General features: G+C 69.3%; 104 protein-coding genes, 1 tRNA gene and 2 pseudogenes (2 of these 107 cut by a window edge). 30 read left to right on the top strand and 77 right to left on the bottom strand.

All coding sequences use genetic code 11. The features are described from left to right. A protein-coding gene (gene glgP / locus AB7E03_RS02510) for an alpha-glucan family phosphorylase (RefSeq protein WP_489939013.1) crosses the window boundary here: on the bottom strand, positions 1 to 559 show its start. Its footprint begins 2,015 nt before the window's first position; the window shows 559 of its 2,574 coding nt (coding positions 1–559); it begins with the start codon at positions 557 to 559; the stop codon falls past the left edge of the window. 219 nt (positions 560 to 778) lie between these two features. Here glgP and AB7E03_RS02505 point away from each other — a divergent pair, with 219 nt between their 5' ends. Together AB7E03_RS02505 and glgB are read left to right on the top strand one after the other, a co-directional pair. Then, entirely contained in the window at positions 779 to 2,761 is a 1,983-nt protein-coding gene (locus AB7E03_RS02505; protein ID WP_489942846.1) for an alpha-1,4-glucan--maltose-1-phosphate maltosyltransferase, read from the top strand. Positions 2,762 to 2,791: 30 nt separating this feature from the next. After that, the gene (glgB, locus tag AB7E03_RS02500) at positions 2,792 to 4,999 is read left to right on the top strand and encodes a 1,4-alpha-glucan branching protein GlgB (protein ID WP_489939011.1); all 2,208 of its coding nucleotides are present in this window, start codon (positions 2,792 to 2,794) and stop codon (positions 4,997 to 4,999) included. A 13-nt stretch (positions 5,000 to 5,012) separates the two neighbouring features. Here glgB and AB7E03_RS02495 read toward each other — a convergent pair whose 3' ends face one another. From AB7E03_RS02495 to AB7E03_RS02485, 3 genes are all read right to left on the bottom strand, one after another. Further along, positions 5,013 to 5,807, bottom strand: a complete 795-nt coding sequence (locus AB7E03_RS02495) for an SDR family oxidoreductase (RefSeq protein ID WP_489939009.1) — start codon at positions 5,805 to 5,807, stop codon at positions 5,013 to 5,015. Positions 5,808 to 5,894: 87 nt separating this feature from the next. Continuing rightward, complete coding sequence (locus tag AB7E03_RS02490) at positions 5,895 to 6,866, bottom strand: tetratricopeptide repeat protein (protein WP_489939007.1); 972 nt, start codon at positions 6,864 to 6,866, stop codon at positions 5,895 to 5,897. Between the two features lie 92 nt (positions 6,867 to 6,958). After that, entirely contained in the window at positions 6,959 to 8,854 is a 1,896-nt protein-coding gene (locus AB7E03_RS02485) for a hypothetical protein (RefSeq protein ID WP_489939005.1), read from the bottom strand. Between the two features lie 190 nt (positions 8,855 to 9,044). Between AB7E03_RS02485 and AB7E03_RS02480 the strand changes: the two genes are divergently transcribed. Together AB7E03_RS02480 and AB7E03_RS02475 are read left to right on the top strand one after the other, a co-directional pair. Continuing rightward, a complete protein-coding gene (locus tag AB7E03_RS02480; RefSeq protein WP_489939003.1) occupies positions 9,045 to 11,879 on the top strand; it encodes a coiled-coil domain-containing protein in 2,835 nt (944 codons plus the stop codon). A 14-nt stretch (positions 11,880 to 11,893) separates the two neighbouring features. After that, positions 11,894 to 12,931: an AI-2E family transporter gene (locus tag AB7E03_RS02475; protein ID WP_489939001.1), complete on the top strand. Its 1,038-nt coding sequence runs from the start codon at positions 11,894 to 11,896 to the stop codon at positions 12,929 to 12,931. A 27-nt stretch (positions 12,932 to 12,958) separates the two neighbouring features. On the opposite strand, the gene AB7E03_RS02470 is transcribed toward AB7E03_RS02475, so the two are convergent. The 10 genes from AB7E03_RS02470 to AB7E03_RS02425 all read right to left on the bottom strand — a co-directional run bounded on the left by AB7E03_RS02470 (position 12,959) and on the right by AB7E03_RS02425 (position 21,433). Beyond that, complete coding sequence (locus tag AB7E03_RS02470) at positions 12,959 to 13,681, bottom strand: alpha/beta hydrolase (protein WP_489942845.1); 723 nt, start codon at positions 13,679 to 13,681, stop codon at positions 12,959 to 12,961. 62 nt (positions 13,682 to 13,743) lie between these two features. Continuing rightward, positions 13,744 to 14,043, bottom strand: coding sequence for an Rv1322 family protein (locus tag AB7E03_RS02465; protein WP_489938999.1), 300 nt, complete (start codon positions 14,041 to 14,043; stop codon positions 13,744 to 13,746). 39 nt (positions 14,044 to 14,082) lie between these two features. Then, positions 14,083 to 14,787, bottom strand: a complete 705-nt coding sequence (locus tag AB7E03_RS02460; RefSeq protein WP_489938997.1) for an aggregation-promoting factor C-terminal-like domain-containing protein — start codon at positions 14,785 to 14,787, stop codon at positions 14,083 to 14,085. A 54-nt stretch (positions 14,788 to 14,841) separates the two neighbouring features. After that, a complete protein-coding gene (locus tag AB7E03_RS02455; protein WP_489938995.1) occupies positions 14,842 to 15,387 on the bottom strand; it encodes a DivIVA domain-containing protein in 546 nt (181 codons plus the stop codon). 12 nt (positions 15,388 to 15,399) lie between these two features. After that, entirely contained in the window at positions 15,400 to 16,392 is a 993-nt protein-coding gene (locus AB7E03_RS02450; protein ID WP_489938993.1) for a phosphatidate cytidylyltransferase, read from the bottom strand. Positions 16,393 to 16,395: 3 nt separating this feature from the next. Beyond that, complete coding sequence (frr, locus tag AB7E03_RS02445) at positions 16,396 to 16,950, bottom strand: ribosome recycling factor (protein WP_441782495.1); 555 nt, start codon at positions 16,948 to 16,950, stop codon at positions 16,396 to 16,398. Between the two features lie 49 nt (positions 16,951 to 16,999). Next, positions 17,000 to 17,728 (bottom strand): UMP kinase, encoded by a 729-nt coding sequence (pyrH, locus tag AB7E03_RS02440; protein WP_489938991.1) that lies wholly within the window; start codon positions 17,726 to 17,728, stop codon positions 17,000 to 17,002. A 126-nt stretch (positions 17,729 to 17,854) separates the two neighbouring features. Then, entirely contained in the window at positions 17,855 to 18,685 is an 831-nt protein-coding gene (gene tsf / locus AB7E03_RS02435) for a translation elongation factor Ts (RefSeq protein WP_489938989.1), read from the bottom strand. 48 nt (positions 18,686 to 18,733) lie between these two features. Further along, the gene (gene rpsB / locus AB7E03_RS02430; RefSeq protein WP_489938987.1) at positions 18,734 to 19,717 is read right to left on the bottom strand and encodes a 30S ribosomal protein S2; all 984 of its coding nucleotides are present in this window, start codon (positions 19,715 to 19,717) and stop codon (positions 18,734 to 18,736) included. A 213-nt stretch (positions 19,718 to 19,930) separates the two neighbouring features. Continuing rightward, positions 19,931 to 21,433 (bottom strand): sugar porter family MFS transporter, encoded by a 1,503-nt coding sequence (locus AB7E03_RS02425; RefSeq protein ID WP_489938985.1) that lies wholly within the window; start codon positions 21,431 to 21,433, stop codon positions 19,931 to 19,933. 222 nt (positions 21,434 to 21,655) lie between these two features. On the opposite strand from AB7E03_RS02425, the gene AB7E03_RS02420 reads away from it, so the two are divergent. Beyond that, positions 21,656 to 22,222, top strand: a complete 567-nt coding sequence (locus AB7E03_RS02420) for a peptidoglycan DD-metalloendopeptidase family protein (protein ID WP_489938983.1) — start codon at positions 21,656 to 21,658, stop codon at positions 22,220 to 22,222. A 76-nt stretch (positions 22,223 to 22,298) separates the two neighbouring features. On the opposite strand, the gene AB7E03_RS02415 is transcribed toward AB7E03_RS02420, so the two are convergent. The 8 genes and pseudogenes from AB7E03_RS02415 to AB7E03_RS02380 all read right to left on the bottom strand — a co-directional run bounded on the left by AB7E03_RS02415 (position 22,299) and on the right by AB7E03_RS02380 (position 29,108). Then, positions 22,299 to 23,237 carry a tyrosine recombinase XerC gene (locus tag AB7E03_RS02415; protein ID WP_489938981.1) on the bottom strand — a complete coding sequence of 313 codons (939 nt, stop codon included), beginning with the start codon at positions 23,235 to 23,237 and terminating at the stop codon, positions 22,299 to 22,301. A gap of 48 nt (positions 23,238 to 23,285) precedes the next feature. After that, positions 23,286 to 24,731 carry a DNA-processing protein DprA gene (gene dprA, locus AB7E03_RS02410; protein WP_489938979.1) on the bottom strand — a complete coding sequence of 482 codons (1,446 nt, stop codon included), beginning with the start codon at positions 24,729 to 24,731 and terminating at the stop codon, positions 23,286 to 23,288. Beyond that, positions 24,728 to 26,271: pseudogene (locus AB7E03_RS02405) on the bottom strand (YifB family Mg chelatase-like AAA ATPase). The gene dprA and the pseudogene AB7E03_RS02405 overlap by 4 nt, the downstream one beginning before the upstream one ends. Next, the gene (locus tag AB7E03_RS02400; RefSeq protein WP_489938977.1) at positions 26,271 to 26,627 is read right to left on the bottom strand and encodes a YraN family protein; all 357 of its coding nucleotides are present in this window, start codon (positions 26,625 to 26,627) and stop codon (positions 26,271 to 26,273) included. Before AB7E03_RS02400 ends, AB7E03_RS02405 begins: the two are co-directional and overlap by 1 nt. A gap of 210 nt (positions 26,628 to 26,837) precedes the next feature. Continuing rightward, positions 26,838 to 27,161 (bottom strand): DUF2469 family protein, encoded by a 324-nt coding sequence (locus AB7E03_RS02395; protein ID WP_018190696.1) that lies wholly within the window; start codon positions 27,159 to 27,161, stop codon positions 26,838 to 26,840. A 76-nt stretch (positions 27,162 to 27,237) separates the two neighbouring features. Then, positions 27,238 to 27,846 carry a ribonuclease HII gene (gene rnhB, locus AB7E03_RS02390; protein WP_489938974.1) on the bottom strand — a complete coding sequence of 203 codons (609 nt, stop codon included), beginning with the start codon at positions 27,844 to 27,846 and terminating at the stop codon, positions 27,238 to 27,240. 217 nt (positions 27,847 to 28,063) lie between these two features. Further along, on the bottom strand, positions 28,064 to 28,411 hold the full coding sequence (gene rplS / locus AB7E03_RS02385; protein WP_441782505.1) for a 50S ribosomal protein L19: 348 nt from the start codon (positions 28,409 to 28,411) through the stop codon (positions 28,064 to 28,066). A 199-nt stretch (positions 28,412 to 28,610) separates the two neighbouring features. Then, a complete protein-coding gene (locus AB7E03_RS02380) occupies positions 28,611 to 29,108 on the bottom strand; it encodes a hypothetical protein (protein ID WP_489938972.1) in 498 nt (165 codons plus the stop codon). Positions 29,109 to 29,204: 96 nt separating this feature from the next. Here AB7E03_RS02380 and map point away from each other — a divergent pair, with 96 nt between their 5' ends. After that, positions 29,205 to 29,969 carry a type I methionyl aminopeptidase gene (gene map / locus AB7E03_RS02375; protein WP_489938970.1) on the top strand — a complete coding sequence of 255 codons (765 nt, stop codon included), beginning with the start codon at positions 29,205 to 29,207 and terminating at the stop codon, positions 29,967 to 29,969. Between the two features lie 99 nt (positions 29,970 to 30,068). On the opposite strand, the gene trmD is transcribed toward map, so the two are convergent. Together trmD and AB7E03_RS02365 are read right to left on the bottom strand one after the other, a co-directional pair. Then, the gene (gene trmD / locus AB7E03_RS02370; RefSeq protein ID WP_489938968.1) at positions 30,069 to 30,752 is read right to left on the bottom strand and encodes a tRNA (guanosine(37)-N1)-methyltransferase TrmD; all 684 of its coding nucleotides are present in this window, start codon (positions 30,750 to 30,752) and stop codon (positions 30,069 to 30,071) included. Between the two features lie 40 nt (positions 30,753 to 30,792). Next, positions 30,793 to 32,004, bottom strand: a complete 1,212-nt coding sequence (locus tag AB7E03_RS02365) for an MFS transporter (protein ID WP_489938966.1) — start codon at positions 32,002 to 32,004, stop codon at positions 30,793 to 30,795. Positions 32,005 to 32,050: 46 nt separating this feature from the next. On the opposite strand from AB7E03_RS02365, the gene AB7E03_RS02360 reads away from it, so the two are divergent. Then, positions 32,051 to 32,719 (top strand): GntR family transcriptional regulator, encoded by a 669-nt coding sequence (locus AB7E03_RS02360; protein WP_489938964.1) that lies wholly within the window; start codon positions 32,051 to 32,053, stop codon positions 32,717 to 32,719. A 115-nt stretch (positions 32,720 to 32,834) separates the two neighbouring features. Here the strand turns inward: AB7E03_RS02360 and rimM are convergent. The 3 genes and pseudogenes from rimM to rpsP form a co-directional block, all read right to left on the bottom strand. After that, positions 32,835 to 33,488 (bottom strand): annotated as a pseudogene (gene rimM / locus AB7E03_RS02355) (ribosome maturation factor RimM); the annotation flags it as partial. Between the two features lies 1 nt (position 33,489). After that, positions 33,490 to 33,720 (bottom strand): RNA-binding protein, encoded by a 231-nt coding sequence (locus tag AB7E03_RS02350; RefSeq protein ID WP_441782512.1) that lies wholly within the window; start codon positions 33,718 to 33,720, stop codon positions 33,490 to 33,492. Between the two features lie 4 nt (positions 33,721 to 33,724). Beyond that, complete coding sequence (gene rpsP, locus AB7E03_RS02345; RefSeq protein WP_489938962.1) at positions 33,725 to 34,198, bottom strand: 30S ribosomal protein S16; 474 nt, start codon at positions 34,196 to 34,198, stop codon at positions 33,725 to 33,727. A gap of 181 nt (positions 34,199 to 34,379) precedes the next feature. On the opposite strand from rpsP, the gene AB7E03_RS02340 reads away from it, so the two are divergent. From AB7E03_RS02340 to AB7E03_RS02330, 3 genes are all read left to right on the top strand, one after another. After that, positions 34,380 to 35,516 carry a glutamate--cysteine ligase gene (locus tag AB7E03_RS02340; RefSeq protein ID WP_489938960.1) on the top strand — a complete coding sequence of 379 codons (1,137 nt, stop codon included), beginning with the start codon at positions 34,380 to 34,382 and terminating at the stop codon, positions 35,514 to 35,516. A gap of 76 nt (positions 35,517 to 35,592) precedes the next feature. Next, positions 35,593 to 36,264, top strand: a complete 672-nt coding sequence (locus tag AB7E03_RS02335) for an SGNH/GDSL hydrolase family protein (protein WP_489938958.1) — start codon at positions 35,593 to 35,595, stop codon at positions 36,262 to 36,264. Positions 36,265 to 36,584: 320 nt separating this feature from the next. Then, positions 36,585 to 37,328 carry an SGNH/GDSL hydrolase family protein gene (locus tag AB7E03_RS02330; RefSeq protein WP_489938956.1) on the top strand — a complete coding sequence of 248 codons (744 nt, stop codon included), beginning with the start codon at positions 36,585 to 36,587 and terminating at the stop codon, positions 37,326 to 37,328. A gap of 46 nt (positions 37,329 to 37,374) precedes the next feature. On the opposite strand, the gene ffh is transcribed toward AB7E03_RS02330, so the two are convergent. The 3 genes from ffh to ftsY are packed head-to-tail and all read right to left on the bottom strand — an operon-like array spanning position 37,375 to position 40,393. Beyond that, a complete protein-coding gene (gene ffh, locus AB7E03_RS02325) occupies positions 37,375 to 38,955 on the bottom strand; it encodes a signal recognition particle protein (RefSeq protein WP_489938954.1) in 1,581 nt (526 codons plus the stop codon). Between the two features lie 49 nt (positions 38,956 to 39,004). Further along, positions 39,005 to 39,508, bottom strand: coding sequence for a DUF2004 domain-containing protein (locus AB7E03_RS02320; protein ID WP_489938952.1), 504 nt, complete (start codon positions 39,506 to 39,508; stop codon positions 39,005 to 39,007). A gap of 9 nt (positions 39,509 to 39,517) precedes the next feature. Next, entirely contained in the window at positions 39,518 to 40,393 is an 876-nt protein-coding gene (ftsY, locus tag AB7E03_RS02315; protein WP_441782519.1) for a signal recognition particle-docking protein FtsY, read from the bottom strand. A 35-nt stretch (positions 40,394 to 40,428) separates the two neighbouring features. On the opposite strand from ftsY, the gene AB7E03_RS02310 reads away from it, so the two are divergent. After that, positions 40,429 to 41,235, top strand: a complete 807-nt coding sequence (locus AB7E03_RS02310; protein WP_489938950.1) for a CHAD domain-containing protein — start codon at positions 40,429 to 40,431, stop codon at positions 41,233 to 41,235. A 52-nt stretch (positions 41,236 to 41,287) separates the two neighbouring features. Here the strand turns inward: AB7E03_RS02310 and smc are convergent, their stop codons facing one another. The 6 genes from smc to AB7E03_RS02280 all read right to left on the bottom strand — a co-directional run bounded on the left by smc (position 41,288) and on the right by AB7E03_RS02280 (position 50,187). Further along, a complete protein-coding gene (gene smc / locus AB7E03_RS02305; RefSeq protein WP_489938948.1) occupies positions 41,288 to 44,866 on the bottom strand; it encodes a chromosome segregation protein SMC in 3,579 nt (1,192 codons plus the stop codon). Positions 44,867 to 44,994: 128 nt separating this feature from the next. Then, positions 44,995 to 45,708 carry an ABC transporter ATP-binding protein gene (locus AB7E03_RS02300; protein ID WP_489938946.1) on the bottom strand — a complete coding sequence of 238 codons (714 nt, stop codon included), beginning with the start codon at positions 45,706 to 45,708 and terminating at the stop codon, positions 44,995 to 44,997. Next, positions 45,695 to 46,606 carry an ABC transporter ATP-binding protein gene (locus tag AB7E03_RS02295; RefSeq protein WP_489938944.1) on the bottom strand — a complete coding sequence of 304 codons (912 nt, stop codon included), beginning with the start codon at positions 46,604 to 46,606 and terminating at the stop codon, positions 45,695 to 45,697. Before AB7E03_RS02295 ends, AB7E03_RS02300 begins: the two co-directional genes overlap by 14 nt. Next, complete coding sequence (locus AB7E03_RS02290) at positions 46,603 to 47,835, bottom strand: branched-chain amino acid ABC transporter permease (protein ID WP_441782526.1); 1,233 nt, start codon at positions 47,833 to 47,835, stop codon at positions 46,603 to 46,605. The genes AB7E03_RS02295 and AB7E03_RS02290 overlap by 4 nt, the downstream gene beginning before the upstream one ends. Next, positions 47,832 to 48,845 (bottom strand): branched-chain amino acid ABC transporter permease, encoded by a 1,014-nt coding sequence (locus tag AB7E03_RS02285; protein WP_489938942.1) that lies wholly within the window; start codon positions 48,843 to 48,845, stop codon positions 47,832 to 47,834. Before AB7E03_RS02285 ends, AB7E03_RS02290 begins: the two co-directional genes overlap by 4 nt. A 118-nt stretch (positions 48,846 to 48,963) precedes the next feature. Next, positions 48,964 to 50,187 (bottom strand): branched-chain amino acid ABC transporter substrate-binding protein, encoded by a 1,224-nt coding sequence (locus tag AB7E03_RS02280; RefSeq protein WP_489938940.1) that lies wholly within the window; start codon positions 50,185 to 50,187, stop codon positions 48,964 to 48,966. Between the two features lie 217 nt (positions 50,188 to 50,404). Between AB7E03_RS02280 and AB7E03_RS02275 the strand changes: the two genes are divergently transcribed. Beyond that, the gene (locus AB7E03_RS02275) at positions 50,405 to 51,466 is read left to right on the top strand and encodes a GNAT family N-acetyltransferase (RefSeq protein WP_489938938.1); all 1,062 of its coding nucleotides are present in this window, start codon (positions 50,405 to 50,407) and stop codon (positions 51,464 to 51,466) included. Positions 51,467 to 51,512: 46 nt separating this feature from the next. Here AB7E03_RS02275 and AB7E03_RS02270 read toward each other — a convergent pair whose 3' ends face one another. From AB7E03_RS02270 to AB7E03_RS02215, 12 genes are all read right to left on the bottom strand, one after another. Beyond that, complete coding sequence (locus tag AB7E03_RS02270; RefSeq protein WP_489942844.1) at positions 51,513 to 52,136, bottom strand: DUF4276 family protein; 624 nt, start codon at positions 52,134 to 52,136, stop codon at positions 51,513 to 51,515. A gap of 13 nt (positions 52,137 to 52,149) precedes the next feature. Further along, positions 52,150 to 53,427, bottom strand: coding sequence for an AAA family ATPase (locus AB7E03_RS02265; protein ID WP_489938936.1), 1,278 nt, complete (start codon positions 53,425 to 53,427; stop codon positions 52,150 to 52,152). A 216-nt stretch (positions 53,428 to 53,643) separates the two neighbouring features. Beyond that, on the bottom strand, positions 53,644 to 54,576 hold the full coding sequence (gene mutM, locus AB7E03_RS02260) for a bifunctional DNA-formamidopyrimidine glycosylase/DNA-(apurinic or apyrimidinic site) lyase (protein ID WP_489938934.1): 933 nt from the start codon (positions 54,574 to 54,576) through the stop codon (positions 53,644 to 53,646). Beyond that, positions 54,554 to 55,267: a ribonuclease III gene (gene rnc, locus AB7E03_RS02255; RefSeq protein WP_489942843.1), complete on the bottom strand. Its 714-nt coding sequence runs from the start codon at positions 55,265 to 55,267 to the stop codon at positions 54,554 to 54,556. The genes mutM and rnc overlap by 23 nt, the downstream gene beginning before the upstream one ends. A gap of 22 nt (positions 55,268 to 55,289) precedes the next feature. Next, positions 55,290 to 55,493 (bottom strand): 50S ribosomal protein L32, encoded by a 204-nt coding sequence (gene rpmF, locus AB7E03_RS02250; RefSeq protein WP_018190667.1) that lies wholly within the window; start codon positions 55,491 to 55,493, stop codon positions 55,290 to 55,292. Positions 55,494 to 55,495: 2 nt separating this feature from the next. Beyond that, positions 55,496 to 56,092 (bottom strand): YceD family protein, encoded by a 597-nt coding sequence (locus AB7E03_RS02245; protein ID WP_441782531.1) that lies wholly within the window; start codon positions 56,090 to 56,092, stop codon positions 55,496 to 55,498. Positions 56,093 to 56,103: 11 nt separating this feature from the next. Next, positions 56,104 to 58,371, bottom strand: a complete 2,268-nt coding sequence (locus AB7E03_RS02240; RefSeq protein ID WP_489938931.1) for a transglutaminase TgpA family protein — start codon at positions 58,369 to 58,371, stop codon at positions 56,104 to 56,106. Then, the gene (locus tag AB7E03_RS02235; RefSeq protein WP_489938929.1) at positions 58,361 to 59,692 is read right to left on the bottom strand and encodes a DUF58 domain-containing protein; all 1,332 of its coding nucleotides are present in this window, start codon (positions 59,690 to 59,692) and stop codon (positions 58,361 to 58,363) included. Before AB7E03_RS02235 ends, AB7E03_RS02240 begins: the two co-directional genes overlap by 11 nt. A gap of 1 nt (position 59,693) precedes the next feature. Then, positions 59,694 to 60,794 (bottom strand): AAA family ATPase, encoded by a 1,101-nt coding sequence (locus AB7E03_RS02230; RefSeq protein ID WP_489938927.1) that lies wholly within the window; start codon positions 60,792 to 60,794, stop codon positions 59,694 to 59,696. Between the two features lie 11 nt (positions 60,795 to 60,805). Next, positions 60,806 to 61,288: a pantetheine-phosphate adenylyltransferase gene (gene coaD / locus AB7E03_RS02225; RefSeq protein WP_441782535.1), complete on the bottom strand. Its 483-nt coding sequence runs from the start codon at positions 61,286 to 61,288 to the stop codon at positions 60,806 to 60,808. 106 nt (positions 61,289 to 61,394) lie between these two features. Continuing rightward, on the bottom strand, positions 61,395 to 63,626 hold the full coding sequence (locus AB7E03_RS02220; RefSeq protein WP_489938924.1) for an ATP-dependent DNA helicase RecG: 2,232 nt from the start codon (positions 63,624 to 63,626) through the stop codon (positions 61,395 to 61,397). Continuing rightward, positions 63,623 to 64,414: a tetratricopeptide repeat protein gene (locus AB7E03_RS02215; protein ID WP_489938922.1), complete on the bottom strand. Its 792-nt coding sequence runs from the start codon at positions 64,412 to 64,414 to the stop codon at positions 63,623 to 63,625. Before AB7E03_RS02215 ends, AB7E03_RS02220 begins: the two co-directional genes overlap by 4 nt. Before the next feature lie 49 nt (positions 64,415 to 64,463). Here AB7E03_RS02215 and rsmD point away from each other — a divergent pair, with 49 nt between their 5' ends. After that, complete coding sequence (gene rsmD, locus AB7E03_RS02210; protein ID WP_489938920.1) at positions 64,464 to 65,048, top strand: 16S rRNA (guanine(966)-N(2))-methyltransferase RsmD; 585 nt, start codon at positions 64,464 to 64,466, stop codon at positions 65,046 to 65,048. Between the two features lie 12 nt (positions 65,049 to 65,060). Here the strand turns inward: rsmD and thiL are convergent, their stop codons facing one another. Continuing rightward, a complete protein-coding gene (thiL, locus tag AB7E03_RS02205; RefSeq protein WP_489938918.1) occupies positions 65,061 to 66,062 on the bottom strand; it encodes a thiamine-phosphate kinase in 1,002 nt (333 codons plus the stop codon). A gap of 25 nt (positions 66,063 to 66,087) precedes the next feature. Here thiL and AB7E03_RS02200 point away from each other — a divergent pair, with 25 nt between their 5' ends. Next, the gene (locus tag AB7E03_RS02200; RefSeq protein ID WP_489938916.1) at positions 66,088 to 66,603 is read left to right on the top strand and encodes a DUF3515 family protein; all 516 of its coding nucleotides are present in this window, start codon (positions 66,088 to 66,090) and stop codon (positions 66,601 to 66,603) included. Between the two features lie 7 nt (positions 66,604 to 66,610). Here AB7E03_RS02200 and AB7E03_RS02195 read toward each other — a convergent pair whose 3' ends face one another. The 16 genes from AB7E03_RS02195 to AB7E03_RS02120 all read right to left on the bottom strand — a co-directional run bounded on the left by AB7E03_RS02195 (position 66,611) and on the right by AB7E03_RS02120 (position 89,554). Beyond that, positions 66,611 to 67,705, bottom strand: coding sequence for a D-alanine--D-alanine ligase family protein (locus AB7E03_RS02195; protein ID WP_489938914.1), 1,095 nt, complete (start codon positions 67,703 to 67,705; stop codon positions 66,611 to 66,613). Further along, positions 67,617 to 68,747, bottom strand: coding sequence for an NAD(P)H-dependent glycerol-3-phosphate dehydrogenase (locus AB7E03_RS02190; RefSeq protein WP_489938912.1), 1,131 nt, complete (start codon positions 68,745 to 68,747; stop codon positions 67,617 to 67,619). Before AB7E03_RS02190 ends, AB7E03_RS02195 begins: the two co-directional genes overlap by 89 nt. After that, entirely contained in the window at positions 68,740 to 69,510 is a 771-nt protein-coding gene (locus tag AB7E03_RS02185) for a lysophospholipid acyltransferase family protein (protein ID WP_489938910.1), read from the bottom strand. The genes AB7E03_RS02190 and AB7E03_RS02185 overlap by 8 nt, the downstream gene beginning before the upstream one ends. Before the next feature lie 71 nt (positions 69,511 to 69,581). Continuing rightward, positions 69,582 to 70,952, bottom strand: a complete 1,371-nt coding sequence (murA, locus tag AB7E03_RS02180) for a UDP-N-acetylglucosamine 1-carboxyvinyltransferase (RefSeq protein WP_489938908.1) — start codon at positions 70,950 to 70,952, stop codon at positions 69,582 to 69,584. Beyond that, positions 70,949 to 71,548 (bottom strand): 3-isopropylmalate dehydratase small subunit, encoded by a 600-nt coding sequence (gene leuD / locus AB7E03_RS02175; protein WP_441782545.1) that lies wholly within the window; start codon positions 71,546 to 71,548, stop codon positions 70,949 to 70,951. The genes murA and leuD overlap by 4 nt, the downstream gene beginning before the upstream one ends. After that, the gene (gene leuC, locus AB7E03_RS02170) at positions 71,548 to 73,032 is read right to left on the bottom strand and encodes a 3-isopropylmalate dehydratase large subunit (protein ID WP_489938906.1); all 1,485 of its coding nucleotides are present in this window, start codon (positions 73,030 to 73,032) and stop codon (positions 71,548 to 71,550) included. The genes leuD and leuC overlap by 1 nt, the downstream gene beginning before the upstream one ends. A gap of 151 nt (positions 73,033 to 73,183) precedes the next feature. Continuing rightward, positions 73,184 to 73,669 (bottom strand): FHA domain-containing protein, encoded by a 486-nt coding sequence (locus AB7E03_RS02165; protein WP_489938904.1) that lies wholly within the window; start codon positions 73,667 to 73,669, stop codon positions 73,184 to 73,186. Positions 73,670 to 73,774: 105 nt separating this feature from the next. Further along, positions 73,775 to 76,126, bottom strand: coding sequence for a transglutaminase-like domain-containing protein (locus AB7E03_RS02160; protein ID WP_489938902.1), 2,352 nt, complete (start codon positions 76,124 to 76,126; stop codon positions 73,775 to 73,777). Continuing rightward, complete coding sequence (locus tag AB7E03_RS02155; protein WP_489938900.1) at positions 76,123 to 77,439, bottom strand: DUF58 domain-containing protein; 1,317 nt, start codon at positions 77,437 to 77,439, stop codon at positions 76,123 to 76,125. Before AB7E03_RS02155 ends, AB7E03_RS02160 begins: the two co-directional genes overlap by 4 nt. Before the next feature lie 43 nt (positions 77,440 to 77,482). Beyond that, positions 77,483 to 78,445 carry an AAA family ATPase gene (locus AB7E03_RS02150; RefSeq protein WP_489942842.1) on the bottom strand — a complete coding sequence of 321 codons (963 nt, stop codon included), beginning with the start codon at positions 78,443 to 78,445 and terminating at the stop codon, positions 77,483 to 77,485. Positions 78,446 to 78,479: 34 nt separating this feature from the next. Beyond that, the gene (locus AB7E03_RS02145; protein ID WP_489938898.1) at positions 78,480 to 83,711 is read right to left on the bottom strand and encodes an Ig-like domain-containing protein; all 5,232 of its coding nucleotides are present in this window, start codon (positions 83,709 to 83,711) and stop codon (positions 78,480 to 78,482) included. A gap of 163 nt (positions 83,712 to 83,874) precedes the next feature. Continuing rightward, positions 83,875 to 84,651 carry a hypothetical protein gene (locus AB7E03_RS02140; protein ID WP_489938896.1) on the bottom strand — a complete coding sequence of 259 codons (777 nt, stop codon included), beginning with the start codon at positions 84,649 to 84,651 and terminating at the stop codon, positions 83,875 to 83,877. Next, positions 84,639 to 86,330: a serine/threonine-protein kinase gene (locus AB7E03_RS02135; RefSeq protein ID WP_489938894.1), complete on the bottom strand. Its 1,692-nt coding sequence runs from the start codon at positions 86,328 to 86,330 to the stop codon at positions 84,639 to 84,641. Before AB7E03_RS02135 ends, AB7E03_RS02140 begins: the two co-directional genes overlap by 13 nt. A 5-nt stretch (positions 86,331 to 86,335) precedes the next feature. Next, positions 86,336 to 87,580, bottom strand: a complete 1,245-nt coding sequence (locus tag AB7E03_RS02130; RefSeq protein ID WP_489938892.1) for an FHA domain-containing protein — start codon at positions 87,578 to 87,580, stop codon at positions 86,336 to 86,338. A gap of 7 nt (positions 87,581 to 87,587) precedes the next feature. Continuing rightward, positions 87,588 to 88,406: a PP2C family protein-serine/threonine phosphatase gene (locus AB7E03_RS02125; RefSeq protein ID WP_489938890.1), complete on the bottom strand. Its 819-nt coding sequence runs from the start codon at positions 88,404 to 88,406 to the stop codon at positions 87,588 to 87,590. Positions 88,407 to 88,477: 71 nt separating this feature from the next. Continuing rightward, a complete protein-coding gene (locus AB7E03_RS02120; RefSeq protein ID WP_489938888.1) occupies positions 88,478 to 89,554 on the bottom strand; it encodes a TerC family protein in 1,077 nt (358 codons plus the stop codon). 214 nt (positions 89,555 to 89,768) lie between these two features. Here AB7E03_RS02120 and AB7E03_RS02115 point away from each other — a divergent pair, with 214 nt between their 5' ends. The 3 genes from AB7E03_RS02115 to AB7E03_RS02105 all read left to right on the top strand — a co-directional run bounded on the left by AB7E03_RS02115 (position 89,769) and on the right by AB7E03_RS02105 (position 92,269). Then, positions 89,769 to 89,996: a KTSC domain-containing protein gene (locus AB7E03_RS02115; RefSeq protein WP_489938886.1), complete on the top strand. Its 228-nt coding sequence runs from the start codon at positions 89,769 to 89,771 to the stop codon at positions 89,994 to 89,996. Positions 89,997 to 90,082: 86 nt separating this feature from the next. After that, positions 90,083 to 90,895 carry an alpha/beta fold hydrolase gene (locus AB7E03_RS02110; RefSeq protein WP_489938884.1) on the top strand — a complete coding sequence of 271 codons (813 nt, stop codon included), beginning with the start codon at positions 90,083 to 90,085 and terminating at the stop codon, positions 90,893 to 90,895. Beyond that, positions 90,896 to 92,269 (top strand): GGDEF domain-containing protein, encoded by a 1,374-nt coding sequence (locus AB7E03_RS02105; RefSeq protein WP_489938882.1) that lies wholly within the window; start codon positions 90,896 to 90,898, stop codon positions 92,267 to 92,269. A gap of 171 nt (positions 92,270 to 92,440) precedes the next feature. Here AB7E03_RS02105 and AB7E03_RS02100 read toward each other — a convergent pair whose 3' ends face one another. Continuing rightward, complete coding sequence (locus AB7E03_RS02100) at positions 92,441 to 93,067, bottom strand: TMEM175 family protein (protein WP_489938880.1); 627 nt, start codon at positions 93,065 to 93,067, stop codon at positions 92,441 to 92,443. 330 nt (positions 93,068 to 93,397) lie between these two features. Next, a complete protein-coding gene (locus AB7E03_RS02095; RefSeq protein ID WP_489938878.1) occupies positions 93,398 to 93,910 on the bottom strand; it encodes a MarR family winged helix-turn-helix transcriptional regulator in 513 nt (170 codons plus the stop codon). A gap of 105 nt (positions 93,911 to 94,015) precedes the next feature. Between AB7E03_RS02095 and AB7E03_RS02090 the strand changes: the two genes are divergently transcribed. Both AB7E03_RS02090 and AB7E03_RS02085 read left to right on the top strand, forming a co-directional pair. Beyond that, positions 94,016 to 94,894 carry an alpha/beta fold hydrolase gene (locus tag AB7E03_RS02090; protein ID WP_489938876.1) on the top strand — a complete coding sequence of 293 codons (879 nt, stop codon included), beginning with the start codon at positions 94,016 to 94,018 and terminating at the stop codon, positions 94,892 to 94,894. Between the two features lie 156 nt (positions 94,895 to 95,050). Then, a complete protein-coding gene (locus tag AB7E03_RS02085; RefSeq protein ID WP_489938874.1) occupies positions 95,051 to 95,188 on the top strand; it encodes a hypothetical protein in 138 nt (45 codons plus the stop codon). A gap of 87 nt (positions 95,189 to 95,275) precedes the next feature. Here the strand turns inward: AB7E03_RS02085 and AB7E03_RS02080 are convergent, their stop codons facing one another. The 4 genes from AB7E03_RS02080 to AB7E03_RS02065 form a co-directional block, all read right to left on the bottom strand. After that, on the bottom strand, positions 95,276 to 96,103 hold the full coding sequence (locus AB7E03_RS02080) for a hypothetical protein (protein WP_489938872.1): 828 nt from the start codon (positions 96,101 to 96,103) through the stop codon (positions 95,276 to 95,278). A gap of 268 nt (positions 96,104 to 96,371) precedes the next feature. After that, a tRNA-Glu gene (locus AB7E03_RS02075) sits at positions 96,372 to 96,444 on the bottom strand. Positions 96,445 to 96,530: 86 nt separating this feature from the next. Beyond that, positions 96,531 to 97,433, bottom strand: coding sequence for a YegS/Rv2252/BmrU family lipid kinase (locus tag AB7E03_RS02070; RefSeq protein WP_489938870.1), 903 nt, complete (start codon positions 97,431 to 97,433; stop codon positions 96,531 to 96,533). A gap of 87 nt (positions 97,434 to 97,520) precedes the next feature. Further along, entirely contained in the window at positions 97,521 to 99,698 is a 2,178-nt protein-coding gene (locus tag AB7E03_RS02065; RefSeq protein WP_489938868.1) for a heavy metal translocating P-type ATPase, read from the bottom strand. A gap of 109 nt (positions 99,699 to 99,807) precedes the next feature. Between AB7E03_RS02065 and AB7E03_RS02060 the strand changes: the two genes are divergently transcribed. Continuing rightward, the gene (locus AB7E03_RS02060) at positions 99,808 to 100,446 is read left to right on the top strand and encodes an MBL fold metallo-hydrolase (RefSeq protein WP_489938866.1); all 639 of its coding nucleotides are present in this window, start codon (positions 99,808 to 99,810) and stop codon (positions 100,444 to 100,446) included. Positions 100,447 to 100,449: 3 nt separating this feature from the next. After that, entirely contained in the window at positions 100,450 to 101,823 is a 1,374-nt protein-coding gene (locus AB7E03_RS02055; RefSeq protein WP_489938864.1) for a cryptochrome/photolyase family protein, read from the top strand. A gap of 16 nt (positions 101,824 to 101,839) precedes the next feature. On the opposite strand, the gene AB7E03_RS02050 is transcribed toward AB7E03_RS02055, so the two are convergent. Next, entirely contained in the window at positions 101,840 to 102,103 is a 264-nt protein-coding gene (locus AB7E03_RS02050) for a hypothetical protein (RefSeq protein WP_489938862.1), read from the bottom strand. 77 nt (positions 102,104 to 102,180) lie between these two features. Here AB7E03_RS02050 and AB7E03_RS02045 point away from each other — a divergent pair, with 77 nt between their 5' ends. Together AB7E03_RS02045 and AB7E03_RS02040 are read left to right on the top strand one after the other, a co-directional pair. Further along, entirely contained in the window at positions 102,181 to 102,369 is a 189-nt protein-coding gene (locus AB7E03_RS02045; RefSeq protein WP_489938860.1) for a hypothetical protein, read from the top strand. 63 nt (positions 102,370 to 102,432) lie between these two features. Further along, complete coding sequence (locus AB7E03_RS02040) at positions 102,433 to 103,194, top strand: nuclease-related domain-containing protein (protein ID WP_489938858.1); 762 nt, start codon at positions 102,433 to 102,435, stop codon at positions 103,192 to 103,194. 49 nt (positions 103,195 to 103,243) lie between these two features. Here AB7E03_RS02040 and AB7E03_RS02035 read toward each other — a convergent pair whose 3' ends face one another. Continuing rightward, positions 103,244 to 104,122, bottom strand: a complete 879-nt coding sequence (locus tag AB7E03_RS02035) for an alanyl-tRNA editing protein (protein ID WP_489938856.1) — start codon at positions 104,120 to 104,122, stop codon at positions 103,244 to 103,246. Positions 104,123 to 104,196: 74 nt separating this feature from the next. Between AB7E03_RS02035 and AB7E03_RS02030 the strand changes: the two genes are divergently transcribed. Beyond that, on the top strand, positions 104,197 to 105,162 hold the full coding sequence (locus AB7E03_RS02030; RefSeq protein WP_489938854.1) for a Dyp-type peroxidase: 966 nt from the start codon (positions 104,197 to 104,199) through the stop codon (positions 105,160 to 105,162). Here the strand turns inward: AB7E03_RS02030 and AB7E03_RS02025 are convergent. Then, the gene (locus AB7E03_RS02025) at positions 105,072 to 106,025 is read right to left on the bottom strand and encodes an EamA family transporter (protein ID WP_489938852.1); all 954 of its coding nucleotides are present in this window, start codon (positions 106,023 to 106,025) and stop codon (positions 105,072 to 105,074) included. The two genes, AB7E03_RS02030 and AB7E03_RS02025, sit on opposite strands and share 91 nt — an antisense overlap. 39 nt (positions 106,026 to 106,064) lie before the next feature. Here AB7E03_RS02025 and AB7E03_RS02020 point away from each other — a divergent pair, with 39 nt between their 5' ends. Both AB7E03_RS02020 and AB7E03_RS02015 read left to right on the top strand, forming a co-directional pair. After that, on the top strand, positions 106,065 to 106,562 hold the full coding sequence (locus AB7E03_RS02020) for a MarR family winged helix-turn-helix transcriptional regulator (protein WP_489938850.1): 498 nt from the start codon (positions 106,065 to 106,067) through the stop codon (positions 106,560 to 106,562). Between the two features lie 110 nt (positions 106,563 to 106,672). Further along, positions 106,673 to 106,954: a hypothetical protein gene (locus tag AB7E03_RS02015; RefSeq protein ID WP_489938848.1), complete on the top strand. Its 282-nt coding sequence runs from the start codon at positions 106,673 to 106,675 to the stop codon at positions 106,952 to 106,954. A gap of 131 nt (positions 106,955 to 107,085) precedes the next feature. Here AB7E03_RS02015 and sufU read toward each other — a convergent pair whose 3' ends face one another. Then, positions 107,086 to 107,523, bottom strand: coding sequence for a Fe-S cluster assembly sulfur transfer protein SufU (gene sufU / locus AB7E03_RS02010; RefSeq protein ID WP_489938846.1), 438 nt, complete (start codon positions 107,521 to 107,523; stop codon positions 107,086 to 107,088). Beyond that, positions 107,520 to 108,809 carry a SufS family cysteine desulfurase gene (locus tag AB7E03_RS02005; RefSeq protein ID WP_489938844.1) on the bottom strand — a complete coding sequence of 430 codons (1,290 nt, stop codon included), beginning with the start codon at positions 108,807 to 108,809 and terminating at the stop codon, positions 107,520 to 107,522. The genes sufU and AB7E03_RS02005 overlap by 4 nt, the downstream gene beginning before the upstream one ends. A 146-nt stretch (positions 108,810 to 108,955) precedes the next feature. Here AB7E03_RS02005 and AB7E03_RS02000 point away from each other — a divergent pair, with 146 nt between their 5' ends. The 3 genes from AB7E03_RS02000 to AB7E03_RS01990 are packed head-to-tail and all read left to right on the top strand — an operon-like array spanning position 108,956 to position 111,689. After that, complete coding sequence (locus tag AB7E03_RS02000; RefSeq protein ID WP_489938842.1) at positions 108,956 to 110,611, top strand: HAD family acid phosphatase; 1,656 nt, start codon at positions 108,956 to 108,958, stop codon at positions 110,609 to 110,611. A 54-nt stretch (positions 110,612 to 110,665) separates the two neighbouring features. Further along, positions 110,666 to 110,863 carry a hypothetical protein gene (locus AB7E03_RS01995; RefSeq protein WP_489938840.1) on the top strand — a complete coding sequence of 66 codons (198 nt, stop codon included), beginning with the start codon at positions 110,666 to 110,668 and terminating at the stop codon, positions 110,861 to 110,863. 22 nt (positions 110,864 to 110,885) lie between these two features. Next, positions 110,886 to 111,689, top strand: coding sequence for an alpha/beta fold hydrolase (locus AB7E03_RS01990; RefSeq protein ID WP_489938838.1), 804 nt, complete (start codon positions 110,886 to 110,888; stop codon positions 111,687 to 111,689). Between the two features lie 11 nt (positions 111,690 to 111,700). On the opposite strand, the gene AB7E03_RS01985 is transcribed toward AB7E03_RS01990, so the two are convergent. Then, a complete protein-coding gene (locus AB7E03_RS01985; protein WP_489938836.1) occupies positions 111,701 to 113,101 on the bottom strand; it encodes an MFS transporter in 1,401 nt (466 codons plus the stop codon). Positions 113,102 to 113,253: 152 nt separating this feature from the next. Between AB7E03_RS01985 and AB7E03_RS01980 the strand changes: the two genes are divergently transcribed. Further along, positions 113,254 to 114,246, top strand: partial view of a DUF4062 domain-containing protein gene (locus tag AB7E03_RS01980; RefSeq protein WP_489938834.1) — the 5' end (the start) only. It continues 1,590 nt past the right edge of the window; 993 of the gene's 2,583 nt are visible here — the first part of the coding sequence; its start codon is at positions 113,254 to 113,256; its stop codon lies off the right edge, out of view.

The following is a 114,246-nucleotide window of genomic DNA, read 5'->3' as shown; positions in this document are numbered from 1 at the left end:
GGTCGCGGAGCACGCTCAGCGGCAGCCCGTCCGGGTCGAGGACGGGGTAGCTCTCCAGCTGCCAGCCGTCGGGCGTGATCGCCTGCGAGAAGTAGCCGGAGCGGTAGAAGAGGCCGGCTGCGACGAGCGGGACGCCCAGGTCGCTGGCCGCTTTGAGGTGATCCCCGGCGAGGATGCCGAGACCGCCGGAGTACTGCGGCAGGGTCGCCGCGATGCCGAACTCGGGCGAGAAGTACGCGATGGTACGCGGTGCCTCCCCGTCGAGGGACTGGTACCAGCGCGGCTCGCTGAGGTACGCACGCAGGTCGTCGCGGATGTGGTTCGCCCAGTCGACGTAGCCCTGGTCCGCGGCGAGTTCTGCGAGCCGCGCGGGCTCGACGGCGCCCAGCAGGGCGATCGGATCGTGTTTCACCTGCTGCCACAATTCTGGCGAGATACGGGCGAAGAGCTCCTTGGTGGGCTCATGCCAGGACCAGCGGAGGTTGCCGGCGATCTCCTCCAATGCGGCGAGGTTGTCGGGGAGGACTGCTCGGACGGTGAATCTACGGATGGCCTTCACTCGGTCCACACTAAACGAGCCCCGTGACGAGCAGGTTAATGAGTGTACGGTCGGGACGTGGTGAAGAACGCAGCGACCAGGTCAGCAGCCGCCGCGACAGAGGCGGCCACGGTGAAACCTCCCGCCCGGAGCGGCTCCGCGGCAGAGACGAAGAGCAGTACGGCGCCCGTAGCGGCGCCCACGGAGACGGGATCAGCACAGACGGGACCGTACGAGCCTCTGCTCGGGCGCATCCCGATCCTCGAACTCTCCCCGCAAGTGGATGAGGGCCTCTGGGCCGCGACCGCGTTCAGCGGCGAGGTGATCCCGTTCCGCGCGACGGCGTTCCGGGAGGGGCACGACAAGATCGGCGTCGACCTCATCCTGCTCGACCCCGCGGGCCAGCAGACCGAGCACCACATGCGCCCGCTAACCCCCGGCACCGACCGGTGGGAGGTGGAGGTGCAACTCGAGCAGACCGGCCTCTGGCGCTACCGCGTGCAGGCCTACGCCGACGAGTACGCGACCTGGCGGCACAACGCCGAGGTGAAGGTCCCCGCCGGGATCGACGTCGAGCTGATGCTGGAGACGGGCCGCGAACTGCTTCTCCGGGCCTCGAAGGACAAGCGTCGCAGTACGGCCGAGCGCCGGCACCTGTCCGAGGCGGCGAAGGTCGTCGCGGACACCAAAAGGCCAGTGGATGAGCGGTTCGCCGCCTCGATCGACGGGCGCATCCAGCAGGTCCTCACCGAGCGGCCCGTGGTCAGCCTCCCGACACTCTCTGCGACGCGCGCCATCCAGGTGGAGCGGACGCGCGCCGGGGTCGGCAGCTGGTACGAGTTCTTCCCCCGGTCCGAGGGCGCCAAGAAGCTCCCGGACGGTAGCTGGCAGTCCGGCACCTTCCGCACGGCCGCCAAGCGGCTGCCGGAGGTTGCCGCGATGGGCTTCGACGTCGTCTACCTGCCGCCGATCCATCCGATCGGCCGCACCTTCCGTAAGGGCCCCAACAACTCCCTGGATGCCGGCGAGAACGACCCGGGGTCGCCGTGGGCGATCGGCGGTCCGGAGGGCGGCCACGACGCCATCCACCCGGACCTGGGTACGGAGAAGGACTTCACCTTCTTCCTGGGCAAGGCCAAGCAGGCGGGGCTCGAGGTCGCCCTCGATCTGGCGCTGCAGGCGTCGCCCGATCACCCGTGGGTGACCGAGCACCCCGAGTGGTTCACGACCCTTCCCGACGGCACCATCGCGTACGCGGAGAACCCGCCGAAGAAGTACCAGGACATCTATCCGATCAACTTCGACAACGACTACGAGGGACTGCGGCAGGAGGTGCTGCGGATCGTCCGGCACTGGATGTCGCTCGGCGTCCGCATCTTCCGCGTCGACAATCCGCACACGAAGCCGCTGCACTTCTGGGAGTGGCTGATTCACACGGTCAACGAGACCGACCCGGACGTGGTGTTCCTCGCCGAGGCGTTCACCCGCCCGGCGCTGCTCCGCACGCTCGCGAAGGCGGGCTTCCAGCAGTCCTACACCTACTTCACCTGGCGCAACACGAAGGAGGAGCTGGAGGAGTTCCTCGACTCGCTCGCGCACGAGACCGCCGACTACCTGCGGCCCAACCTGTTCGTGAACACGCCCGACATCCTCACCGAGTACCTCCAGTTCGGCGGGCCGGCGGCATTCAAGATCCGCGCTGCCATCGCCGCGACGGCGGCCCCGACCTGGGGCGTGTACTCCGGGTTCGAGCTGTTCGAAAATGTCGCGCGGACTGGCGCCGAGGAGTACATCGACAACGAGAAGTACGAGTTCCGGCCGCGCGACTACGCCAAGGCGCAGTCGCAGGGTCACTCTCTGGCCGGTTACCTGACGATGCTCAACCGGGCTCGCAGCGAGCACCCGGCACTGCGCCAGCTGCGAAACCTGACGCTCCACAGCAGCGACGACGACAGCATCCTCGTGTACTCGAAGTATTTGGACGGACGCTTCACCCGCACGGGCAAGTCGGACGCGGTCATCGTGGTGGCGAACGTCGACCCGCACTCGGTGCGCGAGACCACCATCCACCTGGATGTGGCCGCGCTCGGCATCCCGTACGGCTCGCAGTTCGAGGTGAAGGACCGTGTGACCGGGCAGCGCTGGACGTGGGGGGCCGACGACTACGTGCGCCTCGACGCGTTCACCGAGCCCGTGCACATCCTGTCCGTCCGCCCGCTCTGACCGCCGACCGACAACCTGAGGAGTAGAACCATGTCCCCCATCCCCGAAGGTGCCGCCGCCGTCGACCTGCCCGCCGTGGATGACACGGTGCTCGCCACCATCGCCACCGGCAGCTACCACGACCCCCACTCGATCCTCGGCCAGCACCAGGTCGCAGCCCCGGGCGTCGCCGACCCGGTGACCGTCATCCGGGCGCTCCGCCCGCTCGCTCAGGCCGTCTTCGCGGTCCTCTCCAACGGCGCGCACATCGAGCTGGGCCACATCGGTCACGGCGTCTGGCAGGGCGTCGACATCGTCGGTCCCGGCGCCTACCTGATCGAGGCGCGCTACGAGGACGGCAGCACCTGGACCAGCGACGACCCGTACCGCTTCCTCCCCACGATCGGACAGCTCGACCTGCACCTGATCGCCGAGGGCCGCCACGAGACGCTGTGGACCGCGCTCGGCTCGCACGTCCGCGACCTCGGCGGCGTCGTCGGAACCGCCTTCACCGTCTGGGCGCCGCACGCGCGCGCCGTACGGGTCGTCGGCGACTTCAACGGATGGGACGGCACCCTGCACTCGATGCGCAACATGGGCGCATCCGGAGTCTGGGAGCTCTTCGTCCCGGGCCTGACCGAGGGCGAGATCTACAAGTACGACCTGCTCGCGCAGGACGGCCGCTGGGTCCGCAAGATCGACCCGCTCGCCCAGGCGGCCGAGGTCCCGCCTGCGACGGCGTCGCGGGTCACCGTGAGCCGTCACGAGTGGAGCGACGACGAGTGGATGCGCGGCCGAGCCGAGCACGACCCGCACGCGGGCCCGATGAGCGTCTACGAGCTCCACTTCGCCTCCTGGCGCCCGGGGCTCGGTTATCGGGAGGCTGCCGACGAGCTGATCGACTACGTCGGCGCCCTCGGCTACACGCACGTCGAGTTCCTGCCGCTCGCCGAGCACCCCTTCGGCGGCTCCTGGGGCTACCAGGTCACCGGTTACTACGCCGCCACCAGCCGCTTCGGCTCCCCCGACGACCTCAAGTACCTGATCGACCGGCTGCACCAGGCGGGCATCGGCGTCATCCTCGACTGGGTGCCCGGCCACTTCCCGAAGGACGACTGGGCTCTCGCCCGGTTCGACGGGCAGCCCCTCTACGAGCACGCCGACCCACGCCGCGGCGAGCACAAGGACTGGGGCACCTACATCTTCGACTACGGCAACTCGCAGGTGCGCAACTTCCTCGTCGCGAACGCGCTGTTCTGGCTGGAGGAGTTCCACATCGACGGCCTGCGCGTCGACGCCGTCGCCTCGATGCTGTACCTCGATTACTCGCGCAAGGACGGCGAGTGGGAGCCCAACATCCACGGCGGCCGCGAGAATCTGGAGGCCATCGGCTTCCTCCAGGAGGTCACCGCGACCGCGTACAAGCGCAACCCCGGCACCGTGATGATCGCCGAGGAGTCGACGAGCTACACCGGTGTCACCGCGCCCACATCGTCCGGCGGTCTCGGCTTCGGCCTGAAGTGGAACATGGGGTGGATGCACGACGCCCTGCAGTACATCCACGAGGACCCGATGTACCGCAGCTACCACCACAGCGAGATCACCTTCTCGTTCGTGTACGCGTGGAGCGAGAACTTCCTGCTGCCGATCAGTCACGACGAGGTCGTGCACGGCAAGGGCTCGCTGCTCACCAAGATGCCCGGCGACCACTGGCAGCAGTTGGCGAACGTCCGTGCCTTCCTCGCCTTCATGTGGTCGCATCCCGGCAAGCAGCTGTTGTTCATGGGACAGGAGTTCGGGCAGCCGTCCGAGTGGAGTGAGGAGCGCGGGCTCGACTGGTGGATCCTCGACCAGCCGGCGCATCAGGGCCTCTGGAACCTGGTGGCCCAGCTGAACGTCGTCTATCGCGCCAATCCGCAGCTGTGGGCGCTGGACAACGAGCCGGCCGGGTTCGAGTGGCTCGACGGGTCCGACGCGCAGGGCAACGTCCTCGCGTTCCTCCGCAAGGACCGGCAGGGCGACCCGATCGCGGTGCTGCTGAACTTCTCGGGGACGCCGCACAGCGACTACCGCGTCGGCCTGCCGTTCGCCGGCGAGTGGGAGGAGCTGCTGAACACGGACGCCGAGGCGTACGGCGGTTCGGGTGTCGGCAACCTGGGCGCTGTCACGGCTGTCGACGAGCCGTGGATGGGACGCCCGGCCTCCGCCGTGCTGACCCTGCCGCCGCTCGGCGCGCTGTGGCTCAAGCCGCGCCGTTGAGCCGGGGGCAGAGCTAGGCGCGCGCGCCGGACTCCAGCCAGGTGCCATAGCCGACGCCGTCCACGGCGTGCTCCGGCACCAGGTTCCGTCCCGCGCGCCAGGTCGAGCCGAGCGCGCCTCCCAGTCGGATCGGCAGGATGAAGCGGCGGCTCCCGCTGGCCCGCTTGTGCTGCTCGGCGAGCGACCGGGCGGACTCCACCCGCGGACCCCCGACGTGGATGACGCGGTCGGGCTCCCCCGACTCGTCCTCGACCACGTCGACCAGCACGCGGGCGACGTCGGAGACCGCGATCGGCTGGAACCGCGTCCCGGTGGGCGACAGCAACGCGCCGAGCGGCCGTCCGCGATCGAAGATGGCGGTAACGAAGTCGTGGAACTGCGTGGCGCGCACGATGCGTGTGTCGAGGGCGGAGTCCAGGTAGGCCCGCTCCTGCGCGGCTTTTGCGCGGTAGTACGTGTAGGCGGACTGGTCGGCGCCGACGATCGACAGCAGCACCGCACGGCGGACGCCGAAGCGCGCAGCCGTGTGCACGAGGTTCTGCGCCCCGGTGGCGAAGACGTTCGCGGCCTGCTTACCGACGCCGTTGCTGGTGTCGACGAGCACGTCGACACCGTCGACGGCCTCCTCCAGACCATCGCCGGTCACGATGTCGGCCGTGACGTATGTGGCACCGGTGACGTACTGCTCGGAATCGTCATCCGGGACGCGGCGGGCGGCCACGACGACGTCGTGCCCGCGCTCGACAGCCTCCGCTGTCACGGCGCGTCCGGCCAGGCCGGTGCCTCCGACGACGAGCACACGGGACATGTGCGATCACTCCCTCAGGATGAGGCTGCTCGACGATGAGGCGGGCGGCAGAAGCGCCGCGCATGCCGTCGCCCGGTGGGGACGGGCTCAGTACAGCAGCGAGGCAAGCCTAGCCCGGGCCTTGACCACACGCGGGTCGTCCACACCCACGATCTCGAAATACTCGAGGATGCGCGTCCTGACCTCCTCCTTGCCGCTCGCGTCGAGCGTCGGGAACAGGGTCAGGAGACGGTCGAACGCGTCGTCGATGTGGCCGCCGGAGAGGTCGAGGTCGGCGACCGCGAGCTGGGCGGAGGGGTCCTTCGGCGCCTCGGCGGCGGCCGTGCGGAGCTCGTCGGCGTTGCGGCCGGCGAGGCGTGCGAGCAGGCTCACCTGCGCGAGCCCCGCGGCGGCCATGGCGTCGCGCGGGTCCTGTGCGATAGCGGTGCGGTAGGCGCGGATGGCACCCTCGTAGTCGCCGCGCTCGATCGCGTCGTAGGCCTCGGCGTGGAGCGGCGGCAGCGGCTCGGGAACGGGCTCCGCCGCGGTCTCGTCGGCGCCCTCTGGGGCATCCCCGCCCTCCACGGTCACCGAATCCGTCACGCCGTTCTGCGCCGCGAGCTGCAGCAGCTGCTCGAACACGTCCTGGATCTGCGGCTCGGGAAGAGCACCGACGAACAGCTGGACGGGCCGCCCGGCCAGCAGACCGGCGACGGCCGGAACGGACTGCGCCTGGAAGGCCTGCGCCAGCTGCGGGTTGGCGTCGACATCCACCTTGACGAGCACCAGCCGGCCGCCGAAGCCGCCGACGACGCGGTCGAGCACCGGCGAGAACTGCTTCCACTGCTCAGACCGCTCGCTCCCGAGGTCGACGACGACGGGCACCCGCATCGACAGGTCGAGGAAGTCGTTGAAGTTCGCGTCCGTGCCCTCGAAGAACAGGCTCGGCAGCGTGAGCGAGCCGGCGGCCGGCGCGCCCGGCTGACCGCCTGAACCTTCCGCTGGCGCGGGGCGGTTGACGAGGGAGCTTAGATCGACGGCTCCGCGCAGGCTCGTTGGGGACGGCGGGACGTTGCTCATTGTTCCTCCAGATGCGCGCTTCGTGGGCGTTCCAGCACGAGAGACAAGGATACTCGGGTCGCCGCCACCGATGCGCTCCGGCGACCGTCGGGCTACGGGATCTGCTTGGCGCCGATCATGCCCTGGGCGAACCCGAGCAGCGTAATCTTGGCGTCCGACCCGGCCGGGGGCACGTAGAAGGCGAGCTGGTACCCGAAGGTCGACTCGATGCCGGTCTTGGACGAGGGCACACCGGTGAGGGCCGCAGCGGTCGCACCGGCACTCACTTCGGCGCCGGCCTCGACGACCTTGAGCGTCTGCGTCTCCGTCAGGTCCGTCCAGACGATGGCACCGGAGTCGTTCGTCGCCATAGCGACGTCGGTCCCAGCGCCCGGCGCACCGGTGAAGGTCAGCGACGCCGTCGCCGGCACCGCCGCCTTCTGCTTCGCCTTCCAGTCGGCGCCGACCTGCGTGCGCAGGGTGTCGCCCTCGGCGTTGAACAGGCTCGCGTACTGGCTCTTGTCGCCGTTCATGAGGATGTCGCCGTACGCGGCCGCGACCTTCGCCGGAGGCAGGGCCAGCAGCTTGGAGTCGGGCGGGACCACAGCGGATCCGATGCTCGCCGGCGCCAGGTTGGGCACCTTGGCCTTAGGCTCCAGCGACACGGCGTACTCGACCTGGTAGTTGTCGCGCGGCGTGGTCTGCACCAGAGTGAGGGCGATCGGCGCCTGAGCGGTGCCCTTCGCGTCCTTCGGGGTCTGGATGACGGCGGCGACGGTTCGCGGCCACGCGTCGGTCGCCTGCGGCAGCGACAGCACGATCGGGCTGGCGGGGATGGCCGGGAGCGCCGGCTCGTCGGCCTTCTTGGCGCGGATGGCGTAGTTCGCCTGGCGGAGCTGCAGGGCGGGCCCGATGAAGCGGGCCTTGGCTAGGTCGGCGCTCGCCTTGGCGTCCGCCTGCGCCGCCGACTCGGAGATGCGCTTGACGATGCGCTCCAGCTGGGGCACGGTGACCGCCGGTGGCAGCTGGTCCTTCGCGTCCGGCGCCTCCGTCGTCAGAGGCGTCGCCGTCTTGGTGGGCGTTGTGGCCGCATCCGTCCCGGCCGTGCAGCCCGTCAGGGCGAGAGCGCCGATGAGCGCGGCGGGCAGCATGACGCGGGCACGGGTGGAGCGGCGGCCGCGCGGAGTGGTCTCGATCATGGCGGTGGGCTTGTACTTGGGGGCCTTCGGCAGCTTGGGCATCTTCGGACCGCTCTTGCGACGGGGCCCGCGCGACCGGCGGTGGGTGTAGAGGCCCCACAGGTAGAGGGCGATGCCGATGACGAGCAGGATGAGGCCGCCGATGATCAGCGGGAACGCCCACGGCGTGCTGGAGTCGACGGGCCAGGTGACGGTGACCCGGGAGGGAGCGGCCTTCTGGCCGTCGGAGGCCACGATCACGCTGACGTCATCGGGGATGTTCATGCGCGTGACCTGTGCGGCCTCGCCGTCGAACTCCTCGAGCCACAGGTCGGATCCGGCGGGGTTCGGGCCGGCGGCCTGGGTAGCTGCACCGGTTCCGGAGGACGACGCCCCGGCAGACGGCGTGGCGGTCGGAGCCGGCGTGGGAGCCGGCGTCGCGGTGCCCTCTGCGGCGCCGCCCGCATCGCCCTTATCGTCCGAACCCTTCGCGGGCTTCGGCGTGACGGTCTTCGTCGTGAGCGCGCCGGTGGTCTTCTTGTAACCGACCGCGACGTACTTCTGGTCTTCCAGCCACGCCTTCATGTCCGCTGTACGGCCGTAAGCCACGACCTGCTTGGCCTGATCGGGCGCACCCGTCACATTCAGTGTCTGCTGCCCGGGATGCGCGTTGAGCACGGACCCGTCGATTACGAGGTAGCGGGGGTCGCCGGAGACAGAGGTCGCCGCCTCGATGTGGCTGGGCGGAGCGAAGACGGTGCGCTGCGCGATTCCGGCCACGATCATTACCGCGGCGACGACGAACGCGACGATAGCGAGTACGAAACGCAAACAGGACTCCTCATGTGCCGAAGTTCGGGGGCGGGCACAGTCACACGACGATACCGGACATGCCTGAGAGGCAGCTAACCCTTGTCTGGACGCCAGCACAGCCCCCCAGTGCGGGCACAGGCGGCAAATTGTAGGATCGATCCGGCGCGCGTGCTGCGAGTCGACCCGAAAATCCCCCAGGAGCATGACAGTGGCCACCGACGAATCCAACTTCACGCAGGTCTTCCGCGGTTACGACAAGGATGAGGTCGAGAAGGCGCTGCAGGAGCTCCGTCGCGAACTGATCAAGTCCAACACGCAGGCCGCAGAGTCCGCGAAAGAGCTGAAGCGGCTGCAGGCGCGCATCGACGACCTCAACGCCGAGATCGAAGAAGTCGGCAGCCCCACCTACTCCGGACTCGGCACGAAGCTCGAGAACACCCTCCGCGTCGCCGAAGAGCAGTCCACGCGGCTCATCGCTCAGGCCGATATCGACGCCGAGAAGCTGCGAGCAGGCGTGTCCGCCGAGATCGACAAGGTGAAGAAGGCCGCTGCCGCGCAGGCCGAGCGTGTGCTCGCCGACGCGCAGGCACGCGCGACGACCCTCCTGGAGGATGCGCAGATCGAGTCGGGCGAACTGCTCGCCAAGACCCGCTCCGACAAGGAGACCCTGCTCAACGACGCCATGCGCGAAGCCGCCGCCATCCGCGGCGCCGTCGCGACCGAGGCTGCAGAGCTGCGGTCGACGAGCAAGCGTGAGGCCGCGGCGGTCCGCGCCGAGGCCGATCGCGAGGCCGCGGAGCTGAAGGCGGTCGCCTCCCGTGAGGCGGAGGCCGCGCGCGCCGAGGCCGCAGAACTCGATCGCACGATCGCCGCCCGGCGGGCGGAACTCGAGAACGCCCTCGCCGACGACCGGGCCGCCTTCGAGCGTGAGTCCGCGCAGATCCGGCTGGAGCTGGACAGGCGTGTGGCCGAGACCGCCGACCGGCTCGCCGCAGAGGAGGCGGAGTCCCGTAACGCTCTGGCCGCGGAAGCCGCGCAGGCCCGAGCGGACCTGGCCGCGGAGGTCGAGGAGCAGCGCTCGGCACTGGCGGCCGAGGTCGCCCAGACCCGAGCGGACCTCGCCAACGACGACACCACCGCGCGGCAGGCACTCCGCACCGAGGTGGAGCAGACCACCAAGGCGCTCATAGCCGAGGTGCAACAGACCAAGAGTGCTCTCGCCGCCGAGGTCGAGCAGACGCGCTCGGCGCTGGAGGCCGACGTGACGGCCGCCCGCAGCGCGCTCGCCGACGAGGTGGAGCGCACGACGGCCGAACTCGCCGACGAGGTCACCCGCACCCGCTCCGCTCTGGCCGAGGAGGTCACGCGTACCCGCTCGGAGCTGGAGACGGAGGTCAGCACCACCCGCTCCGCGCTCGAGAACGAGCTGACCTCCACGCGGGCTGCGCTCGAGAACGAGGTCACCACCACGAAGTCCGCCCTCGCAGACGAGGTCGAGCGCACCACCAAGCGGCTGGCGGACGAGACACTGCAGACGCGAACCACCCTCGAGAAGGAGTCCACCGAGACCCACGCCCGCCTGGAGGCGGACCGCGCCGCGACCGCCGCGCAGCTCACAGCCGATCGCGAGCAGACGGCGAGCGACCTCGCGACCGAGGTGGAGCAGAGCCGCACACGCCTGGCGGCGGAGGCCGACCGCCAGCGCCGCGAACTCGAAGCCGAGGCGGCCGAACTCCGCGCGCAGCTCGCGGACGAGGTCGACACCGCCCGCTCCGCCCTGACCGACGAGATCAGCCGTCAGCGGAGCGCCGTCGAGGCGGAGCTCGCCTCCGAGCGGGCACGGCTCGCCGCGGAGGTGGAGTCCACCACATCCGCCCTGGCCGCCGAGGTGGAGCAGACGAAGTCCGCCCTCGAGACCGAGGTCGCGACGACGAAGGCTGCTCTCGCCGCCGAGGTCGAGCAGACGAAGTCGGCCCTCGACACCGAGGTCACAACGACCAAGGCCGCTCTCGCCGACGAGGTGGAGCGCACCCGCACGCAACTCGCCGCAGAGGTGGAGCAGACCACGAACAGGCTGTCGGCCGAGGTCGAGCAGACCACCTCCGCCCTCCAGACCGAGGTGACCACGACGAAGTCGGCGCTCGCCGCCGAGGTCGAGCAGACCCAGAAAGCCCTCGCCGCAGAGGTGGAGCAGACGAAGTCGGCTCTGGCCGCCGAGTCGGAGCAGACCCGGAGCCGACTGGCCGAGGATGTGCGCCGGACGACGGTCGAACTCGCCGACCGCAGGGAGGCCACCGCGAACGAGCTCGCCGATCAGCGCGAGCAGCAGCGCCTCGAACTCGAGCGCGACGCCGAGCGGACTCGGGTGGCCCTCGCCGACGAGGCGCAGCAGACCCGCGTCTCCCTGGAGAAGGAGGGCGCGGAAGCCCGCGCCCAGCTCGCACGAGAGGTCGCGGAAGCGCGTACGGCCCTCGACGCCGAGCTCGCAGAACGCGCGGCGGCCTTCGAGCAGGAGGCGGCGAACGCACGCTCTGCGCTCGACGCCGAGCTGACGCAGCTGCGCACGACGACTCTGGAAGAGGTCGACGCCCGCACCCGCGAGATCGAGCAGGCACGCATCGACCTCGACGTGGAGCTCCGCGCGCGTCGCGACGAAGCCGAGAAGGAGTACCTCGCCCGGCACCAGGAGGCCGTCGCGCAGACGCAGAAGTACCTCGACGAGGCCAACCAGCAGCTCGCCGACGCGGTCAAGCGGACCGCGCAGGCGCGTTCCGAGGCCGAAGCGTTCGAGACGGAGGCGCGCCGGACCGTGACCGAGGCCCGCAAGAAGGCCGAGGACACCGCCGCCAAGGTCATCCGAGACGCCGAAGAGCGCGCCGCGGCCCTGCTGTCGGAGACGGAGGACCGTACGCAACGCCTGGTCGCCGACGCGGAAGACCGGCTCGCCCAGATTAGGATTGAACGCGAAGCGGTGGCCGGATACTTCGAGAACCTCCGCGGAGTGCTTCAGCAGGCTGAGAAGGCGACCGCCGACCGCGACTGATCCCAGGGGGAACAATGAAGATCCAGAACCCGTTCCGCCTTGGCCTCATCGGTGCACTCGGCGTCGGGCTCGGGATCCTCATCCTCAGCGCGATCACCAGTCTCGCGACGATCATCACGTACATCGGGGCCGCGCTGTTCCTCGCCCTCGGCATCGAACCGCTGATCTCGTTCCTGGAGCGACGGAAGTTCCCACGCTGGCTGGCGCTGGTCGTCGCGCTCGTGGTCATCATCGGCGCGTTCGTCGGCCTGATCTGGGCGATCGTCCCCATCGCGATCAGCCAGGCCACGCAGCTGGTGCAGAACACGGTCAACTGGGTGAACAACGGCGACGCCGAGAAGTGGTTCCTCAGCCTGCAACATCAGTTCCCCGGGATCGTCAACCAGCAGAACATCGACGCGGTCACCGAATGGCTGCAAAAGAACCTCCCCGACATCACCTCCAAGGTGCTGCAGACCGGAGTCGGCATCGTCCAGGGCGTCTTCGGTGTGATCATCGTCGTCATTCTGACCATCTACTTCACGGCGTCGCTGCCGAGCATCAAGCGCTCTGCCTACCAGCTTGTACCGGCATCCCGGCGGGCACGCTTCGCCGACCTGGGCGACCAGATCACCGACTCCGTCGGCAAGTACGTCATGGGCCAGGTGCTGCTGGCTCTTGTGAACGGCGTGCTCAGCGCGATCTTCTTGACCGTGATCGGCGCCAAGTTCCCGATCCTGCTGGCCTCGATCGCGTTCTTCTTCTCCCTGATTCCGCTCGTCGGTACGATCACCGGCTCCGTCATCATCGTCGCCGTCTGTTTCCTGTCCGGGACTCCGACCGCGATCGCCGCCGCCATCTACTACCTGGCCTACATGCAGGTGGAGGCGTACATCCTGAGCCCGCGCATCATGAACCGCGCGGTCTCCGTACCAGGCGCGCTCGTCGTGGTCGCGGCCCTCGCCGGCGGCACATTGCTCGGCATCCTGGGCGCCCTGGTCGCCATCCCGTTCGCCGCGGCGATCCTGCTCATCGTCAAGCAGGTCGTCATCCCGCGCCAGAACGAGCTCTGACCCGCGTACCAGCGCCGCAGCGGCCGGCTAGGCGGTTCGAGCCGCCGGCCACTCCGTGGGGAGCGGCAGGGCGGACGGGTTGACGCGCTGAACGATCTCGGTGAGCACGCGGCGGGTCTGGTTCTCCCCCACCCACAGGTGCTTCCCGCCCTCCACCTCCACCAGCTCGATCTGCGGCAGCGGAGCGAACCGCTGCGCCGCCTCGGCCGGCCTCAGGAAGTCGTCGTGCTCGGGGATGAGCGCCACGATCGGGCGCGTGTCCCCCGCCCAGGCGGCGAGGTGCTCGGGCTTGGCCCGGTGCAGCGGAGGCGAAAGCAGGATGACGCCCTCGACCGGCAGATCACGCCCGTACATCAGGGCGAGCTCCGTGCCGAACGACCAGCCCAGCAGCCACGGATGCGGCAGGCCGCGTTCTGCGACGAACGCCATCGCAGCTTCGACGTCGTTTCGCTCGCCGACACCCTCGTCGAAGGAGCCAGCGCTGCGCCCCCTCGGCGAGGACGTGCCGCGTGTGTTGAACCGCAGCACCGCGATGTCGGCAAGCGCAGGCAGACGACCCGCGGCCTTGCGCAGGATGTGCGAGTCCATGAAACCGCCGGCGGTGGGAAGCGGGTGCAGGGTCACGAGCGTCGCCACCGGCTCGCGGTCGAGCGGGAGCGCCAGCTCACCGACGAGAGTGAGCCCATCCCGTGTCTGCAGCTCGATGTCCTCCCGGCGCGCGGGCAGCTCGACTCCCCCGCGGATCTCCACGGTCGTTCCCTCGGTGCTGATTCCCTCGGTGCTGATTCCCTCGGTGCTGATTCCTTCGGTGCTCATGCGATCCTCCAGCAGGATTCGTGCCAGTGCCGACGTGCCGCCAGGTCGGCCGTGTCGCCCAGCACGCCGTCGGCGCGCCACGCGACCAGGTGTGCGACGCCGGGCGTGATGTCACGGCCGCAGCCGGGGCAGACGTAGCTCTTCTGCGCCTGAACGGCGGAGACGGGCTGCACGTTCCATTCGACGCCGCGACGCACTTCGACGCGCCGCCAGCCCGACATCAGGCGTTCCAGGCCGTCCGGCTCCTCGTCCCTCCGGCCGCCCTGGCGGCCTCGGGGACGGTTGCTGCGCGGCATGCCTCAAGTCTAGAACGGAGCCGGCGAGCTACCGTCCGGTCAGTACCAGCCGTCGGACTCGGAGTGCGCCCAGGCACCGCAGGGGGTGCTGTAGCGGCCGGCGATGTAGCCGAGGCCCCAACTGATCTGGACCGACGCGTCGGTCTCCCAGCCCGGGCCCATTTTGCTGCCCGGAAGCGCCTGCGGGATGCCGTAAGCACCGCTCGGGTTGGACGCGTTCACGCGCCACCCGGACTCGCGGCTCCACAGCTGGTCGAGGCAGCCCCACTGGTCGTCGCCCCACCCGCGCTGCTGCAGCATCTGGTAGGCGATGTCTTTGGCGGTGCCGGGACTCGGGATCGGAGCCGACGGAGCACTGCTGCCGCCACCATTCGACGCCGCCTTCTTGACCGGCGTGGGAGTGGGGGTCGGCGTGGGCTTCGGCTTCGCCTTGACCGTGACCGGGTCGCGCGTGATGGTCACTGCCGCCGCATCCGGAGCGGTGAGCTGCTGCGCCGGTGCGCCCTCGTAGCGCTCCGTGGTGGGGATCTGCTGCAACGCCTCGGCGTAGGCCGGCGTGGTCGTCGTACCCGAGAACGGGTCTACGACATTGACCAGGGCGAAACCGACCGCCGCGCTGAACGCGAAGCCCCAGACGGCTGCTCGCGACCGGATGTGCGGTCGCCGGGATCGCTTGAACGCGACGCCGACCGGGTTGGCCGGAGTCAGCGGCACAAGCTCTGCTGCTGTTTCTCGTCTACCCACGATCACAGAACGATAACGGACTTTGGCCGGAAACCCAAGAATCGGCGCCCGCACTCAGCGAACCGCCAGCATGACATCGGTCACGCTGTCCAGCAGCAGATCGACCTGAATCTCGCGGTAACCGCCGCGCTGCTCGCGGAACGTCACGGTGCGCACCTCGTCGACACTCATCGGCCGGCCGTCCTGGAAATACCTCACCAGGCGGTTCGCGAAGCGGTCCACATCGTTGCGGTTGTACCCCAGCGTCAGGAAGCTGACCCGGTCGAATCGGTGCCCCATCGGGCGGTCGAGGCGGTTGAGCACCACCTGCGCGGTCGTGCGCGCCTCCTCGAACCACGTCGCATCGCCCTTGTGCACGCGAACCGCTTCGCGTTCGCGCGCCGCGAAGGCGTCTTCCAGGCGCTCCAACGCCGCATCGACATGCGTGGTGGAATAGCCGCCCTTCGTCATCGCGAAGGCCACATGGCGGATGTCGGCGGCCGTCAGCTGCGGCCCATTATCGTCGCCGTCGTAGGCACGACGCGCGGCCTGGAGGAACGCATCCACCTCGTCGGCGTCGTACCCCGGCGCGGACTTCGAACTGCGGGGGAAGGTGCTCACTCCCCCATTCTGTCATCGGAAGATGAGGAACAGGACGTAGGTGGCCGCTGCAGACGGGAGGATCGAGTCCAGCCGGTCGAGGAAGCCCCCGTGCCCGGGGAGCCACGAACTCATGTCCTTGATGCCGAGATCGCGTTTGATCAGGGACTCGGCGAGGTCGCCCGCGGTCGCCGTCAGCAGGATCACGACGCCGAACACGACCCCGAACCACCACGGCTCGCCGATCATGAAGACGGACAGCAGGACGCCCGCGACGATGGCCGCGGCAGCCGCCCCGGCGAAGCCTTCCCACGTCTTCTTCGGGCTGATCGTCGGAGCCATCGGGTGCTTGCCCCAGGAGAGGCCGCTGACGTAGGCGCCCGTGTCGACGGAGACGACCAGGATGAGGAACGCGAGCACCCACCACTCGCCCCCTTGCTCCGCGAGAAGCAGGATCACGAAGCTCGCCAGCAGGGTGACGTACAGCTGGGCGAAGACCGACCACAACAGGTCGCGGCCGAGCGCTCCGGCACTGCGGTTCGCGGCAGGGACGGCACCCTCCGCGATGAGCCGCCACACGATCACGAGCACGATGCCGGCCGAGAGCGACACAAGCTGACCGCCCGCGTGGAAGAAGAACGTCGCGGGCACCATGGCGACGGCCGCGATGACCGTCGGCACGCGCGGCACCCGCCGTCCTGTGCCGCGGAAGGCCTGAGCCAGCTCGAAGCTCGCGAAGCCCGCCATCGCCATCCCGAACAGCAGGAACAGCTCCTTGATGAAGATGAGCGAGAACACGACCACGGCGCCGACGGCGACGCCGATGACGATGGCCAGAATCAGATTGCGGCCGGTACGCTCGGCGATCCGCTCGTTCGTGGCGTCGAGCTGGGCCTTCCTGGCCTGCACCTGGCGCTCGAAGTCGGCCCGGGTCGACTGCACCTGCGCGCGGATCTCCTCGCGCGAGCGTGCCTTGCCACGTCGCGCCGTAGGCGACGGCCCCCCGGGACTGCTGTCCTCGCTCATCGACTAGACCTCGAGAAGTTCGGCTTCCTTGCGCTTGAGTGCGTCATCCACCGCGTCGACGTGCGTGCGCGTGATCGCCTCGAGCTCCTTCTCGGCGCGCGAGACCTCGTCGTCGCCGACCTCGCCCTTGAGCGCATCCAGGTCGTCCTTGGAGCGACGACGGATGTTGCGGAGCGCGACCTTGGCGTCCTCGCCCTTGCTTCGGACGATCTTCACGAACTCCTTGCGGCGATCCTCGGTCAGCTCGGGAAGGGTGACACGGATGATCTCGCCGTCATTGCCGACGTTCGCCGACATGTTGGGCATGTTCACGAGCGCGCGCTCGATGTCCTTCAGCGCCGACTTGTCGTACGGCGTGACGATCAGGACCCGGGCCTCGGGGTTCTGGAGGCCGGCGAGCTGCGCAAGCGGCGTCGGAGAACCGTAGTAGTCGACCAGCACCTTCTGGAACAGGGCCGGGTTCGCCCGGCCCGCGCTCACGGTGCCGAAGTCGTCCCTCGCCGCGTCCACGGTCTTGCTCATACGCTGGCGGGCGTCGGAAATCACATCCGCGATCACGGTTTCTCCTTCAGATCGGTGGGTCGGCTCTAGTCTATTGCCCGGCGGCTCAGCCGAGCAGCGTGCCGATCTCTGCCCCGAGCAGCGCGGCCGTGACGTTGCCCGCCGGCTCGATCCCGAAGATGCGCATCGGCATCCCGTTGTCCATGCACAGGCTGAGTGCGGTCGAGTCCACCGCCTTCAGGTTCTGCTGGAGCGCCTCCTGGTGGGTGATCTGGTCGATCTTGCGCGCGTCCGGGTTGGTGCGCGGGTCGTCGTCGTACATGCCGTCCACGCCGTTCTTGGCGACCAGCACGACATCCGCGTTGATTTCGAGCGCGCGCTGCGCGGCCACGGTGTCGGTGGAGAAGTACGGCAGGCCGGCGCCTGCGCCGAAGATCACGACGCGGCCCTTCTCCAGGTGCCGCTCTGCACGGCGAGGGATGTACGGCTCGGCGACCTGGGTCATCGCGATAGCGGACTGGACGCGCGTCTCGGCTCCGGCCTGCTCCAGGAAGTCCTGGAGGGCCAGCGAGTTCATCACGGTCCCGAGCATGCCCATGTAGTCGGCACGGCCGCGGTCCATGCCGCGCTGAGACAGCTCGGCGCCGCGGAAGAAGTTGCCGCCGCCGACCACGATCGCGATCTCGACATCCTGAGCCGCCTGCGCGATCTCGCGGGCGATGCTGCTGACGATGTCCGGGTTGACGCCCAGCTGGCCGCCGCCGAATGCCTCGCCCGAGAGCTTCAGGAGGACTCTGCGCCGCTGTTCAGGATGTCTCTGGGTGACTGCCGACATGCGTGGTTAGCGTCCTTCCGTGCGTGGTTCTGGTTAAAGCTAGTGGGTGCTTCCGTGCGGGACCGCATCCCGCACACAGAAAAGGAGTCCGGATCGTCGTGACGATCCGGACTCCTTCATCGGCTGTTACGCGCCGACCTTGAACCGGGCGAAACCGGAGACGGTGAGACCCGCCTCCTTCACCACCTGGCTGATGGTCTGCTTGTTGTCGCGGGCGTACTCCTGCTCGAGCAGGGCGACCTGCTTGAAGTAGGCGCCGAGGCGGCCCTCGATGATCTTCGGGAGCGCGGCCTCCGGCTTGCCCTCGTTGCGCGAGATCTCCTCGACGATGCGACGCTCGTTCTCGACCTCGTCGGCCGGGACGTCCTCACGGGTGAGGTAGGTCGGGTTCGCGAACGAGATGTGCTGCGCGATGCTGCGGGCGGTCTCCGCGTCGTCGCCGGCGTAGCCGAGCACGACACCGACCTGCGGCGGCAGGTCCTTGGAGGTCTTGTGCAGGTAAATCGCGAAGTGCTCGCCGTTCACGACGGCGATGCGGCGGAGCTCCACCTTCTCGCCGAGGATGGCGGCCTCGTCACCGATGAGCTCGGCGACGGTCTGGCTGCCGGCGGGGGCCGCGAGGGCCTCCTCGACCGTGGTGGCGCCCGCGGCGGCCGCGGCGTCGAGGACCTTCTCGGCCAGCGCGACGAACTTGTCGCCCTTGGCCACGAAGTCGGTCTCGCACGCGAGCTCGATCATCGTGGCGGTGCCGCTGCCGTTCTCCTTGGCGGCGACGAGGCCTTCGCTCGTGGAGCGGTCGGCGCGCTTCGCGTTGCCCTTGGCACCCTTCAGGCGCAGGATCTCGGTGGCCTTCTCGATGTTTCCATCGGCCTCCTCGAGCGCCTTCTTGGTGTCGACCATGCCGGTGCCGAGCTGCTCACGGAGAGCCTTGATGTCGGCGATGCTGATGTTTGCCATGTTCTGACTGGAACCTTCTTTACTCGAAGACTTCTAAAGGGACGCGGGTTACTTGGACTCGGCGTCCGTGGCCGCGTCGGCAGCCTCGGCCTCGGTGGCCTCTGCGTCGGTGGCCTCTGCAGCCGCGGCGTCCGCCTCGACCTCGGCGACGACGTCAGCAGCCTCGGCGTCGGCCTCGCCCTCGGCGACGACCTCGGCGGAGTCGGCCTTGGCCGAAGCCAGGTCGGCGTCAGCGGCCTTGGTGTTCTCGGCGCCCGACTGGACCTCCTCGGAGGAGGTCTGCAGGAGCTCCTGCTCCCACTCGGCGAGCGGCTCGGTGGGCTCGGCGCCCTCTTCCGGCTTCTGGTGACGCTGGATGAGGCCCTCGGCCGCCGCGTCGGCGACGATGCGGGTCAGCAGCGTGACGGAGCGGATCGCGTCGTCGTTGCCCGGAATCGGGTACTGCACCTCGTCGGGGTCGCAGTTCGTGTCGAGGATGCCGATGACCGGGATGCCCAGCTTCTTGGCCTCGTCGATCGCGAGGTGCTCCTTCTTGGTGTCGACCACCCAAAGGGCGCTCGGCGTCTTGCCCAGGTTGCGGATGCCGCCGAGCGACTTGTGGAGCTTGTCCAGCTCGCGCTTCTTGATGAGCAGTTCCTTCTTGGTGAAGCCGCTCGTGGTGCCCTCGAAGTCGAGCTCCTCGAGCTCCTTCATGCGCGCAAGGCGCTTGGACACGGTCGTGAAGTTGGTCAGCAGACCACCCAGCCAGCGCTGGTTGACGTACGGCTGGCCGACGCGGGTCGCCTGCTCGGCGATCGCCTGCTGGGCCTGCTTCTTGGTGCCGACGAAGAGGATGGTGCCGCCGTGGGCGACGGTCTCGCGGACGAAGTCGTACGTCTTGTCGATGTACGCGAGCGACTGCTGAAGGTCGATGATGTAGCTGCCCGAGCGCTCGGTGAGGATGAAGCGCTTCATCTTCGGGTTCCAGCGGCGGGTCTGGTGTCCGAAGTGGACGCCGCTGTCGAGCAGCTGGCGCATGGTGACGACGGCCATTGCCGTTCTCCTTTTGGTTGCGGTTGTCTGCAGCGGCCGGCGGCCGCCACTCCTGGTACCCCGCGCGCATCCGCACCCTTCCAGCCGCACGGAAGACCGTGAGAGGAGGAAGGAGACCGGTGGATGCGCGCCCCGCCCAAATGGAGGGCGTCCGGGCACGCGTAGTCACCCCGACGAGCGGAGTGCTTCAGACAGCTTAGCAGGGATGCGGGCCTACGCGGAGTCGCCGCTGGAGCGCACCTGGACGCCACGACGGCGGCCGCCCGCCTCGCGGAACAGCGTCTCCGCGTGCTCCAGCGCCATGCCGTTCGTCTCCGGGATCTTGAAGAACACGAAGAAGAAGGAGAGGGCGGCGAAGATCGCGTACATGCCGTAGGTGAACGGGAGCGAGAAGTCAGCCATGGGCGGGAAGGAGACGGTGACGAGGAAGTTCGCGATCCACTGCGCGGCCGCAGCAACGCCCAGCGCCTTTCCGCGGATGCGGGTCGGGAAGATCTCGCCGAGGAGCACCCACACCAACGGGCCCCAGGAGGCGCCGAAGCAGACGACGAAGAGGTTGGCGGCGATCAGGGCGATCGGCCCCCACGGGTTCGGGAGCGAGACGGCGCCGCCCTCCTTGACCGCGAAGGTGAACGCCAGGGCCATCACTCCCAGGGACAGCGCCATACCGACGGAGCCGGTGAGCAGGATCGGACGACGGCCGACGCGATCGACCAGCAGGATGGCGACGATCGTGACGACGACGTTGGTGATGGAGGTGATGACCGTGATCAGCAGCGAGTTGCTCTCGGTGAACCCGACCGCCTTCCAGAGCGTCGTCGAGTAGTAGAAGATCACGTTGATGCCGACGAACTGCTGGAACACGGACAGGATGATGCCGATCCAGACGATCGGTTTCAGCCCGAACCGGTTGCCGGCGAGGGTCGCCTTCGCGCCCTCCTTGTCCTCCTCGATCGCGCGCTCGATGTCGCCGATCTGACGGTCGATGTCCCCTTCGGGAACGAGCGTCTGGAAGATCTTGCGGGCCTCGTCGTGGCGGCCGTTCGCGAGCAGGAAGCGCGGGGACTCCGGCATGGTGAGCGCGAGCACGCCGTAGACGATGGACGGGATGGCGCCGACCAGGAACATCCAACGCCAGGCCTCCAGGCCCAGCCACAGCTGGTCGGACGCGGAGCCTGCGACGCCCGCGAGCAACGCGTCGGAGAGCAGCGCGACGAAGATACCGATCGTGATCGCGAGCTGCTGCAGCGACGCCAGCCGTCCGCGCGACTGCCGCGGCGAGATCTCGGCGATGTAAGCCGGCGCGACGACGGAGGCGATGCCGATTCCGAGACCGCCGATGATGCGCCAGAAGCCGAGGTCCCAGGCGGAGAAGGCGAGGCCGGCCCCGATCGAGCTCGCCAGGAAGAGGATGGCGCCGAGCAGCATCACCTTCAGGCGGCCCCAGCGGTCGGCGAGACGGCCGGCGACGAACGCGCCGACGGCGCAACCGAGCAGCGCGATGGCGACGATGAAGCCCGTGATGAAGGCGTTCAGGCCGAAGTTCTTCTGTACGGAGTCGACGGCGCCGTTGATCACCGACGAGTCGAAACCGAACAGAAAGCCACCGACCGCGGCCGCTATCGCGAGTCCCGTGACCCTCCGGCGCATCTTGGCCGTCGGCTGCGGCACGTTTTCCTCGCTCGCGGCGGCGGCTTTCCTGCTCTCTTCAGACATCTCATCCCTCTTCGATTGTGCGCCCCGCTGGTCGGGGACCCCGGAAGGGTCGCGAGGCGAATCACACGCTACGCCCGGAACGTTGCCGGGAGAACCGTTGGTCTATTCGCCCTCTCCACAGGCGGGACGGACGACCGGTTGTGCACGGGTTGGTCGGCAGGGCCGTCGGACCGGATCGGACCCGCCCAGAGTGGGCGGATGGAGCGAGAAGTGGGAGTTCGGATGCGGTTTCGTCGAGTGGTCGTTGCGGTGTTGGCTGCCGCGTGGCTCGGGGTGGTGGGCGCGCCGACTCCCGCGGGCGGTGTGGAATCAGTCGTCGCCGGTGCTGCCGGGCCCACATCGGCGGGATGGGCGGGTCGGCTGGCGTCCGGAAGCGCTGGCGCGTGGGAGTGGCCGTTGCCGGAGCACACGCTGGCGGCGCCGTACGCTGCGCCGGCGACGCGGTATGCGGCCGGGCACCGCGGTGTCGACTTCCCGGCCGCGGCCGGCGCTGCGGTGCGCGCGCCGGACGACGCCGTGGTGCGGTTCTCCGGCGTGGTGGTCGATCGGCCGGTGCTGACCCTCGACCATGGGAACGGCGTGCTGTCGAGCTTCGAGCCGCTCGTGTCGGAGTTGCCCGCCGGTTCGGTCGTCGCGCGGGGCGCCGTTGTCGGCGCTGTCGGGTCGGGAGGCCATTGCGGTACTGGTTGCCTGCACGTCGGCGTGCGGGTCGACGGTGAGTACGTCTCGCCGATGCTGTTCTTCGCCCGGGTGCCCCCGGCGGTGCTGCTGCCCCTCGGGGGCGGGTGAGGGCGCCCCCGATCGTGCTCGGGTCTCAGGCTCGCGTTCGGATCTCAGGCTCGGGTCTCAGGCTCGCGTTCGGATCTCAGGCTCGGGGGTGGGCGATGCGGTAGGCCTCTCTGAGGCGTTCGGTGGAGACGTGCGTGTAGATCTGAGTGGTGCCGAGGCTGGCGTGGCCGAGGAGCTCCTGCACAGCACGGAGGTCCGCTCCGCCGTCGAGCAGGTGGGTCGCCGCTGTGTGCCGGAGTGCGTGCGGGCCCGAGGGGCCGCGCCCCGGCACGTCGGCGAGGAGTCCGGCCACGAGCTGATAGACCGCCCGCGTTCCGAGACGGGACCCACGCGACCCGACGAATAGCGCCGGGCCCGAGCCCGGGACGGCTAACCGCGGTCTCCCCGACGTGAGCCACGCTTTCAGGGCGCGCAGCGCGGGCACACCGAACGGGACCACCCGTTCCTTGGACCCTTTGCCGACCACCCGCACCGTCAGACGCTCCACATCGACGTCGTCCACATCGAGCCCGGTGAGCTCGGACACACGGATGCCCGCGGCGTACAGCAGCTCGATCACGGCCACATCCCGCAGTGACCCCGGATCGCCTTCCTCGGCGCGCTTCGCCAGCGCCGCCAGGATGCCGTCGATCTGCTCGCGTGTGATCACCCGCGGCAGCGTCTTGTCGGCCTTCGGAGCGCGGAGCCGAGCGGCCGCATCCACTGGCTCGCCCTCGGGAGCCGCCTCCTCCTTCCCGACGGCCTCCCCGCTGCGCGCCAGCCACGAGCTGAACCCGCGAGCCGACGCAGACCGCCGCGCGAGGGTCGCTTTGGCGAGCCCGCGCTGCGACCCCTCCCAGAGCCAGTCCCGGTAGAGGTCGAGCGTGAGCCCGACGGTCGAAGCCACGCCCCGCTCACCCGCGAACGCGGCGAGCGCCGTGAGGTCGGCCCGGTACGCCCGCACCGTCTGCGGCGAGTACCCGCGCTCGACCCGGAGGTGGCGCTCGTACTGCTCGATGGCGGCGGTCAGGTTCACCACCCCAGCTTCGCCCCGATCCGCGGCTGGTCGCGGCAGCGACGCGCTTCACCGTCGCTTCCCTTCGATGAGCGTCCAGCCTCCGCCGTTCTCCCGCGCTCGCCCCGCGAGGTCCAGACGCCCGAGCACGCCAGCCACCGTCGTGAACGGAAGCGCCGCACGCGCCGCAATCTCGTCGGCGCTCGCTCCCTTTCCCGGAGCCAGCGCCGCGAGCACGGTGCGTTCGGCCTCCGATCCCCCGTCCGTCGCTGACACCGGACGAATTCCCGACGCTGACGCCGATGCCGTCGCAGGGCCCGGTTCCGGTTCCGGTCCGATCCCCAGCGGATCCGCCAGTTCTGCCATCTCGTCGGTGGTCGTCACGCACGTTGCGTCGTACTCGCGGATGAGCCGATGACATCCCGCTGACGCCGGCGACAGCACACTGCCGGGCACCGCCCCCAGCGGACGGCCGAGCTGGGCTGCGTGCCCCGCCGTATTGAGCGATCCGGACCGGTGACCCGCTTCCACGACGACGGTGGCCGCTGCCGCGGCCGCGATGAGCCGGTTCCGCATCAGGAATCGCCACCGCGTCGGCGCATTGCCGGGCGGAAGCTCCGTCGCCAGTACGCCCTCGGTTGCGATGCGCTTCAGCAGGTCGCTGTTCCCCGCTGGGTAGAGGCGATCGACGCCGCCCGCCAGGAACGCAACGGTCAGTCCTCCGCTCACGAGAGTCGCCCGATGCGCCGCCGCGTCGATCCCGTAGGCGCCACCCGAGACGATCGCGAAGCCGCGATCCGAGAGGCCTGCTGCACTCTCCATTGCGACGTGCTCGCCGTAGTCGGTCGAGGCGCGCGCACCGACCAGTGCGACGGATCGCCCCAGGCGCCGCAGCCGTTGCGCGTCGCCCCGAACCCAGAGCGCGATCGGAGCGCCTGCCTGGAGCGAGGACAAGCCCTCGGGCCAGCAGTCGTCACGCGGGGTGACGAGCATGGCCCCGATCCGTGCAGCGCGCTCCAGGGCCTGCGCCGACTCGCGCAGCGACAGTCGCGGACGCCAGCGCGCCAGGCATTCCGCGATACGGCGCTCGGCGCCAGAGTCCGACGCGGCCTCGGTACTCCTCCGGCCGTCGGTCGCTTTCGGTGGCTGATGAGACACCGGTCCCTCCGAGACCACTTCGACCGCATCGCCTTCGTCCGCTTGCGAGCGCTCCTCGCTGGCAACCCGCACGAGCTGCAGAACCCGCTGAGCGTCGCTGCCGTCGGTGAGAGCGCGCAACAGGCCAACCGGCCCCAGACCGCCTAGGAGGCGGCCTGCATCGAGGTCCCCCGGCTCGACGGCGGTGGTCAGAGCCGCCCTGGCAAAGCGTTCTGCGGCGACGCCCGGTTCGGCCGACGGCGCGTGAAGCGTTACCGGATCGAGCAGCCGTTGGAGTTCGCCGGTCGCGGTACCCGGCAAGGCAGGCGATCCCAGCCCGATCGATCGACGGTCCGCCTCCCCTGACCTGCCCGTCATGCGCTGATCCCGCGTCGGAGGAACAGCGCACGCCCGACGTGGTCGACATCAGGCGAGGACGCATCGTCGAGGTCCGCGAGAGTCCACGACAATCGGAGGGTGCGGTCGTAACCGCGCATGGTGATCGCTCCACGTTCCAGCGCGCGATCGAGCGGAGCGATCGCGGAAGCACCCAACCGTCGCTCGCCGGCCCGCAACCAGCTCCCCGCAACATCAGCATTGCGGACCCATCCCGTTCCCTGCAATCGTTCGACGGCTAGCGCGCGTGCCGACTCCACCCGAGCACGGAGGTGCCGGCTGGTCCGCCTAAAGGGATGAGACTCGGCGGCGGAGCGCAGCGCCGCCAAGCCGAGCCTTCGAACCGTCAGCCGGATATCCACACGGTCGAGCAGCGGGCCTGACATGCGGGCGAGATACCGCCTCCGCGCCATCGGCGAGCAGGTGCACTCGGCATCACTCGATCCGTAGTGCCCGCATGGACACGGGTTCGACGCGAGGACGAGCTGGAACCGCGCGGGGAAGGTCGCTGCACCGCTCGCTCGGTGGATCGTGATGCTCCCGTTCTCCAGCGGCTGACGCAGGGCGTCGAGCACCGACGGCGGGAACTCCGCGGCCTCGTCCAGAAACAGCACGCCGTGGCTGGCGCGCACGATGGCGCCTGGTGTGATCCGCCCACTTCCACCTCCCACCAGCGACACGGCGGATGCCGTGTGGTGCGGCGCCTCGAAAGGCGGCCGCCGGACCAGCTCTGAACCCACCCCGAGACCGGTGAGCGAGCGGATGCACGTCGCCTCCAGCGCATCGGCCCCGGCGAGGTCAGGGAGCAGCGTCGGCAAACGTCGTGCCAACATCGTCTTTCCCGCTCCCGGCGGCCCCATCATGGCCAGGTGATGCCCACCGGCCGCAGCCGCGACCAGCGCCTCTACCGCCTCCTCGTTGCCGGTCACGTCTGCCATGTCGGGCTCTTCAGCCGGACGATGCTCTGTCGCGTTCGCCACGACCGGCTCCTGCTCCAGCGGGTCGAACTCGGCTCCGTGGACGATCGCTGCCGCACGCAGTCCGGTCACTCCCACCACTTCGATGCCGTCGACGAGCCCGGCTTCGTCCGCGTTGCCGGACGGGACGAGCACACGGTCGAACCCCGCCTCACGGGCGGCGAGCACGGCCGGGAGGACACCCCTCACCGGGCGGAGACGGCCGTCAAGCCCGAGCTCACCCAGATGCACCGCACGTGCCGCGGACGCGGCAGGCACGGCACCCGCCGCCGAGAGCGCGCCGCGATCGCGATCGCCAGGTCGAAGCCCGATCCCTGCTTCGGAAGTGCGGCGGGCGACAGGTTGACGGTCAGCTTCTTCTGGGTGAGCGGGCAACCGGCATTCACGGCGGCCGCGCCGACGCGCTTGCGGGACTCGCCCAGGGCGGTATCCGGCAGCCCGATCAAGACGAACGCCGGCAGCCCGGCCGAGATGTCGGCCTCCACCTCGACGACATGCCCGCGCACGCCGTCGAGGGCGATGGCGAAGGTACGAGCGAGCGCCATCAGACGATCCCCGTCAGGTGCTCGACGTTGGGTCGGTCACTCCAGGCGTCGGTCACCGCTACGGCGTCGATGCGCACGCCGACGGATCCCGGCCCTCGTTCGCGGCACCACGCGGCCGCCAGGCGACGCAGCCGCGCCGCCTTCTCCGGAGTGATCGCCTCGAACGGGTGCCCGAAGGCGAGCGACGAACGCGTCTTCACCTCCACGAACACCATCGTGGTGCCCTGCCGCAGTACCAGATCGAGCTCGCCGACGGGACACCGCCAGTTGCGATCTACCAGTGTGTAACCGCGTTCCTGCAACCAGTCGGCGGCGACGTGCTCGCCTCGCCTACCCAGTGCGTCTTTCTCAGCCATGTTTGCCTCCGCGACCAGCGTCGCGTGGCAGGAGGCGGCAGAACGTCGGGACGGAGGATCTGTGGAGAAGGCGTCAGGGCAGCGAACTGTGGACAGAACGATGCAGAAAAGGGTCGCCGATCGTCACGGCGCCGCGACGCCCTGCACGCAGCACGGTCTAGCGCACAAGCATCCCGAAAACGCCCGAACTCAGCCCACTAGCGGACCCGCTCACTCGTCGAGCGCGAGCTCCTTGGGCAGTTCGAACTCCTTGGAGGAGAGCTCCTCGATGTTGACGTCCTTGAACGTGAGGACGCGCACGGACTTCACGAAGCGGTCGGCGCGGTACACGTCCCAGACCCAGACGTCGTTCATGGTCAGCTCGAAGTAGAAGTCGTGCTCCGTATCGCGGCGCACGAACTCCACCTCGTTCGCCAGATAGAAACGACGTTCCGTCTCGATCACATACTTGAACTGCGAGACGACGTCCCGGTACTCGCGATACAGTGCCAACTCGACCTCGCGGTCGTAGTCATCGAACTCGTCTTCATCCATCGTTCGCCAAGTCTATGCCGGATGGAGCGCGCCCGCTCCGACGGTGCCGAACCTGTGGACGACGACCCTTGCAGAATCACTCCGGGATGTCGATGAGAGCCGGCTCCTTGAGCCAGGTGAGCCGGTGCAGCGCGCTCGGGCCGAGCTCCGAGATGGCAGCGAAATGCTCCGGCGTCGAGTACCCCTTGTTGCTCGCCCAGCCGTACCCGGGGTACTCCTGGTCGTGCGCGATCATCATCCGGTCGCGATGCACCTTGGCGATGACGGATGCGGCGGCCACGGATGCGCAGTCGCGATCGGCCTTGATCCTGGTCACGACCTTCGCCGGGCGCATGAGTGCCGGATTCAGGTAGTCGTAGTTGCCGTCGAGAATCAGCGTGCTCTCGTGCACCAGCGCGCCCTGGAGCTCCAGTTGCGCGAGCGCCCGGGCACCCGCAAGCCCCAGGCAGCGCATGATGCCGAGGGAATCGACCTCCGCTGCGGTCGCGAGCCCGACCGCATGATGCATGGCCCACTTGCGGCACAGCGGATCGAGCGACTCGCGAACCGGCTCGGGCAGGAGCTTGGAGTCGCGGAGGCCCGGAGGGATGCGCTTCACGGTGGTGTCGATGACGACCATGCCGACGGCGACGGGCCCGGCAAGGGCCCCGCGACCGACCTCATCCACAGCGACGATCGAGGTCACGCCCTGACGATAGAGCGCCTTTTCGAACCGGAGCGACGGCGATACCGGGGTCATCATGCGTTCCGTCCTCCGCCCTTCTCGTCCGCTTGCGCGAGCCCTGCGCATCCATTCTCACTCATGCCCGGCGACGCCGCGAACGACACGACGCGCGCTTAACGACCGAACTCCCGGTCCGAATGAACGGACCGGGAGCTCGGGATGCTAGTGGGCGCGGAGCTCAGCTCTCGCGCTTCTCCTTGATCTTCGCCTTCTTGCCGCGAAGCTCGCGCAGGTAGTAGAGCTTCGCGCGACGGACGTCACCGCGGGTGACGACCTCGATCTTGTCGATGACCGGGGAGTGGACCGGGAAGGTGCGCTCGACACCGACCTGGAAGCTGATCTTGCGGACCGTGAAGGTCTCGCGGACGCTCTCGCCGGAGCGGCCGATGACGACGCCCTGGAAGACCTGGACACGAGAGCGGGTGCCCTCGATGATGTTCACGTGCACCTTGACGGTGTCGCCGGCGCGGAAGTCCGGGATGTCCTGCTTCAGGGACGCCGAGTCGAGCTGGTCGAGGATGTGCATGGCTGTTCGCTCTCTGTGCCCGCCGCAGGTCGGGAACGGACTAGGGGCCGGCTCTGTTCAGGAGCGACGGCCGTCTGGGTTCGATGTGGTGTCCGCGATGAGTGCTGGCTCCCCTGTGGCAGAGCCTGGCCGCGGCACAAGGGTCAATTCTGCCATGCGTACCCCCGGTTTGCCAAAGCGGCGGGATGTGCGGCGCCGCTCAGTCGCGGTCGCGGCGCTCCTCGATGACGATGTACTCGCCGGCGTCGACGACGTCGCCCTCCGGTTGCGGCACCTGCCGCGGCTGTGCGGCCCGCTGGTAGGCGTCGAACGTCTGCTGGACACGCGTACGCGTTTCGCGGAGCAGCTCCCACACAGCGACCCAGAAGACCGCGACGAAGAGCAGGATGCCGAGGACGGCGAACCAGCCGCTGAGACCGGGTGTGAAGAAGCCGAAACCGATGATGGTGAGATGCCACGGAGCGAACAGGCCGACGTCGTACCACGAGACGGCGCGCGCCTCACGCACGCTCCGCCGGGCCATGACGATGCCGCCGACGACGAGCATGGCGACGAACAGGATGGGGCACAACAGCAGGACGCCGAGGAACGACCACCCGCTCCCCTGGTTGAAGGCGGCCCAACCGACCAGCAGCCAGGCCGGGAGCACCACGGCGGACGGGAAGAGCCACCAGTAGAACGCCTTGCGAATGAACACACTTAAAGCGTAGCGGCGGACGGCTGTGCTGCGGCTGCGGGTTTCCCGGATGCGCACCTGAGAGACTGAAGCCGTACGACATCGAAAGGAGCCGGCGTGATCGAGTTGAGGACACCCGCGGAAATCGAGCAGATGCGGCCGGCCGGGCGCTTCGTGGCCGATGTGCTGAAAGAAACCGCTGCGGCCGCCCACGTCGGCGTGAACCTGCTGGAGCTCGACGCACTCGCGCATGACCTGATCCGCCGGCGTGGCGCCGAGTCGTGCTACCTCGACTACCACCCCTCCTTCGGCGCGAGCCCGTTCGGGAAGGTGATCTGCACGTCCGTCAACGATGCCGTGCTGCACGGTCTTCCGCACGACTACCGCCTGCAGGATGGCGACCTGCTGACGCTGGACTTCGCGGCGAGCGTCGACGGCTGGGTCGCGGACTCGGCGGTCAGCCTGGTGGTCGGAACCCCTCGGGATGAGGACCTACGCCTCATCGACACCACGCGGCGTGCGCTGGCAGCCGGTATCCAGGCCGCCCAGCCGGGCGGGAGGATCGGCGACATCTCCGCCGCGATCGCCGCGGTGGCGCACGCCGAGGGCTACTCGATCAATACGCAGTTCGGCGGCCACGGCGTCGGGCGGACGATGCACGGCGATCCGCACATCTCGAACGACGGCCGGCCGGGTCGTGGCTATCCCCTGCGCCCGGGACTCGTGGTCGCGATCGAACCGTGGTTCCTTGAGACCACGGACGAGATCTACACCGACCGCGACGGCTGGACGCTCCGCAGCGCCGACGGCTCCCGCGGCGCCCACTCCGAGCACACCATCGCCATCACCGACGACGGCCCCCTCATCCTCTCGGCCCCCTGACCCGCTCCTCCCCTGCCGCGCCCCAAGCCAACAGCTCCTGAGGTTTTCGTCGCAAATGAAGCGAACTGGCCGAAAAACTCAGGAGCTGTTGGATGGAGATCAGGGCAGGAGGTCGGGGCGCACGGCGCGCGTGCGCGCGAGCTGCTGCTCGTGACGCCAGGCGTCGACCGCCCCATGGTTGCCCGACAGCAGCACGGGCGGTACCTCGCGACCGCGCCAGAGCGCGGGCTTGGTGTAGCTCGGATACTCGAGCAGGCCGTCCTCGTGCGACTCCTCGACCAGGCTCTCCGGGTTGCCGACGACGCCGGGGATCAGCCGGCCGACCGCCTCGATCATCGCCATGGTCGCGACCTCGCCGCCGTTGAGCACGTAGTCGCCGATGCTCATCAGACGCACCCGCGCGCGCGAGGCCGTCTCGTCGAAGACGCGCTGGTCGATGCCCTCGTACCGCCCGCATCCGAAGACCAGGTGCTGCTCATGGGCGAGCTCGCGGGCCGTCGCCTGGGTGAAGACCTCGCCGGCCGGCGACGGGAAGATGACCACGGGATCCGAGCCGGAATCGAGGATGCCGTCGAGCGCCTCACCCCAGGGTTCCGGCTTCATGACCATCCCGGCTCCCCCGCCGTACGGGGTGTCGTCGACCGTGCGGTGACGGTCGTGCGCGAAGTCGCGGAGGTCGTGCACGCCCAGCTCGATCAGCCCGGACTGCCGCGCCTTGCCGAGCAGGGAGATGTCGAGCACATCGAAGAAGGTCGGGAAGATCGTGACGATGTCGATGCGCATCCCAGAAGTCTAGAAGAGCGCAAAGTCCAGAAGCTCCCCGTCACGCAGGCACGGCCGAAAGCTCCCGATCCCGCGGGACCAGTGGAGCGGCCACCGCGGGGCAGACTGCGACGAGCGCGAAGGCGATCGGGTACCCGACCCAGCCGATCAGCGCCCCGACGACGGGACCCACGACGGACGCCGCCAGGAACTGACCGGTGTTCTGCGCGCCCAGCGCGCGTCCGGACCAGAACGGGCCGGCGATCTCGGCGACGGATGTGTACGCGAGCCCGTTGTCGGCGACCGTCACGATGGCCGCGACGATGAGAATCACCGCCGCGGCGACCGAGCCGAGGGAGGATGCGACCGCCATCAGCAGCATCACCGCGACCGCGCAGAGCGACACCCACCGCAGCGGCCGCAGGTGGCTGCCGACGCGGTCGCTCAGCACGCCGATGCCGATGCGCCCGATCGCGCCCGCGAACTGGCTGACACCGATGACGATGCCCGCGGCGAGGGAGGCGAAGTGCAGCTGGGAGACCAGCCAGACCAGCCCGAAAGTCGAGATGGTGAACTGCGGGACCACGAGCAGCATCGACACCGAGTGGATGCGCCAGAGCAGCGAGGTCTCACGGTACGGCCGCCACACGGCCTGAGGGTGCGCCTGCTCCCCCGCCACGGCTCGGCGGGGCGGCCGGGGCGGATCGACGATGCCGATCGCGCAGAGTACGGCCGACACGGCACACAGCACAGCCGGGACGACGAGGGCGGCGGCGATCCCGCCGGTCGCGGCGAGCACGGGCACGGTGAGCGCCGCGATCGCGACCCCGAGCGGCTGGCACATCTGCCGGATGCCCATGGCGAGCCCGCGGCGCTCTTTCGGGAACCAGCCGATCACCACGCGCCCACTGGCGGCATTGGGACTTGCCGAGGCCATCCCGCCCACGAGGAACAGCGCACCCAGGGCGACATAGGAGTCGACGAACATCGCGGCGAAAGCAGCGATCGCCGTCAGGGCGAGACCGGAGGCGATGACCCAGCGCTCGCCGATCCGGTCGCTGAGGGCACCCCACGCGATGAGCGTCAGCACGAGCCCGAGCGTCGGCGCCGAGGCGAGGAGCCCGGCCTGGGCCAGGCTCAGACCGCGCTCGGTGTGCAGCAGCGGGATGAGGAACGCCGGCGTCGAGACGAACACGGTGGAGCTTGCCTGGGCCAGCACCCCGAACGCGAGCATCAGCCACGGGCGTGGCCGGCGTCCGTCTTCACTCGTCATGGGTATACCCTAGCGGTATACCAGGCCGGTATACCAAAGGAGGATCATGCCACAGCTCGCTGCTCCCGCCAGTCCCCCGACGGTCTACGACCGGCTGCGCGCACAGATCCTCGACCTCGACCGCGTCCCAGGATCAGGACTCACAGAGCGCAGGCTCGAGACCGAACTCGGGGCGTCGCGCACCCCGCTCCGGGCCGCCCTCATGCGACTTGAGGCGGAGGGGCTCGTCTCCCGCGACGGCCGCGGATGGCAGGTCTCCCCCATCGACCTGGGCGAGATCGCACAGCTCAGCGAGCTCCGGGATGCCGTGGAGAGCGCGGCGGTACGGATCAGTTGCGCGCGCGCCTCCGATGCGGAGATCGCCGCACTGGCCGCTCATGTCGACGGCTTCGACGAGGGGCGCTCCAATGACGAGGCGGTGCGCGCGGGCACGGAGTTCCACGTGCGGCTCGCCGCGCTGTCCGGCAACCACTTCCTCGCCAACGCGGTCGACTCCGCCATGACGCGGCTGGCGCGAGCGCGCTGGCTCGTGGTCCGAAGTGAGGAGGCGTGGGAGGAGCACCGTGAGATCCTCGCTCTGGTCGACGCGCGGCGGCCCGACGAGGCTGCCGCGCTCATCCACGACCACATCGTGGGCACGCACGACCGGCTCGTGGCGGCGCTGGGAGCGGACGCGCGGATGCTGCGCGGGCGCGGCCTGTCGATCGTCGTCTGAGCGCGGCTCAGCGAGCGTCGTCGGCGTCGGGCTCGTCGGCGTCCGGCTCGGCAGCGTCCGACTCGGCAGCGTCCGACTCGGCAGCGTCCGACTCGGCAGCGTCGGGTTCGGCAGCGTCCGATTCGGTGGAGTCCGATTCGGCAGCGTCGCTATCGCCCGCAGGCTCACCGTCGCCCACAGGCTCCTCGTCGTCGTCCGTCAGATCCTCGAACAGCCCGGCGGGCGGCGTGAGCGTCACGGTGCCGGCGGTCACGTCCACCTCGGGCACGATCGCCTTCACGAACGGCACGAGCACCTCGCCGTGCCCCGTGGCGATGGCCAGCAGGTCTTGAGCGGGCAGGTGGTCGACGCGCGCGACACGGCCGACCGAGACGCCGTCGCGGATCGCATCCAGGCCGACCAGCTGGTGGTCGTACCAGGCGTCATCCTCGTCGGGGAGCTCTTTGACGTCCTGGCTCACCCAGAGGATGGCCTTCACCAGCGTCTCCGCCTCGGTGCGGTCGTCGACACCGGCGAAGAAGCCGACCGGCTGACTGTTGTAGAAGCGCAGCTCACGCAGTTCGAGCGTCTTGCCGTGCCACTTGGATGAGGTCGGCACCTGAAGCGTGAAGACGGCGCCCGGGACGAACCGCTTCTCCGGCTCGTCCGTGTACAGCTCGATCTTGAGTGCGCCCTTGAGGCCGTGCGCCTTCGTGAGGCGCCCCACCCGCAGCTCGGTCTGACCGGGCCGGGGGGCGACCTCCTTGCGGGGCAGTTTGTGGTCCGCCACCTCAGTCGTCGACGACGTCGACACGGACGCGCCGGCCGTCGGCCAGGGCGCCCACCAGCGTGCGGAGGGCCTTGGCCGTGCGGCCGGAGCGACCGATCACCCGGCCGAGGTCCTCGGGATTCACACGAATCTCGAGGACCTCGCCACGCGGGGAGCTCTTGGCCACGACGTGGACGTCGTCAGGGTGATCGACGATCCCCTTGACCAGGTGCGTGAGCGCGGGTGCGAGCAAGATGTCAGGCCTTCTCGTCGGAAGCGTCGTCCGCGATGGCCTCGGCCTCGGCGACGACGTTGGCCTCGGCGGCCTCCTCGCGCTCGACCTCGGCCTCGACGACGGCCTCAGCGGCAGGGCTAGTCTTGTCGGCCTTGGGCTTCAGGACCGGCTTCTTCTTCTCGTCGGCGACGAACTCCGACTTGCCCTCGGCGACCTTGACGGTGCTGACGGCGTTCTTGTCGCCCTTGAAGCGGCCCCAGTCGCCCGTGAGCTTCAGCAGCGCGGTGACCTGCTCGGTCGGCTGGGCGCCGACGCTCAGCCAGTACTGCGCGCGGTCGGAGTCGACCTCGATGCGCGAGGGCTCCTCGGTCGGGTGGTACAGACCGATCTCCTCGATGACGCGACCGTCGCGCTTGGTGCGCGAGTCGGCGACGACGATGCGGTAGTACGGAGCGCGGATCTTGCCCAGGCGCTTCAGACGGATTTTGACAGCCACGATTCTCCTGTGTGAGTGGATGAGATGTGTCGAACTGACTGCCGTGGGCGTGGGGGCACACTCGGCAGGAGGTCTAATGTTCGTCCGCCGCACCGGATAGAGGGTCGGGTACAGCGAACTCAACTAGTTATTCTGTCAGATACTGCCCTGCTTTGAACAATCGGATGGACGGGACGACCGCATGCAGATCGAATTCTCGGAATCCGAGCGCTCCACCGTGGGCATCGAGTGGGAGATCGCGCTCGTCGACGGCTCCACCGGCGACCTGGTGCAGATCGCCGACGACGTGCTCCGGGAGCTGGGCACGCCGGACGGGCGCGAGCACCCGCAGGTCACGCACGAGCTCCTGATGAACACCGTGGAGCTCGTCAGCCGGGTGCACAAGACGGTTCCGGCCGCCATCACCGATCTGCAGGAGCTGATCGGCCTGGTCCGCGGCGTCACCGATCCGCTGGGCGTCGAGCTCATGTGCGCGGGGACGCATCCTTTCGCTCAGTGGTTCGACCAGAAGGTGACGCCCAACGAACGCTACGACCGCCTGCTCGACCGGACGCAGTGGTGGGGCCGCCAGATGATGATCTGGGGCGTCCATGTGCACGTGGGTATCGACTCCGTCGACAAGGCGCTGCCGATCGTCAACGGCCTCTTGACGTACTACCCGCACCTCCAGGCGCTCAGCGCATCCAGCCCGTTCTGGGCGGGCGCGCGCACCGGCTACGCCTCCAACCGCGCGCTCATGTTCCAGCAGCTGCCGACGGCGGGCCTGCCCTGGCAGTTCGGCACGTGGGCCAACTACGAGGCCTACGTGGAGGACCTCGTCACCACCGGCGTCGTGGAGGATCACTCGGAGGTCCGCTGGGACATCCGGCCGTCGCCCAAGTGGGGCACGGTCGAGATGCGGGCGTGCGACGGGCTGTCCACAGCGGATGAGGTGGGGGCCGTCTCCGCGCTCATCCACTGCCTGACCGACCGCATGTCAGCGCGGCTGGATGAGGGCGTCGAGCCGGTCACGCTGCAGCCATGGTTCGTGCGCGAGAACAAGTGGCGCGCTGCGCGCTACGGGCTGGACGCGGAGATCATCACGGCACCTGACGGCAGCGAGCGGCTCGTCTCGGACTCCCTACGGGAGCTGGTGGAGGACCTGCAGCCGGAGGCCGAGCGACTGGGATGCGTGGACGAGCTGGCGACGGTGCTCACCATCCTGGACACGGGCGGGAGCTACCAGCGGCAGCTCGCCGTCGCGGAGCAGAACGGCGGGAGCCTGCAGGCGGTGGTCAGCTCGCTGACGCACGAGCTGCGGAGCGGACTCGGGCGCTGAGCCGCTGATGCTGAGCCGCTGAGGCGGTGGAGCTCTCACCAAGCCGAACCATAGGGTCCGCGCGTACGGTGAATGCATGCTGGCACGACGGCCCCTCGCCACTGCGGCGGCCACGATGACGGTGGCCCTGGTGGCGCTCGCCGTCCTCTCGGGATGCGCCGCGGCGAACGCCGGCACGTCCGAGCCGTCCGCCGCATCCCTCTCAGCGGGCGCTCTGCGTGTCGCCGTGATCGGCGACTCGATCGAGTCCGGTCTCGGGCTCGATCCGTCGGAGGCCTGGCCTGCACTCCTCGCTGCGGAACACGGGTGGCGGCTCGACAACCTCAGCGAGCCGGGCGCCGGGTTCCTGGCGCAGGGTCCGGATGGGAAGACCTTCTCGGCCGAGGTGGATACGGCCCTGGCCGCGAAGCCCGAGCTGGTGCTGATCGGCGCCTCCGACAACGACCTCGACGCGGATCCGGGCCAGGTCGCCTCCGCCATGAGCCAGGCCGTCGATCGCCTCCGCACGGCGCTCCCGAATACCCGGATCGTCGGCTTCAGCGCACTCACGGGCTCGGCGACCGACGACGACCTCTCTCCCGGGGACGCGGCACTCCGCCGGACGGTGGCCGACGCCGGGGGCACGTGGCTCGACCTCGGCCAGCCCTACCGCGACCGTGCGGGTCTCGTCCAGGACGACGGCGAGCATCCCACCCTGCCGGGCCAGCAGGCGATCGCGGCGGCTGTGGAGGCCAAGCTGGGTCTCTGACTAGGACCCACTCCGCTCCGACCGTTCTCCCCCGTCCTTCCCCTGCACCCCGGATCGAAGGACATTCGATCCAATTCCGTTCGGATCTCCTTCGCCACTGCCATTCGAAGGAGATTCGGGCACGTTTCTCCGACGTTGGCGCCGAATCTCCATCCGCACCGCGGTGGGAAGGACATTCGGGCCGCGTTATCCGACGCCACAGTCGGACCGGATTGCGATGCAGCTGGAGCAGCGCTGATCGCGCGCGACTACCACCGGGCCGACACGCCCGGAACCGCAACACAGCGTTCTCGCAGGTTTGACGCTCTAACGTCGCTCCCGTGCGCACCCTCACCCGACGCCGCCCGCGCGCCCATGCCACCCGCCTCCCGCTGTTCGCGCCTGCGGCACTGACGGTCGCCCTCCTGGCCCTCGCGGGCTGCTCCGCGACGCCGACCGCCCGCCCGGTCGCCGCGCAGTCGACCTCTGTCGCCGCCCCGGTCGCGGGCACCGCCCGACAGAACGCGGACCCCATCGACGCGGTCGCGATCGGAGACTCCATCGCGTTCGGCAAGGGCGTCACTGCCTCCGAGGCGTGGCCCGCCATCCTCTCCGCCTCGCACGGCTGGCGGCTCACCGACCTGGCCGTCTCCGGCTCCGGTTTCGTCAAGCCCGGCTGGAACGGCGCGACCTACCGCCAGCAGGTTGATGCTGCGCTCCGCCTGCACCCGCAGGTCATCCTGCTCGCCGCGACCAGGAACGACCGCGACCAGGACCCCGCAGCCGTCACCGCGAACGCCGACCGCATGCTGCGCGAACTCCGGGAGGCGTTCCCGGACGCCTCGATCGTCGGCATCACCGGCATCTGGGGCTCCGACCAGCCGCCCGCGACCATGACCCACGTGGACGAGATCGTCGGGGATGCGGTCCGCGACGTCGACGGAACCTGGCTCGACATCGGCTTCCCGTTGGTCGGGCACCCCGACCTCCTGCAGCCGGACGGCATCCACCCGAACGCGGCCGGGCAGAAGGTCGTCGCACGCACCATCGAGTCGAAGCTGCGTCCGCTGAACCTGGCGCTCTAGCCGGGGCGATCCGCGAAGCGCAGGCGCCCGGCCGTGTCGGCCTGGCCTACCGGCCCAGGAACTTCTGCAGCGCGTTCAGCTCCTCCTCGGACGGCCCTCCCGCCGGCGTGGCCTGCGGGGCCCCACCGCCCAGGCCGAAGCCGCTGCCGCTCGGCGCCGATGCGCCGGCCGGGCTCACACCCGCCGCCAGCGCAGCGTTCTCCGCCGCGCGACGCGCCGGGTTGCCCGAGCGCGAGCCCTTCTTCTTGTTCTTCTGCTGCTTGCCGCGCCCGGCGTACGACGCGCCGGGGATGGGGCCCATGCCAGGGACGTTCGGCACGCCGCCCTTCGCGACGGTCTTCATCATCTTGGCGGCCTGCTCGAACCGGTTGACGAGCTGGTTCACCTCGGTGACCGTCGAGCCGGAGCCCTTCGCGATGCGGAGCCGGCGGGAGCCGTTCAGCAGCTTGGGGTTCGTCCGCTCGGCCTTCGTCATCGACTGGATGATGGCCTCCGTGCGCACGATCTCGCGCTCGTCGAACTGGTCGAGCTGCTGCTTCATCTGGCCGGCACCAGGAAGCATGCCCATCATCTTCTTGATGGAGCCCATGTTGCGCAGCTGCTGCATCTGCTTCAGGAAGTCGTCCAGCGTGAAGCTGTCGGTCGCGAACTTCTCGGCGACCTGGCGCGCCTCCTCCTCGTCGAAGGCCTCCTGGGCCTGCTCGATGAGCGTGAGGATGTCGCCGAGGTCGAGGATGCGCGACGCCATGCGGTCCGGGTGGAACGGCTCGAAGTCGTCCAGGTTCTCACCCGTCGACGCGAAGATGATGGGGCGGCCGGTCACGGACGCGACCGACAGCGCGGCTCCGCCGCGGGCATCGCCGTCGAGCTTGGAGAGCACGACACCGGTGAAGTCGACGCCGTCCTGGAACGCCTTGGCCGTGGCCACGGCATCCTGACCGATCATCGCGTCGATGACGAACAGCACCTCGTCCGGGTCGGTGGCCTTGCGGATGTCTGCGGCCTGCTTCATGAGCTCGGCATCCACACCCAGACGACCGGCGGTGTCGATGACGACCGTGTCGTATTGCTTCGTCTCGGCGAACTTCATGGCGTCCTTGGCGACCCGCACGGGGTTTCCGACGCCGTTGCCCGGCTCCGGGGCGAACACCGGCACGCCGGCCTGCTCGCCGACGATCTGCAGCTGCTGGACGGCGTTCGGGCGCTGGAGGTCGGCAGCGACGAGGAGCGGCGTGTGGCCGTCCTTCACGAGCCACTTGCCGAGCTTGCCCGCCAGCGTCGTCTTACCGGCGCCCTGGAGGCCCGCGAGCATGATGACCGTCGGGGGCCGCTTCGCGAACTGCAGGCGGCGCTGCTGGCCGCCGAGGATCGCGACGAGCTCCTCGTTGACGATCTGGACGACCTGCTGCGCCGGGTTGAGGGCCTTGTTGACTTCGTCGCTCAGTGCGCGCTCGCGCACCTTCCCGGTGAAGTCCTTGACCACCTCGAGGGCGACGTCGGCGTCGAGCAGTGCGCGACGGATCTCGCGCACGGTGCCGTCGACGTCGGCCGGCGACAGCTTGCCCTTGGTGCGCAGGTTTTTGAAGGTGTCCGCAAGTCGGTCGGACAGCGTGCCGAAAGTAGCCATGATCTGTTTATTCTATCGGGCGACGTTGGCCGGCTGCCGTGAACGTCAGTCAGTCGCCCGATGTCTCGACCGAGACCACGTCGCCGCGGACGTCGAAGGCGACCGTCAGCAGGGCGTCCGTCTCGTCCGGCGCGATCGAGTAGTCGAAGGTCGCAAAGACCTCGTCCTCGTCCGAGTGATCGGCCTGGATGACGACGCTGAGCAACTGCAGCGACCGCAGGACGTCGATGGCGATGTCACCCGAGTTGTAGACCAGCAGGTCGACGAGGCTGTCGCCCAGTTTCTCCACGTGTTCGTCGATGTAGGTGACGGTCGCCGACTGCCGCGAACTGAGCTCGGCGATCAGCGCATCCCGGGCGCGCGCGTCGAACCCCTCCAGCGCCTGGATGAGTGCAGCTGCGGAGTCGAGAGCGAACTCCGGCACCGCGCTCTCGTCGTCGGCTAGCAGTTCGACATCGATGGTCTGGTCGCCCAGTTCCACCGTGTCGTCCCACGCCAGGCCGCCGCTCGCCGTCTCGTCGACGACGCCGAAGAAGTCGTGCTCGATCGCCATGGCGTGACCCTATCCCACCAGCTGCTGGGCGAAGACGTGCGGGGTGAAACCGGTGAGGTCGTTGATCCCCTCGCCCTGGCCGACCAGCTTGATCGGGATGCCCGTGCGCTCCTGCACGGCGAGCACGAATCCGCCCTTCGCCGAACCGTCGAGCTTGGTCAGCACGAGGCCCGTGACCCCTGCATGCTCCAGGAACGCCTCCGCCTGGGCAAGACCGTTCTGGCCGGTGGTCGCGTCGAGCACCAGCAGAACCTCTGCGATCGGAGCCTGCTTCTCGACGACGCGCTTGATCTTGGAGAGCTCATCCATCAGGCCGCCCTTGGTCTGCAGACGCCCTGCCGTGTCGATGATGACGATCTCGGTGCCGTCGCGCTTGGCCTTCTCGACCGTCTGGAACGCGACGGACGCCGGGTCCTGGCCCTGCTGCTGCGGCCGAACGATTTCGGCTCCCGCACGCTCCGCCCAGGTGGCGAGCTGCTCCACTGCCGCGGCACGGAACGTGTCCGCCGCGCCGACGACGACCGAGCGGTCGTACGTACGCAGGAACTTCGCGAACTTCCCGATCGTGGTCGTCTTGCCGACGCCGTTCACGCCGACCACGAGCACGATCGCCGGGCGGTCGCTCAGCTTGAGGGTCGTGTCGAGCTTCGAGAGCCGCTCCTCCATCGTCTCCCGCAGCATCCGCTGCAGATCCGCGGGGTCCGTGGTGTGGTACCGGTCGACCTTGGCGCGGAGGTCGTCGATCACGGCCTCGGTGACATCCGGGCCGAAGTCGGCGGTGATCAGCGCCGTCTCGAGGTCGTCCCAGGTGTCGTCGTCGATGGTCTTCTTCGCGAACAGCCCACGGAGGGCGCCCGACAGAGACCAGGGGGTGCGGTCAGCCATGACATTCAGACTAGCCGGGGTTGTACGGTGTGCTCATGTACGCACTGGTGGGCGTCTCTGCGGAACTGGCCGAACAGCTCGTCGCGATCGAGACAGGCGGGGATGACGCGGTGCATCAGGCGCGGACGCGCGTGCGCCGGCTGCGCAGCATCCTGAGCGTGTACGGGAAAGCGTTCGAGCGGGATGCGCGGCACCGGATGCGCGACCGGCTGAAGCGCCTCGGCACGCGGCTGGGGACCGCGCGCGACGCCGAGGTGCGCGCACGCGACCTCGAAGGACTGCTCGACGCGGACTCCCCGCCGGACGTCGTGGATGCGGTCGAAGCGCTGACCGCCGATGCCCGCGCCGAGTACGACCGCGCCCACGAGGCGCTGCTGCGACACGTGGGCGGGCGGGCGCACCGGCAGCTGATGGCAGACCTGCAGCGGTTCGCGGCCGACCCGCCGCTCACGAAGGCCGGCCGTGGCCACCCTCGGCGCGTGACCCGCAAGGCGCTGGCGAAGGCCGGCGCGCGCGTCCACCGGGCCACAGGCTCGTCCCTCGCCGAGCGACACGAGACCCGGAAGGCGGCGCGGCGGCTCCGCTATGGGGCCGAGGCCGTGGTCGATGACCTCGGCCGCGAAGCGGTGCGGGTGGCGGCCGCGGCCGAGGCGGTCCAGGACGCGCTAGGCGACCACCGCGACCTCGTCCTGCTGGCCCGCCACCTGCGCGACAACGCGGCCAAGCGCCCGCTCACCCCCGCCGCCGCGACCGGAATCGCGCTCCTCGCGACCGAGTGCGAGTCGCGCGCGCAGGAACTCCTCGCGGGGCTCGACGAGAAGCTCGCCGCCATCGAGATGTGAGGGGATGCGGTATCCCTCGTGAGTGGCGACGGGATGTCACCACTCGGCGGGATCAGCTCGCCCGCTCCTGCTCCTGTTCCCGCTCCTGCGCCACGCGCTGACCGACGACTGCGGAGACGCCGTCCTGGCGCATCGAGACGCCGTAGAGGGCGTCCGCGATCTCCATCGTGCGCTTCTGGTGGGTGATCACGATGAGCTGGCTGGTCTCGCGGAGGTCCTCGAAGATGGTGAGCAGGCGGCCGAGGTTGGCGTCGTCGAGCGCTGCCTCCACCTCATCCATGATGTAGAACGGGCTGGGCCGCGCCTTGAAGATCGCGATCAGCAGGGCGACGGCCGCCAGCGACCGCTCGCCGCCGGAGAGCAGCGACAGGCGCTCGATCTTCTTGCCGGCCGGCTTGACCGAGACCTCGATGCCGGTCGTCAGCAGGTCGTCGGGATTGGTCAGGCTGATGCTCCCCTCGCCGCCCGGGAACAGGATGGGGAAGACGCGCGCGAACGCCGCCTCGGTGTCCGCGAACGCGGACTCGAAGATGGTCTGCATCCGCTCGTCGATGTCCTCGATGATCGTCAACAGGTCCTTGCGGGTGTTCGTCAGGTCGGTCAGCTGCTCGGTGAGGAACTTGTGACGCTGCTCGAGCGCGGCGAACTCCTCCAGAGCGAGCGGGTTCACCCGGCCGAGCTGCGACAGCTTGCGCTCGGCGGACGCCAGGCGCTTCTGCTGCTGCTCGCGAGAGAACGGGACGGTCTCGGCCTCCGGTTCGGGTTCCCCTTCGGCCTCCGGCTCCCGCAGGTCGTCGCGCGCGACATCCACCGGGACCGGCACCTCCGGCCCGTACTCGGCGACCAGCACATCCTCGACCAGTCCGAGCTCGCTGCCCGCCCGCTCCAGAAGGCTCGAGAGGTGCAGCTTCTTCTCGTAGATCTGCAACTCGAGACCGTGCACCGACTCGGTGATCGCCTGCAGCCGCTCGCGGACCGCGTTCTCGTCGCGGCGCAGGGTCGCCAGCTCCTCGTTCTGGCTGGCGCGCTGCGCTTCGGCGGTAGCGAGCTCCAGCCGCGCCTGGGCGACGGAACGGTCGACGGAGTCGAGCACGGCGGGCAGGGCGCCGATGACGCTCTGCGCCGCATCCAGCTGTCGGCGGCGGATGACCGCGCGGCGCGCGGCCTCCTCGGCCGCTGCGCGCTCGGCGTCCAGCCGACGCGCGAGCGCCTCGCCACGTGCCTGCTCGGCCCGCACCCGCTCCTTGGCCGTCTCGACGGCCAGTCGCGCCTCCACTTCGGCCTCGCGCGCGGCATCCAGTTCGTTCGACAGCGCGTCGCGGGCGCTCACATCCAGGATGGGGCGCGGACGCGAGCGGGCAGTCTCCAGCTCGGCCTTCGCCCGGTCGGCGGCCTGCTCCGCCTCGGCCACGCGCTCGGCGGCCTGCTCGAGGGCACGGCTGAGACGGTCGAACTCCGCCTGCGAGGCCTCCAGCTGCACCTTCAGGCGGTTGACCTGCTCGGTCTGGGCGGCGAGCTTCGCGTCGAACTCCCGCAGGGTGGCGAGGGCTGCCTGCGACTGCTCCTTCGCGACCTGGAGCACGCCGCGCTGCTCGGCGAGGGCGAACTTCGCCCGGTCGATCAGCGAGGTGACCTCGGTCAGGCGTTCCTGGGCGGCATCCCGGTCGGCGATCAGCTCGATGCGGCTCTGCTTCGCGCCCGACCCGCCATGGAGCACGTGCTCGGTGAGCACCTCCCCGGTCCGGGTGATGATCGTGACGGGTCCGCCGATCCCGCGAGTGCTGAAGGCGTCGAACGCCCGCTGCGCGGCCTCCAGGTCGTCGGCGACGGCGGTGAAGGCGAGGATGCCGCGCACGCCGTCGGGCGCATCCACGACGCTGGTCGCGGGCACGACTCCCCCGATGCCGCCGAGGTCGACGGATGCGGCCGGCGCGTCGCCGATGACCACCTCCACCCGGCCGAGGTCGTCGTCTGCGGCATGCGTCACGGCGGCCACTGCCGACCGGCGATCGTCGGCGAGCACGGCGTCGGCCAGCGTCCCGAGCGCTGCGGCGATCGCGGCCTCGTAGCCGGGGTGGACGCGGACATGCTCCGCCACGAGCCCGAGCACGCCGTCCAGGCGCGCCGCGACCAGGGCGGCGGAGCCGTCCTTCTGGTCGAGGGCCCGCGAGAGGGCGCTGGTGCGGGCTGCGAGGGCGTCCCGTTCCCGCTCCAGGGTGTGCAGCTCCTCGCGGAGCCGCTCGATCTCGCCCTCCGCCTCGAACACCGTCGCCTGGGCCAGTTCGTATGCCTCGTCGAGGTCTCCCTCGCCGATATCGGCCGTTGCGGCTTCCGCCTCCCGGGCGGCGAACTCCGCGCGTGCGCGCTCGCGCCGCTCGGTGGCCGCGTCGAGCGCGTTCTGCTGGCGCAGCACCTCGCCGCGAACGGCGGCCAGCCGCTGCGCCGCCGCCTCCGCCTGGCCGTTGAGCTTGGAGATCTCCAGGTCGTGGCGTGAGACGAGCGCGCTCTGCGCGGCGATCTCCTCGTCGACGGCGTCCAGGCGGGCGCGCGCACTTCGCGTCGCGGCCTGTGCCGCGGTCCAGGCCGCCTCGGCGTCGACCACGACGCCTCGCAGGCGCTCCACCTCGTCGCGGGCGTCCTTCACGTTCTGCGGCGTGACGCTGGGGCCGGTGTCGGGCGCGTCCGCCTGGCCGCCGAGCAGTGCGACCCGCTGGTTGGCGAGGGTGAACAGGCTCCGCAGCCGCTCCTGCACCGACTCCAGGGCGAAGGCGGTGCTGCGGGCCGCATCCACCGCATCCCCGACCTGCGCCTGCTCCAGGCGCGTGCGTCGGAGCTGCTTCTGCTCCAGCTGCTCCTGGAGCACGATCTGCTCGCTGTGCCGCTCCGACTCCGTACGGCCGTGGTCGTCGAGGGTGCGGCGCAGGGTGACGACCTCGTCCGCGAGGAGCCGCGCCCGGGCGTCGCGGACGACGGCCGCGATCGTCTGGGCCTCGCGCGCGATCTCCGCCTGATGCCCGAGCGGCTTCAGCTGGCGCCGCACCTCCCCTGCGAGGTCGCTCAGGCGGGTGAGGTTGGTCTGCATCGCCTCGAGCTTGCGGAGGGTCTTCTCCTTGCGGCGGCGGTGCTTCAGGATGCCGGCGGCCTCCTCGATGAACCCGCGCCGGTCCTCCGGGCTGGCCCGCAGGACGGCGTCGAGCTGGCCCTGGCCGACGATGACGTGCATCTCGCGGCCGAGGCCCGAGTCGCTCAGGAGTTCTTGCACATCGAGCAGACGGCACGACTGCCCGTTGATGGCGTACTCGCTGCCGCCGTTGCGGAACAGTGTGCGCGAGATCGTCACCTCCGAGTACTCGATCGGTAGCGCGCCGTCGGAGTTGTCGATGGTCAGCTGGACCTCGGCGCGACCCAGGGGTCCGCGGGTCGAGGTGCCGGCGAAGATGACGTCCTCCATCTTGCCGCCGCGAAGCGTCTTGGCGCCCTGCTCGCCCATCACCCAGGCGAGCGCGTCCACCACGTTCGACTTGCCGGACCCGTTCGGACCGACGACGCAGGTGACGCCCGTCTCGAAGGCGAAGGTCGTCGGCTGCGCGAACGACTTGAAGCCCTTGAGCGTCAGACTCTTCAAGTACACGCAGGCGAATTTACCCGACGATCAGGCCGCAGCCGTGCCGGAGCGCCGCGAGCGGTGCTGCCGAGTTGACGCAACACGCCGTCCCGGCGAGGCCGGCGACGGCGTGTTGCGTCAACTGGAGCGAAGCGTCAGCCGACGCCGAGGTACGCCTCTTTGATCGCCGGGTCGGCGAGGAGCTCGCGACCGGTGCCTGCGTGGGTGATGTTGCCGGTCTCCAGCACGAAGCCGCGATGTGCGCGGGCCAGCGCCTGGTTGGCGTTCTGCTCCACCAGCAGGACGGTCGTGCCCTGCTTGTTGATCTCCGTCACGATGCTGAAGATCTGGCGGATGAACTGCGGCGCCAGACCCATCGACGGCTCGTCGAGGAGGAGCAGCCGCGGGTTCGACATGAGCGCCCGGCCGATGGCGAGCATCTGCTGCTCGCCGCCCGACATCGTGCCGCCGACCTGGGTCTTGCGCTCGGCGAGCCGCGGGAACAGCGAGAAGACGCGGTCGAAGTCCTCGCCCATGTTCGAGCGGTCCTTCCGGCCGAACGCCCCCATGTCCAGGTTCTCCATGACCGTCATGCCCGGGAAGATCCCGCGGCCTTCCGGCGCCTGCGAGATCCCTCGGACGACGCGGATGTGCGCCTTCATCTTGGTGATGTCCTCGCCGTCGAAGAGGATGGACCCCTTCGACGGGTTCAGGATGCCCGAGATCGTCTTCATGGTCGTGGACTTGCCTGCGCCGTTCGCGCCGATCAGGCTCACGATCTCGCCCTCCTCCACGGAGAAGGACATGTCGTGGATCGCCTCGATCCGGCCGTACGAAACGCTGATGTTCTTCAGCTCAAGCAACGTCATCTTCGGGCTCCCCGAGGTAGGCGGCGATCACGCGCGGGTCGTTCCGGATGGCCTCGGGAGTGTCGTCGGCGAGCTTGCGCCCGAACTCCAGCACGACGATCCGGTCGGTCACACCCATGACCAGCTTCATGTCGTGTTCGATCAGCAGCACGGTGTACCCGTCGGCCCGGATGGTGCGGATGAGGTCCATCAGGTCCTCTTTCTCCGCCGGGTTGAAGCCGGCGGCCGGCTCGTCCAGGCAGAGCACCTTCGGGTCGGTCGCCAGCGCACGGGCGATCTCCAGGCGCCGCTGGTAGCCGTATGGGAGCGACCGCGACAGCGAGCCCGCGTGGTCGGCGATGCCAACGAACTCGAGCAGGGCCATGCCGCGCTCGATCGCCGACTTCTCCTCGCGGGTGTGCCGCGGAAGCCGCAGCAGTGCGCCGGGCACCGAGGTGCGGTGCCGGGCATCCAGCCCGACCACCACGTTCTCGAGCGCCGTCATCTCGCCGAACAGCCGGATGTTCTGGAACGTCCGGGACAGCCCGAGCCGGGTGATCTGGTGCTGCTTGCGCCCCTTGATCGTCTGGCCCTCCAGCAGCACGTCGCCGCTGGTCGGCTTGTAGACGCCGGTCATCGCGTTGAAGCAGGTCGTCTTGCCTGCGCCGTTCGGGCCGATGAGCCCGAGGATCTCACCGCGGCGGATGTCGAAGGTCACGTTGTCGAGCGCCGTCAGACCGCCGAACTTCACGGTCAGGTTGCGCACCTCCACGATGTTCTCCCCGACCTCGACCGCGATCTCGCGGTCAGGGGCCGCAGCCTCGGCGACGTTCAGGTCGATCCCTGCCGCCTCCAGTTCGTCCTCGTTCGCGCCGAGGGCGAGCTCCTCCTCCGGAGCCGTGTTCTGTGCGTCCGTCATCGTGCGCCTCCCTTCGCGCCGTCACCATCGAGTGAGCCCGGGTCGACCACCGGGGTCGCTCCCGTCGTCGTCCTCGGCCGTCCCTTCGCCGCCTCCGCCACGCGGTTGTAGGCGTGCCTGCCGTACGCCAGCAGCTTCTGCCGCGCCGGGAACAGGCCCTGCGACCGGAAGATCATGATGAGCACGAGGGCGATACCGAAGATCAGGTACTTGTAGTCGGCGATCACGGTGAACCGCAGCGGGATGTACGCCACGATCGCACCGCCGAGCATCGCGCCGACCTTGTTGCCCGCGCCGCCGAGGACGACGGCCGCGAGGAACAGGATCGAGGTCTGCACGTCGAACTTCTGGTTGTTGACGAAGCCGACCTGACCGGCGAACAGCGCGCCGGAGAGGCCGCCGACGCCGGCGCCGATGGCGAACGCCCACACCTTGTACTTGAAGGTGGGCACGCCCATGATCTCGGCGGCGTCCTCATCCTCGCGGATGGCGACCCACGCGCGGCCGACACGGCTGCGCTCCAGGTTTCCCACCAGCAGCAGGATGACGATGATCACGGTCAGCGTCAGCCAGTACCAGGGCACACCGTTCGAGTTGGAGAAGATCGGGATGCCGTCGGCATTCTCCCCCGGCGGGTGGCCGACGTTCTGGAAGCCGACCTGTCCCTTCATCGCGGGGATGATCGTGGCGAGGATGCGGACGATCTCACCGAAGCCGAGCGTCACGATCGCCAGGTAGTCGCCACGGAGGCGCAGCGTCGGCACACCCAGGATGATGCCGAACGTCATCGTCACCGCGATGGCGACCGGGATCGTCCACAGGTACGGGATCTTCAGGAACGGCGAGTCGGGGCTCGTCAGCATCGCCGCGGTGTACGACCCGACGGCGAAGAATGCCACATAGCCGAGGTCGAGGAGGCCGGCGTAGCCGACCACCACGTTCAGGCCGATCGCGATGAGCGCATACACGGCCATCGAAAAGCAGGCGAGCGCCCAGTCGTTGCCGGGGGCCGTGCTCAGCGGGAAGAAGTTCAGGTACGGCAGCGCGTAGGCGATGACGACGACGATGAGCAGCCACGCCCACTGCACGACGCGCGGGAGGTTGTTCCAGCGGTCGCGGAGCTGGGCGAAGGGACCGTTGCTCCGCTTGCCGCGGGCAGCTTCGAGGGCGTCGACCGCTTGCTCTTCGCGACCGTCGGGGAGGACCCTGGGGCCTTCTGTCATGCTCATGCGCGGCTCCTTCCGAGCGAGGTGCCGAGAATGCCGCTCGGCTTGATGAGCAGCACGAGGACGAGGACGACGAAAGCGACGACGTCGGTCCACTGCGAGTCACCGAGCAGGATCTGGCCGTAGTTGCCGATCACGCCGAGCAGCAGGCCGCCGAGGAGGGCGCCGCGGACATTGCCGATACCGCCGAGCACCGCTGCGGCGAATGCCTTCACGCCGAGGATGAAGCCGCCGTTGTAGATGACGCCGGAGGGCACCAGCATCACGTAGAACAAGGCGGCCGCACCGGCGAGGATACCGCCGGTGATGAACGTGATCTGGATGATCTTCTCCTTGTTCACGCCCATCAGGGTGGCCGTGTCCGGGTCCTGCGCGACCGCGCGGATTCCGCGGCCGGTGCGGGTGCGCCGGATGAACCAGTCGGTCGCGATCATCAGCAGGACCGACGCGATCACGATGATCAGCTGCTGGCTCGTGACGATCGTCCCGAAGACGTCGAAGATCGGCTGCGGGATGAACATCGTCACGGCCGGCATCGCGTTCGCGCCGACACCCGGGATCAGGAAGATCAGGTACTGGATCGTGAACGAGGCACCGATCGCCGTAATCAGGAACACAAGGCGTGGCGCGTTCCGTTTCCGCAAGGGGCGGTAGGCGACGCGCTCGAGGATCCAGGCGGTGACGGCCGAGGCGAGCATACCGACGATGAGCGCCAATAAGAGGTCGCCTATCAGTGCGGCGGGGCCGAGGGTCGGCGCGCTCGGGCCGAAGCCCAGCGTGGTGAGGGTCACGACGACGCCGTAGGCGCCGACGATGAAGACCTCGGAGTGGGCGAAGTTGATCAGGTTCAGCACGCCGTAGACCAGCGTGTAACCGACGGCGATCAGACCGTAGACCGCACCGAAGGTGAGGCCGTCGAAGGTGGCGCTCCAGAAATTCTGGACCAGCGCGTTGACATCGAAGTTGATCCAGGAACTATCGAGGGCGGGATGGAGGACGAGGGTTTCGAGCATTCGAGCATCCAGGGTTTCGGTGCCGGATCTCCGTCGATCCGACAGGCAAAGCGAGCGTATCCGAAAAAGGAGGGTGCCGCGGGCCGCTGGGGCCCGCGGCACCCCTCAGGGGGTCGCCTCAGCCGATGGTGCCGATCGGGACGATCTTGCCGCCCTCGACCTTGTAGCCGTAGACAGCAGGCGCCTGCAGCTCACCGGTGGAGTCCCACTTGTAGTGCTTGCTCAGGCCGTCCGCGTCGTAGTCCTTGACCCACGAGAGCAGGTCGGCGCGGCTGGTCTTGCCCTTGTCGATGCCGGCCAGCAGAACCGTGGCGGCGTCGTATCCCTCGATCGAGTAGGTGCCCGGCTCGGCGCTTGCGAGCTTCTTGTAGGCGGACTCGAAGTCGGTGATGAGCTCACCCGGGATGCAGGGGCAGGTGAAGTACGCGTTGTTGGACGCGTCACCGGCCAGCTTGATGAACTGGTCGTCCTTCACGCCGTCGGGGCCGACGAACGTGCCCTTGTAGCCCTTGTTGACCAGCTGCTGGTCGAACGGAGCGCCCTCGGCGTAGTAGCCCGCGTAGTAGACCGCGTCCGGCTTCGCGTTGTTGATCTTGGAGATCACAGCGGAGAAGTCCTTCTGGCCGGTGGTCACCTTGTCGGTGCCGACGAGTGCGTCGCCGAGCGCCTTCGAGGTCTGGGTGCCGAGGCCGATGCCGTAATCGGAGTCGTCCTGGACCAGGTAGACCTTCTTGGCCTTCAGCTTGTCCGTGAGGAACTTCGCTGCGGCCGGACCCTGGACGGCGTCGTTGCCGAGGCCGCGGAAGAAGGTCTTCCAGCCGTTCTGCGTCAGGCCGGGGTTGGTGGCCGACGGCGTGATGTGGACGAGGCCCTGCTGCTCGAAGATGTTGCCGGTTGCCTTCGACTCACCCGAGAACGGGAGGCCGACGACGCCGACGATGTCGGCCTCGTTGACGGCCTGCGTTACAGGCCCCGTCGCCTTGTTCGGGTCACCCTCGGTGTCGAACTTCTTGAAGGCGACCTGGCAGCCCTTGTTGGACTGGTTGTGCTGGTCGATGGCCAGCTGGATGCCGTTGTAGATGTTGATACCGAGCTGTGCGTTCGGGCCGGTCTCGGCGCCGACGTAACCGATGGTCAGGCCGGCCGGACACGTGGCCTTCCCGTCACCCGCGGGGAGCACGGCGTTCTTCGGCACATCGACCGAAGTGATCGCCGGGATGTCGACCTTCGACGAGTTCCCGTTGGTGGATCCTCCCGTGGACGGCTGGTTCGCACATCCAGCCAGGAGCAGTGCGACTGACGCTGCAACAGCCGCACCGATAGTGACTTTCTTCCGTAGCATCTTTTGCCTCTCGACGTGAATCCGTCACGAACTCGCTATTTTCACCGGTTCGTGCCACGAATATGTGTGCTGAGAATACAGGGCTCGCAACGATTTGCAACCACGATCGGAGCGCAGATTTACACGATCGAAACCAAACGCATCCTCGGGTTCACACCGCCGCACGCGCATCGGTAGGCTGATCCTCTGCGCGACCGGCTCGAGGAGGTGCCTTTCGATGCGTGTGACGCGACTGCCCATCCCCGATTCGCTCGGCACCCGCGAGTCCGCTGCCTTCGAGGAACTCATCGGGGTGCTGAACGGCATCGTCGTCGACCTGTGGGGCGACGACGATTTCGTCGAGACCGCCGAGCAGGCACTCGCCGCATACCGCGAGCAGGAGTACACCGAGCGGATGGTGTTCGTCGCCGTCGAGGAGGACGCGATCGTCGGCCGGGTGGAGGCGATCTTCCCGCTCGACGAGGACTCCGAGACGGTGTCGCTTCTGGTGGATGTCGTGCCCGCGCTCCGCGGTCGCGGCATCGGTTCGGCGCTGCTGGAGAAGGGCGAGGAACTCGCCGGGGAGGGCGGTCGCCGGGTGATCTCCACCTACACCGAGCACCCGATCCGCACGCTGGAGGGGGCCGACCGGTTGGTGCGTGCCTCCGCCGGAAAGGCGGGGCTCCCCGCCACCTCCCGGGAGGTCCGGTTCGCGTTGCGTCACGGCTACACGCTCGGGCAGATCGAGCGGTCGAGCGAGCTGCACCTCCCCCTCCCCCCGCAGGTCGAAGCGGGTCTGACGATGACGCTGAACGGGTTCCGGCTGGTGTCCTGGTGGGGAGCCGCTCCCGACGACCTGCTGGAGAAGTTCGCCACGATGAAGGCGCGGATGGCGACCGACATCCCGCAGAGCGGCATCGCCGTCGACCCGGAGGACTGGGACGGTGAACGGGTCCGCTCCCAGGAGAGGACGCTGGTGGCGCGCGGCGAACCGTTGCTGGTCACGGCGGCCGTGCATGAGGCGACGGGCGAGATCGCGGCCTACACGGAGCTCGCGGTGCCCGCCGACGGGACGAAAGCGGAGCAGTACGACACGCTCGTCGCTCGCGCGCACAGAGGCCACCGGCTCGGGACGGCGGTGAAGCTGCGGAACATCCAGGAGCTCGGGCGGCGCGCGCAGCACATCCGCCGCATCCTCACCTGGAACGCCGACGAGAACGACCCGATGCTGGCGATCAACCGCGCGTTCGGATTCCGTCCGCACGCGCTGACCGGGCACTGGCAGAAGACGCTGGAGTAGGGGCGGCGACCGCACCAGAGGGTGACTATCGCCGCGAAATGTGTCTTCAGTTTCCGGAAGGCGTCGGATGCCTGCACTGCGACTGATAGTCGGCGTGACCTAGGACGTGCAGAAGGTGACGAAGGCTTCGGCTATGCTGCGCCGCAGAAGCAATGGACATCCGCTCAACGATCCTCTTACCATCTTCAATTTTGTCGTATCGCTTTCCTTTCGCTGCTCGCTTGAGCAAGTCAAGCGCTTGCACATGATCGGCCTTATCCGGCTCGACTTGACGAACAAGAGCCGTTGACACTTCAAAACGGGCTCGCTGACTGCGTAAAGCGTCCAAGTCAGCGATAAGCCAGTTCTCGAAAGTTCGGTCTTTGTATACGACCTCGATCCTGAACGGCCACGAGCCTAGGTGGCTCAACGCCTGCTTCAGAGCGCTAGCCAATTCCCCCGGCTTGGAATCTTGCTGCTCGCGGTCAAGGACAACGACAAAGAGGTCAACACTCCTAGCACGAGCTTGTTTGAGCAGGGGCTCACACGCTTTGGCGATGCCTGGAATCGGCCCGTCCGGTTGGCACGCCACGCGAAGGACTGTTGTCGCGACGGCACCTCGCGGAGTCGGAATTGAGCCAAACAGAACCTTGAAAGCGGAGAATTCGCCTTGACCCTCCGTAGCGATCATCGCCTTCACTTGATCATCCGAGCCCGCGAGGCAGAGCTTGCTCCACCGCGCCACTGTCGAGCAACTCGAAGACCGTAATTTCCCCGCTGAGCACTTGCGTCGATACTTCTGGGTCCATTGACGCAAGTGGCGCAATGGTGCTCCGGCCGCCGTCCATCCACATGAGTTGCACCGACTCCGGCGGTACTGAGGTGAGCAGCACCGGGGAATGAGTTGTCAGCAATATCTGACGAGGAGACTCGCGGCAAAGCTCGAGAAGTTGTCTGAGAATCCATGGATGTAGCGCATTCTCTAGTTCTTCGATCGCCAGTATCGACGCCCTGGGGTCGAAGATCGCGACGAGCACGGCAAACGCTTGAATCGTTCCGTCCGAAACTTCCGAACTGTTCCAAGCTCGGCCGATTCCTTTTTCACGAAATTGGACTGCCAGTCTCCTGTCTTCTGTGTACGCGATGGTGATTTCCTCAAGGGTGGGAATGATTGCTCGCATCGCGGCTTCCACACGAGACCAAGCTTCAGCGTGGTTCTTCCGCAAATAGTCCGCAGCCCCAGGCAAATTGTCGCCGTGGCGTTCAAGCTGGGCTCTAGGCGACGGCACGCCTGCTTGGCGAGAAGTGTGGGGAGAGAGCTGGAAGACCCTGATGGAGGACAAAAAGCGACTGACCAACCAGAAGATATCCACGTAGAAGCCGCGGGCTGCGAACAACTCGCTCGGAGCGGGTTTGACCTGGGTCACTAAATCGTCCCGCGAGTAAATGAAGAGCAGATCGTCGACGAGGCCGGCAATCCCTTCCTCCGCTTCAAATCGGGTGACCGATACGGAATGATCTGGGCGCCTAGTCACGGTAGCCACAACTTGTCCAGTCATGGTTTGTAGCGATAGAGACTCTTCTGTGACCTCGAAGTCAGCAGTCAATCTTTCTGAAACCGCCCGGAATGCAAAGTCGTGCCGGACGATAAGGCGCGTAGAAGGAACCCTCTTGCGCTCACCCTCACTGCTGCTACGGCGCCGCGAGTAGCTGAGCCCCTCGCGGACCTCTTTGCGATCTACTTCAACCTCGACAGCTACGCGAATTGGGCGTCGAGCCCTTCTCGTTCGCCGGTGAGCGAGGTTCTCGTACCCGCCTCCGTAACTCACCGCCAATTCGAGGCCGTGAAGATACGCGTTGCTGATGAATACCAAGCCGTCGACAAGATTGCTTTTGCCCGACCCGTTCGCACCCGTGATGACCGTAAGGTCCGCGAAGTCAGTGCTGAAGTCATACAAAGACTTGAAAGCTTCGAAATGCACAGAGCGGATTCTCACTGGCTCCCCAAAAAACTGGTCTTATGCTGCGGGCACACACCGGGCATTGCTGCGAAATGATTCGCTTCAATCTAGCCACCTTGAAGTGGAATGGTTGCCACTTAAGCGTCACCAAAACGAGGGATGCGCCAATAGATCGTAACTGCGGATCAGTAGGCCGGATTGAGCGGTCGAAAAAATCGCGCTGGGAGGGAGCCGGACCTAGCTATTGGACTTTGCGTCGGCCTCAGGCCGGGGCGCACGCAGGCGCTGGCAGTGCGGGCAGAAGTGCGAGCCCCGATTCATGAACTGCTCCCGCACGATCGGCGTGCCGCAGCGCGGGCATGGCTCGCCCTGCCGGCCGTAGGCGTTGAGGCTGTGCGAGAAGTAGCCCGAGGCTCCGTTGACGTTGACATACTGCGCGTCGAAGCTGGTTCCGCCCTCGGCCAGCGCCTTCTCCAGCACGTGCCGGACCTCCGCGAGCAGCAACCGCACTTTCGGCCGGCTCAGCGAGTTCGCGGGCTGGGCGTAGTGGATGCGCGCCGCCCACAGCGCCTCGTCCGCGTAGATGTTGCCGATCCCGCTGATCAGGGTCTGGTCGAGCAGGGCGCGTTTGATGCCGGTGTTCTTGCGCGCGAGCGCTGCCGCGAAACCGGCGTCGTCGAAGGAAGGATCGAGCGGGTCACGCGCGATGTGGCCGACCTGGGTCGGGATGAGCGGCTCGTCCGTCCCGAAGCCGCCGTGGGCGCCGTCCGCGGTCGGCACCAGAGCATCCACTGCCATCGAGCCGAAGATGCGCTGGTCGACGAAGTGCACCCACAGCTCGCCATGCTCAGGATGTTCGATGTGCAGCCGGATGCGCAGAAGTCCCGCTTCGGCGGTGCCGGGCTCGCGCAGCAGGATCTGGCCGCTCATCCCGAGGTGCGCGACGATGGCCCGCCGAGGCGATCCCTCCAGCGGGATCCACAGAAACTTGCCCCGCCGCACCGGGCCCTGCATGGTGCGTCCGGTCAGCAGCGCCTCGAAGGTGCCGGCGACCGGGTCGTGCCGTTTGAGCGACCGCGGTTCGAACACTTCGACGCCGAGGATGGTCGCACCGGTCACCGCGGGCGCGAGACCCGCGCGGACGACCTCAACCTCGGGGAGCTCGGGCACGTCGTCTCGTCAGTTCCGTCCAGGCGCTCAGCGCCGCAGCCATCTCGGCCTGCTTCTTGCTCGTGCCCTCACCGGAGGCGGTCACCAGGTCGCCCACGGCGACGGTCGCGTGGAAGGTCTTGGAGTGATCCGGGCCCGTGTTGGTGACGGTGTACACCGGAAGGCCGGCGCCGCGGTGGGCGGCGGCCTCCTGCAGGCTCGTCTTCGGGTCCATCGCGGCGCCGAAGCGGCCCGGGTCGTCGAGAAGAGGCTCGACCAACCGCAGCACGAGTGCGGTCGCCGCATCGTCGCCCTGGTCGAGGTAGGTCGCGCCGATCAGCGCCTCCACCGTGTCGGCCAGGATGGACGCCTTCTCACGTCCGCCGCTCTGGTTCTCGCCGCGACCCAGCCGCAGGTACTCCCCCAGGCCGATGCCGCGGGCGACCTCGGCAAGCGCGACAGAACTGACCAGGCTGGCACGCCGCTTGGCGAGCTCACCCTCGTCGAGGTCCGGGTTCTCCCGGAACAGCTTCACCGTGACGGCCTGACCCAGGATGGAGTCGCCGAGGAACTCGAGGCGCTCGTTGTTGGGGATGCCGCCGTGCTCATACGCGTACGAGCGGTGCGTCAGCGCAAGCTCGAGAAGCTCGGGGCCGATGACGACCCCGAGCTTCTCGAGAAGTGCGCTGCGGTCAGGATTCTCTCCGACCACAGTCTTCACACCTGGGTGACGATTAGACGTCGGCGACCTTGCGGCCCTTGTACTCGAGGAAGAGGGCGGTGCCCGCAGAGTCCTCGACGACCTTGGCGCGGTGCGGCAGGCTGTAGGTGACCTTGCCGTTCTCGATCGTCTTGACCAGCGTGGGGACCTCGGCCTTCCACTGCGAACGACGGGCGTGGGTGTTGGCTCGCGACTGCTTCCGCTTCGGAACGGCCATGACTATCTCTCTTCTCTGCTCGGTCGAGGCTCTGCGGAGCCGGTGGGCCCTGCCTCGGTCGAAGTGTTCTCGGATTCGGTGGTGTCGGAAGCCTGGAAGGCCGCAAGCGCAGACCAGCGCGGATCAACGATCTGCGCAGGCTCGCGGTCCGGTACATCCGCCAGCCTCTCCCCGGTCTCGGGGTCGAGACCTGGGCAGTCCGGCCGGCACACCGGCTGGAACGGCAGCGACAACACCACCGCATCCCTGATCAGAGGTTCAAGATCCACGTGGTCGTCGTGAACCTCATGATCGAAAGCTTCCTCAGAAGGATACGCGAAAAGTTCTTGGAAATCGACTTGGAGGGGCTGCTCGATGTCGATCAGGCACCGGCCGCAGACACCGGAAGCGGTGGTTTCGGCGTCAGCGGTGACGAGGATTCCCTCGTGCATCGACTCCAGACGGAGGTCGAGATCGATGGTCTCGCCCTCCGGGACGCTGATCAGGCCCTCGCCCAGCTTCTCCGTCACGGGCAGGCTGATGCGCTGCTCGCGCATCGTGCCGGGGTGGCGGATGAGGTCGTACACGTTCACGGCGTACGGAGAGTTCTTGGTGGTCACGATCGACCATTTTACGCAGGGCTCCGGGTCCGGACAGCCGAAGGCCAGCCCGCTGGCAGCAAGGACACAGGAATGAGCATCGCCTTGACGCGAAGCGCGGGCCCGGCCTGCGCCTCCAGAGCAGAGAGGACGACGCCGAGATCGTCCGCCAGACTGCCCGCCCACCGGCGTGTCGGCGGTCCGTACGCGACACGTTCCAGCTCACCGAGGAGCCGCATGACGGCCTCCTCCGCGGGCGTTCCGGCGACGGCGGCCGCGACGCGTCCTGCAAAGACGCGCGGCGTCTCCGTCGGTGGCGCGCTCCAGCCGAGGTCGCGCACGGTGTCGCGGAGTTCATCCCAGACCAGGGATGCGCCTCCCCACTCGTCGGTCAGCTCGCGCAGCCGCCTGCGGCGACGCATCCGGCGCCACACCGCAGGCACGAGCAGCACGGCGATCACGAGGATCGCCACGCCGATCCCGGTCGCGAGCGGTTGTGCAGCCGAGGTCAGCGTCGGAGTCGCCGATCCTGCCGGGTTCGCCGGATCGGTCGGGACCAGCGCACGCGGAGCGGCGCCCGAGGTGGATGCCGAGCTCGGCGGCGGAGCGGCGGGGTCGGTCTGCGGGCGGGTGTAGTCCGGAACGGTGCCACGGCCCACCGTCGGCTCGAACGGCACCCAGCCGACGCCCGCGAAGTACAGCTCCGGCCAGGCATGCAGGTCGTCGCTCGTGACCGTGTACTCACCGGGGTTGGTGGCCGTCCCGCCGCTGGTGGCACCCGGCAGGTACCCCTCGGCGACACGCGACGGGATGCCGAGCGTCCGGGCCATCAAGGCCATGGCGGAGGCGTAGTGGACGCAGTATCCGCTCTTCACCTCCAGGAACCGCGCGATGACGCGGGTGCCGTCGCCGTCGTAGCCCTGCTTGAGCGGCGTCTGCGTGGAGTACACGAAGCCGTTGTCCCGGAAGTAGTCCTGGAGGGCGACCGCCTTGTCGTACTCGGTGAAGGCGTCCTTGGTGGCCGTGAGCGCGGTGTCCTCGATGATCGAGGGCAGGTTCGGCGGAAGGAACAGATCGCGCTGCACATCCACCGGCACGAACCCGCCCGCCGCCTTCAGCTGATCGGCGGTGGGCTGCAGCAGGAGGCTCGTGGCGGTGTACCGCTGCCCCTGCGTGGTGGCGTTGATGCCGCCGATCGTGAGGTCGTCGGGATCCCACGACCAGGTGCCGTTGAGTCCTTTGACCGACTGCACGGGCGCCGGCGACGGCAGCCAGCGGCTCGTCATGTTGTCGATGTCCACCGTCGTGGTGATCTTGGTCGTCTTGACGGTGTCGGAGAGGCCGGCGACGGGGCCGATCTTCGTGCCGTCGCTCAAGCGGTTCGTGTCGCGCTCGCGGTGCTTCCAGACCGAGCCCGTGAACTGGTCGAGCGACGCGAGCTTGAGGTACTGACCGTTGGCCGCCGTGGTCGTGTACGTCAGAGCGCGCACAGCGGCGGGGCGCCGGAGGTCCTTGCCGAGGTCTACGAGCGGGGTCACCGTGCCGCCGATCGAGATGCCGCCTGCCGTGAACGACGTGGCGCCGCCCTGGTCGAATCCGGGGGCCGTGCCCGCGAGCAGCGCGGCGACCGTCACCGCCGCAGCGCCGACGGAGAGGGCTGCGGCCGGGCGCGGCGTTCCCGGACGGCGGGTGCGGATGTCGCTCCGCAGCAACCACAGATAGGCGGCCGCGGAGGCCGCCAGGGCGATCGGGTCGAGCCCGTCGCCGAGCAGCGCCGCCGGCACGATGAGCACCGCCGCGATTCCGAGCGCGGTGAACGCAGGCGCGCGGATGGCGACGGCCAACGTGTCGAGGATCAGGGCAAGCAGGCAGCCGCCGCCGACCACCAGGAAGAGGAATTCCGGCAACGGCTCCGCCGGCGTCCCCTGCTGGTAGATCGACAGCACGGCTTGCTGGAGGTACTGCCCCCAGCCGGACACCGTAGCCGGGGTCGGGATGAGGCCGAGGAGACCGCTCCCTCTGCCGAAGGCGGCCGTCATGATCGCGGCGGACTCGACGAGCAGGAGCACCGGCACGACGCCGCGCGGCACTCCCAGGCTACGCAGGCCCGCTCCCGTCACGAGCACCAGAGCCGCCGTCGCGACCAGGGCGAACCACCACCCGAAGCCCTGGATGAGACCGGAGAGCGCGTAGCTCACCGCCAGCACCTGCAGGAGCATCGCCCCGGTGAGACGCCAGTAGCCCACCCGTCGCCGGGAGGCGACGCGGGGAACAGCGAGGGCGAGCGCCTCAGTCGCCACCGGACACCACTCCCGCCCGCTGCCGGCGCAGGGCGCGCTGCCAGCACTCGGCCGGGTTCTCACCCGCGGCGAACGTCACGGTGAGCCAACCGGCGTCGGCGAGGAGCTCTGCGACCTCCGCCGGCATGGATGCCGCGACGAACGCCACAGCCGGGTCGCCCATCGATCGCAGGGCGGCCAGAGCGCCGAGCTCGGTCGGAGCAGCACCGGCGAGCACGGCGAAGACGGGGACGGGACGTCCGGCCCGCCGCAGGCCCGCACCCAGCTCGGCGACCGCATCCTCGCGCACATCGGTCGAACTCTCCACCGCCGCCAGGTCGGCGAGCAGCATCCGGTCGGCGCTCCCCACGTCGTAGGTCGCCGTCATAGCGCCCATGGTGCCCGTGCGCCCGGCGCCACTGCGGCCAGAGAGCTGCCGGTGCCCGGTCTCGACGACGCTGACCGAGAACCCCTCGTCCAGGAGGTGCACGCCGATCGAGGCCACCAGGTCGACGAGGGTCTCGAACTCCTCGTCGACACCGTCGGTGTGGAGGGGAAGCGGACGAGTGTCCATAAGCATCCACGCCTCCGGGTTGCTGCGCTGCTCTTCCTGCCGCACCATCAGCTGGTCGTGGCGGGCGGTGGCCCGCCAGTGGACCCGGCGCAGCGGATCGCCCGGACGGTACTCGCGGGCTATCAGCTCGTCGGCACTCGGGATGCTGTGCCGCAGCAGTTCGTGCTCGGTCCCCTCGCTGTGGGCGACATCCAGCTCGCCGCGCGGGAGCGCCACCACCCGCGGCGTCACCAGCAACTGGCGCGGCTGGCCCACGGCGTACTCGGCATACGCGATGCCGAACGGGTCCGTGCGGCTGACGATCAGAGGGCCGACGGGATGCGCGCCGCGCCGCTCGGGCACCACGTCCTGCCGCAAGACCACCGTGTCTCGGCCGAGGCCCCCGTCCGCCTGGTGCGCTCCGAGGCGAGGGAACGGCGCCGAACCCTGCACACCGACGGCGTCGGGAGCCGACTCGCGCCAGCGGGCCGCGGGGCTGGGCCTCGGCGACTGGTTGCGGACGGTCGTGACGATCGTGGCCTGCTCCCCCGTCGCCACCACATCCGGATGGAAGCTGCGGGCGACGCCCAGGCGCGGCCGGTCGACCGTGACCGAGATCATCGCCGCGAGCGGGAGCACCGTGAGGAAGACGCCGACGAACAGAACGTCTGTGCGGCCGAGCAGCGCCGAGCCGACCAGGGCGAGTGCCCCGATGGCTCCGAGCGTCCACCCGCGCGCGGTCGGGCGCGGCCGCTTGAGCGGGGAGGAGACGCGACCGCGGGCGGGCATGCTAGCGACCCGTCGCCCGCACCGGGCCGGGGGCGGCGGAGCCGGCGGGAGCACCCGAGCCGGCTCCGGCGGAGCCGACCGGGACCGGTGTCGCGGCCACGATCCGGCGCACGATGTCGGCGATCACGGGCGCACTCTCGTGGTGGTGTCCGAGCGCCCGGCTGGTGGGGAGCAGTCGGTGGCCGAGCACCGGCACGGCCAGCGCATCCACGTCGTCCGGGAGCACGAAGTCACGGCCGGCCAGCGCGGCCATCGCCTTGGCCGCACGGATCAGCTGCAGGGTCGCGCGGGGGCTGGCGCCGAGCCGGAGGTCGCGGTCCTCTCGTGTGGCTCGCACCAGGTCCACGGCGTACTGCTTCACCGGGGTGGAGGCGAACACGCTCCGGGCGGTGACCATCATGGCCCGCAGGTCGTCGGAGGTGACGACCGGCCGGATGCGCGAGAGCGGACTGGATGTGTCGCGCGTGGTGAGCATGGCGAGCTCCGAGCCCTCGTCGGGGTAGCCCATCGCGATACGCGCCATGAAGCGGTCGCGTTGCGCCTCGGGCAGGGCGTAGGTGCCCTCCATCTCGATGGGGTTCTGCGTCGCCACCACGATGAACGGCGCGCCGAGTGGATAGGTCGAGCCGTCGACCGTGACCTGGCGTTCCTCCATGCACTCCAGCAGGGCGGACTGCGTCTTGGGGCTGGCGCGGTTGATCTCGTCGCCGATGACGATGTTCGCGAAGATGGCGCCCGGCTTGAACTCGAACCGCCGCTCGGCCTGGTTGTAGACGGAGACGCCGGTCACGTCGCTGGGCAGCAGGTCGGGTGTGAACTGGATGCGGCTGACCGTGCAGTCGACCGACTTGGCCAGCGACTTCGCGAGCATCGTCTTGCCGACGCCGGGCACATCCTCGATCAGTAGGTGGCCCTCCGCCAGGAGCACCACCAGCGCCGTCTGCACCGCTTCGTGCTTCCCATCGATGACCGACTCGACGTTCTCGGTGATCTGGGCTGCGGCGAGCCGCAGCTCATCCAGACCCATCCGGGGAACCGCCCCGGTCTCCTCTTCCGGCGCGACGGTGGACTCGGTGGGCTGTCTCGTCGCGTAACTGTTCATGGCTCCCCGCGCTAAACGTCTTGGAGGTATTCGTGGACGGCCGGCGGCACGTACGGGCTCACGTCGCCGCCGAGGGCGGACACCTGGCGCACCAGAGAGCTCGACACGTGCGCGTTGGCCGGGTTGGGCAGGAGGAAGACGGTCTCGACGTCGGCGAGGTGGCGGTTGACGATGGCCATCGGCGTCTCGTAGGCGACATCGACCGATGACCGGATGCCCTTCACCAGCACGTGCGCGCCGACGTCGGTGCAGTAGTCGACGAGCAGGCCCATCGACCAGGAGGCGATCACGATGTTGCCGACGATGCCGGCATCCTCGATCGACCGCTCCAACAGGGCGACCCGCTGGGCGATGGGGAGCAGGGCCGTCTTGTCCGGGTTGTGGACCACCACGACGTGGACCTCGTCCCAGAGACCGGCAGCACGCTCGATCACATCGAGGTGCCCGAGAGTGACCGGGTCGAACGATCCAGGGACAACGGCGATCCTGTTCATAGACCCCCAGACTATCCCGCGGTTCCCGGCATTTCGTTGTGAATCCGTTACCAACGGGTTTCGTCCGTGTGGCGTCCGGTGCTGTCCCGGCGGCCGGGCCGCTCGGCTACGACTTGCCGAGGAAGGCGCGCTCGCTCTCGTCCAGCCGGCGGGCGAGGGCCGCCTGCAGCGCGGGATGCTGCGCGAGCGAGGGATCGGCGTCCAGAGTCTCCTCCGCCGCCACCCTCGCCTCGGAGATCAGCTCGCCGTCGCTGGCGACCCTCAGCAGACGGAGCGACGAGCGCCCACCCGACTGCCGGCTGCCAAGCACATCGCCCTCCCGCCGGAGCTCGAGGTCGATGTTCGCGAGTTCGAAGCCGTCCAGCGTCGCCGCCACGGCCTCCACCCGCTCTCGCGCCAGGCTGCCCTGATCGGCCGCCGTGACCAGGAGGCACAGGCCCGGGATGCCTCCGCGACCGACCCGGCCGCGCAGCTGGTGGAGCTGCGAGACGCCGAAGCGGTCCGCATCCAACACCACCATGGCGGAGGCGTTCGGCACGTTCACGCCGACCTCGATCACGGTCGTGGCGATGAGCAGATCGATGTCACCCGCGGCGAACGCGCGCATGACCTCGTCCTTCACCTCGGACGACAGGCGGCCGTGCAGCACGCCGATGCGCGCCTCGCGGAAGAGCGGGTCGGCGCGCACGTGGGCGGCGACGGCCTCGACGGTGGCGACCGGCCGGGCGGGGACCCCCTCCGCCTCGGGCTCGGCGGGCTCCGGCTCTTCGCCGTCGTCCTCCGCGTCCTTTCCCGAGATCGCGGGGCAGACCACGAACACCTGGCGCCCCTTGCCGATCTCCTCCGACGCGCGCTCCCAGATCCGCCGCTCCCAGCCGGGGCGGTCGGCCAGCGGCACCACGAAGCTCTCGATGCCCTGCCGACCGGCGGGAAGCTGTGCGATGGTCGACACGTCCAGGTCGCCGAATACCGTCATCGCAACCGTGCGCGGGATGGGCGTGGCCGTGAGCACGAGCACGTGCGGTGGGGTCCCGCCCTTCGCCCGGAGCGCCTCGCGCTGCTCGACGCCGAACCGGTGCTGCTCGTCGACGACGACGAGCCCGAGATCGTAGAACGTGACCGCGTCGCCGAGGAGCGCGTGGGTGCCGACCACGATGCGGGCCTGTCCGGAGACGGTCCGGAGCAGAGCGCGTTTCCGTTCGGCGGCGGAAAGCTGCCCGGTCAGGAGGGTCGGCATCAGCTGAGCAGAAAGGTCGGGGCCGAGCATCGCCGCGATCGAGCGCAGGTGTTGCGCTGCGAGCACCTCCGTCGGCGCCAGCAAGGCGGACTGGCCGCCCGAGTCGGCGACGGCGAGCATCGCGCGCAGGGCCACGAGCGTCTTGCCCGAGCCGACCTCGCCCTGCACCAGGCGATGCATCGCGGCGGTGGCCGCGAGGTCCTGTGCGATCTCCCGGCCGACCACCTCCTGGTCTCCGGTGAGCTCGAACGGGAGGGAGGCGTCGAACCGCTCGAGCAGCCCGCCAGGCACAGCCTGTCTCGGGGTGGCCGCCGCCTCCCGGCTCGCCGCCCGCTGCTGCAGGAGCGCCGCCTGCAGCACGAACGCCTCCTGGAAGCGCAGGGAGTCGCGGGCGCGCTGCCACTGCGAATCCTTCTGCGGGCGGTGGATGCCCTCCAGTGCGTCGCGATACGGCACGAGACCGCGCTCGGCGGCCACGTCCTCCGGCACCGGATCGGCAACCGGCGCCAGAGCGTCGAGGGCGAGCCCGACCGCCTTCTGCACCTGCCAGCTGGCGACCGTCCCCGTCGCCGGGTAGATCGGGATGGGCGTCTGCGCCCACTCCTTCGCGGCCGCGCTGCCAGGAGAGACCGCGTTTTCCGCGTCCGGCTCGAACAGCTCGTAGTCGGGATGCGCGAGCTGCAGCGCGCCGCGGTAGGCCGACACCTTCCCGGCGAAGATCCCGCGAACCCCGGGCGTCAGCTCGCGCGAACGCCACGCCTGGTTGAAGAACGTGAGCGTGAGGATGCCCTCCCCGTCCGAGATCTTCACCTCCAGGATGCTCCCCCGCCGGGCGCGCATCGGACGGTCCTGCACCCGCAGCACCTCGGCGATGATCGTCACGTTCTCATCCAGCGGCAGGTTCGCCAGTGCGGTCAACTCGCCGCGCTTCGCGTAACGGCGCGGATAGTGGCTGAGCAGGTCGGCGACGGTGCGCATCCCGAACGCCTTCTCGAACGCGGAGGCGGTGCGCCCGCCGAGGACACCCGTCAGGCGGGAGTCCAGGCCGACGGCGCCCGCGTCAGCGGTTCCCGAGCCGGCTGGGGCGGAGGCGGAGGTCATGAGTCGATGGTATGTCTCTCCTCCGGCGCTGTGTCGTCGGGTCGGGGTTCCTGTGGAGCGGGAGCGGCGAGAGCCGCGAGAGCCGCGAGCTCCTCGGCGACCGCTGGCTCGTCGGGCCGCTCGGCCGCAAGCCGGCGCTGGATCTCCAGAGCCTCGGGTAGGCGACCCAGCTCGCGGAGGCAGCGCCCGAGCGCCCACTTCGCCGCGAACTGCTGGTCCAAGGTCCCGTAGCCCTCGGCGTACTCCACGGCGTCCTCGAACGAGACGAGTGCGGCGGCCGCATCCCCGTCGGCGAGCAGCGCCCACCCCCTCAGGTCGTGCAGCACCACGCCCCAGCGCAGCGTGCGCGGGTCCTCGGAGCCTGCGAGATCCACCAGGCCCTCCTCGATCCACTGCTGCGCTCTGATGCGGTCGGCCTCCGCCAGAACGAGCGCCGACTCCACCGCCAGGGCCAGCTCGTCGTCGCGTCGCGCGGTGCGCAGAGCGGCCTCGAGGATGGGCACGGCCTCCCAGGCGCGTCCGACCGCGTTACGCAGGCGCCCACGCTCCAGCAGCACCCGAACCTCGAGTACGCCGAACGCGGGCTCCAAAGACTCCAGCAGCGCCTCGGCCTCCTCGAACCGGCCCTGCAACCCCAGCGCGCGGGCGCGCTGAGTCTCCAGCTCGGCCCGGACGAGCTCCGACCGGTCCGGTTCCGCGGCGGCAGCAGCCAGCCGGTCGGCGGAGGCGATCGGGTCACCGGGCAGCCACAGGGCGTCGAGCTCTGCCTGCTCCAGGCGTTCCTCCATCCTCATATCTTGGCGGCACGGGCCCCGCCGACGCTAGGCTCGTGGGGCCATGACCCGAATCGTCTCCGGTTTCGCCGGCTCACTCACCCTCCAGGTGCCGAAGAGCGGAACCCGACCCACCAGCGACCGGGTGCGCGAGGCGATCTTCTCGGCACTGGATGCGAGGGACGCCGTCCGCGACGCCCGGGTGCTCGACCTGTATTCAGGATCCGGTGCGCTGGGACTCGAAGCGGCCAGCCGCGGCGCAGCCTCCGTGGTCCTCGTGGAGCGGAGCGCGGCCGCGGCGCAGGTCTGCCGGCGCAACGCCGCTGCGGTCGCTTCGGCGGCGACGGCAGCGCGCAGGGTCGTCCCCGACCTGGACGTGCGCGCGACCTCGGTGCAGAGCTACCTCGTCGGTGCGGCCGGGCCGTTCGACGTGGTCTTCATCGACCCTCCCTACCTGACCGGCGACGAAGAACTGGTGGGCGTGCTGACGGCACTCGTCCCCCTTCTCTCAGAGGATGCCGTGGTCTGTGTCGAACGCAGTGCACGCGACCCTGAGCCGACGCTCCCGGACGCCCTCATCGTTGAGCGGCGAAAGGACTACGGCGAGACGGCCATCTACTGGCTGACGCCGGATGTCCCGCACCGCTAGCGTGCTGCGGCCCTAGCCGCGCCCTCCGTCCCACTCCAGGTACGGGTCCCAGCCTCCGCGCTCGTCGAAGAGGCGACCGTCGACCAGCAGACCGCTGCCGGCGCGCACGACGCCGATCGGACGGAAGTCGCCGGGCAGGCTCGTCCCGGGCGGGAAGGCCGCGAGCAGTCCGTGGTCCTCGCCCCCGGTCAGCGCCCTCCGCACGTCCGTGCCCAGGGCTGCCGTGTCGAGGTCGATCGCGACACCGCTGGCCTCGGCCACCCGCCGCGCATCCAGGGCGAGGCCGTCGCTCAGGTCCAGCATCGCGGTCGCGCCGGCCTCCGCCGCGAGCGGTCCGTCGGCGATCGGCGGAACCGGCCTCAGCTGCGCCCGGACGGCTTCGGGATGCGCGGCCACGACCGCCGCGAACCGCTCCGCATCCGGCTCGCCCGCTGCATCCACGGCCTCGGCGAAGAGGAGCGACAGCCCGGTCGCGGCCTCCCCCAGCGCACCCGAGACGGCGACCACATCACCCGGCCGCGCTCCGCTCCGCAGCACCGGCGCACGACCCTGGAGGTCGCCGAACGCTGTCACCGCGATGGTCAGGGTGGCCGACACGGACAGGTCGCCGCCCACCACGCCGCACCCGGGGGCCAGGTGCTCGCAGGCCAGCCGGAAGCCGTCGGCCACACCCTCCAGCCAGGCCACCGGCGTCTCGGGCGGCGCCGCGATCGCCACCACGAGCGCGGTCGGCACCGCACCCATCGCCGCGACGTCCGAGAGGTTCGTGGCGGCCGCCTTCCAGCCCAGGTCCTCCGCGCTCGACCAGGCGAGGCGGAAATCGGGGCCGTGCACCATCATGTCGGTGGTCACCACGAAGCGGCCGTCCGGTGCGGCGAGCACGGCGGCGTCATCCCCCGGACCGACGAGCGTCGCGGTGGACTCCGGAAGCCGCGGGAAGATGCGCCGCAGCGCCTCCCGCTCGGAGGCCTCCCCGATCGTGATGCCCGCCGCGTCGCTCCCAGAGATTCCCATGATCTGAAACGGTAGCCTGAAACCGATGAAGTCCCGTCGCCGCGCCCTCCCCGCCGTCCTGCTCACCGGCGCCGCCCTGCTGCTCGCCGGATGCGCGCCGATCGTCTCGCTCGACCCTGCGGCGAACAGCAACGCGCCCGGCTGCGCCGAGATCAGCGTTCGCCTGCCGGACACGGTCGCCGACAAGGCCAAGCGCGAGACGGATGCGCAAGCGACCGGTGCCTGGGGTGACCCGGCCGCGGTGATCCTGCGCTGCGGCGTCCCTCCCATCGGCGCCACCACGAAGCCGTGCGTGAACGTGAACGGCGTGGATTGGGTGCTCATGACCGATCCGGCCGCGAAGACGATCGTCTACCAGACGTTCGGACGCACGCCCGCCACCGAGGTCATCATCGATCACGTCTCGGGCGTATCCGACTCGTCCGTCCTCCCGGAGTTCGCGAGTGCGGTCTCGACGGTGAAGCAGACCCAGAAGTGCCTCTCGACGCTCGACACCGACCCGACGGCGGCGCCGTCGGCGACGCCGTCTCCCTCGCCCTAGCGCGTGCTCAGGCCGCGCGGGCCAGGGCGACCTGAATGAGCTCGTCGATCAGTTCCGGATAGCTGAGTCCCGACTCCTGCCAGCAGCGCGGGAACATCGAGATCGGCGTGAAGCCCGGCATCGTGTTGATCTCGTTGATGACGAAGCCGTCGTCGGTGAGGAAGAAGTCGACCCGCGCCAGCCCCTCCGCACCGATGGCGTCGAAGCCGTGGACAGCCAGTTCTCGCATGTCGGCGAGTTGCCCCTCCGTGAGGTCGGCAGGGCAGACCAGATCGATGCCGGGAGCATCCAGGTACTTGGCCGCGAAGTCGTAGAAGTCGCGTCCGCTGATGACGATCTCGCCGGCGACCGACGCTCGCGCGGGCTCCCCCGGGCGACCGCCGAGAACGGCGATCTCGACCTCGCGTCCGGTCACCATCGACTCGATGAGGACGCGGTCGTCTTCGGCCAGGGCCGTCTCCATCGCTGCGCCGAACTCGGACCAGTCCTTCACCTTCGTGACGCCGACGCTGGATCCGGCGCGTGCCGGCTTGACGAACGCCGGCAGCCCGAGCGCGCGAACCGACTCACCGATCTCGTCCGGCTGCGTGCGCCACTCGAACGCGGTCACGGTTTGCCACGGCGCGACGGGGATGCCCGCCTGCTCCAGGACGGTCTTCGTGAAGTGCTTGTCCATCCCGAGCGCGCTCGCCAGCACGCCGCTGCCGACGTACGGGAGCCCGACAAGCTCCAGCAAGCCCTGAAGGGTGCCGTCCTCGCCCCACGGGCCATGCAGGATCGGGAAGACGATGTCGACCTCGCCGAGGGAGGATCGGGTGCCGTCACGGTCGACGACGGTCAGCTCGCGCGTCGCAACGCTGTCAGGCCACAGGATGCGCGACCCGTTGTCTTCGACCTCGGGAAGGTGCTCTGCGTTCAGCGCGAAGCGCGCAGCGTCGTCCGGCTGCAGCGTGAACGCACCCTCGTGGGTGATCCCGATCGGGATGACGTCGTAGCGCTCACGATCGATCGCCTCAAGAACGCCCGCCGCCGTCGCGCAGCTGATCGAATGCTCGCTTGACCGACCCCCAAAGAGAAGCGCGACCGCGACCTTGTCCGTCATCCAGTGTCCTTTCGCCTTGCGGCTCGTCCGAATCCGTCGTGAGATGCGGTGCGATGTCTTTCGGATCGAGCGTACCGGCGAGCACCTGGCTCACCTGACGGACGATCGGCATCTCGACCCCGCGCGCCTCGGCGAGGCTCAGGATGGGCGCGACGGAGGCGAGACCCTCCGCCGTCTGGTTCATCTGCTTCACGACGTCGTGGAACCCGTAGCCCTGGCCGAGCAGACGGCCGGCCGTGTTGTTGCGGCTGAGCGACGACTCGCATGTGGCGATGAGGTCGCCGAGCCCCGCGAGCCCCGACAGGGTCTCAGGCTTCGCGCCGTACGCCACCGCGAAATCCGTCATCTCCACGAGGCCCCGGGTGATGATCGACGCCTTCGTGTTCTCGCCGTAGCCGACGCCGTCGACGATGCCGATAGCCACGGCGATCAGGTTCTTGAGGACTCCGCCGAACTCGGTGCCGATGACGTCGGTGTTGACGAAGCTGCGGAAGTACCGGTTCGTCGCCGAGATCGCGACGGCCTGCGCCGTCTCAAGGCTCTCGGACGAGACGACGGCCGCCGTCGGCTGCTCGCGGGCGATCTCCAGCGCCAGGTTCGGACCGGAGGCGACAGCGATGCGCTCGGGCTCCACGGGGAGCCCCTGCGCGATCACCTCGCTCATCCGCAGGCCCGTTCCCTTTTCGACGCCCTTCATCAGGCTGACCACGACGGTCTCGGGGCCGAGGAACGGGATCATCGCCTCGAGGTTCGACCGGAGCATCTGGCTCGGGATCGACACGAACACCTGCTCGGCGCCGCGCATCGCCTCCCCCAGCCTGGATGTCGCCCGAAGGTTGCGCGGGAGGTTGATGCCCTCCAGGTAGTCGCTGTTGCGCTTCACCTCATTGATTTCGCGCGCGAGCTCCGGGCGCCGGGCCCAGAGCACGACGTCGGAGCCGCCGTCGGCGAGGATCTTCGCGAACGTCGTCCCCCAGCTGCCCGCGCCGAGCACGGCGATGCGCCGGGGCTGGGCGACCGGAGCCTTCACTGCCTTAGCCATCGAAGCGCCCGGTGTCCTTCTGGTTGTGCTGCGACGGATCCCACCGCTCGGCGGGAGCCTTCTCGCCGCGCAGGTCTTCGAGGAGCGCGCTGATCGCATCCATGATCACCGCGGTCGCCTCTGTGAGGGTCGCATTGTCGAGCGGACGCCCGCGGAACGCGGACAGGTCGACCGGATCGCCGATCTTCACATCGACGGTCTTCCGCGGGAACCAGCTGATCTTCTTCGCGTAGCGCGCCATGACCTGCTGGGTTCCCCAGTGCGCCATCGGGATGACGGGGAGGTCGTTCTCGAGCGCCATCCGCGCAGCCCCGGTCTTACCGCGCATGGGCCACATGTCCGGGTCGCGGGTGAGGGAACCTTCCGGATAGATGACGACGATGCGGCCCTCTTCGACGATGCTCCGTGCCGCCTCCAGCGGCGCCGACCCCCGGGCGCTTCCGCCGCGGGACACCGGAACCTGGCCGGAGCGGCGCAGGAACCAACCCACCACGGGGACCTTGAACAGGCTCTCCTTCGCCAGGAAGCGCGGGAGACGCCCGAGCTTCCACGCGACCATGCCCACCATCACCGGGTCGATCTCGCTGTAGTGGTTGGGCGTCAGCACGAACGCTCCGGTGCGCGGAAGCTTGTCGCCATCCACGATCCGGAATCGGGCGAGCAGACTGCCGATCGGGACGACGAGGCCGGCAAGCACCCAGAAAACCGACGGGCGGCTCTTCTCGGAGCGTTGTCTCTTCACGGGCGAAGCGGTTTCTGGCACCGTCCTATTATCCGTGACACGCATGGCGCTCGGCGCATGCGCCCCGCGGACCTGTGGATGAATCCGGTCGCTCAGCCTTCGAGGACGAAATCAGCACCGAGCAGCTGGAGCTTCGTGATGAAGTTCTCGTAGCCGCGGCTGATGATGCCCACGTTGCTGACGGTCGAACGCCCCTCGGCGGTCAGAGCCGCGATGAGGTGGCTGAAGCCTCCGCGGAGATCCGGGACCTCGATGTCGGCGCCCTTCAGCTCCACCGGGCCCATGATGACGGCCGAGTGGTTGAAGTTGCGCTGACCGAAGCGGCACGGGTGACCGCCGAGGCACTCCTTGTGGACCTGGATCTTCGCGCCCATGTCCACCAGGGCATCCACGAAGCCGAAGCGCTGCTCGTACACGGTCTCGTGCACGATCGACACGCCGGACGCCTTCGTGAGCGCCACGACCAGCGGCTGCTGCCAGTCGGTCATGAAGCCGGGGTGGACATCGGTCTCGATGACCACCGGCTTGAGCTCGCCGCCCGGGTGGTAGAAGCGGATGCCGTCGTCGTGGATCTCGAACGCGCCGCCGACCTTGCGGAAGACGTTGAGGAAGGTCAGCATCTCGGGCTGGCGTGCGCCGCCGACGAAGATGTCGCCGCCGGTCGCGAGTGCGGCAGCAGCCCAGCTCGCGGCCTCGTTCCGGTCGAACAGGGCGGTGTGGCTGTAGCCGGAGAGCGAGTCGACGCCCTCGATGCGGATCACGCGGTCGGTGTCGACCGAGATGATCGCGCCCATCTTCTGCAGGACGTTGATGAGATCCATGATCTCGGGCTCGATCGCCGCGCCCTTGAGCTCGGTGATGCCGTCGGCGCGCACCGCGGTGAGGAGCACCTGCTCCGTCGCCCCGACGCTCGGGTACGGCAGCTCGAGCTTCGCACCGTGCAGTCCGTTCGGGGCCGTCATCCGGATGCCGCTCGGCAGCTTGTCCACCACGGCGCCGAACTTGCGCAGCACCTCAAGGTGGTAGTCGATCGGGCGGTCGCCGATGCGGCAGCCGCCGAGGTCGGGGATGAACGCCTCGCCCAGCCGGTGCAGGAGTGGGCCGCAGAACAGGATCGGGATGCGGCTGGAGCCCGCGTGCGCGTCGATGTCGGCCATGTGCGCCGACTCGACCGCGCTGGGGTCGAGCAGGAGCTCGCCCTCCTCGGCGCCGTCCGTCACCTTCACGCCGTGCACCTCCAGCAGCCCGCGGACCACGCGGACGTCGGAGATGTCGGGCACGTTCCGCAGCACGCTCGGGCTCTCGCCGAGGATCGCCGCGACCATGGCCTTCGTGACGAAGTTCTTGGCGCCGCGCACCTCGATGCGCCCCTCGAGGGGGCGACCACCGTTGATGGTGATGCGGTCACCCTTGAGGCCAACGCGTGCTCCTGCTGCCTGTGCGTCCTGAAGAAGAGATGTCAAAGTTTCACCGGGAGGGTCGTGGGCCGCCAACTGGCACGGCCCGATTCGTATTCGGAGATTCGCGCCTCGTCGCGCAAGGTCAGGGCGATGTCATCCAGCCCTTCGAGCAAACGCCAGCGAGTGTAGTCGTCGATCTCGAAAGAGACCTGGACCTCACCGACCGTCGCAGTCTTGGCAACCAGATCGACCGTCGCCGCTATTCCCGGCTGCGCCTCGATGGCGTTCCACAGGCGCTCGGCGTCCTCCTCGGAGATGATGCCCGTGAGCAGGCCCTGCTTGCCCGCGTTGCCCCGGAATATGTCCGCGAACCGGGGGCTCAGAACGACGCGGAAGCCGAAGTCGCGGAGCGCCCAGACGGCATGTTCGCGTGACGAACCCGTGCCGAAATCGGAGCCGGCGACGAGCACCGTGGCGCCCTGGTACTCGGGACGGTTCAGGATGAAATCCGGGTCCTGCCGCCAGGCGTGGAAGAGGGCGTCCTCGAAGCCGGTCTTGGTGACACGCTTGAGGAACACCGCCGGGATGATCTGGTCGGTGTCGACGTCGGAGCGCCGGAAGGGGACGGCCGTTCCTGTGACGGTCTCGAACTTCTCCATCAGGCGCCCACCTTCTCCCCGATGCGGGCATCCGTGCCGCTACCGTTCGGCGTGTCGCCGCCTTCGCTCTCCAAGTCCCAGGGGCTCGAGAGCGTGCCGCGGATCGCCGTCGCGGCCGCCACGAGCGGCGAGACGAGGTGAGTACGGCCGCCCTTGCCCTGGCGACCCTCGAAGTTGCGGTTCGACGTGGAAGCGCAACGCTCTCCCGGCGCCAGCTGGTCCGGGTTCATCCCGAGGCACATGGAGCATCCGGCGAAACGCCACTCGGCGCCGAACTCCTCGACGATCTTGTCGATGCCCTCCGCCTCGGCCTCGATGCGCACGCGCGCAGAGCCGGGGACGACCATGACGCGTACCCCGTCGGCCTTCTTGTGACCCTTGATGATGGAGGCGAAGGCGCGGAGGTCCTCGATGCGACTGTTGGTGCACGAGCCCATGAAGACCGCATCCACCGGGATGCTCTTCATCGGCGTGCCGGGCTCGAGGTCCATGTACTCCAGGGCACGCTCGGCGGCGGCGCGGGCGTTCGGGTCGGCGATCGCCGCCGGGTCGGGCACGGCCTGGCTGAGCGACACGCCCTGGCCCGGGTTCGTGCCCCAAGTGACGAACGGCTCGATCTCGGCGGCGTCGAGGTACACCTCGGCGTCGAAGACGGCGGCGTCGTCGGTCTGCAGGGTGCTCCAGTAGGCGACCGCGTCATCCCAGTCGGCGCCCTCCGGAGCGTGCGGGCGGCCCTTCAGGTAGGCGTACGTCGTCTCGTCGGGCGCGACCATCCCGGCGCGGGCTCCCGCCTCGATCGACATGTTGCAGATCGTCATCCGGCCCTCCATGGAGAGCGAGCGGATGGCGCTGCCGCGGTACTCCAGGACGTAGCCCTGGCCGCCGCCGGTGCCGATCTTGGCGATGACGGCGAGGATGATGTCCTTCGCGGTGACGCCGGGGCGCAGCTCGCCCTCGACCGTGATCGCCATGGTTCTGAACGGCTTCAGCGGGAGGGTCTGCGTGGCGAGCACGTGCTCGACCTCGCTGGTGCCGATCCCGAACGCCATGGCGCCGAACGCGCCGTGCGTGGAGGTGTGCGAGTCGCCGCAGACGACGGTGATGCCGGGCATCGTGAGGCCCAGCTGCGGGCCGACGACGTGCACGATCCCCTGCTCGACATCGCCCAGCGAGTGCAGGCGGATGCCGAACTCCTCGGCGTTGCGACGCAGCGTCTCGATCTGGGTGCGGCTGGTGAGGTCTGCGATGGGCTTGTCGATGCCGATCGTCGGCGTGTTGTGGTCTTCGGTGGCGATCGTGAGATCGGGCCGACGGACCGGGCGGCCAGCCATCCGGAGGCCGTCGAAGGCCTGCGGGCTGGTGACCTCGTGCACCAGGTGCAGGTCGATGTAGATGAGGTCGGGCGAACCCTCCTCGCCCTTGGCGACCAGATGGTCGTTCCAGACCTTCTCGGCCAAAGTCAGTGGACCGGTGGGGGTGCTCATGCTCTAACGGACTCCTTAGCGTGTAACGGATCAGCCGTCGACGGACTCCGCGGCGAGGGTGGCCTGATGCTAGGACTCGCCGCGGCGGCTAAGGAGAAGAAGACCCGCGTACACGAAAGAAAGGGTATCACCCGAGCGCGCGGTGGCCCGGTCAGGAGCGCTGCACCCGGACGGCGAGATCGCCCAGCAGCACGTCGGCGCCGTCGCGGATGGGTGTCGGCGCGCCGGGCTCCACGCGAGTGCCGCCCACCAGGACGCCGTTCGTCGAATGGAGGTCCGTGACGGTGAGCGCGTCGCCGTCCACACTGAGCAGCGCATGGGTCTTGGAGACGGTGGAGGTGGGGTCGTCCAGGGCGATCAACTCCGGTTCGGAGGGGTGCGAGGTTGATTCGGGGTGCGCTGCCCGGGACGGATTTCGGCCGAGCAGGACCTCCCGTGTGATCGGCACGCTGCGTCCGGCGGGCAGGATGAGTCTCCACACGGGGCGGACGGGCGCGGCCGGCGCGGCGGGCGCGGGAGGCGTGAACGCCGGGAGCGGGCGCACGGCAGCGACGGCTTCCCCCTGCGCGCGCGGGCCGGCGGCCGGCTTCGACGGAATGAGCCCGGGCGGCGGAACGATGAACCCGCTGTCGTCCATGCCGCCCACTATACGGATCTCCTGAATTCAGGCCTCCGTTCTCCCGTTCTCAGGAGATCAGCGCATCCCCGTGCGACGGCGACGTCGACGACGACGGCGACGGCGTCAGGCGCGGCGCGCGCGGCGGTAGCGGAAGGCGGCGAGGCGCGCGCGCACGGGACCGGCGGCCGCGGTCGCCCGGGCGAGGGCGTCCGTGGTGGCCGTCCAGGCGTGGTGCACGCGGTCCTCGGCGACCACGGTTCCGTCGAAGACGGCCGCGTCGACGTGGCGCGCGAGGTCGCGCAGTCCGCCGTCCGGCACCGGGAGGTCCTGCGCTGCGGACTGCTCCTCCAGCGCCGCGGCCGCCTGCAGACGCGTAGCGCGCTCTGGCAGGGTGAGCCCCAGTTCGGCGTAGCCGTCGGCGAGCTCGTCCCACGCGCCGGCGGCACGCCGGTCGGGTGGGCCCGTCGTCTCGCGCCGACGTCGGCGTCGCCGTTTCAGCGCGGCGATCAGCAGGAACGGGATGAAGTAGGCCAGCAGCGGGATACCGATCACCCCCAGCAACACCCAGGCCCAGACCGGCAGCTGGAAGGCCTTCGCCTTGTCCTTCGGATCGTTGTCCTTGGTCTTGACCGGCGTCAGGAGGTCTTCGGCCCGCGGGTCGGCGGGTGGAGGCTGACGGACCTGGGGCTGCGGCTCCAGCTTCGGCTTCGTGGTCTGGTTCTTGGGCGCATCCGTCTTGGTGGGGGTCGGGAAGAACGGCAGCCAGCCGACGCCGTCGAAGGCGACCTCGTCCCAGGCGGTGACATCGTCTCCCGTCACCGTGGTCGTGCTGCCGGTCACCTTGGGGGCGAACCCCATGACGACGCGGGTCGGGTAGCCGAGGCGGCGCGCCATGAGGGCGAACGCGCTGGCGTACTGCTCCTGGTCGCCGACCATCGGTGCTTTTGAGAGCAGATCGGTCATGCGATCGGCGCCCTGGCCTGCACGAGACGGGACGGGGTCGGAGGCGCGGCCGTGGCTCAGGTAGCCGAGGGACTTCAGCGAACGCTCGATGTTCCGCAGCTTCTGGATGGCGGTGTCGGCCGAGCCGGCGTACTCCTCCGCCTTCGCGGAGACCACGTCCGGCACGTTGGTGACCGTCGGAAGGGTGAGCTTCGCCGGAGCGACCTTGGCGAGTGCACGGTCGCTGGGCACCTTCTGTGCCGTTGCTCCGACGGTGTAGCTCAGACCGTCCCGGACTCCGCTGGTGACGGCCGCCGTACCGGTCGCGGTGTTGACGCGGACCGTGGACGTCGGGTCCTGACCCGTGTGCGCGTCGAACGTCAACCGGTTCGTATAGCCGAGGGTGGGAAGCCACACGTCGGAGTAGCCGAGCACGTCGATCGAGGCGGTCGTGCTGGCGCCCGCCGTGAACAGCGGAGGACGCGGGATGGTGCTGCCGAGCAGTTCGAAGGCGCCCGAGGCGTCGGTGTCGCTGCCCGGCGACGCCACCGACCAGACGATGCCGTCGTAGCTGTCCATGGTGGCGAGCCGCACGACCTGACCCTGCTTCAAACCGGTGACCGTGAACAGCTTCGTCTTCTGCAGGTCTTTCGTGTACTTCCGGAAGCCGGCGAGCGGGCTCGGGTAGTCGAGCGGGTCGAACGGCGGGGTGATCTCGTCGCGCACCACGAACCGCGACGACGGCGGTGGTGCGAGGACCGCGCCGGCCAGCGCACCGACCAGGACAGCCCCAAGCACGACCGCCGCACCGCCCAGCAGGCGGCTGCGCCGGACGGTGGAGTCGGTCTCGACGCGGTCGCGGGCGAACCGCGCACGGCGCCACGACAGCCACACCAGGGCGACAGCCGCGAACAGCACACCGCGGACGCCCGCGAAGAACGGATCGCGGGTGCCGAGCAGGATGGACGCGAGCAGCAGCAGCGCCGGTCCCGCAAGGAGCACCGCGGCGCGACCGGCGGAGGCGCGGCGCAGCCGTGGGAGCCAGCGCACCGCCAGGGTCACCGAGACCAGCGAGACGAGCCAACCGGCCACGTACGGCACGACCGCGACATACGGCGGAGCCTCCAGCGGCGCTCGCAGCGTCACCGCGTCGGACCAGCCGAAGACGGCCCCGAAGACCAGCCCGGAGAGACTGTCGAGCGTCGGCAGTACGCCGTAGAGCGCCTGGCCGGGAAGCGCGAGCGGTGTCCCGAACAGGAAGTAGGCGGCCAGGGCGAGGACCGTGGTGAGCGGCCACGACAGCCGGAGCAGTCGTCCGAGGACGGCGACTCCCCCGCCGACGACGATGCTGCCGATCGCGGCCTGAGCGAAGGCGTAGTGACCGAAGGCCGGCTCGAATCCTGCCACTGCGACGAGGCTCAGTACGGTCAGCACGGCCACGTCGATCCACGTCGTGGTGGACAGCCGGTCGAACATCGGCCGAGAAGCGGACGGCGAGGCCGCGGAAGGCGTAGCGCCGGTGGCCGCGCTCATCGGCCGGCTCGTTTCAGGAGGGCCGGCAGTTCCGGCAGGGTCGACACGGTGAGAAGCAGGGAACGCCCGAGCCGGGTGAGCCTCGGCTCCGCCGCTTCGTCCACCCGGATGATGATCGTCTCGGTGTCGCCCGCCCACAGCGCAGCCGCACCTCGCAGCTCCGCCGCCTCCACCTGAGACCCGACGATCGTGACTGCGAGACTCGGCGTCGCAAGGCGCAGCGTCGCCTGCCGCAGGAACTCACGCAGTGTCGCCTGCGCCCCGTCGACCGGCTGGATGCGGCACGAGTCGTCGAGCAGTGCGGTCGGCGTCTCCACGCGCATCCCGCCGCCCTGCCACAACGCGCGGATCTCGGTCTCCTCGCGGATCACCTGGCACCCGATCGACGCCAGCACCGATACGCCGAGCTCGAACTCGTCGTCCGAGGCGAAGTGCGACCGCTCCGCGTCGAAGGCGAGCAGGAGCTGCGAACGGCGCGTCTCCTGATACTGGCGCACCATCAGCTGTCCGGTGCGGGCGGACGTGCGCCAGTGGACGTTGCGGATGTCGTCACCGGGCTCGTAGGTGCGCAGGGCGTGGAAGGCCAGGTCGCTGTCGGTGATGACCTTGGTCGTCTGACCTTCGAGGTCACGCACGAGTCCGCGGGCCGTCGCCGCGAGACGCACGGTGCGGGGATGCACGAACAGCTCGATCTGGTCGGTCCACTGGTTGGTGCGGCGCAGCAGCCCCAGCTGATCACCCCTCACCGAGAGCGCGGGACCCGCGAGGATGAGCGCCCGCCGCGCGGTCGGGACGGCGAACAGCTCCTCTGTCTCGGCCCCCGGCGCGAGTCTCGGGATGGTGAAGTCGGCCTGGCCCTCGCCGACCGGCAGCTCCATCCGGGTCGGCAGCACCGCTCTGCTTCCGCTGTTGGCGACGGTGAGCCGGCCGAGCGCACGCGCTCCCGCCACCACCCGTCGGGGATTGAGTTCGATGTCGACCCGATAGGTCGACCGGCCGAAGACGAACGCCGACGCGACGACGAGCGCGGCCAACAGGGTCGCCGCGATGAATACGAACTCCGCCCAGCCGAGCCACACCGCGAGCACCACTGACACCAGGGCGGAGCCGAGGACGATCCAGCCGAGCGTGCTGACGACGCCCACCACGGGACGGACACGACTGCCGACCGCGCGCGCCAGCGGCGCGACGCGACCCCAGACAGCACCGGACGCACGCGACGCAGCGCCCGCGACGAGTTCCCTCGCGATGCGCGCCTGATCGACGGCGGGCGCGCGGCGGCGCCGGCCGCGAGCGGGGCTGTCGGTGGTCATGGAGTCGGAGTCCTATCCGGTCGTGGGAAGGGTCGGTCGGGTGCTACGCCGCGCGGTACGCGGGCGGCTCGGCCGAGGCGACCGCGCGATCTACGATGTCTGCCGCGCGCACCCCCGCGAACTCCGACTCCGGGTCGACGATCACGCGGTGAGCGAGCACAGGCTGTGCCAGGTCGCGGATGTCGTCCGGCGTGACGAAGGTGCGCCCGGAGGCGATCGCCCACGTCTTTGCGGCCCGAGCGAGAGCGAGCGCGCCACGGATGCTGACGCCGAGCGCCGCATCCTTGTCGTCGCGCGTCGCCGTGACGATCTCGCTCAGGTAGCCCATGACGCTGGCGTCGGTGTGGACCTCCGAGGCCAGCTGCGCGAGCGTCGACACCGAGTCGGACGCGATGATCGGGCGCACGGCGGACGCGCGCGACCGGTTCGACGAGTCGAGCAGGAGGTCGACGGTCGTCGCGTGGTCGGGGTAGCCGAGCGAGGTCTTGATGAGGAAGCGGTCGAGCTGCGCCTCGGGCAGCGAGTAGGTGCCCGCCTGCTCAACAGGGTTCTGTGTCGCGATCACGATGAACGGTGCGCCGACGGAGTGGCCGACACCGTCGACGGTCACGACGCCCTCCTCCATGACCTCGAGGAGCGCCGACTGGGTCTTAGGGCTGGCGCGGTTGATCTCGTCCGCCAGCACCACGGAGGCGAAGATCGGCCCCGGGTGGAACTCGAAGCGACCGGTCGACTGGTCGTAGATGGTGACGCCGGTGACATCCGAGGGCAGGAGGTCAGGCGTGAACTGGATGCGCGACTGCGTACCCTCGACCGTGTTGGCGAGGGCCTTCGCGAGCACCGTCTTACCTGTCCCGGGCACATCCTCGAGCAGCACGTGGCCGCCGGAGAGCATCGCGGTGATCACCAGGCGGATGCTGTGCTCCTTGCCGAGGATCGCCTTGTCGACGTTCGCCACCAGTTGTGAGAACGCTCCGGCGAACCACTCCGCCTGCTCCTGTGTCACTGCCATGCTCGGTCCTTCTCCTCGTTCGTCTGGGTCACGGCGACCAGTCCTGCACGCTGCTCTGCACACCGTTCACGACGACGTACGCGCCCGTGTAGCCGCAATAGGGTTGCGTCTTGTCCGGCGCGCCGCGGTAGTGGGCGTAGCCATTGCCGTCTGTGCTGATCGTGGGCGCCCAGAGCGTTCCACCATTGCAGTGCGCCTGCATCTGGAAGGTGCGGTTCGCCGGGAAATTGTGGAGGGTCACGTCGTACGTGAAGCTGTGCGCGTAGCCGGGCACCTTGTTACCCTGCTTGAGGTCGATGCTTGCCGGCGGGTCCGGTTTCTTCTGCACCTGGAATCGGTTCGACGTGGCGTGCGGCCCGGCCTTCCCGCTGCCGTCGTTCGTGGCGTAGACCTCGAACGAGTAGGTGTCGACGCCCTTCCCGGAGGCCGTCGCCGACGTCGATCTCGTGTCGACCCAGCCGCCGCCGTTGAGACGGTAGTGGTACGTGACCGTTCCTCCACCGGTCGCAGCGACGCCCGAGAGAGCGGACCAGGTCATCCTGAGGTCGCTCGGCGCGTATTGGTCACCGGTGATCCTCGGGTTGTCCACCTGCGCAGGGGTGCCGTACGGGGTGACAGTCGCGCTGTCCGCCGACGCCTCACTCCATCCATCCGAGTTGTGGGCGCGGACCGCGAAGGCATACGGCTTGCCGTTCGTGAGGCCGGTGATGGTGACCGTCCCCACGCTCGGGACGACGACGGGCTGCGGGCCTCCGGTCACCTGATAGGAGTCGATCGGCTTGCCGTTGTCCGCCGGTGCGGCGATGGTCACGGTGGCACGGCCGTCCGTGGCCTTAGCGTTCGCGGGCGCACTGGGCTTCGACGGGACGTCGTGGATGGTCACCCTCAGCTGCCCGATGGCCGAGGCGGTCCGCTTCGGATCCTTGGTGGCGTCCTCGACGTGGTAAACCACGTTCACCGCTCCGATGGCCGCCCCGGAGGCCGCACTCACGCTGATCGACGACCCGGTGTGCGTCACCGTCACGCCCGACGGAGCGCTCTGCGCCGTCGCGTCGGTGATCGTCAGCGGCTGCCCCGGGAACGGATTGACCCACTGGGCATCGCTCGCCGCTCCGCTCAACGTGGCGGTCTGCCCACGCTTGACCTCTTCGGTCTGCGGCGGGTTCTTCTGCGTCGCGACCGGCCGGCTGGAACTGACCACCTGCACGCTGACCGTCCCGTTGACCGTATGCGTGCCCGAGCTCACGACCACCGGAATGGTGGCCGTCTCCCCCGCCTGGGCGCCGAGCGGCGCAGACAGGGTCAGCGTCGATCCGCTCAGCGATGATTGGATCTTCGGGTTCGACGACGTTCCGCCGGAGTAGGTCAGCTTGCTCAGGATGTCGGGGTTCGGATGGAAGCTCGACGCACGCAGGTCGACCGACAGCGGCGCCTCGCCCGGCTCGATCTTCTCGCTCGGGGACGTGAAGGTCGGCGCGACGTCGGACTGGTCCGGTTCTCCGACGGTGATCGGCAGCACGAGCGTCGTGACCCGGTCGGTGTTCTGCCCCGACTCGCGCCCGTCGTTCACCTTGAACGTGATCGCGGCCGGTCCCCGGTAACCCTTCGCGGCCGTGAACGTGAGCGTCTGCTCGTCGCCGTACGGCGATCCGCCCGAGCTGTTCGTCGCGCTCACGCCCGACGCGCCGGTGAGCTTGACGCCGCGACCCGAGGGGACGGTGAGGATGTCGGACAGCTTCCAGCTCTTCGACCCGTCCGCCTGCACGATCTGCTGCGGCAGGCCGTCGCGGAGGCGCGGCGGAGCGGTCGCGTCGCCCTTGGGCGGGACGACGATGAACGCCGTGCCCTTCAGCCCGGTGACGGTGTCCGTCAGCGTGTACGCGATGGCGATCCGCCGCTCCCCCGGCTTCACCGCGATGCTGCCGTCGTCGCCGACGGACGCTTCCGAGGCGTTCGGCCCTGTGACGTCGACCTTCAGGTCGTCGGTAAGGCCGGACGGGTTCGTCGCACCCTGAAGCGCGTTCACCTTCACGCTCTGCTTGTTCGCCACTTCGTCCGGTTCGAGCACGTGGTCGATCGCGGTGGGCGGCACATCCTTCGCGTTCGGCGTGACGGTCACCTGAATGAATGCGCTCGCCACGCCGCCCTGGCCGTTGGTGATCTGGTAGCGGACGACGAAAGACCCTTCGTTTTTCGGCGCCGTGACCAGCACGATCTTGCCGTGGACGGACGCCTTGAGACCGTCATCCACCTGCAGCAGCTTCTTCTGCAGGGCGATCGCGTAGCCGTTCGGGTCGGAGTCGTTGTCGAGCACCGGGACGGCGATGGTGCGACCGGGCTTCACCTGCACCGGGTCGTTGACCGCGATCGGCGGCCGGACCTGGCCGGGTCGCGGGATGACCGCGATCGAGACCGTGCCGGTAGCGGTCTTCCCATACGTGTCCTTCACCTGATAGGTGAAGGTGTCCGTGCCGGCGGAGTCGGGGTAGGCCTGGTACGTGAAGGACCGGCTGGTGGAGTCGGAGATCCGGCCCAACGCGGGCTGCGTGGCGAGGCCCGACAGCGACACCGAGTCGCCGTCCGGGTCGATGCCGTCGAGGGGCACCTCCACCGGGACCGAGGAACCCGCGAACGCCCGCACCGTCAGCGGCTGCGGTTGTGGCGCGCGGTCGGAGCCCTTGTCGGGCCCGCCGACCACGAAGGTCACGGTCGCCTGCGCCTTCTGCCCATACTTGTCGGTGATCCCGTAGACCACGTTGTACTGCCCGGGCTCGGTGGGCGCCTGGTAGCGCACGGTCTCGCCACTCACGAAGGCTTCAGCTCCGGACCCGGCGCCGCTCGCGTCCCGCAGCTGCGCATCCAACGTGAAGGGCGCGTTGTCGGGCGAGTAGTCGTTGTCCATCACGGGCACGGTGGCGACGTCGCCGGCGCGCACGGGCATCTGGTCGTCGACCGCGACGGGGGGCTGGTGCTGCACGAGCGGCGGGACGGGGACCACCGTGATCCCGGCCGTCGCCTCGTTGATGCCGTCGGAGACGACGTAGCTCAGCTGGACCTGCTGGGTGAGCACGGTCGGAGCCGTCACCTTCACCACGGCGTTGTCCAGGACCTCCACATTGAGGTCCTCCGCGCCCTTGCCGACCGTCACCGACCGCACGGCGAGCACGCGTCCGGAGGGCGAGACGTCGTTGTCGAGCACGGCGACGGAGGTCGGCTCGCCCGGGCGGACGTACGCCTTGTCGGTCACCGCGATCGGCGGCGCCTCGCTCGCTCCCTGCGCGGCGATGTCCACCCGCGCGAGCCCGGTGGTCGTCTTGGGACCAGCCCCGAGCGTGTACACGAGGTAGTACTGCCCGGGAGAGTTGCTGCGCAGCGTGATCGTGCCACGAGTCGCGTCGGTCGTCACCTGCGCGCCGCTGCCGTCGAGATTCGCGCCGACCAGCGTCAGCGGCTCCCCGGAGGGCGACTGGTCGTTGTCGAGGGGATGCAGCACTACCGGCCGACCGGTGAAGCCATCACCGAAGTCGGTCACCGCGACCGGGTCGAGGGTGCCCGCGGGCTTCACCGTGACGATCAGGCTGCCCGTGGCGGAGGCACGGCCGTCAGAGATCGTGACGCGGACCTCCTTCGACCCTGCCTGGCCCGTCTTGCTGGTGAAGGTGACGTCGCCGTTCGGCTTGAACCGCACGTCGTCCTCGGTGGTCGCGGTCGCGGCGACGAGGCTCAGGTCGTCGCCGTCCGGGTCCGCCCAGTCGTTGAGGACGTTGTAGGTGACGGACTGCCCCACCTCGGTCTGAGCGGTGCTCGACCGCGCCGACGCCGGAGCCGTGTTGACCGCCGGCTGCTTGAGCGTCGCATCCACCTGGGCCGAGGAGGTGCCTCCGCGCCCGTCGTCGATCGAGTACCGGAACGAGATGGTGCCGCTGAGCCCCTCTTTCGGCGTGAACTGGAGGGCGCGGCCCCCCTCGACGAGCTGCAACTCGCCCTGCGCGGCAGGGATCGCCGACACGTCGGAGATGGTGAGAACGTCGCCGTCCGGATCCGTGTCGTTCGACAGCACGTGCAGCACGGTCGAGCGACCCGGCCGCACCCCGTACGCGTCGTTCACCGCGATCGGGGGCCGGTTGACCTTCGTGCGCTGGGCGAGCGTGTCGGCGAAGGACTGGACGACCGGCTTCTCCTCGCCGGTGTCGCCCTGCACAGTCGTGTCGTTCGGCTTCAGCTGCGCCCAGTTCTGCACCAGCCGCATGTTCGAGGAGACCACCCAGGCGTTGCCGTCGCGGAGGTTGTTGAGGGCGATCACGTTGTGGTTGACGCGGAACTCGAGGTCGTCGCCGGCCACCGGCTGATCGATGTCGATGCCGACCGGCTTCTTGCCGTCGCAGGCGTAGAGGTACCGCCCGGACCCGGACCAGGCGCCGTACGAGCAACTTCCTAGCCTCACAGGGGCGGACACCGCGTCGGGACCGCCCTTCGAGGTCGCTCCGGCCGCGCTTGCCGTGACCGTACCGCCGCCGAGGGGCACGCTCAGGAGGCTGTTCGCCGTCGCGACGACGGCCGCGGGGTCGTCCAGCCCCGGCTGCTGCAGCCGCAGTCCTTTCGCCGGCAGGTCTACGGTCGTGCCGCCGCCGGTGATGACACGGTTGCGCTGGGTGTCGAGGACCACCGGCTGATCGCCGACGGCGCTGACCTGGAACGCGCCGGGCACCGGGAAGTCGCGAGACTCCGCCTTCGCCCCCGGCCGGTCGACCGTCACGAGCCGCTTCTCCTTCGGCGCGACGACGAAGGTCTTACCGGACTTCGCGACCGCCAGCTTCGCTCCCCGGCCGACCTTCGCTGCGGGCTTCGTCTTCGAGCGGTCGAAGTCGAGGCGGCCGGCGGCGTCGAGCACCCAGAGCGAACCGTCCGGCGACAGCACCGACAGAGTGGTCCCGCCGTAGCCGACCTGCGAATCCTGTGGGATCTGGATACGGCCCCCGAGCGAGACGAACGCCGGGTCGATGCGGTCGACGGTTCCGTGCGGGAGGTCGGTGAGGAAGTACGCCGCGCCGTCCTGCAGGACGTCGAGGTCGGCGCTCGCGCCGGTGACCGCCGCATCCAGCTCGTCGATCTGATGGTTGAGGCGGCCGCCGAGCAGCTTCTCGCCGTTGGTGACCCAGACGTCTCGCGTGTCGAGTTCGACCGCGTTGACCGGGAAGCCCTTGTGCAGGACAGCGATCGTCAACGGGACCCCGGCGACGACGGCGAGAGCAGTGACCACTGCGAGCGTTTTCCGCTCTCGGAACCACGAACTCAACGAAACCAAGACTCTGCAATCCCCCGGGCCGGAAACGCGTCTACGCTAACACGACCCCCTGACGCGTCCGGTATGGGGAGCACTCCCCATAGGCCGGTCGATCCCGCCGGGCCACGCGGGAAGCGCGTCAGTCGACCGCCCCACCATCCTCCGGGTTCGTGGCCCGGTCAAGAGGCGCGTCCGGGTCGGGCGCGGCCGCCCGATCGAGCAGCGGGAGGTCCTCGACGCCGACCAGCCGCGTTGTCACCGCGTACTCCACCAGCCGTGCGCGCCGGTTCGTCGCCAGCTTGCCGCGGCCGCCGCGCAGCCCCGCGACGCCCAGCTTGTCGAGCTTGTCGCAGACGTTGTCGAGCTTGCGGTTGAAGGTCGTCATGCTCCAGCCCAACCGTTCAGCCGCCTCAGCCGAGCTCGGGATGGTGCCCCGGCCGGGAACGGTCTGCGTGAGCACCCCCTCGGCCAGCGCGACGATCAGCTGCCGCTGGCTGGTGGTGAGGGTCACCGGGAGTACCGTCGTGGAGCCGCCGGAGGCATCCACCTGGACCGCGGTGTTGAAGTAGTCCTCGTCGCTGGAGATGGTGAAGTCGTAGGTCGTCGCGCCTGCGCTGAACATGACGTGCATCGTCTGGAAGACGATCGGCAGCTTCGCACCGGGCGCCAGCCACGCCTGCATCGTCCCGGTCGCGTCGGTCACCGTCGCGGTGAGGAGCGTGCCGACGTTGCTCAGCCACCACATCCCGAAGTCGTGCCCGACCGTGAGGAAGCGGCGGTGCAGGTACGGGTTGTCGTCGATCGTCAGCTCGGCCTCCCGGCCGATCCCGAATTCGGTCCCGGCGTCGACGCTGTAGAGCTCGCCGCAGAACTCCACGGTGAGCGGCTTCACGGCGGCGGCGGTCACGGGGCGCACGCCTTCAGCTGCTCGGACGTGCGCCCGGAACGGACCGTGGCGACGTCGATGCAGACCGGGACGCCCGGGGTGAGCCCGCTGACGGTGACCTTCGGCTGCGCGGTGACCGACGGGCCATTGGTCGTGCCCTCCTGTACCCAGGTGAACTGGTCGCCCTTCTGCGGGTCCTTCGTCTTCCATGTGAAGTCGGCGCTCGCGCCGTCGGTGGAACGGACGGCCGACACCAGCACCGGCGGCGGGACGACCGTCACCGCGATGCTGCCACCGTCACCGGGGCCGGCATCGGGAGCCGTCGGCGATGAGGGAGGCGTGAGCACGTTGGCGAGGACGGCGGCGACGATTCCGAGGACCACGACGGCGGCGGCTCCTGCGCCGATCCAGGTGAGGAGTCGGCGGCGGGGATCGCGGACGGCCTGGTCAGAGGCCTCGGCGGGGGTGTCGTCCCCGTCGGCCGGGCCGGCGGGGGCTGGCTCGGCGACCGGCGCCTGCCGGGAACGCAGGACGGTGTGCTCCGGAGCGGACGCATCGCCGCCGTCCCGGCCTGCGACGGGGATGCGCGCAGGCGCGTCGGGCGACACCGGGACCACGCCGCGCACCCGGGTCGCCTCCGGCTCGACGGCGGACGGCGGCTCCGACGCGGCGATGCGGTCACGAACGGGCGCGGAGTTGGGCGACTGCGCGCGGATGGTCGCGACCGAGCGGGCCCGCGTCTCTTGGTCGCCGTCGCCGGGTGTTGGCGCGGGCCGCGAGTCCCGGAAACTGAGGTTCGGCACGTCGATGCTCGTCGGCGCGAGCCCGAGCTCGAGCTCCACGCGCTGCAGCGCCCGCGCGAAGTCCACCGCTGTCGCGTAACGGTCCTCGCGGCGCGTCGCCATGCCGCGACGCAGCGACGCCTCCAGTGACGACGGGACGTCGTTGCGGTCGAGCGGGGTGATGACCCCGCGCTCGATGCGGCCCATGAGATCGAGCGTGCCGTTGGAGCGGCCCGGCACCTCGAACGGCGTGCGGCCGGCGAGGAGGGTGTGGACGGTCGCCGAGAGCGAGAAGATGTCGCTGCGCACATCCGGATCCGGGTCGTCCGAGAACATCTCCGGCGGCGACCACGGCACACTGAGGCCGACACTGCGGCTGCCCGAGGTGGCCGTGTCCGACGGGGAGCGCCGCAGCTCGGACAGCGTCGTGGTGTGCACCGGCAGCTCCTCGAGCGCCGACGCGATCCCGAAGTCGGTGAGCGCAGGCCAGCCGAGGGCGTTCGTGAGCACGTTGGCCGGCTTGATGTCCCGATGCAGGATGCCCGCCGCGTGCGCCGTCGCGACCGCGCTGGAGAGTCGCACGCCGGTCCGCAGGGCGTCCTCGACGCCGATGCGCTCGCGCTTCAGCCGGTCGGCGAGGGACGGGCCCGAGCAGTACTCCATGACGAGGTACGGCCGGTCGTCGCCCGCGACTCCTGCATGGAAGATCGTGACGATGTAGGGATGCGCAGACAGCCGCGCCATGACGTTCGCCTCGGCGACGAACCGTGCCCGGGCCGCCTCATCCACGCCGTCGGTCAGCAGGACTTTTACCGCGACACTGCGCTTGGGAAGCTCCTGCTCGTAGAGGAAGACGTCGGAGAACCCCCCGGAACCGAGCAGACGGATGAAGTGGAAGCCGTCGAGCTCGGGCGGCTGCGAGGCCATGCGCCTCATCCGGCGGCCTCGACGGTCAGCGTCGCGCCGCTCCCCAGGTCGATCACTGTTCCGAGCACCACCGTGGTCGGCTCACCGCTGCGCAGCTTCTGCGGCGACGTGCCGGGAAGGACGATCATCGTGCCGTTACGGGAGTGCAGGTCGGTCACCACGACGCTGTCGCCCTCGACCGCGACGGCGACGTGGGAGCGCGAGATGTCGTCCTCGGCGCTGGTGAGCGTCACCGGACGAGCGCCCCGCAGCGACGGGACGGCCGAGATGCTCGGCGCGCGCCCGACGACCACGGGTGCGGAGAGCGGCTCACGCCGCCCGTCGGAGAGGAGGACGGCGAACCTTTGGGGCGCAGGCGCCGGCGGGGCAGCTTCCGCTTCCTCGGCCGACGGCCGCGACCGTTCGGGGAGGTCGCCGCTCATCACGGTGAGCCCGTCGTGGTCGCCTTCCAGCCGGCCGGCGGCAGGAGGGAACGAGTCGGTGATGAACCCCGGCAAGGCGATGCGCGGCGGGGCAGCCTCGTCTTCTTCGTCGGGACGCACGGCCGCATCCTCGACGCTCCGCATCATCGTCGCGCCGAACAGGTGGTCGTAGCCGGACTGGTCGGCGGACTTCGCCGGTTCTGCGGGGGATGCAGCGGCGACGTCCGTGAAGGTGGCCTCGGGGATCCGCGTGTGCGGATCGGCCTGAGCGTCTGCTTCGGCCTCCGGGTCCGGCTCGAACGCCTCCACCGCGGGTCCGGCGACGATCTCCGGAACCGCATCCACCGGTCCCGTGTCGCGCTCCCGCCGTGGCGGCGCGGCGACGGTCGCGCCGACATCTTCGGCCTCCTCGGCAGCGGACCACACCACGCCGGCAGCCCGCACGACGCCTTCGACGAGCGGCAGCACAACGCCCGGGCCAGCAGCGCCGAGGGACACGCTGGCGGGGTCGATCAACTGGGTCTCGACCCACGACGACACCCCGCTCGCACGAACCTCGCGCTCGCGTCCGCTCTCGACGACTGTCGCGGTCGCCGTCCCGCGAACGGCCAGCAGCGACGGCCGTGCGGACGTGTCGAGCAGCGCGAACGCGGGTGTCCGGCTCAGGCCATCGGCGACGAGCGCGTCCAGCACCTCAGCGAATCCGGCCCGCACCGCCTCGAAGAGGGCGAGCAGACGCGCCCGATCGGTCTCGGCCACCAGCAGGATGCGCGAACCGCCCGCGACGACGGTCCACTCCCCCGGCGTCGCCTGCTGCACCTCGAACACGGACGACCTACTCCCTCGGCTGCGTGTCTTCGAACTCCCGGCCGTCGTCGTCGGCTGCGCGGTCGCGCGTGTCGACGGGGGCCGGAGCATCATCCCCGGTCACCGATTCAATCACGATCACGGTGATGTTGTCGTGGCCGCCCGCCTCGTTCGCCGCGTCGACGAGCACCGACGCGGGGTCCGGATGCCCCTGTGCCAGGATCTCGGCGATCCGCTGATCGCTCAACTCGCGGGTCAGTCCGTCCGAGCAGATAAGGAAGGTCTGGCGGCCCTGCTCCGCGACCAGTTCGGTGTCCGTGTCGACGAAATCCTCGGCGCCCAGGGCACGCGTGATCACGTTGCGTTCGGGATGCACCGCGGCCTGCGCCTCCGTGATGAGGCCCGCATCCACCAGCTCCTGCACCGCCGAGTGGTCGACGGTCAGCTGCCGCAGCTCCCGGCCGTCCCACGAATAGACGCGCGAGTCGCCGACGTTGACGACCATCCACTGCTCGGACGCCAGCTCCGGCACGCGCACGCGCACGATCCCGGTCAGCGTGGTGCCGGCGACAGCGGCTCCGGACTCGTCCGCGCCCGACAGGGACCGCACCGCCGCGTTCGCCTCATCGATCGCCGTCACGACCTCGAGCGGGGTCGGCCGGGTACCCGGCTGAAGCGTGCGCGCCAGGCTCTCCACCGCCGTCCGGCTCGCCAGGTCGCCGCGGGCGTGCCCGCCCATGCCGTCGGCGACGACGAACACCGGATCCTGCGCCAGGGCGCTGTCCTCGTTGACGTGGCGGACCGCACCCGTGTCACTGCGGACGGTCACGCCGACGAGAGAGCTCATGTGGTGATGGTCCTCCGGATCTCGCGGCGCCATCCCGCGCCGGTCGGACCATCTTATGGCGGGCCGATGCCTCAGGCGCGCGGATCCTCCTGCGCGCCGTCCACGGCGGTGGTCTCGGAGCCGGTCTCGGAGTCTGCCTCTTCGTCGTCAGCGTGGATGGCCTCGGAGATACTCGTGCCGCTCATCCGCAGCTTGATCAGGCTGGCGATGGTCGCGACCGCCATGGCGCCGATGATCACGATCAGCGAGGTCCAGGTGCTGATGTCCGGGGCCCACTCGATGTGCTCGCCATTGTTGATGAACGGCAGCTCGTTCTCGTGCATGGCATGGAAGACGAGCTTCACGCCGATGAAGGCGAGGATGAACGCGATCCCGTACTTGAGGTACACGAGCTTGTCGAGCAGGTGCCCGAGCAGGAAGTACAGCTGGCGCAAACCCATCAGCGCGAAGACGTTGGCGGTGAACACGATGAACGGGCTCTGGGTGATGCCGAAGATCGCCGGGATGGAATCGAGCGCGAACAGCAGATCCGTCGTCCCGAGAGCCAGGAACACGATGATCAGGGGCGTGAACATGCGCCGGCCTGCGACCGTGGTGCGCAGCTTGTTGCCCTCGTACTGCGTCGAGACCTTCAGGTGGCGCCGCGCGAACCGGATGAACCAGGTGTCCTCGCCGCCCTCGTCGTCGTGTTTGCCGAACGCCTGGTTGAAGGCCGTCCACAGCAGGAACGCCCCGAACAGGTAGAAGATCGCGCTGAAGCTCGCGATGAGGCCCGCCCCCAGCAGGATGAACACACCGCGGAACACCAGCGCCAGGATGATGCCCACCATCAGCACTTCCTGCTGATACTTCCGGGGCACAGCGAACCTGCCCATGATGATCACGAACACGAACAGGTTGTCGATGCTCAGGCTGTACTCGGTCAGCCACCCGGCCAGGAACTGCCCGGCGTGCTCCGCATCCCCGATCAGCAGCATGAGCAGCGCGAAGATCAGCGCGAGCGCCACATAGAACGACACCCAGAGCGCCGACTCCTTCGGGCTCGGGATGTGCGGCCGCTTGAAGACGATGAGCAGGTCGAAGGCGAGGATCAGCAGGAGCGCCACGAAGGACGTGATCTCGAACCAGAGGGGCAGGGCGACTTCCACGGGGGAACCTTTCGAGGGGCGTCGGACATCGACCGAAAGTCTCTCCCGCACCAGACGGTGCCGCTGTGCCCGGGCCCCCTGCGTCGCGGACCGTGATGACGTGCACAGCGCCGACTCTCCGGGCGGTGCTCGCGCCCGCCCTGAGCCGTCCGGGATACTCCCCTTCGCTTCCGACAGCTTAGTGCCGCAGCGACGGCGGGCGTAGTGTGCAGCCGTGGAACGGGTGGGATTCGACAGCTCGGTGATCGCGTCGGCGGGCTACGATCCGTCGGCCCGCGTGCTCGAGATCGAGTTCGTGTCCGGCGAGGTGTACCGCTACTTCCTCGTCCCCGCCCGGAAGTGGCGGGAGCTGCGCGAGGCCGATTCGGCGGGCGCCTACTTCGGCTCCGCGATCCGGGGGCACCATCCGGAGGAGTGGATGCCGAAGGACGCCACGCCGTGAGCGCTTCCAGTCGCCGTTATGCTCAGTGAGCGGAGACGGCCGATAATGCCCGAGGGACTGTTCCTCGCACTGAGATGGGACCGTGGATGCTGCAACCGACAGAAGCTGTCGACATTCTTCGCCGAAACAGCGTTCGTGAATCGGGAAACCCCGCCGGTCGCCCGATCGTGTTCGCCCATGGCTTCGGCTGCAGTCAGGAGATGTGGCGGAGGGTCCTCCCCCACTTCGAGTCCGAGAACCGCGTGATCGTCTTCGACCACGTCGGCGCAGGCGACTCCGATCTCGCGGCGTACGACCGCGCGAAGTACGACTCGCTGCACGGGTACGCGGACGACGTGCTCGAGATCCTCGACGCGCTCGCCCTGGAGGACGTCGTCTTCGTCGGCCACTCGGTCAGCGCGATGATCGGCGTCCTCGCCGCGAACCGCGCACCAGAGCGGTTCGGGCGGCTCGTGCTGGTCGGCCCCTCCCCCCGCTACATCGACGACGGCGACTACGTCGGCGGGTTCACCCGCCCGGACATCGACGGACTCCTCGATACGCTCGACGACAACTACCTGGGCTGGTCGGAGGCGATGGCACCCGTCATCGCGGGCAATCCGGACCGTCCGGAGGTCGGGGCCGAGCTGACGGCCAGTTTCTGCCGCGCCGACCCGGCCATCGCGGGTCACTTCGCCCGGGTCACCTTCCTCTCGGACAACCGCGCCGATCTGCCGGAGGTGACCGTGCCGACGGTGGTGCTGCAGTGTGCGGAGGACGCCATCGCGCCCGCGCCCGTCGGTCTGTACGTCCACGAGCGGATTCCGGGCAGCACCTTCATCCAACTGGCGGCCACCGGCCATACGCCTAACCTCTCGGATCCGGACGGACTGGCCGACGCCATCCGGAGTTCGCTTTAGATGACGCAGGCCGACGAACTGTACGACCACGCGCCGTGCGGGCTCGCCACTATGACCGAGGACGGCCGGATCGTGCGGGTCAACGCGACGTTCGCCGCGTGGACAGGTCTCGCCGTCGATCGTCTGGCCGGCACCCGCCTGACAGACCTGCTCGAACCGGGTGCCCGGATCTTCTACGAGACGCGATTCCTCCCCGTGCTGCACCTGCAGGGCGAGGTGCGGGAGGTCGCGCTGTCGCTCCGCACCGCACACGACGCCGCGCTACCGGTCCTGGTCAACGCCGTCGTCGACCGGACGGGGCCCGCCCCGTTGGTGCATGTCGCCGTCTTCGACTCCAGCCGCCGGCAGGACTACGAGCGCCAGCTGCTGACCGCCAGACGCGAAGCGGAGTCGTCGGAGGCGCGGACGCGGGTGCTGCAGAACGCGACGACGGCGTTCGGCGACAGCGAGACCGTCGAGTTGCTCGCGCAGGCGCTCGCGGAGAGCGCACGGGAAGCACTCGGCGCGACGGCCGCCGCCGTCTTCCTCGACGGTCACGAGCCGCGCCTGGTCGGAGGGACCGTCCCGCTCGATGCCGCCCTCCTGCCCGGTGGGCTGCCCGCGGACCCACTCCCGGCCGACGGCATTTCGAGCTGGTCCGTGCGCGACGAGCTGGCGCATCCCGATGCCGCCACCGCCCTGCGCGCCGCTCGCCTCGACTCGATGCTCGCGGCCCCGCTCGCCTATGGTGGCGCCTCACTCGGGACGCTCGCCTGCTACTTCTCCCGTCCACCGGAACTCGACGAGCATGCCGTCGAACTGCTCGGGTCGCTGTGCCGTCAGGCGGCCCAGACGGTCGCGCGGCTCCGGCTGCAGGCGCAGCTGGCGGCAATCGCCCTCCACGATCCCCTCACGGGTCTCGCAAACCGGGTGCTGCTGCGCAGCCACATCACCGCCAGTGTCGCCTCGGCGATCGAACGCGGGGAGCCGCTCGCGCTGATCTTCGTCGACCTCGACGACTTCAAATCGGTCAACGACGAGCTCGACCACACCGCCGGCGACACCGTCCTGAAGCTGATCGCCGCACGCCTCGTCTCCGCGGTGCGCGGGGACGACCTCGTCTGCCGCTACGGAGGCGACGAGTTCATCGTCGTCTGCCAGAACACCGATCACCAGCGCGCGGCGGCGATCGCCGAGCGCATCCGGGTCGCCATCAAGCAGCCGCTTCACGACCACGGCTGGCAGCGCACGGTCACCGCCAGCGTCGGGGTGACGGTTCACACCGCCGGCCCGTCCCGCCTTCTCAGCGGACCGGAACTCCTCCGCGTCGCCGACCGGGCGATGTACCGATCCAAGGATCGCGGCAAAGACCAGGTCAGCGTCATCGCGCTGTAGCGCTGGGGCACGGGCGAGTTCGTCGTCCGCAAGCCGATCCTGTCCGCCCGAGACGCGGAAAACGTATCCTTCAGCGGGCGCAGTGGCCGAGCATACGTTCAGTGCGCGCCCGCACGACGAGGAGAAGCACGTCCGTGAGCGAATCGTGCTTGCAGGACCCCGCACGCCGCTCTAGTCGTCGCGGTCGGTGACTGATTCCCTCAGCCGGACCACGAGAAAGACAGCGACTACGACTGCGTACAGGATCAATGATGCAAGCGGAGATATGAAGGCCAACGCGACACTGATTCCCGCGGCGACTATCGTCGCTGCCGAGACCTGGGCGTGCTTTCTCATCCAAGATTCGTCGCTTAATGAAGTGAGCAAAGCCGGGTGTCGGATGAGGTAGCGGTCCAAGACCAGCCAGGGAACGCTGATCAGGACGGTGACGATCGCGAAGACGAAAATGGCCGCAATTTGGGCTGGCCGGTCGCCGTCTTGAAGCGCCGCGGAGATCAGCGCGGTGGGCCAGGGCATGAGCGAAGCACCCAAGAGCACTCCGAGGTTCAGCACCTGCACAGTCGGATCGGCCCGGCGGATTCGGGAGACCGCCTGATTGTGGTTCAGCCACACGACACCCACGGTCAGGAAGGCGGTCACAAACGCGAGATAGGTGGGCCAGTCCTGAAGGAGTTGCTCGGGAGACTTGGCCCCATCGGGTAGCAGTTCGAGTACCAGCAGAGTCAACACAATGGCCAGTACGGCGTCACTGAAAGACTCGAGCCGCCCCATACCCGGCAACCGCGCACGTTTCTCCACGGGCGTTATCCTCTCACGCGGCCTGCCCACATCCGAGTGGATACACTCTGGTCGTCGGAGCGCTCGGGGCGGTGAGAGGTCGCGGGGGGGCTGGCGACAATCGTTCCCCTGACGGTCGTTGTCCTCATCGGTTGAATCGGCGAGCCGATCGACATCGCGTCGGGCAACCCGCTGGCTGAGAACCTCATCGGAGCCGCAATCATTGCAGCGACAGCTGTGCCCGTGGTGCTACTCGTTCTCCCGAGACGAGCGCCACAGGGCCGCCGGTAGGTGAAGTCCATCACTACTGCGCAATTGCCAGCCCAGGCCCCTTGTCAGTTTCCTGGCTCGTTAGCTCTGCTGCTCATGGGAGCGCTCGTGCTCGGCGGTAGCGAGTTCCTCAGGCGAAGGGTCCTGTGCCAAGCCGCCGAGGATCGCCTCGTCGGTGCCGAGAAGGCGCAGCAGGGCGTCCTGAACGTCGGCGACGCGGTCACGGCCCACGAGGGCTTCCCACTGAGTCCGGAGCTCGTCGAACACGGCTTCGCCCTCACGCATGAGCGAGTGCCCGCGATCCGTCACTGTCAGGCGCGCTCTTCGCCCGTCGCCCGGATCAGGGCTGCGAAGTATGTAGGCGCTCTCTTCCAGAAACGCGACCGTCTTCGCTGCCGCTTGCTTGGAGACCGACGTGCGCCGCCCCACCTCCGAGACCGACCCGGCTCCCGCCGCGACAGCACGCAACGCGAAATCATGGGCGGGACGGACCCCAGGGTAGCCGCGCGCGGCAAGCCGGAGCGTCGCCTCTTCCGCCATGAACCGGAACCCGCCGAGAAGCAGCAACGCCAGATCAGCACCACTTCGAGACATGGGTCAATCGTAGCGACACGAATCCCTTCGACAACCGAGTTGTCTATCTGAGAGACTTGTGACAACCTGGTTGTCTTAGTACCCGAGGTTCGCCAGGAGGCGCTCATGAAACGCGACCAAGCAACCATCGCCGAGGTCCGGCACGAAACCGTGGCAGTAAACGGCACGCGACTGCATTACGTCACGGCCGGAAACCAAGGCACGCCCGTCCTGCTGGTTCACGGATTCCCGGAAACGTGGTGGGCCTTCCACAAGCTCATCCCGCTTCTAGCGGCCCATCATCGCGTCTACGCCGTAGACCTGCGCGGTTTCGGTGACTCGGACGTCGCCGACGAGAACTACTCGGGCGCGGTCGCCGCTGAGGATCTTCACGCGCTGATCGAGCACCTGTCCGTGGGACCGATGCATGTGGTGGGGCAGGACGTCAGCGGCGGTGTCGTTTACCGACTCGCCGCCACCCATCCTGAGGACGTCACCAGCCTCACCGCGATCGAGTCGGGCCTTGCGGGCTTCGGCGCTGAAGCGCTTGCAGATGTCACTCACGGCGGTGTCTGGTACATCGGCGCCCTGGCATCCCCCGGCGTCGCCGGCCTGCTGTTCGAGAAACAAGCCCGCGCCTTCGTCGGGGAGTACCTATACCCCCTTTACGGCGTCCCCCCTACTGCAGTCAGCGCCGAGGACGTCACCGAGTTCGTCCGCACCTACGGCAGGCCCGGCGGATTCTCGGGCGCCTCAGGCCTTTACCGTGGCATGCTCACGGAAGGTCAAGAGCTGCGCAACCTCGCACAGGACGTGCCACTGCGTGCGCCCGTGACAACCGTCGGCTCCCGCGGCAGTGGGTTCACCCACGCAGCATTCCGCGGCGTCACTACGCAGGAAGCGACCTCCATCCAGCTGGACGGTGTCGGCCACTATGTCGCGCAAGAGGCTCCGCAGCCGCTCGCGGACATACTCATCGAGGCATTCGCCACCAGCACTCCTTGACCGCACATGCAAGCACTGAGACCCACCGATTGCGGCCGAGACCGGAGGAGCAGGTCGAGGAACGGTACCAGGGACGTCTTCTGCTGATTTGGCCCATCCTCCTGCACGCGTCGACCGACCCGTCGATCTTCCTCTCCACCCTGTATCCCACGCAGGGTGCACCAGCGGCCCCTCGGAGGCGTCGGCAATCCCGCCGTGATCGTCGCGGGCCGCATTCTGCTCATCTTCATCCGCGGCAAAGTCGGGCAGAACGCCGCGCCTGGACTCGCTGGGCCGATTCCCCGGGTCGTCTGAGCGAGTCGATGACGCCCCCTTCATGAATCGCCACGCCTATCGGGGGCGAGATCCGGGATCCGGCAGCAGCTGCCCATCCCACCCGCATCAGTGCGTCGTCACTGGATGCAACGCGTTCGAGATCGTGCACCCCGCCTCACCGCGCTGCAACGTTACGTTCTGGGGGTGCCACACCTGCACCTGTCCGTCCGCAGAGCGTGTCCCGACCTTGCAGTCCGTGGTGCCCGAGATGCCGACCGCCGCGGCCAGCACCGTGCCCTCTGCCCCGCTGTCGAGGGTGAGGTGCGCGCCGCTCACCGGGTCGGAGCGCATTGAGCCGTCGGGGAAGGCGGCCGCCAATTGCGCTCCGAGGTCGTTCGCCGTCGCTGAGGCGAGCACCGCCGACAGCCGGTCCGCCGCGTCCGCGGGAAGGGCCGGCGCAGGCAGTGGTGATGGCGGAGCCGTCGGGCTGCCGGGCGGGCACCCCACCTCCCGCACGGAGGTCGCTTGCCAGGCGAAGAACGCGTGGGCGCGGAAGGCGAAGCAGCCCGACCAGTCTCCGCTCGAGCGGCCCCAACCTCCGCCGTCGGCGTGGGCGCTGATCCGCAGCACGAAGTAGGCCCCGCCGGGATCGCGGGTCTGGCCCTCCCAGGAGACCGCCTCCCCCGATAGCGTCGCGTTCGTCCCCGGCGCCTGCTGCCAGCCTGAGCCGGGCCGCGCGTACTCGTACGCCAGGTCGGAGGCCAGGACGTTCCGCGGCCGGGAGTCGTCGACGGCCTTCGCGAGACGATCCGCTCCGCTGCTAGCGGCGTCATGGGCGCGGCCGTCAGCCGTCGCGAATGCCGGCGCGCACCCCGCCAGCCCAGCGACCAGCACCACCACTGCGAGCAGGGCCCACCCGACCCGCCCGCGCGACCACCCCTCGCGACTCGGCATGTGCCGACCCTAGCGGACCCGGTCGTGCGGCCCAGCTGCTCTCCTCGACGGCACACACGTACATGGAGGCCGTAACTGGGCACCATCGGATCACGCCGCGCAGACTGCGCCGACCTCTTCGAAAATGCTTGACGCTCTTGCCGTCGTACGTGATGACGCGGTCATGATCGAATGTTGCCGAAGTGTTGCCACAGACCTGATTCTGAGCACCCGTCGCCGAGTAAGAAAAAGCCCGCTTCCCTGACGAATCAAGGGAAGCGGGCAGTTGTGACCCCAGCGGGATTTGAACCCGCGTTACCGCCGTGAGAGGGCGACGTCCTAGGCCGCTAGACGATGGGGCCGTCTGGCAACTAGAAGATCATGCCACAGATGGGGTTCGGGTGCCAAAACGGGACTAGCGTCCCGGGCGCGTCGGGTCAGCGTCGGGTCAGGCGAGAATGCGGAGCGCTCCGGGCGCCACGGCGACCTGGATCGGCAACGGACCGATGCGCTCACCGTCCGCGTAGGCGACGATGTCGTCGGCCTCGATACGCACGCCCGACACCGGCAGGATGGTCACTTCCGGGAGGCCGGTGTGCTCGCCTCTGAACACCTTCGGGAACATGCGCAGGAAACGCACGCGCGACATCCGTGCGACGATGAAGAGGTCGAGCAGACCGTCGGCGAGGTCGGCATCAGGGACGATCCGCATCCCGCCGCCGAGGGACCGGTTGTTGGCCACCGACACCAGCATGGCCTCGACTTCGATGAGCCGTCCATCGGCGTGGATGCGGTACGGGCGCGGTTTCAGCGTCGCGAGCTCGCGGAGGAGGGCCACGATGTACCGGCTGCGGCCGCGCGGGCGCGTCATCAGGTTGGCGCGCTCGTTGACCGTGGCGTCGAAGCCGGCCGAGACGACGCATCCGAACCAGGTCGTGAGTTCGCCGTGACGGATCGTGCCGGCGTCGATAATGCGCGGTTCGCGCTGCAACGCCTCGAGCAGGAAATCGATCGCCGCCTCCGTGTCCTTCACCGGGATGCCGAGGCCGTCGGCGAGGTCGTTGCCGGTGCCGCTGGGGACGATGCCGAGCGGGATGCCACTGGTCGCGACGAGGTCGATGCCGAGGTTCGCCATCCCGTCGCCTCCGACGACGACCAGCGCATCGGTCGGCTCCTGCAGCGCCCGCGCCGTCTCGCGGCGGAGGAGTTCGATGTTGGCCTCGTCCATGGCGGTCACCCGGTGCCCGGCCTGGCGGAGGCGCTCGATGACGCGCGGCCCGACCTCACGTCGGTGGCCGAAGGAGGCCATGGGGTTGACCGCGACGACCACGGCCCGCGGAATTGCGGTCACAGTGCCTGATGATGACACATGCGGCCGCCGTCGACGCAGGCCGCGGTGTCTGTCGGCTCCGGACTCCGGGTCAGAGACGCACCTGGGTCAGAGACGCACCCGACGCAGGAGCTGGGCGTTGATCGCGACCACGATCGTGGACAGCGACATCAGCACCGCGCCGAACGCCGGGGACACGACCACCCCGAGACCGATGGCCACGCCCGCCGCGAGCGGGAGCGCGATCACGTTGTAGCCGGTGGCCCACGCCAGGTTCTGCAGCATCTTGCGGTAGGTGGCGGTCGAGAGCGTGATCACCTTGGCGACACCGCGCGGATCGCTGGAGGCGAGCACGACCCCGGCGGACTCGATCGCGACGTCGGTTCCTGCACCGATGGCGATGCCGACATCCGCCTGCGCGAGCGCAGGAGCATCGTTGACTCCGTCGCCGACCATCGCGACGCGCGAGCCGTCGGACTGCAGGCGCGCCACGGTCCCGGACTTGTCGCCGGGAAGCACCTCGGCGAACACCTCGTCGATGCCGAGCTCCGCGGCGACGGCCTCGGCGACCGCGCGCGAATCGCCGGTCAGCATGGCGACACGGACACCACGATCGCGCAGCGAGCGCACTGCCTCCCGCGACTCGGGACGGATGACGTCGGCGAGCGCGATCATGCCGGCGACCCGGTCCTCCCGGAGGACGTACACGACCGTCTGGCCGGCGGCGGCGGCTCGGTCAGCCGCGGCCTGCACGGACTCCCCCGCCGTCAGTCCCCGCTCGGTGAGCAGGCGGGGAGCGCCTACGACGACCGTCTCGCCACCGACCGAGGCGGATGCGCCCCGACCGCCGAGCGCCTGGAACTCGGCGACCGGCGCGATCGTCAGCCCACGCAGGCGCGCCTCCCGGACGATGGCGGCCCCGATCGGGTGCTCCGCCGGAGCCTCCACCGCGGCGGCGAGCGCCAGCACGGCGGCCTCTGCTGCCTCCTCGGATCCGTCCTCGGCGGCCACTGCGGCGACGCCCTGGCGGCCCTCGGTGAGCGTGCCGGTCTTGTCGAAGAGCACGACATCCACTCGGCGGGCGTCCTCCATGGCGTGCCGGTCACGGATCAGAAGGCCGTTCCGGGCGCCGAGGGCGGTGGAGATCTGCGCGACGAGCGGGATGGCCAGTCCCAGCGCGTGCGGGCAGGCGATGATCAGGACCGTGACGACGCGCTCGAGCACGAACGACGGGTCGCCCGGGCGCAGCAGGGTCCAGGTGATCAGCGTCACGGTGGCGACGGCGAGCGCGACGTAGAACAGCCAGGCGGCGGCGCGGTCGGCCAGCACCTGGGTGCCCGACTTGCTTGCCTGGGCGTCGGAGACGAGCTTCATGATGCCCGCGAGCGCGGTGTCGCCGCCGGTACGCGTCACCCGGACCACGAGCGAGCCACTGCCCGAGATGCTTCCGGCGACCACCTGCTCCCCCGAGCCGCGTGTCACCGGCTTTGATTCTCCAGTCAGGAGGGACTCGTCCAGTTCGCTCCGGCCGTCGACGATCTCGCCGTCGGCGGGCACAGCAGACCCGGGACGCACGCGGACGAGGTCTCCCACCCGCAGATCGCTCACCGTGACGTGCTCCGGCTCGGCATGTACGTCGCCGACCCGCTCCGCCGTGTCGGGCAGCAACTTCGCGAGCTCGCCGAGAGCATCCTGGGCTCCCATCACCGCCGACATCTCGATCCAGTGCCCGAGCAGCATGATCAGGATGAGAGTGGCGAGCTCCCACCAGAAGTCCATGCCCGGCAGGCCCAGCGTCACCGCGAGGCTGTAGCCGAAGGCGACGACGATCGCGAGCGAGATCAGCGTCATCATCCCCGGCTGCTTGGCGCGCAGCTCGTCGACGGCTCCCCGGAGGAACACCAGACCGCCGTAGAAGAAGATGACGACGCCGAACAGCGCAGGGATGTACTGGCTGCCGGGGAACCGCGGACCATCGAGGCCCAGGATCTCCTGCAGCCCCTGCGAGAAGACGAGCGTCGGGATCGTCAGGACGAGCGTCAGCCAGAACTTCCGCCGGAAGATCGCCGGGTCGTGGCCGGCGTGGCCGGAATGGTCGTGGCCCGCGTGACCGGAATGGTCCGAATGGTCGTGGCCTGCGTCCGTGCCGTGATGGTGCGCGTGCTCGTCATGGTGCGCGTGACCGGCGTGCGCCGAGTGGTCATGGTGCGCGTGCTCGTCGTGATGCGCGTGCTCGTCGTGATGTGACGGCTGCTGGATGGTCGTGGGCTCGTTCTTCTCGTCCATATCGGCTCCAACGGTACCCCCTAGGGGTATATTCCTCAACCGCGACTCGGACGACACCCCTACGCGCGCTCTGCTTGCGGATGCATCCCATTCGGTATTTTCTGGACCCATGAGACTCACCAAGTTCGAACATGCTGGCCTGCTCCTCGAACAGGACGGACAGAAGCTGTTCGTCGACCCCGGCAGCTTCACCTCGCCGCTGACGGACACCGCGAACGCGGTCGCCGTCGTGATCACGCACGAGCACCCGGACCACTGGACCCCGGAGCAACTGAACCGCGTGCGCGACCTCTCCCCCGAGGTGACGATCTACGGCCCGGAGGGCGTGGCGGCGGCAGCATCGGACTTCGACATCACGGTCGTCCACCCTGGCGACACGATCGACGCGGGACCGTTCACGCTGCGCTTCTTCGGTGGCAAGCACGCGGTGATCCATGAGAGCATCCCGGTCGTCGACAACGTCGGTGTGCTCATCAATGACTCCCTCTATTACGCGGGAGATTCCTTCTTCGTCCCGGAGGATGTCGAGGTCGACCTGCTGGCCGCCCCTGCCGGTGCGCCGTGGATGAAGGTCGCCGAGACCATGGACTACGTCCTCGCCGTGAAGCCCAAGCGCAGCTTCCCCGTCCACGAGATGGTCCTCTCGCGCGCGGGCAAGGACATGTCGAACGCGCGCCTCGCCTGGGCGACCGAGCAGAACGGCGGCACCTTCTACGCGCTGGAGCCCGGCGACTCTCTGGACGTCTGACCGTTGGAGCGACCGGCGGTCGTCTGGTTCCGCGACGACCTGCGCGTGGCCGACAATCCAGCACTGTCGGCGGCGGCGCAGTCGGGGCGCCCGGTGCTCTGCGTCTTCGTGTGGGACGAGGAGACGCCTGACCTCCGCGCGCCCGGCGGTGCCGGCCGTTGGTGGCTCCATCACAGCCTGCTGTCGCTCACGGAGTCGCTCGAACGGCTGGGCGCAGGTCTGACGATTCTGCGAGGCCCGAGCGAGCGCGTGATCGCGCTGCTGCTGGCCGAGACCGACGCGGAAGCGATCTTCTGGAACCGCCGCTACGGCGGGGTCGAGCGGCACATCGACGAAGCCGTGAAGACAGCCGCTCGGGATGCGGGACTCGAGGCAACGAGCTTCGGTGCGAACCTCCTCTTCGAACCCTGGACCGTCCGCACCGGCCAGGGCACCGCGTTCTCCGTCTACACACCGTTCTGGCGCGCGTGCCTGTCGGCGCCCGAGCCGCGCAAGCCGGGACCGGTCCCGCGCGTGCTGCACGGCGCGACGCCTCCTGCCTCCCTGGAAACCGTCGCGCTGGACGACCTCCGACTGCTCCCGACCCACCCCGACTGGGCCGCCGGCCTTCGCGAGGCGTGGACGCCGGGCGAAGAGGCCGCCCACGAGCAGTTGGAGCGCTTTCTCACCGAGGATGTGGGCTCCTATCGCGAGGAGCGCGATGTGCCCGGCGTCGAGGCCACCTCCCGCCTTTCGCCGCGGCTGCGCTGGGGAGAGCTCAGCCCGCACCAGGTCTGGCATGCGACGACGACGCGCCGCGACCGTGCCACAGCGGAGGGCAGCTCGACCTTCTTGGCGGAACTCGGCTGGCGCGAGTTCGCCTACCACACGCTCTTCGAGCATCCGGACCTGGCGACCGTGAACATCCATCGCGAGTACGACTCCTTTCCCTGGCCCCCGCTCGATGAGTCCGCACTGGGGGCATGGCAACAGGGTCGCACCGGCGTTCCGCTGGTGGATGCGGGGATGCGGGAACTGTGGACAACCGGCGTCATGCACAACCGTGTGCGCATGGTGACCGCGTCATTCCTCATCAAGAACCTGCTCATCGACTGGCGCCTGGGCGAGCAGTGGTTCTGGGACACGCTGGTGGACGCCGACCCGGCCAACAACGCCTTCAACTGGCAGTGGATCGCCGGAAGCGGAGCCGACGCGGCCCCGTATTTCCGCGTGTTCAACCCGGAGTTGCAGCGCGAGAAGTTCGACGGCCAGGGCGACTACGTGCGCCGCTGGGTGCCGGAGTGGGACACGCCTGAGTATCCCGAGCCGATCGTCGACCTGAAGGAGACACGCCGGGCTGCCCTCGCGGCCTACGACGCCGTCAAACGCTCACACTGACCTGTCAGCGACAGTGTCAGCGCCCGTGCTCGGCGAGGATCTGGTCGACGTCGATGCGCCGGAGCAGCGCCTCCCAGTCGAGTGTTCGCGCCTCGTCGGCGACCTCCTCCTCGGCGAGCACCTTGCCGTTGCGCTCGACCACCACGCCACGCGGCAGCATCCTGTTCAGTTCGGCGAGGATGGCGTCGTCGACGGCTTCCGTGTCGAAGTCGGCGCCGACCCGGGCGAAGTAGTCGCCGGAGACGGTGTAGGAGACGATCCCGGTTTCGATGCGGCTCATGCTCCGCATGCTAGCCCGTCCAGGTCGCCCGCCGTCAACCGCCGTCAATCGCGACCCACGCGCGTACAGTGCGCCGCATGACCGATCGACCGGATGAGACAGCCACCCCGCGTGACGCCGACGAACTGACCGACGCCGTCACCGAGCTCGGCCCCACCGACACCGACCGCCTGGAGACGGTGCAGGAGCGCAACGAGTCGCTCGAGGAGCGCCTGCCCGGCCCCGAGGACCTTCCCCGCACGCAGGGCTCCCCCGGTCAGGGGTAGCCGCTCCGATCTGGCCCCGGCCGGGGACTGGGTGCGGCCCACCGCGGTCGGTACGTTCGTGGAGTGAGCGGACAGCGGATGCGCGACCGAGCCCCGGGGGCTGCGGTGATGGAGCAGGTCGTGCGGCTGCAGGAGGCCTCGCCCCGCCGCTCACCGCTCGCGCGCGCCTTCGGCGTCGACCCGCTGCCACAGGATGCCCATCCCTGGTTCTCCGGCGCTCTCGGCGAGCGCGAGGTCGGTGCTGCGCTGACACGCCTGCCGCACGGCTGGAGTGCGTTCCACGCGGTCCCTGTCGGCTCGGGCGAAGCGGATGTCGACCACCTGGTCGTCGGGCCGGGCGGCGTCTTCGTCGTCAACACCAAGCACCACCGCGGCGCACAGGTGACGGTCTACCAGCGCGCGATCTGGGTGAACGGGGTCAAGCAGCCGTACCTGCGGAACTCCGACCTCGAAGTCGCACGCATCCGCGGCCTGCTGTTACGCGCCGGAATCGACACGCCCATGCATCCCGTCATCGCCGTCGTCGGCGCGAAGGAGGTCCGCTTCCGGCAGCAGCCGGCGCGGGCGACCCTGCTGCGTGCCGAGTCCCTGGTGCGCTGGCTGAACAGACGACCTGTCTCGCTGGATGCGGAGACCGTCGCGCAGGTCGCACGCCTCTTCGACGACCCGGCGAGCTGGCGTCCGTTGGAGCCGCGGGCGGACACCACGGAGCGCTTCTGCGCGATCGAGCGCGAGGTGCGGAGCGCACAGCTCGTGCGTGCGGGCTGGGGCGTGGCCGGTGGGCTCGGGATGGTCGCGGTGGCGCTGCCGTTCCTGCCGCACTAGCCGCGCGGCAGCGGGCGACCCCGTCGGCCAGCCCCGTCAGGCAGCCCCGTCAGGCGACGCGCGCGGTGGTGCGCATCGTGAGCACGACGGCGCCGTCGGCCTCGGTCGACTCGAGCCGCACCTCCACACCGGCAAGTTCCACCAGCGACCGCAGGTGCGTGCCGCCACAGGGGATCTCCACCGCGCCCTCCGGCAGTTCGGCGCGCCAATACCGCCGGTCGCCGAGTCCCAGCCGGCCGCCGTCGCGGACGATCGTCACCGCAGCTCCCGTGGCGACCCACCCGGCGAGTGTCCGGTCGACGGCATCGGTGATCCCGTCCAGACCCGTCGCGAGTTCTGCGGCGGCGAATCCCTTCTTCCGCAGGCTCTTGCCGATGCGGTACTCGTCGACGGAACCGCCCTCCAGGATGCGCGAGCTCGTGATGGCGAGCTGGTCGAAGTTCGGTCGGCCGCGGCCATCCAGCGGTACGTCCTTCGTCCACAGACCGGACAGCGCCTCGTTGAGGGCGAGGGATGCGAGGTGGCACGCCGTGTGGCCGGCCGACAGCGCGCGGCGACGGGCCGCGTCGACGCTCACCGCGACCGCGTCCCCTTCGGCGAGGCCGGTCGCGTCGTCGACGAGATGGCAGACGACGAATGCCCAGCCCTCCGTTCCGGTGCGCACAGGCGCGTCGCCGACGTGCAGCGCCGTGCCGTCGGTGGCTCCCACGAGGGCGTCCACCACCGCGTAGCTGCGGCCGCCGGCTGTCAGTATCCCCTCGTCGGCAGGCTGGTCGGGCCACACCGCGTCGACGGGATGGAAGGCCGTGCGGTCGAGGACCACCGCCGTGCGCCCGTCGGCCAGCGGCTCGAGGTGGAGCACGGTGCCGGTGGAGGTGAGGTCGCCGTCGGGGTACGTGACGGCGGTGTCAGTGCTGGGGAGCGTCATCCCTCCAGCCTAAGCGGCGGCGTTCGGGATGGGGTCGGTGGCGGCGCAGCGCCCGCGTACGGCACGATGAGGGCATGGCGAACACCGGCGACCAGCCCTGGCAGCGCGTCCCCATCGACCCCCAGAGCGTCGACGCTCCGCTCTCGCGCGCGGCCGTCTTCCTGGTCGTGACCGTCGGCGACACCCCGGAGGCGCTGGCCGCCGTGAAGGATGTGCTCGGCGGGATCACCGACCAGGTGAAGACCGTCGGCTTCCGCGACCTCGGCGCGCGGCTCTCCTGCAACGTCGGGATCGGCGCCGACCTCTGGCGGCGCATCACCGACACCCCGCCGCCGCGCGAGCTGCACCCGTTCCGCGAGATCGCGGGTCCGGTGCACACCGCCGTGTCGACGCCCGGCGACCTGCTGTTCCACATCCGTGCCGAGCGCTCCGACTTCACCTTCGAGTTGGAGCGCCAGCTGCTCGACTCGCTCGGCGACGCCGTCCAGGTAGTGGATGAGGTGACCGGCTTCCGCTACTTCGACGCCCGCGACCTGCTCGGGTTCGTCGATGGCACGGCCAACCCGGCCGGCGGCGACATGGCCGACGCCACCACGGTCGGCGATGAGGACCCGGAGCACGCCGGCGGCAGCTACGTCGTCGTGCAGAAGTACCTCCATGACCTGTCCTCCTGGAGCCGACTGCCCGTTCCCTCGCAGGAGGGCGTCATCGGCCGCACCAAGGTGGAGAACATCGAGCTGGATGACGCCGAGCACGGCCAGAAGTCGCACAAGACCCTCGCGACGATCGTCGACGAGGCGGGGGTCGAGCACGACATCCTGCGCGACAACATGCCGTTCGGCCGGCCGGGCCACGGCGAGTACGGCACCTACTTCATCGGGTACTCCCGCGCGCTGTGGGTGATCGAGCGGATGCTCGAGCGCATGTTCGTGGGCGACCCGGAGGGCAGCTACGACCGCATCCTGGACTTCTCCACCGCGGCGACCGGCTCGACCTTCTTCGCGCCGACCCGGAGCTTCCTGGAGTCGCTCGGCAGCTGACCGCGCCGCCGCAACCGCACCTGGCCGAGGGCGATGCCCCCGAGCACGATCGCGAGCCCGGTCAGCTGGCGGCCGGTCAGCACCTCCCCGGCGACGAGCGCACCGAGCACGACTCCCGTGACGGGGTTGAGCAGCCCGATGAGCCCCACGGTCGCCGCCGGAAGGTGCCGGAGGCCGGCGAACCACGCGACGAAGGCCAGCGCGGTCGCGACGACGGTGACGTAGGCGAAGCCGGCGAAGGCGGCGCCGTCGAGCTGGGGCGGCGCGCCTTCGATCACGACAGCGAACGGCAGCATCAACAGGCCGCCGGCGAGCAGCTGCCAGGCGGTGGAGGCGACGATGTCCGTCGCACCCCAGCGGGTCGCGAGGGCGTAGCCCACCGCGGAGGAAACGAGGGCGAGCACCGCCAGCACGATTCCGATCGGGTCGACGGCGCCGGCGCCGCCGAAGAGCATGAGGCCGACGCCGGCGATCCCCGCCACTCCCCCAGCGAGTGCCAGGATGCGCGGCCGCTGCCCGAGCACGACTCGCGCCGCCGCCATCATCACGAGCGGCGAGGCGGCCATGACGGTCGCCGCCACGCCGGAGGGCAGCCGCTGGGCCACCGCGTAGACGAGAGCGAAGAAGCCGCCGGTGTTCAGCATCCCGAGCAGCGCGGCTCGCCACCACCAGGCGCCGTGCGGCCGTCGCGTGCTCAGGATGAGCAGCAGCAGCCCGGCGGGCAGCGCCCGGATGACCGCACCCCACAGCGGCTCCGCCGGGAGCACGGCGCGGGTCACGACGTAGGTCGAGCCCCAGGCGATCGGCGCGATGGCGGTGAGGAGCATCCAGCGCCAGGCGCTGCTCCGTAATGTATCTTCCATGGAAGTTACTTTAGCTTCCATGGAAGGTATTGTGAAGGGATGGACTCCCCCACCGACGCCGTCGCCCGCATCCAAGACGAATGGAGGCGCGCGCGACCCGACCTGGACGTCTCCCCGCAGGGCGTCATCGGGCGACTGCACCGCGTCGCCGCGCGGCTGACCGACGAGCTGGTCGCCGTTTACGACGCCCACGGTCTCGCCGAGGGCGACTTCGACGTCCTCGCGACCCTCCGCCGCGCAGGCGAGCCGTACGAGCGCACACCGAGCGAGCTGGCCGAGCACACGATGATCACCACCGGCGGGATGTCGAAGCGCATCGACCGCCTGGAACGCGCGGGACTCGTCGCCCGGCGGGCGTCGGAGACCGACGGTCGCGGCCGCGTAGTCGCGCTCACCCGTCGCGGCCGGGAGACCATCGACTCCGCCTTCACCGACCACATCGCGAACGAGAGACGCCTCCTCGACCAGCTGACCAGCCGGGATGCGGCCGAGCTCGAGCGCATCCTCACCCACTGGCTCGCACGGCTCGAGCCCTGACGCCCCGCGGCGGAGCGCCCAAGTGGACCACGTAACGCGGCGAAGGCTTTCGCAACAGGTCGTCATCTTCGTGGCGGCGGCGTGCGCCCGCGCGGTAGAAACGGTCGATCATGTCGCGCATCTTCACGAGCAAGTTCAACCCGGGCCGAGCCCGCTGGGAGCTGGTCGTCACTCCCCAGGGAGACGTCTACGCGTTTCCGCTCACCTTGCCGATCGCCCAGCGGCAGGTGCTCGGCGGCCACCGGCGGTACCTCGTCGGGCGCGTCAGCAAGGGGGGTCAGGCGTGGACCGCGGCGGGGCCGTCGGGCCTCGTGTACGGGACGACGTTCCCGTCGCTGCCGTCGGCGCTGGAGGCGATTGCGGACGAGGTCGACCTGGCGCCCGTTCCCTAAGCGCCGACGTGCGGCGGCTATCGAAGGAGATCGGGCCCCGAATCTCCTTCGATTGGCAGTAGTGAAGGAGAATCGGCGGCGCGACGGCCGAATCTCCTTCGATAGCTAGGAGAAGAGGGGAAGGGCCGGGATCAGGCGGACTTGAGGAGGGCGTCCTCGAGGGCCACCCACGGCAGCATCGCGCACTTGACGCGCGTGACGTACTTCGAGACGCCGGCCAGCGCGACCGCGTCGCCCAGCAACTCCTCGTCGCCCTCCAACGCGCCCTTCGAGTGCATCAGCTCGCGGAAGGCGCCGATGGATGCGGCCAGCCGTTCGCGGTCCACATCCTCGACCAGGTCGCTCAGCAGCGAGGCCGAGGCCGTGGAGATCGAGCAGCCGTGGCCCTCCCAGCCGATCGCGAGGATGCGGCCGTCCGGCGCCGTGCGCACGCCGACGGTCACCTCGTCGCCGCAGGTGGGGTTGAACTGGTGCGAGCTGGCGGCCTCGTCGCCCGCGATCCCGTAGCCGTGCTTCTCGCGGGCGTGGTCGAGGATGACCTGCTGGTACAGGTTCTGCAGATCGCTCATCGGGTGGCTCCGTCCGCGACGCCGAAGAAGACACGGGCGTCGGCGATCGCCTCGATCGCGGCATCCACCTCGTCGGCGGTGTTATAGAGGTAGGTGCTGATGCGCGTGCTCGCCGTCGCGCCATACCGGCGGTGCACCGGCTGCGCGCAGTGGTGGCCGACGCGGACGGCGATGCCGCGGTCGTCGAGGAACTGTCCGACATCGTGCGCGTGGATGCCGTCCACGACGACGCTGGCGAGCCCCACCCGCGGGACGCCAGGACCGGGCCCGAGGATGCGGACACCCTCCAGCTGCCCGAGGCCCGCGAGCAGCCGCTCACCGAGCGCCTCCTCGTGCGCCTCGATCGCCGGCATCCCGACACCCTCGAGGTAGTCGACGGCGGCGGCCAGGGCGACGGCCTGCGACACGCGCTGCGTGCCCGCCTCGAAGCGCTGCGGCGCCGGGAGGTACTCGGCGCCTTCCAACGTCACTTGGGTGATCATCGAACCGCCGGTGAGGAAGGGCGGCAAAGCGTTCAGGAGTTCGCTGCGGCCGTACAGGGCGCCCACGCCGGTCGGCCCGAGCATCTTGTGGCCCGAGAACACGGCGAAGTCGACATCGAGCGCAGGGAGGTCGACCGCGAGGTGCGGGACGGACTGGCACGCGTCGAGCACGACCAGGGCGCCGTGCTCGTGCGCCAGGGCGACCAGCTCGGCGACCGGGTTGATGCCGCCGAGCACGTTGGAGACGTGGGCGAACGCGACGACGCGCGTGCGCGGTCCGATCAGTTCGGCGGCCTGGTCGAGGCGCAGCATCCCGTCGTCGGTGAGGCCGATGACGCGGAGGGTCGAGCCGGTGCGCGCGGCCAGCTCCTGCCACGGGATGAGGTTGGCGTGGTGCTCCGCCTCGGTCACGACGAGCTCGTCGCCGGGCCCGAGCCGGAACCTCTCGGCGGCCGCGCCTCCGCGACCGAGGGAAGCGTTCGACATCCCGTAGGCGAGAAGGTTGATCCCCTCGGTGGCGTTGGAGGTCCAGACGAGCTCGTCCGGCTGTGCGCCGACGAACGCGGCGACGCGGGCGCGGGCGTCCTCGAACAGCTCGGTGGCCTCCCCCGCCACGGTGTGAGCGCCGCGGTGGACTGCCGAGGTGTAGCGCTCGGCGAAGGCGCGTTCGGCGTCGAGCACCTGCCGCGGTTTCTGCGACGTGGCCCCGGAGTCCAGATAGACGAAGGGGTGACCATTCACCTCCCGGGAGAGGATCGGGAAGTCCGCACGGAGGGCGGCCGGGTCGAGAGTCGTGGAGCGCATACCGGTGACAACGTTACCGGGGCTCACTTCACTCCCGCTGAGTGTGTCGTCGCTGATTCGCTTCCCCTCGCGGACCCGTTTCGCTAGGCTGCTCCCGGCCCCCGGATGGGGGCAGACTCCCTGGCTCTGATCCGCAAAGGTGCGTCATGTCCGACTCTTCCCTCACATCCTCCCGCCTCCGCCGAGCGCTGATCGGCGCGGCGGGGGTCGTCGCCTTGGCGCTCGGCGTGGGCCTCGCCGACGCACCCGCGGCCCTCGCCTGGGATCCCGGCCACGGCGGAACCTCGCTCGCACCACGGACGACCTTCACCATGGCGCCGGACGGTTCCAGCGGCGCCACCCAGGGCGGCGAGGGCATCGCCAACATCGACTCCGTCAAGAAGACGATCGCCACGTACTACGGCGACCCCGGCACCGGCATCTCGAACAAGACCGACTCGCCCTACATCCGCGAGCTCGGCAGCATCCTCGGCCGCGAGAAGACCGAACTGAAGGCCGACTACGACCGCGCGGTGCAGCACGGCCAGAAGCCGGCGATCGTCTTCGACGCCGACGACACGACGCTGTGGACCTACGACATGGAAGTCGCGGACATGCACTTCACCTTCAACCCGGCAGAGCAGGATGTGTGGGTCCAGGGCCAGCGCTTCCCCGCGACTCCCGGCATGGTCGACTTCGTGAACCAGGCCGCCGCGATGGGCTACACGGTGTTCGGACTGACCGGCCGCAACGACAACCAGAAGGCCGCGACCCTCGGCAACCTCGCCAAGGTCGGCTACACGGCCTTCACCTCCGACCGCTTCTACACGAAGTGGACGGGCACCGGCACCTCGCAGCAGCCCTCGTATGTGACCTGCGCGGCGGCCAGCTGCACGACGGTCGAGTACAAGGCGCTGACGCGTAAGCACATCCAGGATCTCGGCTACACCGTCACGCTCAATGTCGGCGACCAGTGGTCCGACCTGCAGGGCGGGTACGCCCAGGAGGCGCTCAAGCTGCCGAACCCGACGTACTACCTGCCGTCGGCCGATCTGCCCGGCGTCTCCGAGCCGCGTCTCGCTCCCCGGACGCACTTCACGATGGCCCCGGACGGCTCCAGCGGCGCCACCCAGGGCGGCGAGGGCATCCCGAACATCGACTCGGTCAAGAAGACCATCGCCACCTACTACGGCGACCCCGGCACCGGCATCGCGAACAAGACCGACTCGCCGTACATCCGTGAACTGCGCTCGATCGTCCAGCGCCAGGCGCCGGTCCTCGCCGCCACCTGCTTCGTCGAGAAGAAGCTGCACAAGAACCCGGCGATCGTGCTCGACACCGACGACACGACGCTGTGGACCTACGACATGGAGGTGGCGGACATGCACTTCACCTTCGACCCGGTCGAGCAGAACGTCTGGGTGCAGGAGCAGCGTTTCCCGGCCACACCGCACATGACGACGCTGGCGGCGGTCGCCCAGAAGGCCGGCTGCACCCTGATCGGGCTGACCGGTCGCAACGACGACCAGAAGGCGGCCACGCTCGGCAACCTGGCGAAGGTCGGCTACACCGGCTTCACCGCGCAGAACTTCTACACCAAGTGGACGGGTGTGGGCGCCTCCCAGCAGCCCGCATACGTCAGCTGCGCTACCGCGAAGTGCACGACCATCGAGTACAAGTCGCAGACGCGAGCGCACATCGAGTCGCCGTCTGGCGGCCGGTATGACATCGTCGCCAACTTCGGTGACCAGTACAGCGACCTCATCGGCGGCCACGCCGACCGCGCGGTGAAGCTGCCGAACCCGACGTACTACCTGCCGTAGCCGCCCGTCCGCTCGACCGCTCGTCTGGTCGATCGGCCCCGGTAGGCTCGGGGCATGGTCGAGCGGACGAACGGTTCCCCCTGGTTCTTCATCCTCGGGATCGCCCTCGTCGTGGTCGGCCTCGCCGGCCCGCTGCTGGTGGATGCGGTGACCTCCGACGTGAACTGGCTCATCCGCGGCGCCGGCGTGCTGGTCGCCATCGGCGGCGGGGTGCTCATCGGTTTCGGGGTGCGCAGGCGGCACGGGCGCTGACGGGGAGACTACGCTTCGTGCCATGAGCACGGTCACGTCTTCCGACGGAACATCCATCGCCTACGAGCTCGATGGGAGCGGCCCCGCGATCGTGCTGATCGACGGCGCCATGTGCTTCCGCGACGCCGGACCCATGCGGCCCATCGCGCAAGCGCTGCGCCAGCGCACGTCGGTGGTCCTCTACGACCGCCGCGGCCGCGGAGCGAGCGCCGACCGGCTGGCCGACCCCGCGGCCCGGGCCGACGCCGTCGCACGCGAGATGGACGACATCGCCGCACTGGTGGAGGCAGCGGGCGGCTCGGCCACGCTGTTCGGGATGTCGTCCGGCGGCGCACTCGCGCTGGCGGCGACCGCGGCGCTCGGCCCCGCACGCGTGCCTCGCGTCGCCGTCTACGAACCTCCGTACCTTCCCGACCCGATGCTGTCCTCCGCCGAGGGCTACACCCACGACCTCCTCGCGGCGCTCGCCGCAGGCGACCGGGCGGGCGCGGTCGAGCTGTTCCTCCGCCGCGTCGGCGTGCCCGAGGCCGGCATCGAGGGGATGCGGAACTCCCCCGGGTGGGACGCCACCCTCGCCCTCGCACCGACGCTCGCTTACGACGACGCCGCGATGGGTGACAGCCGCGTCCCGGATGAGCTCTTGCAGGCGATCAGCGTGCCGGTGCTCGGCTTGGCCGGGGAGCAGAGCCCCGGTTTCCTGCGGTTCGGTGCGGAAGGCGTCGCCGCAAGCTCACAGGACGGGACGTTCGAGGTTGTGGCCGGTCAGACCCACGACGTGTCGGCCGATGCGGTCGCTCCGCACCTGATCCGCTTCGTCGTGGGCTGACCGGCTGCGCCTCAGCCGCGGACGGCGTCGACCGGCTCCCGCCGGCCGGAGAGTCCGCGGATGGGACTCGCCGCCTGCTCGGCCTCATGGTCAGGGCCCAGCGGGATGCCCGTGCGGTCACGGAGCACCAGCGTCGCGAGGAGCCCGATCACGGTCATACCCGCGAGGTACCAGGTCACCGACAGGGTGGTCCCGGTCGCCTGCACCAGCGCGGTCGCGATCGTCGGGGCGAACGCACCGCCGAGGATCGCGCCGATCGCGTACGAGATCGAGACGCCCGAGAAGCGGATGGACGCCGGGAACAGTTCCGAGTACAGCGCCGCCTGCGGGCCGTACGTGAAGCCGAGGCCGATCGTGAGGATCGCAAGTCCGAGGAACAGCATCCCGACGCTGCCCGAGTTGACCAGCGGGAACAGAGCGAACACGCCGATCAGCTGCAGGATCCATCCCACGATGTAGGTGTTGCGGCGGCCGATCCGGTCGCTCACCCAGCCGGCGAATGCCGTCGCCAGCAGCCAGGTCACCGCGGAGCCGGCGACCGCCCACAGCACCGGGCCGCGGTCGAGCTTCAGCGGGCCCTCCGGGTCGGTCGAGTAGTTCTGGATGTAACCACCGGTGGTCATGTAGCCGACCGCGTTGTTTCCGGCGAAGATGAACGCCGCCACGATCACGAGGAGGGCGTGCTTGCGGAACACCTGCACGATCGGCATGCGGGTGCGCTCGCGGCGCACCGCGATCTCGGTGAACACCGGGCTCTCCTCGACCCGGCGGCGCACCCAGTAGCCGATGGCGATCAGCACTACCGAGAGGAGGAACGGCACGCGCCAGCCCCACGCGAGGAAGGCGTCGCCCGGCGCGAGCTGCGTCATGATCGCCATCGCGCCGGAAGCGAGGAGCAGTCCGAGCGGGACGCCGATCTGCGGGGACGCTCCGAACAGGCCGCGCTTGGCGGTGGGGGCGTGCTCGACGGCCATCAGGACCGCGCCGCCCCACTCGCCGCCGGCCGAGATGCCCTGTAGCACGCGCAGCAGCACGAGCAGGATGGGCGCGGCGATGCCGATGGCCTCATACGTGGGCAGCAGGCCGACCAGGGCTGTGGAGAGGCCCATCAGGATCAGCGTGGCCACGAGCACGACTCTGCGGCCGTACCGGTCGCCGAAGTGACCGGCGAGGAACGCGCCGAGCGGCCGGAACAGGAAGCTCACGCCGACCGTCAGAAACGCCAGCATGGTTGCGAACTGCGGTCCGGCCGGCGCGAAGAACAGCTGGCCGAAGACCAGGCCGGCGGCCGACGCGTAGATGAAGAAGTCGTACCACTCGACGGTGGTGCCGATCACGGTTGCGAAGACGACCCTGCGGCGATCCTTCTGAGATCGGATGCTGCCGGTGGGCGTGAAGGGGGATGCGCTCATCGTTGTGTTCTCCCGGGGTGGTGCGACGTCGTTGTCACGGAGCGGCGCTCCGATTTCGCCAATGATATACGATTTCGGATCCGACGCAATGGGGCTGACCGCATCCCCGGACCCCCTGTTGCGCCGGGCGCCGAGTGCAACAGAATGCGTGCATGGACGCGGCACCCCGCGTGATCCGAACGCCCGACCAGAGGCTGCGGGTCTTCGTCAGTTCGACCCTCAAGGAGCTCGCCCCCGAACGCCGGGCTGCGCGGGCCGCCATAGAGCGCCTGCACCTCGCCCCGGTCATGTTCGAGCTGGGCGCGCGGCCGCATCCACCGCGCGAGCTGTACCGGGCTTACCTCGACCAGAGCGACGTCTTCGTCGGGCTGTATTGGGAGCGCTATGGATGGGTCGCTCCCGACGAGGAGGTGTCGGGGCTGGAGGACGAGTACAACCTGTGCCCGCCCGACCTCCCCCGCCTGATCTACATCAAGGACCCGGCGCCCGCCCGGGAGGAGCGGCTCACCGAACTGCTGAACCGCATCCGCTCCGACGACCGCGCGTCGTTCAAGTACATCGAGTCGGCGCAGGAGCTGGAGGTGCTGCTGGAGGCGGACCTCGCCACCATGCTCGCCGAGCGGTTCGAGCTCAGCCGGATCGACTCGGGCCGAGAGCGCCCGAGTGACGAACCCCCGCCGGCGCGCGCTCCATCGCTCCCGTCGCCGCTGACGCGGCTGGTCGGCCGGACCGACGACATCGCCGCCGTGCGCGCGATGCTCGCCGACGGCGCCCGGCTCGTCACCATCACCGGGCCGGGCGGGATCGGGAAGAGCCGGCTCGCGATCGCCACGGCCGCCGGCCTCGGCGAGAGATTCCCCGACGGCGCAGTGTTCGTCGATCTCGCGCCCGCACACGACCGGAATGCCGTGACGGCGGCGCTCGCCCAGGCGCTCGGCGTGCGCGACACCGGCGACGCACCGCTCTTCGACAAGGTGACCACGGCAGTCCGCGACCGGCGGGTGCTGCTGGTGCTCGACAACTTCGAACAGGCGCTCGCGGCGGCACCGGCGGTCACCGAGTTGCTCGCGGCAGCCCCCGGGGTCAGCGCGATCGTCACCAGCCGGTCGCTGCTGCGGGTGGGCGGCGAGCGACGTTACGAACTC

It is taken from the genome of Leifsonia sp. RCC_180 (genome assembly GCF_058138205.1).
The sequence above is the reverse complement of the archived record's forward strand: the minus strand, read 5'-3'. Positions and strand labels throughout refer to the sequence as shown.

Coding starts and splice junctions, on each gene's coding strand:
- AB7E03_RS02335 (WP_489938958.1), top strand. CDS start 35,593: ATGCTGGCACGACGGCCCCTCGCCACTGCGGCGGCCACGATGACGGTG.
- ffh (WP_489938954.1), bottom strand. CDS start 38,955: ATGGCTACTTTCGGCACGCTGTCCGACCGACTTGCGGACACCTTCAAA.
- AB7E03_RS02000 (WP_489938842.1), top strand. CDS start 108,956: ATGTCCGACTCTTCCCTCACATCCTCCCGCCTCCGCCGAGCGCTGATC.
- AB7E03_RS02095 (WP_489938878.1), bottom strand. CDS start 93,910: ATGTCTCGAAGTGGTGCTGATCTGGCGTTGCTGCTTCTCGGCGGGTTC.
- AB7E03_RS02160 (WP_489938902.1), bottom strand. CDS start 76,126: ATGAGCGCGGCCACCGGCGCTACGCCTTCCGCGGCCTCGCCGTCCGCT.
- thiL (WP_489938918.1), bottom strand. CDS start 66,062: ATGGGAATCTCTGGGAGCGACGCGGCGGGCATCACGATCGGGGAGGCC.
- AB7E03_RS02050 (WP_489938862.1), bottom strand. CDS start 102,103: ATGAGCCGCATCGAAACCGGGATCGTCTCCTACACCGTCTCCGGCGAC.
- AB7E03_RS02420 (WP_489938983.1), top strand. CDS start 21,656: ATGCGGTTTCGTCGAGTGGTCGTTGCGGTGTTGGCTGCCGCGTGGCTC.
- AB7E03_RS02125 (WP_489938890.1), bottom strand. CDS start 88,406: ATGAGCTCTCTCGTCGGCGTGACCGTCCGCAGTGACACGGGTGCGGTC.
- AB7E03_RS02275 (WP_489938938.1), top strand. CDS start 50,405: ATGCGTGTGACGCGACTGCCCATCCCCGATTCGCTCGGCACCCGCGAG.
- AB7E03_RS02450 (WP_489938993.1), bottom strand. CDS start 16,392: ATGAGCGAGGACAGCAGTCCCGGGGGGCCGTCGCCTACGGCGCGACGT.
- trmD (WP_489938968.1), bottom strand. CDS start 30,752: ATGCGCATCGACATCGTCACGATCTTCCCGACCTTCTTCGATGTGCTC.
- AB7E03_RS02360 (WP_489938964.1), top strand. CDS start 32,051: ATGCCACAGCTCGCTGCTCCCGCCAGTCCCCCGACGGTCTACGACCGG.
- AB7E03_RS02230 (WP_489938927.1), bottom strand. CDS start 60,794: ATGAACAGTTACGCGACGAGACAGCCCACCGAGTCCACCGTCGCGCCG.
- coaD (WP_441782535.1), bottom strand. CDS start 61,288: ATGAACAGGATCGCCGTTGTCCCTGGATCGTTCGACCCGGTCACTCTC.
- rplS (WP_441782505.1), bottom strand. CDS start 28,411: ATGCACATCCTCGACCAGCTCGACTCGGCGTCCCTGAAGCAGGACATC.
- AB7E03_RS02060 (WP_489938866.1), top strand. CDS start 99,808: ATGAGACTCACCAAGTTCGAACATGCTGGCCTGCTCCTCGAACAGGAC.
- sufU (WP_489938846.1), bottom strand. CDS start 107,523: ATGAGCGATCTGCAGAACCTGTACCAGCAGGTCATCCTCGACCACGCC.
- AB7E03_RS02215 (WP_489938922.1), bottom strand. CDS start 64,414: ATGGAGGAACGCCTGGAGCAGGCAGAGCTCGACGCCCTGTGGCTGCCC.
- rpmF (WP_018190667.1), bottom strand. CDS start 55,493: ATGGCCGTTCCGAAGCGGAAGCAGTCGCGAGCCAACACCCACGCCCGT.
- AB7E03_RS02020 (WP_489938850.1), top strand. CDS start 106,065: ATGGACTCCCCCACCGACGCCGTCGCCCGCATCCAAGACGAATGGAGG.
- pyrH (WP_489938991.1), bottom strand. CDS start 17,728: ATGTCGGCAGTCACCCAGAGACATCCTGAACAGCGGCGCAGAGTCCTC.
- AB7E03_RS02465 (WP_489938999.1), bottom strand. CDS start 14,043: ATGCCGCGCAGCAACCGTCCCCGAGGCCGCCAGGGCGGCCGGAGGGAC.
- AB7E03_RS02310 (WP_489938950.1), top strand. CDS start 40,429: ATGTACGCACTGGTGGGCGTCTCTGCGGAACTGGCCGAACAGCTCGTC.
- AB7E03_RS02065 (WP_489938868.1), bottom strand. CDS start 99,698: ATGGACGAGAAGAACGAGCCCACGACCATCCAGCAGCCGTCACATCAC.
- AB7E03_RS02155 (WP_489938900.1), bottom strand. CDS start 77,439: ATGACCACCGACAGCCCCGCTCGCGGCCGGCGCCGCCGCGCGCCCGCC.
- AB7E03_RS02190 (WP_489938912.1), bottom strand. CDS start 68,747: ATGGCTAAGGCAGTGAAGGCTCCGGTCGCCCAGCCCCGGCGCATCGCC.
- AB7E03_RS02105 (WP_489938882.1), top strand. CDS start 90,896: ATGACGCAGGCCGACGAACTGTACGACCACGCGCCGTGCGGGCTCGCC.
- AB7E03_RS02135 (WP_489938894.1), bottom strand. CDS start 86,330: ATGGCCTCGCAGCCGCCCGAGCTCGACGGCTTCCACTTCATCCGTCTG.
- AB7E03_RS02365 (WP_489938966.1), bottom strand. CDS start 32,004: ATGACGAGTGAAGACGGACGCCGGCCACGCCCGTGGCTGATGCTCGCG.
- AB7E03_RS02200 (WP_489938916.1), top strand. CDS start 66,088: ATGAAGTCCCGTCGCCGCGCCCTCCCCGCCGTCCTGCTCACCGGCGCC.
- AB7E03_RS02270 (WP_489942844.1), bottom strand. CDS start 52,136: ATGATCGCTACGGAGGGTCAAGGCGAATTCTCCGCTTTCAAGGTTCTG.
- AB7E03_RS02045 (WP_489938860.1), top strand. CDS start 102,181: ATGACCGATCGACCGGATGAGACAGCCACCCCGCGTGACGCCGACGAA.
- ftsY (WP_441782519.1), bottom strand. CDS start 40,393: ATGGCTGACCGCACCCCCTGGTCTCTGTCGGGCGCCCTCCGTGGGCTG.
- AB7E03_RS02030 (WP_489938854.1), top strand. CDS start 104,197: ATGGCGAACACCGGCGACCAGCCCTGGCAGCGCGTCCCCATCGACCCC.
- AB7E03_RS02110 (WP_489938884.1), top strand. CDS start 90,083: ATGCTGCAACCGACAGAAGCTGTCGACATTCTTCGCCGAAACAGCGTT.
- AB7E03_RS02220 (WP_489938924.1), bottom strand. CDS start 63,626: ATGACCTCCGCCTCCGCCCCAGCCGGCTCGGGAACCGCTGACGCGGGC.
- AB7E03_RS02090 (WP_489938876.1), top strand. CDS start 94,016: ATGAAACGCGACCAAGCAACCATCGCCGAGGTCCGGCACGAAACCGTG.
- AB7E03_RS02400 (WP_489938977.1), bottom strand. CDS start 26,627: ATGGCTGAGAAAGACGCACTGGGTAGGCGAGGCGAGCACGTCGCCGCC.
- rpsB (WP_489938987.1), bottom strand. CDS start 19,717: ATGGCCGTCGTCACCATGCGCCAGCTGCTCGACAGCGGCGTCCACTTC.
- AB7E03_RS02425 (WP_489938985.1), bottom strand. CDS start 21,433: ATGTCTGAAGAGAGCAGGAAAGCCGCCGCCGCGAGCGAGGAAAACGTG.
- AB7E03_RS02320 (WP_489938952.1), bottom strand. CDS start 39,508: ATGGCGATCGAGCACGACTTCTTCGGCGTCGTCGACGAGACGGCGAGC.
- tsf (WP_489938989.1), bottom strand. CDS start 18,685: ATGGCAAACATCAGCATCGCCGACATCAAGGCTCTCCGTGAGCAGCTC.
- AB7E03_RS02395 (WP_018190696.1), bottom strand. CDS start 27,161: ATGGATGAAGACGAGTTCGATGACTACGACCGCGAGGTCGAGTTGGCA.
- AB7E03_RS02290 (WP_441782526.1), bottom strand. CDS start 47,835: ATGAGCATGACAGAAGGCCCCAGGGTCCTCCCCGACGGTCGCGAAGAG.
- leuC (WP_489938906.1), bottom strand. CDS start 73,032: ATGAGCACCCCCACCGGTCCACTGACTTTGGCCGAGAAGGTCTGGAAC.
- AB7E03_RS02490 (WP_489939007.1), bottom strand. CDS start 6,866: ATGAGCAACGTCCCGCCGTCCCCAACGAGCCTGCGCGGAGCCGTCGAT.
- AB7E03_RS02285 (WP_489938942.1), bottom strand. CDS start 48,845: ATGCTCGAAACCCTCGTCCTCCATCCCGCCCTCGATAGTTCCTGGATC.
- AB7E03_RS02495 (WP_489939009.1), bottom strand. CDS start 5,807: ATGTCCCGTGTGCTCGTCGTCGGAGGCACCGGCCTGGCCGGACGCGCC.
- leuD (WP_441782545.1), bottom strand. CDS start 71,548: ATGGAGAAGTTCGAGACCGTCACAGGAACGGCCGTCCCCTTCCGGCGC.
- AB7E03_RS02235 (WP_489938929.1), bottom strand. CDS start 59,692: ATGCCCGCCCGCGGTCGCGTCTCCTCCCCGCTCAAGCGGCCGCGCCCG.
- AB7E03_RS02300 (WP_489938946.1), bottom strand. CDS start 45,708: ATGACGTTGCTTGAGCTGAAGAACATCAGCGTTTCGTACGGCCGGATC.
- AB7E03_RS01995 (WP_489938840.1), top strand. CDS start 110,666: ATGGTCGAGCGGACGAACGGTTCCCCCTGGTTCTTCATCCTCGGGATC.
- AB7E03_RS01985 (WP_489938836.1), bottom strand. CDS start 113,101: ATGAGCGCATCCCCCTTCACGCCCACCGGCAGCATCCGATCTCAGAAG.
- AB7E03_RS02015 (WP_489938848.1), top strand. CDS start 106,673: ATGTCGCGCATCTTCACGAGCAAGTTCAACCCGGGCCGAGCCCGCTGG.
- AB7E03_RS02475 (WP_489939001.1), top strand. CDS start 11,894: ATGAAGATCCAGAACCCGTTCCGCCTTGGCCTCATCGGTGCACTCGGC.
- AB7E03_RS01990 (WP_489938838.1), top strand. CDS start 110,886: ATGAGCACGGTCACGTCTTCCGACGGAACATCCATCGCCTACGAGCTC.
- AB7E03_RS02280 (WP_489938940.1), bottom strand. CDS start 50,187: ATGCTACGGAAGAAAGTCACTATCGGTGCGGCTGTTGCAGCGTCAGTC.
- AB7E03_RS02025 (WP_489938852.1), bottom strand. CDS start 106,025: ATGGAAGATACATTACGGAGCAGCGCCTGGCGCTGGATGCTCCTCACC.
- glgB (WP_489939011.1), top strand. CDS start 2,792: ATGTCCCCCATCCCCGAAGGTGCCGCCGCCGTCGACCTGCCCGCCGTG.
- AB7E03_RS02005 (WP_489938844.1), bottom strand. CDS start 108,809: ATGCGCTCCACGACTCTCGACCCGGCCGCCCTCCGTGCGGACTTCCCG.
- rsmD (WP_489938920.1), top strand. CDS start 64,464: ATGACCCGAATCGTCTCCGGTTTCGCCGGCTCACTCACCCTCCAGGTG.
- AB7E03_RS02195 (WP_489938914.1), bottom strand. CDS start 67,705: ATGACGGACAAGGTCGCGGTCGCGCTTCTCTTTGGGGGTCGGTCAAGC.
- AB7E03_RS02295 (WP_489938944.1), bottom strand. CDS start 46,606: ATGACGGACGCACAGAACACGGCTCCGGAGGAGGAGCTCGCCCTCGGC.
- AB7E03_RS02035 (WP_489938856.1), bottom strand. CDS start 104,122: ATGACGCTCCCCAGCACTGACACCGCCGTCACGTACCCCGACGGCGAC.
- AB7E03_RS02165 (WP_489938904.1), bottom strand. CDS start 73,669: ATGGACGACAGCGGGTTCATCGTTCCGCCGCCCGGGCTCATTCCGTCG.
- AB7E03_RS02340 (WP_489938960.1), top strand. CDS start 34,380: ATGCAGATCGAATTCTCGGAATCCGAGCGCTCCACCGTGGGCATCGAG.
- AB7E03_RS02080 (WP_489938872.1), bottom strand. CDS start 96,103: ATGCCGAGTCGCGAGGGGTGGTCGCGCGGGCGGGTCGGGTGGGCCCTG.
- dprA (WP_489938979.1), bottom strand. CDS start 24,731: ATGACGGGCAGGTCAGGGGAGGCGGACCGTCGATCGATCGGGCTGGGA.